This window comes from Streptomyces sp. Y2F8-2, assembly GCF_014905555.1.
Taxonomy (GTDB): Bacteria; Actinomycetota; Actinomycetes; order Streptomycetales; family Streptomycetaceae; genus Streptomyces; species Streptomyces cynarae.
Genome location: NZ_BNGS01000008.1, coordinates 111,737 through 227,079, shown reverse-complemented (window position 1 = coordinate 227,079; position 115,343 = coordinate 111,737). Strand labels below are relative to the sequence as shown.

Sequence of the window (115,343 nt, the reverse complement as noted above, 5' to 3'; positions counted from 1 at the left end):
CGGACTGTCCCGCATGGGCGCCACCCGCTCCATTATCGAGGCCGTCCGCATCCATGCGGACGAACGCGGCAGCGGCCTGGGAACACAACTCATTGAATGGGCGGTCGACGAATCCCGGCGCCACGACTGCCAGTTGGTCCAGCTGACCTCCGACGTCACCCGCACCGATGCCCACCGCTTCTACGAACGCCTCGGCTTCCAGGCGTCGCACGTGGGCTTCAAACGGCAGCTCTGACACCGCTCACCGGGAAGGGCCTGTTTCACGTGAAACAGGCCCTTCCTGACCCTCAGCGGGACCTACCGGATCCCTCTCCACCCGTCCGGGTCCACACCGCCGGGTACCGGAGCACCCTGCTCGTACGGCTGGCGCGTGAACACGAACGAACCGAGGTCCAGGTGGCTCACCGATCCGTCCGCCCGCCGTACCGCTTTCAGAACCTCCCCCGCGTAGTAGCCGTCCAGTCCCGTCCAGGTGCCGTCCTCGTTGGGCCGCAGACGCGCTCGCCGACCCACTCCGGACAACGGCTCCAGCGAGACACCCCCATCGGCCGTCAGCCGCAGGACGAACCCCTGCGTGCCCCAGTACCACTGCCCCACCAGTTCCAGCACCGAACGGTCCACATCGGACAGCGGCCGCCACGGCTCGGGGATCCGTGGCTCCGCCTCCGCCACGATCCCCACGAGGTCGGCGGCAAGGGAGGAGACAGCCGGCCCCGACGTGCAGTTGGCCAGCACGACGGCAGCCACGTCATCCTCGACGCTCAGCGTGAGATCGGCCAGGAACCCGGGCAGGGAACCGGAATGCCCGATCAGGAGACGGCTGTCCCGGCGCTGAAGCCGCAACCCGAGACCGTACGCGGAACCCGCGACCACATCCGACGCCTCGGGCGGCGCGGCAGGCTTCCGCATCTCCCGAACGGACTCCGCACTCAGCACCCGCTCGTCACCCTGCGCCAGGAAGACAGCGAAACGGGCCAAGTCGCCGGTGGTCGACCACAGTTGTCCGGCCGGAGCCATCCGTCCGAGATCCTCGGCAGGCTCCGGCAGCATCACATCCGCCCACGGATGCACCGCCCACCCGCCCGCATGCGGTGCCTGCGACCGGCCGCCGGTCCGGAGCAGCCCCAGCGGCTCCAGCACCTCACGCCGCAGAACGTCCTCCCACGGCGCCCTGCGCACCTGCTCGACCAGCGCGCCCAGGAGCGTGTAGCCGGGGTTGGAGTAGTGGAACCTGCGCCCGACCGGGTGCCGCAAGGGATGCTCGCCCAGCACGTCCGCCAGCTCGGGCCGCAGCGTTCCCGGCGTCCGTTCCCACCACGGGCCGGGCGACTCCGCCGCGAGACCACCGGTATGCGCGAGCAGATCGGCGATGGTCACCTCCCCCACCCCTGTGCCGGGCAGATGCTTCTCCAGCGGATCGCCCAGATCCAGAACCCCCTCGTCACGCAGCCGCAGGACGAGAACCGCTGTGAACGTCTTGGTGATGGACCCGATCCGGTACTGCACGTTCTCGTCCGGAGCATGGCCGTCCACGCAGGATCGTGCACCGTGCCACACCGTCCGCCCACCGCGGACAACAGCCGCCACCAGTGACGGCGCCCGCCCATCGGCCTGCGCCACGGCGATCCGGTGCAACAGGGCCCGGCGCGTTGTGGGAAGCAGCTCTTCCTGAGATGTCGTCATGGCCCCAGTCCACCCGCCACGGCATCCCGCGTCGAGCCCATTTCCACCGAGATGGCACTTCTTCAGCGGAACGCTTCGAGGACTTGTGCGGTGATGGCAGGCAGACCGGCCGGACGGGTCGTGTCCACTGTGATGTTCGCTCTCGTGCAGCCGACCCGGCACGACCGGCGATCTCTTCGACACCGTCAGTCGTGAAGCGAAATCCGAGACCCTGCAAGACGACGGATCAGGTCTGTGCCATGTCGACGAACCGCGAGTAGTGGCCCTGGAAGGCGACCGTGATCGTCGCGGTGGGGCCGTTACGGTGCTTGCCGACGATGATGTCCGCCTCGCCGGCGCGCGGCGACTCCTTCTCGTAGGCGTCCTCACGGTGCAGCAGGATCACCATGTCGGCGTCCTGCTCGATCGAACCCGACTCACGCAGGTCGGACACCATGGGCTTCTTGTCCGTCCGCTGCTCCGGACCACGGTTGAGCTGCGACAGCGCGATCACCGGCAGCTCCAGCTCCTTGGCCAGCAGCTTCAGGTTTCGCGACATCTCGGAGACCTCCTGCTGCCGGCTCTCGGAGCGCTTCGAACCGGACTGCATCAGCTGCAGATAGTCGATGACGACCAATTTCAGATCATTGCGCTGCTTCAGACGACGGCACTTCGCCCGGATCTCCATCATCGACAGGTTCGGCGAGTCGTCGATGTAGAGGGGCGCGGCCGAGACGTCCGGCATACGACGCGCCAGCCTGGTCCAGTCCTCGTCCGTCATCGTGCCCGACCGCATGTGATGCAGTGCCACCCGAGCCTCGGCGGACAGCAGACGCATCGCGATCTCGTTGCGGCCCATCTCGAGCGAGAAGATCACACTGGGCAGGTTGTGCTTGATGGCAGCCGCTCGGGCGAAGTCCAGAGCCAGCGTCGACTTACCCATCGCGGGACGCGCGGCGATGATGATCATCTGGCCCGGGTGCAGACCGTTGGTGAGCTGGTCCAGATCGGTGAAGCCGGTCGGCACACCGGTCATCTCCCCCGACCGTGAGCCGATCGCCTCGATCTCGTCGAGCGCCCCCTCCATGATCTCGCTCAGCGGAAGGTAGTCCTCCGCCGTGCGCTGCTCGGTCACCGCGAAGATCTCGGCCTGAGCGCTGTTGACGATCTCGTCGATGTCGCCGTCGGCCGCGTACCCCATCTGCGTGATGCGCGTACCGGCCTCCACCAGGCGCCGCAGTACTGCCCGCTCGTGCACGATCTGCGCGTAGTACTCGGCGTTCGCCGCGGTCGGCACGGTCTGCACCAGCGTGTGCAGATACGAGGCACCGCCGACCTTGGTGATCTCACCGCGCTTGGTCAGCTCCGCCGCGACCGTGATGGGGTCGGCCGGCTCACCCTTCGCGTACAGGTCGAGAATCGCCTGGTAGATCGTTTCGTGTGCCGGCCGGTAGAAGTCATGGCCCTTGAGGATCTCCACGACATCCGCGATCGCGTCCTTGGACAGGAGCATGCCTCCGAGGACGGACTGCTCGGCGTCCAGGTCCTGCGGCGGCACCCGCTCGAAGGCGGCGCCGCCCCCGTCCCACGTGCCGCTGTCCGGCCCTCTGTCGTGCTGCTCGTCACGGCCCCGGCCGCCCTCGCCGCGTCGGCGGGAGGCGGGGACACGATCGCCGGGGCCGCTGTCGGCCCACTGATCGTCCAAGGGCTCGGAAATGCTCACCGGGCCGCCTCCTCCCGTCCGCCGCGCGGACCTCGCCGTGCACCCCAGTTCTAGGGCACGACACTGACAAAGCGAGAAGCCCAGCTCCGGTTCAGACGCGTCGGCCGGGCGCGTTGTCCGAGGACGGAGAGGGAGTGGGCGCCGGACCACGTTAGGCCCCTGGGCACCGTCAGCCAATCTGGTTATCCACAGGCCATGTGGACGAGAGGCCCAACGCTGTGGACAACTCCGCGAAACCTGTGCACGACACGGTGGACAGCTCTGTGAACAAGCCCTCAGCTGATTCCTGAGAGCCCATCTGACCTGGGGATTTCCCGTCCACCGCTTGTGCAGAAGAAAAACTTCCCCAGTCGGATCAAGATCGCCGCCGAGCGTGGACAGCGCGGCGGAACACAGCGTCTACAGTAAGGGACAGAAGCCCGTTGCAGCTCTTACCTGTGGACGATTAGATTGGTGGTCATGACACAGGCTCCCGCGACACCCCGCGCCCTTGGACGTCGGCACGACCGGGAGATCGTCGCACTGGCCGTTCCGGCCTTCGGCGCACTCATCGCGGAGCCCCTCTTCGTGATGGCCGACAGCGCGATCGTCGGCCATCTCGGCACCGCGCAACTGGCCGGCCTCGGCGTCGCGTCGGCGCTTCTCACCACCGCCGTCAGCATCTTCGTCTTTCTCGCCTACGCGACCACGGCCGCGGTCGCGCGCCGCGTCGGCGCGGGCGATCTACGATCCGCCATCCGTCAGGGCATGGACGGCATCTGGCTGGCGCTGCTGCTGGGAGCGGCCGTCATCGCCGTCGTCCTGCCCACGGCGCCCGGCATCGTGACCCTCTTCGGCGCGTCGCCGACCGCGGCCCCATATGCCACCACGTATCTGCGGATCTCAGCACTCGGCATCCCCGCGATGCTGGTGGTGCTGGCCGCCACCGGCGTCCTGCGCGGACTGCAGGACACGAGGACACCGCTGTACGTGGCGGTCGCGGGCTTCATGGCGAACGCCGCCCTCAACGCGGGGCTCGTCTACGGCGCGGACCTGGGCATCGCCGGATCCGCGTGGGGCACCGTCGCCGCACAGTGCGGGATGGCGGCCTCGTACCTGTACGTCGTCGTCCGCGGCGCCCGTCGGCACGGCGCCTCGCTACGACCCGACGCGGCCGGGATACGTGCCTGCGCACAGGCGGGGGCACCGCTGTTGATCCGTACGCTCTCGCTGCGAGCGATCCTCATGATCGCAACGGCCGTCGCCGCGCGGCTCGGGGACGCCGACATCGCCGCGCACCAGATCATCCTGTCACTGTGGAGCCTGCTCGCGTTCGCGCTGGACGCTATCGCCATCGCAGGGCAGGCCATCATCGGGCGCTATCTCGGCGCGGACGACGCGTGGGGCGCCCGCGCAGCATGCCGCCGCATGGTGCAGTGGGGCATCGTCGCCGGCCTCGTACTCGGACTGCTGGTGCTCGTGGCCCGGCCGCTGTTCCTCCCGTTGTTCACCAGCGACTCCGCGGTGAAGGACACGGCACTGCCCGCCCTGCTGATGGTGGCACTGTCCCAGCCCGTCTGCGGGATCGTCTTCGTTCTGGACGGAGTCCTGATGGGTGCGGGAGATGGGCCGTACCTCGCCTGGGCCATGGTCGTCACCCTGGCCGTCTTCTCACCCGTGGCCCTGCTCGTCCCCACGCTCGGCGGCGGACTCACCGCCCTCTGGGCGGCGATGACGCTGATGATGATGATCCGCATGCTGACCCTGTGGCTGCGCGCCCGCTCCGGCCGCTGGATAGTGACGGGCGCGACGCGCTGATCGTTTCACGTGAAACGTGCCCCGGTGACGACTCCGCGCACTGGAAAGGGGCCGCACCCGTCAGGGTGCGGCCCCTTTCAGAGCTGCTCAAGCCGAGCGCAGCGATCAGGCCGCGACAACCTCGATGTTGACCTTGGCGGCAACCTCGGGGTGCAGACGCACGGACGTCTCGTGGGCGCCCAGCGTCTTGATCGGCGCACCGAGCTCGATGCGGCGCTTGTCGACCTCGGGGCCACCGGAGGCCTTGATCGCCGAGGCGATGTCGGCCGGGGTGACGGAACCGAAGAGACGGCCGGAGTCGCCGGAGCGGACGGCCAGGCGGACCTTCACGCCCTCGAGCTGGGCCTTGACCTGGTTGGCCTGCTCGATGGTCTGGATCTCGTGGATCTTGCGAGCGCGACGGATCTGCTCGACGTCCTTCTCGCCACCCTTGGTCCAGCGGATCGCGAACTTCCGCGGGATCAGGTAGTTGCGGGCGTACCCGTCCTTGACGTCGACGACGTCGCCCGCGGCGCCGAGGCCGGAGACCTCGTGGGTGAGGATGATCTTCATGAGTCGGTCACCCTTCCTTTAGCGCGCGGTGGACGTGTAGGGCAGCAGCGCCATCTCACGGCTGTTCTTGACGGCCGTGGCGACGTCACGCTGGTGCTGCGTGCAGTTGCCGGTCACGCGACGGGCACGGATCTTGCCGCGGTCGGAAATGAACTTCCGCAGCATGTTCGTGTCCTTGTAGTCCACGTACGTGACCTTGTCCTTGCAGAATGCGCAGACCTTCTTCTTCGGCTTGCGCACAGGCGGCTTCGCCATGGTGTTTCTCCTGTGTGATCAAGAAGTGTGGGGTACGGCCCGCCTAGAAGGGGGGCTCGTCCGAGTAGCCGCCACCGCCGCCGGAGCCACCGCCCCAGCCGCCGCCCTGGCCGCCACCGCCCTGGCCGCCGGCGGGAGCGCCGGTCGCCCACGGATCGTCGGCCGGAGCACCGCCCTGACCGCCGCCGGGGCCGCCGCCCCAGCCGCCGCCCTGGCCGCCACCGCCGCCGTAACCGCCCTGGCCACCGCGGCCGGCGGTCTTGGTGACCTTGGCCGTGGCGTTGCGCAGGCTGGCGCCGACCTCGTCGACGTCGAGCTCGTAGACCGTGCGCTTGACGCCCTCACGGTCCTCGTAGGACCGCTGCTTCAGCCGGCCCTGCACGATGACGCGCATGCCTCGCTGGAGCGACTCGGCGACGTTCTCCGCCGCCTGACGCCAGACCGAGCAGGTCAGGAAGAGGCTTTCGCCGTCCTTCCACTCGTTGGTCTGACGGTCGAAGGTGCGGGGAGTGGACGCGATGCGGAACTTCGCGACCGCCGCACCGGACGGGGTGAAGCGCAGCTCGGGGTCATCGACAAGGTTGCCGACGACCGTGATGACGGTCTCGCCTGCCATGGGGGAACCTCTCGGCGGGTTTGCTGCTGGCTGCTGGTGCTGCTACTCGTACTCGAATCCCGGGATCAGCTGAGCGGGAGGCTCAGTGGGTCTCGGGACGGAGGACCTTGGTCCGGAGGACCGACTCGTTCAGGTTCATCTGGCGGTCGAGCTCCTTGACGACCGCAGGCTCGGCCTGCAGGTCGATGACCGAGTAGATGCCCTCGGGCTTCTTCTTGATCTCGTAGGCGAGACGACGACGACCCCAGGTGTCGACCTTCTCGACCTTTCCGCCACCGTCACGGACGACGGAAAGGAAGTTCTCGATCAGCGGGGAGACAGCACGCTCCTCGAGATCGGGGTCGAGGATGACCATCACCTCGTAGTGACGCATGTGGAACCCACCTCCTTTGGACTCAGCGGCCACGGTCGTTCCGTGGCAGGAGGGTTGTGATGCGTACGCAACCGTGCCTGTCAGTAAATCAGCCACCACTGACAATCGGAGGCCAGTCGACGGTTGACCAGGCTGTGCCTGGGCAGACACCGGTGCAGACGGTACAGAGTACCCGCACACGTGCTTCCGGTTGAAATCCGGCCCCGGAGGCCGTCAATCTGTACACATCGGGTGTGTATGGCGCTACGATGCGCCGCCTTCCGCAGGAGGTGCCCCATGGCACAGGTATTGCGACCCAACACCACCGGTTCCCTCTTCGCCACGGACGGCAAGGCCCACCCCGTCCAGGACACCCTGCTCGCGGTGACCCTGGTGCTCGGTGTCACGGCCTTCGTGACGGCACTGGTGTCCAAGGACCTGCATCTGATCAGCTCCTGGACCGGCCTGGTGGGGATCTTCACCGGCGCCTACGGGCAGTACATCTCCGTGACGACCCGAGAGCGCTTCGGCCTGATCCTGGGGCTCGGTGCCTCGGCCGTCGGCTTCTTCCTGGGCATGGCCCACGGCGGTCTCTTCGGCGGGATCGTCGGCCACTGACCGTCGGGCCGCGGTGCGGCCCGGCGGGGCCGTGAGGCGACCCGCCGGACGCACAGGTTGCGTAGGGCCAGTCGGGGCGCTCGCGGGGCGCAGTAGGCTTCGGCGCGAGAGCCGGAGCCCCTGTACCCATGGGGACACACCAGCCCGAGGAGCGCCCCGAATGAGCCTGACCCTGAGGACGATCAGTCGCGAGCAGCATCTGGCATACATCCAGAGCCTGCCGGCGGCGAGCCACATGCAGGTTCCGGCCTGGGCAGACGTCAAGGCGGAGTGGCGCTCCGAGAACCTCGGCTGGTTCGACAAGAGCGGTGAACTGGTGGGCGTCGGTCTGGTGTTGTACCGGCAGCTGCCCAAGATCAAGCGCTATCTGGCCTATCTGCCCGAGGGTCCGGTGATCAACTGGTTCGCGCCGAACCTGGAGGACTGGATCCAGCCGATGCTCGCGCACCTGAAGCAGCAGGGCGCCTTCTCCGTGAAGATGGGCCCGCCGGTGATCATCCGCCGGTGGGACGCGGAGACCATCAAGAAGGGCATTCAGGACCCGGACGTCAAGCGGCTGCGTGACCTGGAGGCCGACTTCATCGAGCCGCGCGCGTTCGAAGTCTCCGACAAGCTGCGCCGGATGGGCTGGCAGCAGGGCGAGGACGGCGGCGCCGGCTTCGGCGACGTGCAGCCGCGGTACGTCTTCCAGGTGCCGCTCGCCAACCGGTCCCTGGAAGAGGTCCACAAGAACTTCAACCAGTTGTGGCGCCGCAACATCAAGAAGGCCGAGAAGGCGGGTGTCGAGGTGGTCCAGGGCGGCTACCACGACCTCGAGGAGTGGCAGCGCCTGTACGAGATCACCGCGGTGCGCGACCACTTCCGGCCCCGCCCGCTGTCGTACTTCCAGCGCATGTGGACGGCCCTCAACAGCGAGGACCCCAACCGTATGCGGCTGTACTTCGCGCGGCACAACGGTGTGAACCTCTCGGCGGCGACGATGCTGATCGTCGGCGGCCACGTCTGGTACTCCTACGGAGCCTCCGACAACATCGGCCGTGAGGTGCGGCCTTCGAACGCGATGCAGTGGCGGATGCTGCGCGACGCCTACGCGCTCGGTGCCACCGTCTACGACCTGCGCGGCATCTCCGACTCGCTGGACGAGACCGACCACCTCTTCGGCCTGATCCAGTTCAAGGTGGGCACGGGCGGCCAGGCCGCCGAGTACCTCGGCGAGTGGGACTTCCCGCTCAACAAGCTGCTCCACAAGGCGCTCGACATCTACATGTCGCGCCGCTGACGCCGGAGCCCCGCGCCGGGCCGCCCGAGCGGCCCGACCAGCCCGTCGGTCCGGCGGATCCGTCACAATTCCCTCGCAGACCTCTGACACACGGCAGCCACGAGAAAGGTTCCGGGACCGGCCATGGCGCTCACGCTCTACGTCGACACCGCGCGCTGGCGGGCACACCACAAGCACGTGCAGGAGCAGTTCCCGGGGCTCGTCCCCGTCTGCAAGGGCAACGGCTACGGGTTCGGCCACGAGCGGCTGGCGGAGGAGGCCACCCGCCTGGGCGCGGACATGCTCGCCGTGGGCACGACGTACGAGGCGGCCCGGATCAAGGACTGGTTCGGCGGAGACCTGCTGGTGCTGACGCCGTTCCGGCGGGGCGAGGAGCCCGTGCCGCTGCCGGACCGCGTCATCCGCTCGGTGTCGTCCGTGGACGGCGTGTACGGGCTCGTGGGCGCCCGGGTGGTCATCGAGGTGATGTCCTCGATGAAGCGCCACGGAGTCAGCGAGCAGGAACTGCCGCAACTGCACGCGGCCATAGAGAACGTGCGCCTGGAAGGCTTCGCCATCCACCTGCCGCTGGACCGTACCGACGGCTCCGACGCCGTGGAGGAGGTCATCGGCTGGATGGACCAGCTGCGCGCGGCCCGGCTGCCGCTGCACACGATGTTCGTGAGCCACCTCAAGGCCGATGAGCTGGCCCGGCTGCAGCAGCAGTTCCCGCAGACCCGCTTCCGGGCCCGCATCGGCACCCGGCTGTGGCTCGGGGACCACGAGGCCACCGAGTACCGCGGGGCGGTCCTGGACGTGACGCGTGTGGCCAAGGGCGACCGCTTCGGCTACCGGCAGCAGAAGGCTGCCTCCGACGGCTTCCTGGTCGTCGTGGCGGGCGGGACGTCGCACGGGGTGGGCCTGGAGGCCCCCAAGGCCATGCACGGCGTGATGCCACGCGCCAAGGGAGTGGCCCGGGCAGGCCTCGCGACGGTGAACCGTAACCTGTCGCCGTTCGTCTGGGCGGGCAAGCAGCGCTGGTTCGCCGAGCCGCCGCACATGCAGGTCTCGATCCTGTTCATCCCGGCGGACGCCACGGAGCCGAAGGTGGGCGATGAGCTGGTGGCCCATCTGCGGCACACGACCACGCAGTTCGACCGGCTCGTCGACCGCTGACGACAGACCCGGAAGCACGACGAAGGCCGTACACGTAGCTCGTGTACGGCCTTGTCCGCGACGGCCTGGCGCCGGTTCGATCAGCGCGAACCGTCGTCAGCCGGTTGCCCGCCGCGGCTGCCCCAGTCCACCTGCGGCCCCTCGAAATGCGCGGCGTGCCGCGGAGGATGAGCGGCGGCTCCGAGCGCGAAGACGTCCGGCGCACCGTCCAGTACGCCGCCGGACGGATCGTCGTCGCCGGCCCGGCGCACCGTGTCCCGTTCCGGCAGGAAGATGTCGCGTACGACGACGGCGCACAGGTAGAGCGTCCCCAGCAGGTGGACGGCGATGGCGAGCTGGTACCCGTCCGTCGGCAGGCCCTTGTGGGCGTCTCCGCTGGTCGTGTACGCGAGGTAGAGCCAGATTCCCAGGAAGTAAGCGACCTCGCAGGCCTGCCAGATCAGGAAGTCCCGCCAGCGCGGCCGGGCGAGTGCGGCGAGGGGGACCAGCCACAGCACGTACTGCGGCGAGTAGACCTTGTTGGTGAGGATGAACGCGGCGACGATCAGGAAGACGAGCTGGGCGAAGCGCGGGCGGCGCGGAGCGGTCAGCGTCATCGCGGTGATGCCGACGCAGGCGAGCACCATCATGATCATCGCGTAGGTGTTGGCGGTGTCCGCGGTGATGTCGATGTTGAACCAGCGCGAGACGAACAGGAAGACGGACCCGAAGTCCACCCCCCGCTCCCGGCTGAAGCGGTAGAACTTGGACCAGCCCTCCGGGGCGAGCCACATCACCGGCAGGTTGACCACGAGCCACGCGCCCACGGCGCCCAGGACGGCGGTCCCGTACTCCCGCCACCTGCCCGCCCGCCAGCACAGCACGAGGAGCGGTCCGAGCACCAGGAACGGGTAGAACTTGGCGGCCGTGGCGAGCCCCACGAGAACGCCGAAGGCAAGGGCCCGGCCACGTGACCACATCAACATCGCGGCGGCCAGCAGGGCCACGGCGAGCAGGTCCCAGTTGATGGTCGCGGTCAACGCGAAGGCGGGCGCGAGGGCGACGAGAAGGCCGTCCCAGGGGCGCCTGCGGTGGATGCGGGCGGTGCACACGGCGATGACCGCCGCGCACGCCATGAGCATTCCGGCGTTGACCATCCAGTAGGTCTGCTCGCGGGCCTGGATGCCGCCGCCGCTCGGAGTCATCCAGGAGGCGACCTCCATGAACACACCGGTGAGCACCGGGTACTCGAGGTAGTCCATGTCGCCCGGGAGCTTGTCGAAGTAAGGCACGAGCCCGTCGGCGAAACCGCGCCCCTGGTAGAGGTGCGGGATGTCCGAGTAGCAGGCGTGCGTGTACTGCGAGCTGGCGCCGAAGAACCAGCCGCTGTCGTAGCAGGGCAGCTTCTGGACCATGCCGAGGGCGAACATGCCGATCGCGACGAGCGCCACGATCCGCACGGGCGTCCACCAGGACGTCCCGAGCAGGGAGCGTCGTCCGACGGGCCCGCCGATCAGCTCGCTGCCGGCCGCGGCGACCTCGTCTTCCCTGGTCGGCCGCACCACATCCGGCTGGGGCACGCTCACGCGCGTCGTCTCTGCACTGGGCATGAGGCTCATCCTGCCGCATCCGGCCAGGAAAACGCCGAGGGCCGCCACACCTGGTCGGTGTGACGGCCCTCTTTGGGCGATGTTTCACGTGAAACGGAGTGTTTCACGTGAAACACGCTCGGTGACGCCTACCCGTTCGGCCCCGCGAAGATCCCTCCATTGCCGTTGCCCCGGGTGTTCCCGCTGCCGGTTGACTCCGTCGGCGAAGAGGTCACTCCGCCCGTGCCGCCCGCGTCGGTGCCGCCGGGGCCGGTTCCGCCGCTCCCGTTGCCCCCTCCGTTGCAGGGGCTGTTGCCCCAGAAGCCGCAGGTGTCGCTCGGCGAAGGCGAGGGCGAGATCCGCGACGGGCTCGGTGACGCGCTCGGCGACGGGCTCCGGGTGACGCTCTGGGTGGGCGTGGGGGTCACGCTCGGGCTGGGGGTGTCGTTGACGACCGTGCCGATGGGCTCCGGCGTGGGGAACGACTTCGCGGGCTGACCCTTGAGCGCCTGTTCCATGTAGTCGTGCCAGATCTCGGCCGGGAACGAGGCACCGTGGATCTCCTTCTGGCCACCTGTTCCGTACATCTCCAGGAATGTGCGGTTCTTGTTGGACTCGTTGTCGTCCATGCGGAACATGCTGATCGCGGTGGACAGCTGCGGCGTGTACCCGACGAACCAGGCGGACTTGTTGCCGTCCGTCGTACCGGTCTTGCCCGCCACGTCGCGCCCCGTCAGCTTCGCCGCGGTACCGGTGCCCTTGTCGACCACGGTCTTCAGGACGTCCGTGACGTTGTCGGCGACCTTCGCGGTGAACGCGTCCTTGGCCTGCTTGCGGTGTTCGAAGACCGGCCCGTCCTTGCTCTTGACGAATTCGACCGAGTAGGGATCGTTCTGCTTCCCGCTGGCCGCGAAGGTGGCGTAGGCACCGGCCATGCGGATCGCGCTCGGGGAGGAAGTGCCGATGGAGAACGAGGGATAGTTCGAGCTGGCGAGGCTGCCCTCCAGGATGCCGGCGTCCAGGGCGGTCTGCTTCACCTTGTCGAGGCCGACGTCCATGCCCAGCTGCACATAGGCGGTGTTCACCGAGAACTGCATCGCCTCACGCAGGTCGATCTTGTAGTCCGGCGGGTCGCCCACCGACTCGTCGCCGTCGTTCGTCTGCAGCCACTCCTGGCCCTTCTCGTTCTTCCAGACGTTCCTGTTGTACTCCTTGATCTTCAGCTTGTTCTTACCGCTGTAAATACTCTTCGGTGAGACGACGGTGCGCTCGTCCTGGGCCTGCTCGGGTCCGAGGTCGGGGTTGCGGACACCCCACTTCATCGCCGCCGCCAGCACGAACGGCTTGAACGTCGACCCCACCTGGGCACCGGTCGCGTCGGCGTTGTTGGTGAAGTGCTTGGTCGCGTCCTCACCACCGTAGATCGCCTTGATGGCACCGGTGCCCGGATCCACAGAAGCCCCGCCGAACTGGACGAATTTATCCGTGTTCGGGCGCAGGTTGGGTTTGATGTTGGCCTTCTGGACGTTCTTGACCGCAGCCTCGAGCTCGTCGACCTTCTTCTTCTCGAAGGTCGTGTGGATCTGATACCCGCCCTGCTGCAGCTTGTCCTGGGTGATGTGGGTCGTGCTGCTGTGGGTGACCAGGTAGCTGTTGGCCAGGTCGACGAGATAACCGATCTGGCCGCTCAGCCGGGTGTTCGACCGCGGGTTCTGGACCTGCGGAAGCGTCGTGTACTTGGCGCGCTCCGCGGCGCTCAGATGCCCGTACTGGACCATCTTGTTGAGGGTGTCCTGCATCTGCAGGGTGGCACGCTTCTGGTTTGCCTGGGGGGTGGCGTTCTTCGGGTCGATGGACGTGGCGCCTGCCGGGTCGTAGTACGTGGCGCCCTTGAGCATCGCCGCCAGGAATGCGCACTCGCCGGGGTCCAGATCGAGGGCGGACTTGTTGAAGTACGCGTGCGCGGCGGCCTCGATCCCGTAGGCGTTCCGCCCGTAGTACGCGGAGTTCAGGTAGCCGGCCAGGATGTCGTCCTTCTTGACGGTGGCCCCCACCTTGATCGCGATGAAGATCTCCTTGAACTTCCTGGAGATCGTCTGTGACTGGTCGTCCAGCCTCGCGTTCTTCACGTACTGCTGGGTGATGGTGGAGCCACCCTGGGTCTGACCGCCCGTGGCCATGTTGAAGACGGCCCGGGCGATGCCCTTCGGGTCGACGCCGCTGTCGGTGTAGAAGGTCTTGTTCTCCTGGGAGATGACCGCCCACCGCATCGCCGCGGGAATCTGCGAGAGGTTGACGATCTGCCGGTTGGTCTCGCCACCCGTGGCGACCATCTGGCTGCCGTCGGCCCAGTAGTAGACGTTGTTCTGGGACTGCGCGGTCTTGGCGACGTCGGGCACGCTCACCATCGCGTATCCGACGCCCGCCACCGCCACCAGGCTCCCTATGAAACCGATGAACAGCCCGGTGACCAGTTTCCACGAGGGAAGCCAGCGTGCAGCGCCGTACTTGCCGGCGCGCGGGTAGTCGATGAAGCGCTTCTTGGCCGCAGCCGCGCCCCTGCCTCGGCCCGGGCCGTCGGCCGCTCTGCGCCTACCGCCCGCGTTTCTCTGGGCCGCCCGCCGGGCCTCGGCTCGGCCGCCGTACGGGCGCTCCTCACCTCCCGCTCCATAGGGGGCGGACGGAGACCCGGTGGCGCCTCGCGGTGCCGCGCGGCGGCCGGGGGACGCCGACTGGCCGCGTCGGGCCGCGGCACGTCCGCCTCCCTGCGGCTGCGGCGGTTTGCGACGGTGCTCGCTCATCGAACGATTACTCCTCGGGCAGGCGCACCTTTGCGCGCCTGGAAACGGCGGCTGGTTTCCGGTCCCCCCGAAGTACGGATGCGGTCGTTTCGGCATTCACCCGTACTGCACCGAGGACGAGGACGTCCCCCATAGGTCACTCGGTTCCCGGTGGTCTGCATGCCGCACAGACTACGCACCGCCAAAACCGACCGAGGTCCGAACTTCACCCCAAAACAGGCAACTTGCGTCCTACGAATCGGTGATGTGACCCCGTTCACCGTGCCCCCTCTTGTCGCGCTCGGAGAGGCGTTCTATCGTCGTGATGTATCGAGTCGATACATCAGCGCGACATAAGGACCGTGCGGACGAGTCAGCGACAGGAGGGAGGCGCACATGAGCCGGCGTTCCGGGATCCTCGAGTTCGCCGTCCTCGGCCTGCTTCGCGAGTCCCCGATGCACGGCTACGAGCTGCGCAAACGGCTCAATACGTCACTGGGTGTATTCCGCGCGTTCAGCTACGGGACGCTCTACCCCTGCCTCAAGACGCTGGTCGCCAACGGCTGGTTGATCGAGGAGTCGGGGAGCGCCTCCGACGACGCCGGCGCCGTTCCGCTCGCCGGGCGGCGCGCCAAGATCGTCTACCGGCTGACATCCGAAGGCAAGGAGCACTTCGAGGAGCTGCTCTCCCAGACGGGACCCGACGTCTACGAGGACGAGCACTTCGCCGCTCGTTTCGCCTTCTTCGGACAGACGTCCCGTGACGTGCGCATGCGCGTCCTGGAGGGCCGCCGCAGCCGACTGGAGGAGCGCCTGGAGAAGATGCGTGCCTCCCTGGCGCGCACCCGGGAGCGCCTCGACGACTACACCCTCGAGCTCCAGCGCCACGGGATGGAGTCCGTGGAGCGCGAAGTGCGCTGGCTGAACGAGCTCATCGAGAGCGAGCGGGCCGGACGGGACCTCAGGGGTCCCACTGCCGACGGCTCCGCTCCTGACAGCACATCTGGAGCGACGGGCGGCCTGCCCCGGCACCGGGACAGCACCCGGCCGGATCCGTCCGACGACACCACCACGTGAGGCCCGGTCGGGGCCTCACACGTACACACAGGGAGCAACCGGAATGGGTTCGGTTCGCGTAGCCATCGTCGGCGTGGGCAACTGCGCCGCATCGCTGGTGCAGGGAGTCGAGTACTACAAGGACGCCGACCCGGCGTCCAAGGTCCCGGGTCTGATGCACGTCCAGTTCGGCGACTACCACGTGCGTGACGTCGAGTTCGTCGCCGCGTTCGACGTGGACGCCAAGAAGGTCGGCCTCGACCTCGCGGACGCCATCGGCGCCTCGGAGAACAACACCATCAAGATCTGCGACGTCCCGTCCACCGGCGTGACGGTCCAGCGCGGCCACACCCTCGACGGTCTCGGCAAGTACTACCGCGCCACCATCGAGGAGTCCGCCGAGGAGCCGGTCGACGTCGTCCGGGTCCTCAAGGACAAGCAGGTCGACGTCCTCGTCTGCTACCTGCCCGTCGGCTCCGAGGACGCGGCGAAGTTCTACGCCCAGTGCGCCATCGACGCCAAGGTCGCCTTCGTCAACGCCCTTCCGGTCTTCATCGCCGGCACCAAGGAGTGGGCCGACAAGTTCACCGAGGCCGGCGTGCCGATCGTCGGTGACGACATCAAGTCGCAGGTCGGTGCGACCATCACGCACCGCGTCATGGCGAAGTTGTTCGAGGACCGGGGCGTGATCCTGGACCGCACGATGCAGCTGAACGTCGGCGGCAACATGGACTTCAAGAACATGCTGGAGCGCGACCGCCTGGAGTCCAAGAAGATCTCCAAGACGCAGGCCGTCACCTCCCAGATCCCCGACCGGGACCTCGGCGAGAAGAACGTCCACATCGGCCCGTCCGACTACGTGGCCTGGCTCGACGACCGCAAGTGGGCCTACGTCCGCCTCGAGGGCCGTGCCTTCGGCGACGTCCCGCTGAACCTGGAGTACAAGCTCGAGGTCTGGGACTCCCCGAACTCCGCGGGTGTCATCATCGACGCCCTGCGCGCCGCGAAGATTGCCAAGGACCGCGGCATCGGCGGTCCCGTGCTGTCCGCGTCCTCGTACTTCATGAAGTCCCCTCCGGTCCAGTACTTCGACGACGAGGCCCGCGAGAACGTCGAGAAGTTCATCCGGGGCGAGGTCGAGCGCTGACGTCGCTCCCGTGCTCGTGCGGGGTCCCCGGGTCTGTGCCCGGGGACCCCGCACGTATGTGAGGCTGTGCCCCATGTCCGTCGTGCGCGATCTCCGCGTCCTCCTGCACTTCAGCGGCTTCCGGCGCCTGCTCGCCGTACGACTGCTGTCCCAGGGGGCCGACGGCGTCTACCAGGTCGCGCTCGCCACGTACGTGGTCTTCTCCCCCGAGAAGCAGACCTCGGCCACCGCCATCGCCTCCGCCATGGCCGTGCTGCTCCTGCCCTACTCCCTCGTCGGCCCCTTCGCGGGGGTCCTGCTGGACCGCTGGCGGCGCCGCCAGGTCTTCCTCCACGGCAACCTGCTGCGGGCCCTGCTGGCCTGCGCGACCGCCGTCCTGATGGTGAGCCATGTACCGGACTGGCTCTTCTACGTCTCCGCGCTGTGCGTCACCGCGGTCAACCGTTTCGTCCTGGCCGGCCTGTCCGCGGCGCTGCCCCGGGTGGTCGACGCCGAACGCCTGGTGATGGCCAACTCGCTCTCGCCGACGGCGGGCACGCTCGCCGCCACCGCGGGCGGCGGACTCGCCTTCGCCGTACGGCTGGTGATCGCCGACTCCGATGCCGCGGTGGTGCTGCTGGGTGCACTCCTGTATCTGGGATCGGCCCTCGCATCGCTGAGCCTGGCTCCGCGAGCGCTGGGACCGGACGGTGACGCGGTGCAGCCACGTCTTGGCGCCGTGCTGGTCGGCACCACGCGGGATCTGGTGGCCGGTGTACGGCATCTCACGGCACCCCCGCGCCGGGAGGCCGCCTGGGCGCTCACCGCGATGACCCTGATGCGGTTCTGCTACGGCGCGCTGCTCGTCCTCCTGCTCATGCTCTGCCGCTACGCCCTGTCCGCGAACCCGCGCCAGGGGCTGGCCCTGCTGGGACTGGCGCTGGGCATCTCCGGGGCCGGGTTCTTCGCCGCGGCCGTGGTGACGCCGTGGGCGGCGGGGCGTCTCGGTCCCGGACGCTGGATCGCGGTGTGCGCGGGGTCCGCCGCCGTACTGGAGCCCTCGCTCGGCCTGCCGTTCGCCACGGGACCCATGCTGGTGGCCGCGTTCGTCCTCGGGCTGACCACACAGGGCGCGAAGATCTCCACTGACACGATCGTTCAGTTCTCGGTCGACGACGGCTTCCGCGGCCGGATCTTCTCGGTCTACGACGTGCTCTTCAACGTGGCCTTCGTCGGCGCGGCCGCGGTCGCCGCCTTGATGCTGCCCCCTGACGGCCGATCAGCGGCTTTGGTCGTCATGGTCGCCGTGGTCTACGCGACAGCTGCATTGTCTATGTCCCGCTTTGAGCGCCAGTAAGTGTCACATCAAGGCTACGGAGCACCAGGCGAGTTCAAGGTTGTCAGTGCAGACCTGTAGCTTACGGGCGTCTTATTTCGCGCAATGCGCACCCGCGTTCGAGGGGGACCCCGAAAGTGACCACTCCGCCGCCCCAGGGCACGAATCCGTACGCCCAGCAGCCCACCGTGCCCATGGGGCAGCAGCTCGGCCAGCCGGGAGTCGCGCAGCAGCCGTACGCTCCGCAGCAGCCCTATCCGCCGCAGCAGACGTACCCGCAGCAGCAGGGATACCCGCAGCAGCAGCAGCCGTATCCCCCCTTCCCCCAGCAGCAGGGTGCCCCGGCGCCGCTGCCGCCGCAGGCGGGGCCCGGCAAGCGCGCCAGCAAGAAGGCGATACGGATCATCGGCGCCATCGTCATCGCCGTCATCATCGGCGTCATCAAATTCGGTGCGGGCTGGTTCCTGACCCGCGACGACGCGGAGACGACGTCGGTGGGCTCCTGCATGCACAACGACGGCACGAACTCCAAGCCCGACCTCAAGGACGTCGACTGCTCCTCGAGCAACGCCCAGTACAAGGTCGTCCAGAAGTTTGACGGCACCAGCGATGAAAACAAGTGCCAGGGCGTCAAGGACGCGACGATCTCCTACATTCAGTACGGCGGCGGCCACGACGTGGTGCTCTGCCTGAACGAGCTCAAGAAGTAGATCGACCCACGGCACGCACGAAGGGGCGATGTTTCACGTGAAACATCGCCCCTTCGTGCGTGCCGTGGTGGCGTTCCGGGGTCATGTTTCACGTGAAACATGACCCCGTTCCGTCATCCCTCACCCTGCTCGGCCCACCATTCCTTGAGCGCGGACACCGCAGCGTCATGCCCCATCGGGCCGTTCTCGAGGCGCAGCTCCAGCATGTGCTTGTACGCCCGACCGACCACGGGCCCCGGGCCGACGCCCAGAATCTCCATGATCTGGTTGCCGTCCAGGTCGGGGCGGATCGCGTCCAGCTCCTCCTGGTCCTTGAGCTGGGCGATGCGCTCCTCCAGGCCGTCGTACGCACGGGAGAGCGCGGCCGCCTTGCGTTTGTTGCGGGTCGTGCAGTCCGAGCGGGTCAGCTTGTGGAGACGCTCGAGGAGCGGGCCCGCGTCACGGACGTACCGGCGCACCGCCGAGTCCGTCCACTCTCCCGTGCCGTAGCCGTGGAAGCGCAGGTGCAGTTCGACCAAACGGGAGACGTCCTTCACCAGCTCGTTGGGGTACTTCAGCGCCGTCATCCGCTTCTTGGTCATCTTCGCGCCGACCACCTCGTGGTGGTGGAAGGAGACACGGCCGTCCTTCTCGAAACGGCGCGTCTTCGGCTTTCCGATGTCATGCAGCAGCGCGGCGAGCCGCAGCGCCAGATCGGGTCCGTCCTGCTCCAGCGCCATCGCCTGCTCCAGGACGATCAGCGTGTGGTCATAGACGTCCTTGTGCCGGTGGTGCTCATCACGCTCCAGCCGCAGGGCGGGCAGCTCCGGCAGGACGTGATCGGCGAGCCCCGTCTCGACCAGCAGCGTCAGCCCCTTGCGCGGGTAGGCGGACAGGACCAACTTGTTCAGCTCGTCCCGTACGCGTTCGGCGGAGACGATCTCGATGCGCCCGGCCATCTCCTTCATGGCCGTGACGACCTCGGGAGCCACCTCGAAGTCCAGCTGAGCCGCGAAGCGGGCAGCCCGCATCATCCGCAGTGGATCGTCCGAGAACGACTCCTCGGGGGTCCCGGGGGTGCGCAGCACCCGGGCGGCGAGATCGTCGAGCCCCCGGTGCGGGTCGATGAACTCCTTCTCGGGCAGCGCGACGGCCATCGCATTGACCGTGAAGTCGCGCCGGACCAGATCCTCCTCGATGGAGTCGCCATACGACACCTCGGGCTTGCGCGAGCTGCGGTCGTAGGCCTCCGACCGGTACGTCGTCACCTCGATCTGGAAGCGTTGGACAGCGTCTCCGACGCGGGCGTCCTTCTGAGCCCCCACCGTGCCGAAGGCGATCCCGACCTCCCATGTGGCGTCCGCCCACGGCCGCACGATCTTCAGGACGTCCTCGGGACGGGCGTCCGTCGTGAAGTCCAGGTCGTTGCCGAGCCGCCCGAGGAGGGCGTCCCGCACCGAGCCACCGACCAGAGCGAGCGAGAAGCCCGCCTCCTTGAAGCGGCGGGCGAGGTCGTCGGCGACAGGGGAGACCCGCAGCAGTTCGCTCACGGCGCGCTGCTGCACCTGACTCAGGGCACGGGGATTGTCTGCGTTGGCGTTCGGCACAACAGAAAAGGGTACGTGTCCCGGGCGATGGCGGGCGCCCGCATTAAACCGTCGCGAGCGTTCCGTGAACGACCGTAAACAGTCAGTCGCGGCCGGCCTTCCCCGTCCCGCCATGACGGGACGGCCCCGCTCCCTTTCCGATCTTGTGGTGCGGACCGCGGCACTTCCCTTCCGCGCACATCGTTACCATGCGGGGACGCACATTCCGACGACCACTGACGACGAGGGACGGGCGAGCGCGTGGCCGAGGCGGCAGACTTCCAGGGGATGAGTTCCTCACCTGCCCGCCGGTGGCTCCGGCGTACCGGAGCGCTGCTCGCGGGCGCACCCCTGCTGGCCGGCCTCCTGCAGCTGCCCGCCGGCCCGGACGCGCACGCCGCCGTCAGGAGCGCCGCGGTGGAGGCCGGCAGCTCCCGAGCGGTCACTGTCTCCCTCGACTCGCTCAGCCCCAGCGTGCCGACCGACGGCGACACCCTCACCGTCTCCGGCACGGTCACCAACAACGGCAGGCAGGCCGTCACCGACGCCCACGTGGGCCTGCGCGTCGGCCAGGAGCTGACCAATCGCGCGTCCATCGACAGCGTCGCCCGGCGCACCGGCTACCTGCCGGGCGTCGACGGCACCGAGGTCGGCGGCAAGTACGTCGAGAAGTTCGCCCAGCTCGCGCCCGGTGCCACCCAGGAATTCAGCATCTCCGTGCCCGTCAAGGAGCTGGACCTCGGCTCCGACGGGGTCTACCCCCTCGGCGTCTCGCTCTCCGGCCAGACCGCCGCGCAACCCTACGAGCAGGTACTCGGCATCCAGCGGACGTTCCTGCCCTGGCAGCCCGACAACGCCGCCAAGACGCAGACGACGTTCCTGTGGCCGCTGGTCTCCGATGCCCACATGACCGCGGAGACCCTCCCCAACCAGCAGCAGACACCCGTCTTCCAGAACGACGACCTGGCCAAGGAGATCTCCCCGGGCGGCCGTCTCTCGCAGCTCCTTTCACAGGGCAGGAACCTCGACGTCACCTGGGTGGTCGACCCCGACCTGCTCGCCTCCGTGGACGCGATGGCGGGCAGCTACAGCGTCAAGGGCGACGGCGACAAGGTCACGGCGGGCAAGAGTCAGGCGGTCGCCAAGCAGTGGCTCGCCGACCTTCAGAAGGCGGTCCAGAACAAGGAGGTCGTCGCTCTGCCCTACGGCGACCCCGACCTGGCCTCGCTCGCCCACAACGGCAAGAACGTCACCGGCTCCCTCAGCCACCTCAAGGACGCCACGGACGTCGCCGCGAGCACCGTGGAGACCATCCTCCACGTGAAACCCGACACCGACTTCGCCTGGCCCGTGGACGGCGCGATCGACCCCTCCATCATCAAGGTCGCCACCTCGGCCGGCGCCGACAAGGTGATCGCCCGCAGCGACAGCCTCCAGGAGACCCGCGGCCTGTCCTACACGCCCACCGCCGCTCGCCCCATCGGGGGCGGCACCACGGCGGTGGTCTCGGACGACGGCCTGTCGAGCGCGTTCGACGGCGACATGACCTCGGCCGCGAGCTCCACCCTCGCCGTGCAGGATTTCCTGGCTCAGAGTCTGATGATCAACCTCGAGGAGCCGGACAAGCAGCGCAGCATCGTGGTCGCTCCTCCGCGGATGCCGTCCTCGAGCCAGGCCCAGTCGATGGCGGAGGCGCTGACGGCCCTGCAGGGCAGCCACTGGTCGGAGTCGGCCGATCTGTCGGTGGCCGCCAAGGCCAAGCCGGACCCGGATGCCACGACGAAGGTGCCGGCCGCGTCCCGCTACCCCTCCTCGCTGCGCAGGCAGGAACTTCCGCGGTCCGCGTTCGCGCAGATCGAGAACACGCAGGACAAGCTCGACAGCTTCAAGGTGATCCTGACCGACCCCGCACGAGTGGTCACCCCCTTCGGGCGGGCCATAGACCGCTCGATGTCCACCTCGTGGCGCGGGCACGCCTCCGAAGCCTCGGCCTTCCGCCAGGGCGTGGAGTCATACCTCGACGGGCTCACCGATCAGGTGCGGCTGATCGAGAAGTCCGAGACGAAGCTCTCCGGCCGCAGCGCGACCATCCCCGTGACGGTGCAGAACAATCTCATGCAGGGGGTCGACCACCTGGTCCTGCGCCTCACCTCCCAACAGCCGACGCGTTTGAAGATCGGCAACGGCCCCTACTCCGAGCAGCCCATCTCCGTCTCGGGCGGGCACAGCCAGTCCGTGAAGTTCACCACCACGGCCAACGCCAACGGACGGGCCGCGGTCGTCGCCCAGCTGTTCACCGAGGACGGGCAGGCGTACGGCCCTCCGATCACCTTCGACGTGAACGTCACCGAGATCACTCCCACGGTGATGCTCGTCATCGCCGGTGGTGTCCTGCTGCTGGTGCTCGCCGGGTTCCGCATGTACACCCAGCGCAAGCGCCTGACCGCACGGCAGGCCGAGGAGGACCGGCAGGACGACCCGCAGCACGCGGACGACGGGGGTCTGAACAAGGCCGCCGACGCCGCCGTAGACACTGGGGACACCGCAGGATCCGCAGCGGCACCCGCACAGGAGTCGGACACGGAGACCGGGGCAGACGACCCGGAGCACCCGAGTGACCCGGGGCCGGACACCGCACCGGAAAGCACCGACCCGTCCGGGACGGGTGAGAGAGTGGACCGTTGAGCGATGTCGTGGCCAAGGGCCCGGGGACAACGAGGTGGGGTAACCATGAACGCGCCGTACGACGGTGACCGCGAGCAGGGCGCCGTGGGCAGCTCGGGCTACCCCGAGGGCCCGCCACCGCACCAGCCCGATCAGGTACCGCCGCAGCCCCCGGCCGACATGTACCTCCATGACGCCTACCACCAGGACCCCTACCAGGCGCACGACCTCTCCGCTCAGGACCCGGTGGCCGAGGCGCTCTACGACCGCGCGGCGCACCCCCCGCCGCCCCCTGGCCCGTACCAGCCGCAGCAGCCCTTGTACGCCCAGCCGCCGACTCCGGAACACACCCCCGACCCTCGCGTGTGGGCCCAGCCGCCGGCGCCCGAGCCGGAGGGACCGTCGCAGTACCTGCCGTACGGCGACGACGCCCGCACCACCCAGTTCGTGGGCGTCGACGACCTCGTCACCCAGGCCGGCCAGGAGCGCCACGAGCCGGACGCCTTCGCGCACCTGTTCAGGGACCAGCAGCAGGGCGGCGGACAGCCGTCCGTGCGGCAGCCGTCCGTACCGGGCCCCGCACCGGCTCAGGGTCCGGCCGGGCCGTACCCGGCACCGGCCTACGCCCAGGCGTCCCCGCAGGAACGGACGTACGCCGCCCCTTCAACGGCCGCCGACGCGGCACCGGCGGCCGCGCCCGAGGCCACCGCCGAGCCCGCCGCGCCACCCGCGCCCGAAGGGAAGAAGGGCGGGCGGGCCTCGAACCTGCTGAAGTCCAGCGCCGTGATGGCGGCGGGCACGATGGTCTCCCGGCTCACCGGGTTCATCCGCTCGGCGCTGATCGTCTCGGCGCTCGGCGTCGGCCTCCTCGGCGATACCTTCCAGGTCGCCTACCAGCTGCCGACGATGATCTACATCCTCACCGTGGGCGGTGGCCTCAACTCCGTCTTCGTGCCGCAGCTGGTGCGCGCGATGAAGGAGGACGAGGACGGCGGCGAGGCGTACGCCAACCGGTTGCTGACCTTGGTCATGGTGGCGCTCGGTGGGCTCACCGTGGTCGCGATCCTGGGGGCGCCCTACCTGATCCGCCTGCTGTCCGACTCGGTCGCCAGCGACCCGGCGGCCAACGAGGTCGGCGTCACCTTCGTCCGTTACTTCCTGCCCTCGATCTTCTTCATGGGCATCCACGTGGTGATGGGTCAGGTTCTCAACGCGCGGGGGAAGTTCGGCGCGATGATGTGGACCCCGGTCCTGAACAACATCGTCATCATCGTGACGCTCGGCGCATTCATCTGGGTGTACGGCAGCGCGGCGAACTCCGGGATGAAGGTGACGAACATCCCGCCGGAGGGGCAGCGGTTGCTCGGAATCGGCGTGCTGCTCGGCATGGTCGTACAGGCCCTGGCGATGATCCCGTACCTGCGCGAGACCGGTTTCCGGCTGCGGCCGCGCTTCGACTGGAAGGGCCATGGCCTCGGCAAGGCCGCGACGCTCGCCAAGTGGACCGTCCTGTTCGTCCTCGCCAACCAGGCCGGCGCGCTCGTCGTCTCACAGTTGTCCACCTCGGCGGGCAAGCACTCCCCGGTCGACGGCACCGGCTTCGCCGCCTACGCCAACGCCCAGCTGATCTGGGGGCTCCCGCAGGCGATCATCACCGTCTCCCTGATGGCGGCCCTGCTGCCGCGCATCTCGCGCTCGGCGGCAGAGGGCGACGGCGGAGCGGTCCGCGACGACATCTCGCAGGGCCTGCGCACCACGGCCGTCGCGATCGTGCCGATCGCCTTCGGGTTCGTCTCGCTGGGCATCCCGATGTGCACCCTGATCTTCGGCTCGTCGGGCACCAGCGAGGCCACCAACATGGGTTACATGCTGATGGCCTTCGGCCTCGGCCTCATCCCGTACTCCGTGCAGTACGTCGTCCTCCGCGCCTTCTACGCGTACGAGGACACCCGCACCCCCTTCTACAACACGGTCATCGTGGCCGCTGTGAACGCGGGGGCCTCAGCCGTCTGCTACTTCGTCCTCCCGGCCCGCTGGGCCGTGATCGGCATGGCGGGCTCCTACGGCCTCGCGTACGCGATCGGCGTCGGTGTCGCCTGGGCCCGACTGCGCAAGCGGCTGGGCGGCGACCTGGACGGCGCCCGGGTGCTGCGGACGTACGCACGGCTGGGCATCGCCTCGGTGCCGGCCGCGCTGCTGAGCGGAGCGGCCTGCTACGAGATCGGCCACACGCTGGGGCAGGGGGTGGTCGGCTCGCTGGCCGCCCTCGTCGGCGGTGGCGCCCTGCTTCTCGGCGTCTTCTACGTCGCCGCACGCAAGATGCGCATCGAGGAACTCAACTCAATGGTCGGCATGGTCCGCGGGCGCCTGGGGCGCTGAGGCGGGGGTACGCGCACAACCATTGTCCGCCGCCGTGTGTCGTGCATAGCGGCGGACTGTGGGCACAATTGGTTTCTGCGTCGGACAGCGCGCAACGGATGGGGAGGCAGGTACGACGGTGGCGGAACGGAGCACGGCTGCCGTCGACGTGGCAGACAACAGCGGTGACGAGCCGCTGACCGCCAAGGCGGACCAGTCCACGTCCGACGGGGTGGCCCAGGACCGGGAGCGGGACACGGACAGCGACGAGCCGCAGGGGAGCGGCGGGACCGAGCGTCCCGGAAAGGCCTCACCACCGGAGCTGCACAGCGGCCACAAGCTCGCCAGACGCTACCGTCTCGAGGAGTGCGTCACCCGTCTGGACGGATTCAGCAGCTGGCGTGCGATGGACGAAAAACTCCGCCGCGCCGTCGGCATTCATGTTCTTCCCTCGGACCACACCAGAGCGCGTTCCGTGCTGGCCGCGGCCCGTTCCTCGGCGCTGCTGGGCGATCCGCGATTCGTGCAGGTCCTGGACGCGGTCGAGGAGAACGACCTCGTCTATGTCGTGCACGAATGGCTGCCCGACGCCGTCGAACTGACCACGCTGCTCGCCACCGGACCGCTGGAAGCCCACGACGCCTACCAGATGGTCACCCAGGTGGCCCAAGCCATGGCCGCCGCCCACCGCGAGGGCCTCTCCCATCTCCGCCTGAACCCCGGCACCATCCTGCGCACCTCCTCGGGCCAGTGGCGCATCCGCGGCCTCGCGGTGAACGCCGCCCTGCGCGGCATCAGTTCCGACACCCCGCAGCGCACCGACACGGAGGCCATCGGCGCGCTCCTGTACGCCGCCCTCACCCAGCGCTGGCCCTACGAGGACGACGCCTACGGTCTGTCGGGGCTGCCCAAGGGCGTCGGCCTGATCGCCCCCGACCAGGTGCGCGCCGGCGTACACCGCGGTCTGTCCGAACTCGCCATGCGGGCGCTGGCCAACGACGGTGCCACCGCCTCCCGCCACGAGGCCCCGTGCACCACGCCCGAGGAACTGGTCAAGGCGATCGGTGAGATGCCCCGCATCCGCCCGCCGGAGCCCTCGTTCACAGCGCCGCCCGACTACCAGCGCACGACGTACCAGCAGGGCACGTACGGCCGCCCCGCGGCCCACCCGGGCATCACCCAGCCCGTACCGGCCCCGCCGCCCCCGCTGCAGAGCCGCACGGGCAAGGCCCTCAAGTGGGCGGTCTCCGCGCTGCTGATCGCGGCCCTGGGCCTGGGCAGCTGGCAACTCGCGGAAGCCCTGATGAACCAGGGCAAGAAGTCGGACAACACGAACCAGACGCATACGACGGACGGGAACGACAAGAACGGCGGCATCACGCCCAAGCCGCTCACCCAGATCAAGATCCAGGGTGCGCAAGAGTACGTCGCGAGCGGTGACGCGCAGGCCCCTGAGGATGTCAAGAACACGTACGACGGGGACAGCTCCACATACTGGCGGACCAAGCGCTACGAGGACGGCCCGAAGCTGGCGCCCTACAAGCCCGGTGTGGGCATCGTCTATGACCTCGGCTCCCCCAAGGGGATCATGGCTGCGTCCATAGGGCTCCGTTACCCGGGCGACCACACGACCGTTCACCTGTATGCCACGGACTCGCTGTCCCCCTCCACAGGGATCGCGGGAATGAGGGAGATCGGAACCGCCACCACGAGCGGAACCTCTCTCACGGTGAAGGCGACGAAGACGCTCAAGACGCAGTACGTCCTGCTGTGGATCACCGATGTTCCGATGGCACCGAGCGACGGCTACAGCGGTGCGGGCTACAAGCAGGCCATCACCGATGTGAAGTTCACCGGCTGAGCATCATCAAGGGGGGAGGGGTCCGATGGCGGATGGCACCGCATACGACGATGCAAGCGATCAGGACCTCCTCGCCCGTCACGTGGAGGGCGACCCCGACGCCTTTGGTGAGATCGTCCGCCGGCACCGCGATCGACTGTGGGCCGTGGCGCTGCGGACGCTTGGGGACCGTGAGGATGCCGCCGACGCCGTTCAGGACGCTCTGGTTTCTGCCTACCGGGCGGCCCATACGTTTCGGGGCCAGTCCGCCGTCACGACCTGGTTGCACCGGATCACGGTGAACGCGTGCCTGGACCGCGCCCGTAAGGCGGCCTCCAGGAAGACCTCTCCCGTGGACGACACCGAACGGCTGGAGCAGCTCCTGGAGCCGCATGAGTCGGCCTCGGCGCCGGCCGAGCGGAATGATCTGCACCGCCAGCTGCTGGAGGCTTTGAGGACTCTGCCTCCGGACCAGCGTGCCGCGCTCGTCCTCGTGGACATGCAGGGCTACCCGGTCGCGGAGGCCGCCCGCATCCTCGATGTGCCGACGGGCACGGTGAAGAGCCGCTGTGCCCGCGGTAGAGCCAGACTGCTGCCGCTGCTCACCCATCTGCGCGCGGAGGGCGGCGGCGAGGACGTCAAGAAGTCGGGCGGTGGACGGAACCGGGTTCAGGGGGCATCCGTCCCACCCGCAGCAGGACCACATGACGCAGGGCCAAGCGATTCAGCTGCTGTGAAGGGCGGAGGTGGGCGAGCGTGACATCCACGACCGATATGGCCGGGCATCCGGACGTCGAGGAGCTCTCCGACCTCTGCGAAGGTCTTCTGCCGCCCTCCCGTGTGGAGGACGTGCGGCGGCATCTGGACGAGTGCCCCCTGTGTGCGGACGTCTACGACTCCCTGGGGGAGATCCGCGGACTCCTCGGCACGCTTCCGGGCCCGCCCCGTATGCCCGACGATGTGGCGAGCCGTATCGATGCCGCGCTCGCCGTGGAGGCGCTGAGGGACGTCGCGGCACCAGCGTCGGCACCCGAGAGCGCGAGTGTCGGTTCCCCTGAACTCATTGCGCATGTTTCACGTGAAACAGCGCCCCCTGCCGCCACTGACCGCCCTTCGGGCCATGCCCGTGCGGCCACCGGACCGGGCCGCGCCCAGCGCACCCGTCGCGGCCGCCGCAGGACCGTCGCCATGGCCGCCGTCTTCACAGCTGCGGCCGTGGGTCTGGGCGTCCTGCTGGTGCAGACGCTGGGCGGCGACACGGGGAAGAGCACCACGGCCAGGCCGCAGCACACCGACGCCGCGCACACCTACTCCGCCGGCACGCTGCAGAGCCAGGTCACCAACCTGCTCGCCGGGAAGACGGACGAGGGCGGCTCCGCCAGTGCCAAGCCCTGGGGCGTCCAGTCCGAACCCGGCACGGCCGGATCTTCAGGCATGCGGCCGAACAAGACACTCCAGGACACCACTGTCAACGTGCCGACCTGCGTACAGCAGGCCATCACCACCGACGAGAGCGTCCTCGCCGCCGACAAGGGCGTGTACCAGGGGGTCCTCGTCTATCTCCTCGTCACCCCCGACGCCTCCGACAGCACGAAGGTCACGGCCTACATCGTCGATGCGGCCTGCGTGAAGCAGGCCTCGGGGTCCCCCGGCAAGGTGCTGTTGACGCACTCGTACGCCCGCTCCTGAGGTTTCGCACCCCGGACCGGTTCCTATCCGGGTGTCATTGGGAACTGTGTGCGGTGCCGCGTCTCCGTGTGCCCGGACACACCGGGAATGCGGGCCCCTTAGGATCCGTTGGGTGGGGTGAGAGCGCCGAGCGAGGCTCCCACCGGCAGTAGGCAGCAGCAGTCTCCAGAGACGAGGAATCAAGCCGTGAGCGACGTCCGTAACGTGATCATCATCGGCTCCGGGCCCGCCGGTTACACGGCGGCGCTCTACACCGCGCGCGCGTCGCTGAAGCCACTGGTGTTCGAGGGCGCCGTCACCGCGGGTGGTGCGCTCATGAACACGACCGAGGTCGAGAACTTCCCCGGCTTCCAGGACGGCATCATGGGCCCCGAGCTCATGGACAACATGCGCGCGCAGGCCGAGCGCTTCGGTGCCGAGCTGATTCCGGACGACATCGTCTCCGTCGACCTCACCGGTGAGATCAAGACCGTCACGGACACCGCCGGCACGGTGCACAAGGCGAAGGCCGTCATCGTCGCCACCGGCTCCCAGCACCGCAAGCTGGGCCTGCCGAACGAGGACGCCCTCTCCGGCCGCGGAGTCTCCTGGTGCGCCACCTGTGACGGCTTCTTCTTCAAGGACCAGGACATCGCCGTGATCGGCGGCGGCGACACCGCGATGGAGGAGGCCACCTTCCTCTCGCGCTTCGCCAAGTCCGTCACCGTCGTCCACCGTCGTGACACCCTGCGGGCCTCGAAGGCGATGCAGGACCGCGCCTTCGCCGACCCGAAGATCAAGTTCGTGTGGGACAGCGAGGTCGCCGAGATCAAGGGCAACCCCAAGCTCGAGGGCCTGACGCTGCGCAACCTGAAGACGGGGGAGCTCACCGAGCTGCCGGTGACCGGCCTGTTCATCGCGATCGGTCACGACCCGCGCACCGAGCTGTTCAAGGGCCAGCTCGACCTCGACGAGGAGGGCTACCTCAAGGTGGACGCCCCCTCGACCCGCACCAACCTGACCGGTGTCTTCGGCGCGGGCGACGTCGTCGACCACACCTACCGCCAGGCGATCACCGCCGCCGGCACGGGTTGCTCCGCCGCCCTGGACGCAGAGCGCTACCTCGCCGCCCTCGCAGACAGCGAGCAGCAGGCCGAGCCCGAGAAGACCACCGTCTGACCCCCGTTTCGCCATCGCATCACCGAGGTAAGGAGCCCGCCGTGGCAGGCACCCTGAAGAACGTGACCGACGCCTCCTTCGAGGAGGACGTCCTCAAGAGCGACAAGCCCGTCCTGGTGGACTTCTGGGCGGCATGGTGCGGCCCCTGCCGCCAGATCGCCCCGTCGCTCGAGGCGATCGCCGCCGAGTACGGCGAAAAGATCGAGGTCGTCAAGCTCAACATCGACGAGAACCCGGCGACGGCCGCCAAGTACGGCGTCATGTCGATCCCGACCCTGAACGTCTACCAGGGTGGCGAGGTCGCCAAGACCATCGTCGGTGCCAAGCCGAAGGCCGCGATCGTTCGCGACCTCGAGGACTTCATCGCCGAGTAGACGGCGAGGCGCCGAACGAAGCCGCCGAGTGAGGTGGCAATGTTTCACGTGAAACGCGTAGGGGCCGACCTTCAGGGGTCGGCCCCTACGCATGACCCCGGCTACAGAGGCCGCAGTGCCGGCTCCTTCTGCACGGCTCCCAGCAGACGGTCCAACGCCAGCTCGACGTCTTCCTTCCAGGAGAGCGTCGAGCGCAGTTCCAGCCTGAGCCGAGGGTACGTCGGGTGCTGCCGTACCGTCTTGAATCCCACGGCCAGCAGATGGTCGGCGGGCAGCAGGCACGCCGGCTCCTTCCAGCGTGCGTCGCCGAAGGCCTCGATCGCCTTGAAGCCCCGACGCAACAGATCCTTGGCAACCGTCTGAACCATCACCCGGCCAAGCCCTTGGCCCTGGTAACCGGGCATGATGAAGGCGGTCATCAGCTGGACCGCGTCCGGTGACACCGGGCTCGTAGGGAAGGCCGTGGAACGCGGGACATAGGCGGGCGGCGCGTACAGCACGAAACCCACCGGTACGTCGTCCACATAGACCACCCGGCCGCAGGAACCCCAGTCCAGCAGGACGGCGGAGATCCAGGCTTCCTTTTCGAGCGCGGACGTGCCGGCCTTTACCGCCGCCTCTCCGCTGACGGGGTCCAGTTCCCAGAAGACACACGCGCGACAGCGCTTGGGAAGATCCGGAAGGTTGTCCAGCGTGAGCGGTACGAGCCGACGCCCCATGAAGGCAGTTCCTCGCTTCCTTCGCCCGCAGCACTGCGGGCGGCTGTCAGAGCGCTCCGCTCCCTGAGCAGGCTGCCGACGAACCCGCCGACCGCTCCCACACTCAGGCCCGCGGTCACCAGTCCGGTACGGCTCATGGTTCGCATGGCCTCCGCCTCCCCGATCAAGGTGCCGTCAGGTGGATGCGCCATACCCGAACGCATCGTATCCACGTTGGTGATTCGATCGATACTGCCTGAAAGCAAAGAGCGGGCCGTGTTCCGGTACACACCGGACACGGCCCACCCGGAGAGTCGCTGGTCCGCGACCGGCTTCACCCGGACGGCTCAGTCCTCCGGCTCCTCGGCATCGCCGTCCTGCAGGCTCTTATGCAGGACCGGCCCCTCGCCCGGGGCAAGCGTGCTGAGGATCCGCTCCAGATCCTCCATCGAGGCGAACTCGACGGTGATCTTGCCCTTCTTCTGTCCGAGGTCGACCTTCACCCGGGTCTCGAAGCGATCCGAGAGCCGCGTCGCCAGATCGCTGAGCGCCGGGGAAACCCGGGTACCGGCACGTGGCCCCTTGGAACGCGGGGCACTGCGCGGCCGGGACCCCATGAGCGTGACGATCTCCTCGACAGCGCGCACGGACAGCCCCTCGGCCACGATGCGGTGCGCCAGCCGGTCCTGCTCCTCCGAGTCCTCCACGGACAGCAGCGCCCGGGCGTGTCCCGCGGAGAGCACCCCGGCGGCCACCCGACGCTGCACCGCCGGCGACAGCTTCAGCAGCCGCAGGGTGTTGGACACCTGGGGACGCGACCGGCCGATGCGGTCGGCCAGCTGGTCGTGGGTGCAGTTGAAGTCCCTCAGGAGCTGGTCATAGGCGGCGGCCTCTTCCAGCGGGTTCAGCTGCGCTCGGTGCAGGTTCTCCAGGAGGGCGTCCAGGAGCAGCTTCTCGTCGTCCGTGGCTCGCACGATCGCCGGGATGGCCTCCAGGCCGGCCTCACGGCAGGCCCGCCAGCGCCGCTCGCCCATGATGAGCTCGTAGCGCGCCGGGCCCACCTGCCGTACCACGATCGGCTGGAGAAGGCCGACCTCCTTGATGGAGGTGACGAGTTCGGCGAGCGCGTCCTCATCGAACACCTCACGCGGCTGCCGTGGATTCGGGGTGATGGCGTCGAGAGGCAGCTCGGCGAAGTGGGCACCGATCGGCGACGCGGTCGTTTCCACCGCGCCCTGCACGGACGTGTCCTCGGTTTCACGTGAAACAGTCGACAGCGTGGCCACTTTCGCGGCCGCCACTCCCCGTTCCGTCGTCAGGACAGGCGCCGCCGGTGAGGCGGGTGCACCGCCGCCCCCCGCCCCTTGAGCCGTCGCCTTGTCCCCTGTCGGGGCAGCAGGGATCAGTGCGCCGAGACCACGGCCCAACCCCCTCCGTCGCTCGCTCACTGAATCCCCTCCACCATGCTCTGTTCCGTCCGCGCGCTGACATGGGCGTGCTGTGCGTCGTAGTGGACGCCGACACCCTTCAGCGCGATTTCACGTGCCGCCTCAAGATACGAGAGGGCACCGCTCGATCCTGGATCGTAAGTCAGCACCGTCTGTCCATAGCTCGGCGCCTCGGAAATACGGACCGAGCGAGGAATGCTAGTCCTCAGCACCTCGTCGCCGAAGTGGTTGCGCACCTCTTCCGCGACCTGGGATGCCAGACGCGTCCGGCCGTCGTACATGGTGAGCAGGATGGTCGACACATGCAGGGCCGGGTTGAGGTGCCCCCGTACCAGATCGACATTGCGAAGCAGCTGCCCCAGACCCTCCAGCGCGTAGTACTCGCACTGGATCGGGATGAGCACCTCCTGCCCGGCGACCAGGGCGTTGACCGTCAACAGGCCAAGAGAGGGCGGGCAGTCGATGAGGATGTAGTCCAACGGCTGCTCATAGGCTTGGATCGCCCGCTGAAGTCTGCTCTCCCGGGCCACCAGGGACACCAGCTCGATCTCCGCACCCGCGAGATCGATCGTGGCGGGAGCGCAGAAGAGACCTTCCACATCAGGGACGGGCTGGACGACCTCCGCGAGCGGCTTGCTCTCGACCAACACGTCATAGATGGACGGGACTTCGGCGTGGTGGTCGATCCCCAGCGCGGTGGACGCATTGCCCTGCGGGTCCAGGTCGATCACCAGGACGCGGGCGCCGTGCAGGGCGAGGGAGGCGGCGAGATTGACGGTCGTCGTCGTCTTGCCCACACCGCCCTTCTGGTTGGCGACCACAATGACCCGGGTCTGCTCGGGCCGCGGCAGTCCTTCGCCGGCACGACCCAGTGCCTCCACCGCAAGTTGGGCAGCACGACCGATGGGAGTGTCGTCCATCGGGGGCGGTGTTTCACGTGAAACATCGTCCCCCATCGACTCGGTACGGGGACCGGGGACCGGATCGGTCATCGGTCCCGCGATGTTGGCGTCGGACCGCAAGGATTCACTCTCCTCGACATCAGGCTCGCAATGAACAGAGCCTCCCATGCCTTCGGGGTTGTGAACCAGTGAGGTCTGGTCTTCTGTGGAGAAATCCACCTCTGTGGACAACTCCGTACCCTCCACGGGGGACACCTCGCTATGAGTGGACCGTTTTCCGAGCGATCGGAGAGGCTTACGTTCGCGGGGTTCGGCCGCAGCCCGGCCGCGACTGATGATGCCGTGCAGCAGTGAGCGACGTTTCACGTGAAACACGATGCACAGCAGCCGCGGCCGGGCCCCCGCGACACTCCGAGATGCGTAGGTTTGGCAGCTTGTGTGGCGTACCGCCCACACTCAGACCAGATCAGACAACCGCCAGATCAACGACGTCGGCGTGCCCGCCCCGTCCGGGCCGCCTTAGCCCGCTTGGCCGCGAACCGCACCCCACCGGGGCTCTCCCCGACCTCGACCCGCACCACGGTCGACGGCGGGTCCACGATGCCCTCCCCTACATGGAGGATGGACGTCTCCACCGCACCGAGCTTGGCCAGAGCGGTGGCCGCACTCTTCAGCTCCTCTTCCGCGGTGTCGCCCTTGAGGGCCAGCATCTCCCCGTAGGGACGCAGCAGCGGAATGCCCCAGGTGGCCAGACGGTCCAGCGGAGCCACCGCCCGCGCGGTCACGACATGGACCGGCGGAATCTTGCCCATGACCTCCTCGGCGCGACCGCGAACGACGGTCACATGATCAAGGCCGAGCAGCTCGACGACCTCGGTGAGGAAATTGGTGCGCCGCAGCAGCGGCTCGAGCAGCGTGATCTTCAGGTCTTCCCGGACGAGCGCCAGCGGAATGCCGGGCAGGCCGGCGCCCGAGCCGACATCGCACACCGTCACCCCCTCGGGGACGACCTCCGAGAGCACCGCGCAGTTCAGCAGGTGCCTCTCCCACAGGCGGGGCACCTCGCGCGGGCCGATCAGCCCTCGTTGCACGCCCGCCTCTGCCAGCAGCTCGGCGTACCGGACCGCATCCGCGAAGCGATCACCGAATACGTCACGTGCCTGTTCGGGCGCAGGGGGGAGCTCCGCTGCCTCCGTCACGGGGACCGTCCTTCCGTACCGCATCAGCGCGACCAGCGCCGATCACCAGAACTACCAGGCTGACAAAGTTCGGCCCCGTCTGCGCTACAGACGGGGCCGGAGAGACGTACGGACCGATTCAGGCGGGCAGCACGACGACGAAGCGCTGCGGCTCCTCGCCCTCGGACTCGCTGCGCAGGCCCGCGGACTTGACCGCGTCGTGCACCACCTTGCGCTCGAACGGCGTCATCGGCTTGAGCTTCACGGGCTCGCCCGAGCTCCTGACCTCGGCCGCCGCCTTGGCGCCGAGTTCGGAGAGCTCGGCGCGCTTCTTGGCGCGGAAGCCCGCGATGTCGAGCATCAGGCGGCTGCGGTCGCCGGTCTCCCGGTGCACGGCCAGGCGCGTGAGCTCCTGGAGCGCCTCCAGCACCTCACCGTCACGGCCGACCAGCTTCTGCAGGTCACGGCTGCCCGTGTCGCTGATGATCGAGACGGACGCGCGGTCGCCCTCGACGTCCATGTCGATGTCGCCGTCGAGATCGGCGATGTCCAGCAGACCCTCGAGGTAGTCCGCCGCGATCTCACCCTCCTGCTCCAGGCGGGTCAGGGTGTCTGCACCCTCGGCAGCGGCGGAGGTGGTGCCTTCCGTCACGGGATGGACTCCTTCTTACTTCTTGGACGGGGACTTGGGCCGCTGCGGACCCTTGCGCTGACCGGACTGGGCCCGGCTACGGGCGCCATTGCCGGGCTGCTGCGTCGTCTTCTTGGCGGCACCGGCAGGCTTGGTGTCCTGCGGCTCATCGGCCTTGTCCAGCGACGGCGAGGAGGACGTCGGCTCGGAGCCCCCGGCCGGCTTGGCCCCACCGGACTGGCGCTGCGCCTTGCTCTGCCGCTTGGGCTGCTGACGCTTCGGGCCGGCGGCACCGGCGGCCGTCGTAGCGTCATCGGCGGTGGCGGCGGCCGTGACCTCGCTCTTCACCACAGTGCCGTCGGGCTGGGCCGCGAGGCCCGCCTTGGTCAGACCGTTGATGAACTTGCGCTCGAACTCGTTGCGGTCGCGGCCCTTGGCGACGATCGCCTTGACGATGGCCTTCTCACTCCGCCGGCGGATCTTGCCGTGGTGCGTGACGTGCTTGTACAGGCGCTCCAGGTAAGCGGCCTGGGCCTTGGAACCCGGGGTCGGGTTGTTGTGGATCACGTACATCTGCTGGCCCATGGTCCACACGTTGGTGGTCAGCCAGTAGACGAGGACACCGACCGGGAAGTTGATGCCGAAGACGGCGAACATGACCGGGAAGACGTACATCAGCATCTTCTGCTGCTGCATGAACGGCGTCTTCACCGTCGTGTCGACGTTCTTCGTCATCAGCTGGCGCTGCGTGTAGAACTGCGACGCAGACATCAGGACGATCATGACCGCGGTGACGACCCGGACGTCGGTCAGTGAGGCGCCGAGCGCGGCGACCTTGTCCGCGCCGTCCGTGAACTTCGCGGCAAGCGGGGCGCCGAAGATGTGCGCCTTACGGGCGCTGGCAAGCAGCGGGTCGTTGATGACACCGATCGTCTTGCCCGTCGCGATGCCGTTGAGCACGTGGTAGAGGGCGAAGAAGAACGGAGACTGCGCCAGGATGGGAAGGCACGAGGAGAGCGGGTTGGTACCCGACTCCTTGTACAGCTTCATCATCTCTTCGGACTGACGCTGTTTGTCGTTCTTGTAGCGCTCCTGGATCTTCTTCATCTCGGGCTGGAGCGTCTGCATGGCCCGGGTCGCCTTGATCTGCTTCACGAAGAGCGGGATCAGGCAGATACGGATAAGGATCACCAGGGACACGATGGACAGGCCCCAGGCCCAGCCCGTGTCGGCGCCGAAGATCGCGCCGTACACCTTGTGGAACTGGACGATGACCCACGAAACGGGTGTGGTGATGAAGCTGAAGAGGCTGGCAATCGTGTCCACTAATCATGCTCCTTGGGCATGGGACGAGGTCTCTGCGGCCGGGCTCGAAGGGAGATTCCCCGCGGTGGCCGGTTCGGCGGCGGAGGGCCCGCCCTTGCGTGCACGCCAGGCGTCACGCAGCATTTCGTGCCACCGCGGACGCTTGCGCGGCGGGACATGGTCCACACCGCCGAGCGACCACGGATTGCACCGCAGGATGCGCCAGGCGGTCAGTGCCGTGCCCTTGATCGCACCGTGCCGGTCGATGGCCGTGTAGCCGTAGTGGGAACACGACGGGTAGTACTTGCAAACGGGCCCTAGCAGCGGACTGATCGTCCACTGGTACAGCTTGATCAGAGCCAGCAGCGGGTACTTCATCGCGCGCCCCCTCCTCCCAGCAGCCGCTGCAGGGCGGCATCCAGGTCTCGGGCCAGCTGTGCATGGTCGGCGTCACCCGCACCGGGCAGCGCTCGTACGACTACCAGGCTACCGGGGGGCAACAGGGCCACTCGGTCACGCATCAGATGGCGAAGCCTGCGCTTCACCTTGTTGCGTACGACCGCTCCACCCACGGCCTTGCTCACGACGAAACCCGCACGCGTCGGGGGAGCGCTCTCCCCAGGCGCGTGCGGGTCCGTGGCACCGCTACGTAGGTGGACGACGAGAAGCGGGCGTCCGGCCCGGCGTCCTCGGCGTACCGCGGTCGCGAAGTCCTCGCGCCGCCTCAGCCGATGCTCGGTAGGCAGCACGTCATGACCTGTACGCGATCAGGCGGACAGACGGGCGCGACCCTTGCTGCGGCGGGACGCCAGGATGGCGCGGCCGGCACGGGTGCGCATACGCAGCCGGAAGCCGTGGGTCTTCGCGCGACGACGGTTGTTCGGCTGGAAGGTGCGCTTGCTCACTCGGGGGCTCCAGTAATGATTCGGTGGGTGGCGGGGTGTCGCCTGGCTGTCACCGTGCGCCCACGAGTAGCTCGCATTACGCCCGAGTGCACCGCTTCCCGATCACCGAAATGTGCCCTGGTCGGCACACTGGTACGTGATCTGTGCCCATCGGAGGCAGGCGGCAGCAGCCATCGACAACTCGACCTGGTTACGGTACGCGGGGCTGCGCCATCCGGTCAAACCGGTGGCCGGTCGGGGACACTTGTCCACAGGCTGGGGACAACAACTTGAACCGCACGGGCCGCCCTGACTACCGTGACTGGACTCCGATTCGTTCCCTTATCCCTGCCCGAGCAGTTTTGCTCCCGACCTGACCGAACCGATTCACATCCCGACCCGTCCCGCAACCACACGTTCGTGGGACCTGTGAGAGAGCGTGCCCTGTGGCTGACGTACCCGCCGATCTTGCCGCAGTGTGGCCGCGAGTACTCGAGCAGCTCCTCGGTGAGGGCCACGGGCCGGGCGTCGAGGCGAAGGACGAGCACTGGATCAGGCGCTGCCAGCCGCTGGCGCTGGTGGCCGACACCGCCCTGCTCGCCGTTCCGAACGAGTTCGCGAAGGGTGTCCTCGAGGGTCGGCTGGCGCCGATCGTCAGCGAGACGCTGAGCCGTGAGTGCGGCCGCCCGATCCGTATCGCGATCACCGTCGACGACTCCGCGGGCGAGCCGCCCGCCCCGCCCGCCCAGTCCCGCTACGACGAGCCCGAGCTGCCCTCTCCGCAGGGCCGCGACGCCTATGACGGCGGCGGCTACGAGGGGTACGGCCGTCACCGTGCCGACGACCACCGCGACCACCGCGACCACCGCGCGGGCCGCCCCGACCAGCGTCCCGGCGACCAGCTCCCGCCCGCCCGCGCCGACCAGCTCCCGGCCGCCCGGCCTGCGTACCCGGGCGAGTACCAGCGACCTGAGCCCGGCGCCTGGCCGCGCCCCACCCAGGACGACTACGGCTGGCAGCAGCAGCGGCTCGGCTTCCCCGAGCGCGACCCGTACGCGACACCGGACTACCGTGCGCAGTCCCTGGACCGGTCGCCGTACGAGCAGCAGCGCTCGGACTACGACGGCGGACGACCCGACTACGACGGCGGACGCCCGGATTACGACAGCGGGCGCTCGGAGTACGACAGCGGGCGCCCCGACTACGAGCAGCAGCGGCCCGACCGCCGTGAGCTCCCGGAGCCGCCCTCCGGCAACGGCCATGTGCACAGAGGGGGCCCGGTCGGCCCGAACCTGCCCACGACCGGCGCCCCCGGTCCGCTGGCCGCGCAGCCCGCGCCGGCGACCGGGCCGGGCGAGCCCACCGCGCGCCTGAACCCCAAGTACCTCTTCGACACGTTCGTGATCGGTGCCTCGAACCGCTTCGCGCACGCCGCCGCCGTCGCCGTCGCCGAGGCACCGGCCAAGGCGTACAACCCCCTGTTCATCTATGGGGAGTCCGGGCTCGGCAAGACGCACCTGCTGCACGCGATCGGGCATTACGCGCGCAGCCTGTACCCCGGCACGCGCGTGCGGTATGTGAGCTCGGAGGAGTTCACCAACGAGTTCATCAACTCCATCCGCGACGGCAAGGCGGATGCCTTCCGCAAGCGCTACCGCGACATGGACATCCTGCTCGTCGACGACATCCAGTTCCTGGCGCAGAAGGAGTCGACGCAGGAGGAGTTCTTCCACACCTTCAACACCCTCCACAACGCCAACAAGCAGATCGTGCTGTCCTCGGACCGGCCGCCCAAGCAGCTGGTCACCCTGGAGGACCGGCTGCGCAACCGCTTCGAGTGGGGACTGATCACCGACGTCCAGCCGCCGGAGCTGGAGACGCGCATCGCGATCCTGCGCAAGAAGGCGGTACAGGAGCAGCTGAACGCGCCGCCGGAGGTGCTGGAGTTCATCGCCTCCCGGATCTCGCGCAACATCCGCGAGCTGGAGGGCGCGCTGATCCGCGTGACGGCGTTCGCGTCGCTCAACCGGCAGCCCGTGGACCTGGGCCTGACGGAGATCGTGCTCAAGGACCTGATCCCGGGCGGCGAGGACACGGCCCCCGAGATCACCGCGACGGCCATCATGGCCGCCACCGCCGACTACTTCGGGCTGACGGTGGAGGACCTGTGCGGCACCTCGCGCGGCCGCGCCCTGGTGACCGCACGGCAGATCGCGATGTATCTGTGCCGTGAGCTGACCGATCTGTCGCTGCCGAAGATCGGCGCGCAGTTCGGGGGCCGCGACCACACGACGGTGATGCACGCCGATCGCAAGATCCGCGCGCTGATGGCGGAGCGGCGCTCCATCTACAACCAGGTGACGGAACTGACGAACCGCATCAAGAACGGCTGACAGAACGGCTGACGCGGTCGGCACGGGCCGGCGCGGACGGTCCTACGCCTCCGCAGGCGCCCCGGGGCAAGACCCCGGGGCGCCTCCTTTTGCGTTCCCCTCGGGCTCAGGGCGGCTTGCCCGCGCCCCGGCCCACGGATGCCCTGCGACACCCGCTGTTCGATTACCTCCCGGGTTACGGCCACTCTCCACAGATCCGGTGACTTTCTTCCGTCCACATCCTGGGGACCGCGGAGTTGTCCAGATCGTGTCCACAGGGGGTGCGGGGGAAGAACCATCAGGCCAGCTCACCGGCTTGTGGATTCGTGGACGGGGAATCTCCACAGTCTGTGGACGAGGAGAAGATCCACAGGCTGTGCACGGGGTTGTCCACCGGCCACCCACAGGCTGAGGCGGGTTGTCCCCAGTGATCCCCAGCTTCTCCACAGTCCTGTCCACTGTTCGGCAACACGACGCGCCTCCTCACCGACCGGAGTGAAAGGCGTCACACCAAGGTGCTGGGTTGCCCTGTGGGAAAGGCGTGTAAAGCTGGGGACGGCACTGGGGAGAAGTGCCCCGAGGCTGTGCACGGGGTGTGCAGAACTTTCCGTTCTCCACAGAGACCCCTGGTTGTCCACGGGCTGCGCCCACAGGCCCCGTGGACAAAATTCCGCCTCCGACCTGGGACAACGCGGTTATCCACGGTTTCCACAGGCCCTACTACTACTCCCAACTAGAGAGACCGGGGAATTCGCTTGGAAGCGGGGTCTGTGCACAACTCGCCCTCCGGCTCCCGACTGCCCCTCGTCACGACTTGACCCCGAGAGGCACCTACTGTCAGTGGGGTGCGTCAGACTGGTCCCCGGTGTCCTTCCCCTCACCGGGACCCACGACACCGAGTCAGACGACGAAGGCCAGGCAGGGCGAGAGCGCCGGCAACAGCAGGAGGCGGCTTACGGTGAAGATCCGGGTGGAACGCGACGTACTCGCGGAGGCAGTGGCCTGGGCGGCGCGCAGCCTCCCGGCCCGTCCGCCGGCGCCTGTCCTCGCCGGCCTGCTGCTGAGGGCCGAGGACGGCCAGCTGAGCCTGTCCAGCTTCGACTACGAGGTCTCCGCGCGCGTGTCCGTGGAGGCGGAGGTCGAGGAGGAGGGCACGGTCCTCGTCTCCGGCCGCCTCCTCGCCGACATCTCACGCGCACTCCCCAACCGTCCGGTGGAGATTTCCACAGACGGTGTACGGGCGACGGTGGTCTGCGGCTCCTCCCGGTTCACCCTGCACACACTGCCTGTGGAGGAGTACCCGGCGCTGCCGCAGATGCCGAACGCGACGGGCACGGTCCCCGGCGAGGTCTTCGCCTCCGCCGTGCAGCAGGTCGCGATCGCCGCCGGCCGTGACGACACGCTGCCCGTGCTGACCGGTGTGCGCATCGAGATCGAGGGCGACACGGTCACGCTGGCCTCCACCGACCGCTACCGCTTCGCGGTCCGCGAGTTCCTGTGGAAGCCGGAGAACCCGGAGGCGTCCGCGGTCGCCCTGGTGCCCGCCAAGACGCTCCTGGACACCGCCAAGGCGCTGACCAGCGGCGACAGCGTGACCCTGGCGCTGTCCGGCTCGGGCGCGGGCGAGGGCCTGATCGGTTTCGAGGGCGCCGGGCGGCGGACGACGACCCGCCTCCTGGAGGGCGACCTGCCGAAGTACCGCACGCTGTTCCCGACGGAGTTCAACTCGGTCGCCACCCTGGAGACCGCCCCCTTCGTGGAGGCCGTCAAGCGCGTGGCGCTGGTGGCCGAGCGCAACACCCCGGTGCGGCTGAGCTTCGAGCAGGGCGTGCTGATCCTGGAGGCCGGTTCCAGCGACGACGCACAGGCTGTGGAAAGGGTCGACGCCCAGCTGGAGGGCGACGACATCTCGATCGCCTTCAACCCGACCTTCCTGCTGGACGGCCTGAGCGCGATCGACTCTCCGGTGGCCCAGCTGTCCTTCACGACGTCCACGAAGCCCGCGCTGCTGGGCGGCAAGCCGGCCATCGACGCCGAGGCGGACGAGGCGTACAAGTACCTGATCATGCCGGTGCGTCTCAGCGGCTGACGGTCGTCCACAGTCCCCTGGGGTCCGGTGGATGACGGGTCCCAGGGGGAAGCCGCAGGTGGGACCACGTATGAGCGCGTATGCCCACAGCTGTGCGTGACCGTCCGGGTTTAGGCTCGGACACGGGTACGAACGTGCCCCACACGCCACACAGCGACCTAAGGAACAACTGATGGAGCTCGGTCTCGTCGGCCTCGGCAAGATGGGCGGCAACATGCGCGAGCGGATACGCCGCGCCGGCCACACCGTCATCGGATACGACCGCAACCCGGACCTTGCCGATGTCCACAGCCTGGAAGAGCTTGTGGGCAAGCTGAAGGGCCCGCGTGTGGTCTGGGTGATGGTCCCGGCCGGTGCCCCGACCCAGTCGACGATCGACGAACTGGCCGAGCTGCTCGAGCCCGGTGACGTCGTCGTGGACGGCGGCAACTCCCGCTGGACGGACGACGAGAAGCACGCCGCCGAACTCGGCATCAAGGGCATCGGCTTCGTCGACTGCGGCGTCTCCGGCGGTGTGTGGGGCCTGCAGAACGGCTATGCGCTGATGTACGGCGGCGACCCCGAGAACATCGCCAAGGTGCAGCCGATCTTCGACGCGCTCAAGCCGGAGGGGCCCTACGGCTCGGTCCACGCGGGCAAGGTCGGCGCCGGCCACTTCTCGAAGATGGTCCACAACGGCATCGAGTACGCGATGATGCAGGCCTACGCCGAGGGCTGGGAGCTGCTGGAGAAGGTCGAGTCCGTGGAGAACGTCCGCGAGGTCTTCCGCTCCTGGCAGGAGGGCACCGTCATCCGCTCCTGGCTGCTCGACCTCGCGGTCAACGCCCTGGACGACGACGAGCACCTGGACAAGCTGCGCGGCTACGCCGAGGACTCCGGCGAGGGCCGCTGGACCGTCGAGGCCGCCATCGACAACGCGGTGCCGCTGCCCGCGATCACGGCGTCCCTGTTCGCCCGCTTCAGCTCGCGGCAGGACGACTCCCCGCAGATGAAGATGATCGCCGCGCTGCGCAACCAGTTCGGCGGCCACGCCGTAGAGAAGAAGTAATCCACAGGGCCGCACGGCGGTCCACAACCCTGGGGGAGGTCGGCGAACGACCATGCACGTCACGCATCTGTCGCTGGCCGACTTCCGCTCGTACGCCCGGGTCGAAGTCCCGCTCGACCCGGGCGTCACCGCCTTCGTCGGCCCCAACGGCCAGGGCAAGACGAACCTCGTGGAGGCGGTCGGCTATCTGGCCACCCTCGGCAGCCACCGCGTCTCCTCCGACGCCCCCCTCGTCCGCATGGGCGCCGAGCGCGCCATCATCCGGGCCGCGGTGCGCCAGGGCGAGAGACAGCAGCTGATCGAGCTGGAACTGAACCCCGGGAAGGCCAACCGCGCCCGCATCAACCGGTCCTCACAGGTCAGGCCCCGGGACGTACTCGGCATCGTACGGACGGTGCTGTTCGCGCCCGAGGACCTCGCACTGGTCAAGGGCGATCCGGGCGAGCGGCGTCGTTTCCTGGACGAGCTGATCACCGCGCGCTCCCCGCGCATGGCCGGCGTCCGCTCCGACTACGACCGGGTCCTCAAGCAGCGCAACACCCTGCTGAAGTCGGCCGCGCTGGCCCGCCGTCACGGCGGCCGCTCCATGGACCTGTCCACCCTCGACGTCTGGGACCAGCACCTCGCGCGCGTGGGCGCCGAACTGCTCGCCCAGCGCCTCGATCTGATCGCGGCGATCGGGCCGCTCGCCGACAAGGCGTACGAACAACTGGCGCCCGGCGGCGGCCCGGTCGCCCTGGAGTACAAGCCGTCCGCGCCCGGTGAGGCACACACGCGTGAGGCCCTCTACGAGCAGTTGACGACGGCGCTCGCCGAGGCCCGCAAACAGGAGATCGAACGCGGCGTCACCCTGGTCGGACCGCACCGGGACGACCTGCTGCTCAAGCTCGGCCAGCTGCCCGCGAAGGGGTACGCGTCCCACGGCGAGTCCTGGTCGTACGCGCTGGCGCTGCGCCTGGCGTCGTACGACCTGCTGCGTGCGGAGGGCAACGAGCCGGTGCTGGTCCTCGACGACGTCTTCGCCGAGCTGGACAGCCGCCGGCGCGAGCGGCTGGCGGAGCTGGTGGCGCCCGGGGAGCAGGTCCTGGTGACCGCCGCGGTCGACGACGACGTACCGGACGTACTGACGGGGACGCGGTACTCCGTGTCCGACGGCACCGTGGAGCGCGCATGAGCACCGACGAGCCCACACCGAAGAAGGCGCCGGAGCTGTCCGGCGTGGACCTCGCGCGCGTGGCGCTGCGGGCCGCGAAGGAGCAGGCACGTGCGCGGGGGGAGGCGGCGCAGCAGAAGAGGCAGGCGCGTAGCGGCGGCCTGCGCTCCGGCGCGCGCGGCGACCGCCGCGACCCCATGTCGCTGGGTGCGGCGATCAACCGGCTGATCGCCGAGCGCGGCTGGGAGACCCCGGCCGCGGTGGGCGGGGTGATGGGCCGCTGGCCGCAGATCGTCGGCGAGGACCTCGCCCGGCACTGCGTTCCGCAGACGTACGACGAGGACGAGCGGGTCCTGGTCGTGCGGTGCGACTCCACGGCGTGGGCGACGCAGCTGCGCCTGCTGGCGCCGCAGCTGGTGGCGCGGCTCAATGAGGACCTGGGGCACGGCACGGTGCGGCTGATCAAGGTCCAGGGCCCCGGCGGTCCCGCCCGCCGCTTCGGCCCGTTGCGCGCGCCGGGGAGCTCAGGGCCCGGGGACACCTACGGGTGACAGACATCACACAAAATTCGTCTGCGGCAGGGGGCGACGGCTCTTTCGGTGTGCCCGGACGCGGTCGCGAACACCGGTCTCACTCCCACGTAGCCAAGGGTTGACAGCCGGAAGCGCTGAGTGCCGCTCAGAGCCTCCTGGAGCCCCGCTCCGCATATGGGGAGTCGGGCGAGACCGGTTGAGGGCGGCACATGCGGACTCAGGTACCGGCAAACCCCCATCACTGTCGGCGCTACCGGTAGACTGGAGGACAATCCCGCCCCGAACGTGGGGACCGTCCGGGAAAAGCTGAGCAACGCTGATCAAGGCTTACCAACGCAACATGCCGCAGCCGCTCCGGCAACCCGCCGACGAGCCCGGCTCGTGCTGTGCCAGAAAGGGCGCTTCGTGGCCGATTCCGGCAACCCCAACGAGAACATCCCGTCCACCGACGCCGGCCTGAACGGCGCGGAGGCCGCCTTCAACGGCGAGGTCACCGCGTCGTACGACGCCAGCGCCATCACCGTCCTCGAGGGTCTTGACGCGGTCCGCAAGCGACCCGGCATGTACATCGGTTCGACCGGTGAGCGAGGACTGCACCACCTCGTGTACGAGGTCGTCGACAACTCGGTCGACGAGGCGCTGGCCGGTCACGCGGACACGATCGACGTGACGATCCTGGCCGACGGCGGCGTGCGCGTCGTCGACAACGGCCGTGGCATCCCGGTGGGCATCGTCCCCTCCGAAGGGAAGCCGGCCGTCGAGGTCGTGCTGACCGTGCTGCACGCGGGCGGCAAGTTCGGTGGCGGCGGCTACGCGGTCTCCGGCGGTCTGCACGGCGTCGGCGTCTCCGTCGTGAACGCCCTGTCGAGCAAGGTGTCCGTCGAGGTCAAGACCGACGGCCACCGCTGGACGCAGGACTACAAGATGGGCGTCCCGACGGCCCCGCTCGCCCAGCACGAGGCGACCGACGAGACCGGGACCTCGGTCACCTTCTGGGCGGACCCGGACATCTTCGAGACCACCGAGTACTCCTTCGAGACGCTCTCGCGGCGCTTCCAGGAGATGGCGTTCCTCAACAAGGGCCTGACGATCAGGCTCACCGACGAGCGCGAGTCGGCGAAGGCCACCTCCGGTGCGGACGAGGCGGGTGCCGACGAGAAGGACGAGGTCAAGACCGTCACGTACCACTACGAGGGCGGCATCGTCGACTTCGTGAAGTACCTCAACTCCCGCAAGGGAGACGTGGTGCACCCCTCCGTGATCGATCTCGAGGCCGAGGACAAGGACAAGAGCCTGTCCCTCGAGGTCGCCATGCAGTGGAACAGCGGTTACAGCGAGGGCGTGTACTCCTTCGCCAACATCATCCACACCCACGAGGGCGGTACGCACGAAGAGGGCTTCCGCGCCGCGCTGACCTCGCTGATCAACAAGTACGCGCGCGACAAGAGGCTGCTGCGCGAGAAGGACGACAACCTCACCGGTGACGACATCCGTGAGGGTCTGACCGCGATCATCTCCGTCAAGCTGAGCGAGCCCCAGTTCGAGGGCCAGACCAAGACCAAGCTCGGCAACACCGAGGCGAAGACCTTCGTCCAGAAGGCGGTCTACGAACACCTGAGCGACTGGCTCGACCGCAACCCGAACGAGGCAGCGGACATCGTCCGCAAGGCCATCCAGGCGGCCACCGCGCGTGTGGCGGCGCGCAAGGCTCGCGACCTCACCCGCCGCAAGGGCCTCCTGGAGACCGCGTCGCTGCCAGGCAAGCTCGCCGACTGCCAGTCGAACGACCCGGCCAAGTGCGAGATCTTCATCGTCGAGGGTGACTCCGCCGGCGGCTCGGCCAAGTCCGGCCGCAACCCGCAGTACCAGGCGATCCTCCCGATCCGGGGCAAGATCCTGAACGTCGAGAAGGCCAGGATCGACAAGATCCTGCAGAACCAGGAGATCCAGGCCCTGATCTCCGCCTTCGGAACGGGTGTGCACGAGGACTTCGACATCGAGAAGCTCCGCTATCACAAGATCATCCTGATGGCGGACGCCGACGTGGACGGCCAGCACATCAGCACCCTCCTGCTGACCTTCCTGTTCCGCTTCATGCGGCCGCTGGTCGAGGCCGGGCACGTGTACCTCTCCCGTCCTCCGCTGTACAAGATCAAGTGGGGCCGGGACGACATCGAGTACGCGTACTCGGACCGCGAGCGCGACGCGCTGATCGAGATGGGCCGGCAGCGCGGCAAGCGGGTCCGTGAGGACTCGATCCAGCGCTTCAAGGGTCTCGGCGAGATGAACGCCGAGGAACTGCGCATCACGACCATGGACCAGGAGCACCGCGTCCTCGGCCAGGTCACCCTCGACGACGCCGCCCAGGCCGACGACCTGTTCTCGGTCCTGATGGGCGAGGACGTCGAGGCACGGCGCGCGTTCATCCAGCGCAACGCCAAGGACGTCCGCTTCCTCGACATCTGAGTCGGTCTCAGCTGACCGCACCAGGAAGGATCCTCACCAGCAATGACCGACGAGAACATGCCTGTGACGCCTGAAGAGGGCGGCGAGAGCGGCCTGCGCGTCGAGCCCGTCGGGCTCGAGACGGAGATGCAGCGCTCGTACCTCGACTACGCGATGTCCGTCATCGTCTCGCGCGCGCTGCCCGACGTGCGCGACGGTCTCAAGCCCGTGCACCGCCGCGTCCTGTACGCGATGTACGACGGCGGCTACCGGCCCGAGCGCGGCTTCTACAAGTGCGCCCGCGTCGTCGGCGACGTCATGGGCAACTACCACCCGCACGGCGACTCCTCCATCTACGACGCGCTGGTCCGCCTCGCGCAGCCGTGGTCGATGCGGATGCCGCTGGTGGACTCCAACGGCAACTTCGGCTCTCCGGGCAACGACCCGGCGGCGGCGATGCGCTACACCGAGTGCAAGATGGCGCCGCTGTCCATGGAGATGGTCCGTGACATCGACGAGGAAACCGTCGACTTCACGGACAACTACGACGGCCGCTCCCAGGAGCCGACGGTCCTTCCGTCCCGCTTCCCGAACCTGCTGATCAACGGATCGGCCGGTATCGCGGTCGGCATGGCGACCAACATCCCGCCGCACAACCTGCGGGAGGTCGCGGCGGGTGCCCAGTGGTACCTGGAGAACCCCGAGGCCTCCCACGAGGAGCTGCTGGACGCGCTCATGGAGCGCATCAAGGGCCCCGACTTCCCGACCGGCGCGCTCGTCGTGGGCCGCAAGGGCATCGAGGAGGCCTACCGCACCGGCCGCGGCTCGATCACCATGCGCGCGGTCGTCGAGGTCGAGGAGATCCAGAACCGCCAGTGCCTGGTGGTCACCGAGCTGCCCTACCAGGTCAACCCGGACAACCTCGCGCAGAAGATCGCCGACCTGGTGAAGGACGGCAAGATCGGCGGTATCGCGGACGTCCGCGACGAGACGTCGTCGCGCACCGGCCAGCGCCTGGTCATCGTGCTGAAGCGCGACGCGGTCGCCAAGGTCGTCCTGAACAACCTGTACAAGCACACCGACCTGCAGACGAACTTCGGCGCCAACATGCTGGCGCTCGTCGACGGCGTGCCGCGCACCCTGTCCCTGGACGCGTTCATCCGCCACTGGGTGACGCACCAGATCGAGGTCATCGTCCGCCGTACGCGCTTCCGGCTGCGCAAGGCCGAGGAGCGCGCGCACATCCTGCGCGGCTTGCTGAAGGCCCTGGACGCCATCGACGAGGTCATCGCCCTGATCCGGGCCAGCCAGACCGTCGAGATCGCGCGTGAGGGCCTGATGGGCCTGCTCGAGATCGACGACATCCAGGCCAACGCCATCCTCGAGATGCAGCTGCGGCGCCTGGCCGCCCTGGAGCGCCAGAAGATCGTCCAGGAGCACGACGAACTCCAGGCGAAGATCAACGAGTACAACGAGATCCTCGCCTCCCCGGTCCGCCAGCGCGGGATCGTCAGCGAGGAACTGGCCGCGATCGTCGAGAAGTACGGCGACGACCGGCAGACCAAGCTGATCCCGTACGAGGGCGACATGTCCATCGAGGACCTGATCGCCGAGGAGGACATCGTCGTCACGGTCACCCGCGGCGGCTACATCAAGCGCACCAAGACCGACGACTACCGCGCCCAGAAGCGCGGCGGCAAGGGCGTGCGCGGCACGAAGCTCAAGGAAGACGACATCGTCGACCACTTCTTCGTGTCGACCACGCACCACTGGCTGCTGTTCTTCACCAACAAGGGCCGCGTCTACCGTGCCAAGGCCTATGAGCTGCCCGACGCCGGCCGGGACGCGCGCGGCCAGCACGTGGCCAACCTGCTGGCCTTCCAGCCGGACGAGGCGATCGCCGAGATCCTCGCGATCCGCGACTACGAGGCCGCGCCGTACCTGGTGCTCGCCACCAAGGGCGGCCTGGTCAAGAAGACGCCTCTGAAGGATTACGATTCGCCCCGTTCCGGCGGTGTCATCGCGATCAACCTCCGTGAGACGGCGGACGGTTCCGACGACGAACTGATCGGGGCCGAACTGGTCTCGCCCGATGATGATCTGCTTCTGATCAGCAAGAAGGCACAGTCGATCCGGTTCACGGCGACCGACGAGTCCCTGCGCCCGATGGGCCGCGCCACCTCGGGTGTCAAGGGTATGAGTTTCCGTGAGGGCGACGAGCTGCTCTCGATGAATGTTGTTCGACCCGGTACGTTCGTGTTCACTGCCACCGACGGTGGGTACGCGAAGCGGACCGCCGTCGACGAGTACCGCGTCCAGGGCCGCGGCGGCCTCGGTATCAAGGCCGCCAAGATCGTGGAGGACCGCGGCTCGCTCGTCGGCGCGCTGGTGGTCGAGGAGACCGACGAGATCCTCGCCATCACACTGTCCGGCGGTGTGATCCGTACGCGGGTCAATGAGATCAGGGAGACGGGCCGTGACACCATGGGCGTCCAACTGATCAACCTGGGCAAGCGCGATGCCGTGGTCGGTATCGCTCGTAACGCCGAGGCGGGACGCGAGGCGGAGGAAGTCGACGGCGACGTGGCCGTGGACGAGACCGCGGAAGGTGCCGCGACCACCGGCACGGACGAGGGTGAGGCGCCCTCGGCCGAGTAGCACGAGGAGTGAGTCAGCGTGAGCGGAGCCACGGGCGCCGGATCGACCGGTATGGACACGGACGGCGGCGGCCGTGGCTCCGCCGCGGACGCGACAGATCCGCACACGACGAATCTGAAGGCGATCAAGCCGCCCGCCACCGACTCGCCCTCGCCCGACCCGCAGCAGAAGCCCGGCTCCGGCTCGGCCGGAACCGGCGCCGCGCAGCCCGCCCCCGGCGCGCAGCCGGCCGCGTCCCCGCTGCCCGGAGAGCGCCGGCAGCAGCAGCCCGCGGGCCCCTACCACCCGCCGCAGGCCTACCAGCCCCAGGCTCCCACCGGTGCCGTACGGCGTCCCCGTACCGGGGCGGGCACGATGCCCCGCACCCGCAAGGCACGCCTGCGCGTGGCCAAGGCCGACCCGTGGTCGGTGATGAAGGTCAGCTTCCTGCTCTCCATCGCGCTCGGCATCTGCACGATCGTGGCCTCCGCGGTGCTGTGGATGGTCATGGACGCGATGGGCGTCTTCTCCACGGTCGGCGGCACGATCTCGGAGGCCACCGGCTCGAACGAGTCGAACGGCTTCGATCTGCAATCGTTCCTGTCCCTGCCGCACGTCCTGACGTTCACCACGATCATCGCGGTCATCGACGTCGTCCTGGCGACGGCCCTCGCGACGCTCGGCGCCTTCATCTACAACCTGTCGGCCGGCTTCGTGGGCGGCATCGAACTGACGCTGGCGGAGGACGAGTAGACACCGCCCTCGCGCTCTCGCGGAGGCCCGGGAGCCCGCCCGCCGGGTATCGATTTTGGGACTTCCCACCTGGTGCGCTAATCTTCAGGGGTCAGCGCGCGGGAGACACACCGCAGAGCGCGGCGGGGCTATAGCTCAGTTGGTTAGAGCGCATCCCTGATAAGGATGAGGCCACAGGTTCAAATCCTGTTAGCCCCACCAGCGAGAAGACCCCCGGTCCACAGGACCGGGGGTCTTTTGGTGCCGCCGGTTGACACCAATGGCCGGGGCCGCGGCAGGTGGCGTGGAGGGGGGCACCGCTCGTCGGCTGCATCGCCCCAGGCAGAGCCGAACAGACGCGGTCCACAGTGCGCCGGTGGACGGCGTACGGGATGGGAGCTGGGGAGGGTGGTGGGTCAGGGGAGCCGGGACCCCGCTCTGCGGCACCTGCAGCTCATCCCCCGCAGAAGTAGGCGTACGGCGCCACGGAGACGCCCTCTGCGACGGCGCGCTCATCGTCCTCGCCGGCTGCCGGATCGAGGTCGCGTGCCCACAGCGAGTGCATGGACCACACGCTGAAGCCGGCGTGGAAGTCGTGACCGATGTCGGAGGGGGTACTGGTGTACCCCCGAGCATGGAGATCGGACACGACGTCATCGAGGAAACGGTGGGTCAGCTGGATTCCGTCGAGCTGCGCTTCGGCATTTCCGCCCTCGCCGCTGTAACTGATTTCAACGAGCTCGACTGTGCCGTCCGCCGCATAGGTGATCACCAGCATCGGCGAAGTGTTGTAGACGGCGCGCTCGCCTCCGGGGCCGTGATGTGGCAGTCCGACGCGCTCTTCGACGTGCGGGCGGTGGTCGCCGATCTTGACGAGGTCGACACCACGTCCCGGGATGATTTCCATGCCGCCATGCTGCCAGCCGAGCGCAGGCCCGGTTGGCCGGTGTCGACGGTCGCCTGTGATCGATCTGATGAGCCGGGGGGCTTTTGGCCTCTACGGGGGAGGCCGCGTCCGGGCGGTCTGTGCCTGCGCAGACGCAGTCGGCGGTGTACGCCTTCCTCCGGAGGAGGCGTGCCGGGGCATGGAAACGCCCGACCGCCGGCGACGGGGGATGCACCGGCGATCGGGCTATGGCCAAGGGTAACAAGGTCATTTGCGCGGCGGGGGGCGACTGCTCGACGGCGACCCGGGGTTGTGATCCGGATCACTGTCAGTCGCACGGGGGGTCGTACGAGAGGCGGGGCAGATACTCCTGCCATTTCTCCGGCGTCAGAACGCCCCGCGTGGTCGAGCAGATGCGGCGGACGGCCTGGTCGACGTCCAGGTTCCACAGCCGGACGGTGTCCGCGCCGCTCGACACCCCGAGCAGGTGACTGGCGGGGCTGAAGGAGAGGAAGTTGCCGGTCTTGGCGTTGGGGCTCATCGACTGGCCGATGGGGGAGGCCTTCTCCGGGTCGGTCAGGTTCCACAGCCGCACGGTGTTGTCGTTGCCACCGCTGGCCAGCCGTTGCCCGTCCGGGCTGAACGTCAGTGACACGACCGCCTCGGTGTGGCCGGTGAGGGCGGTGCCCAGCCGGGTGGTGTGGAGCGGGTCGGTGACGTTCCACAGCCGGACCGTGTCGTCGTCGCTGCCGCTGGCCAGTGTGTGGCCGTCCGGGCTGTAGGCGAGCGTGTTGATCGGGCCCAGATGCCCGGTGAGCGGCGAGCCGAGCGAGCGCGGGCGCCTGGGGTCGGTGACGTTCCACAGCCGCACGGTGCCGTCGGCGCTGCCGCTTGCGAGGGTGTGGCCGTCGGGGCTGTAGGCGAGGGCGTTGACGTAGCCGGCATGGCCGGTGAGGGGCTTGCCGAGGCGGCGAGGGTGGGCCGGGTCGGTGATGTCCAGCAGCTGGATGGTGCGGTCGTCGTAGTCGACGGCCAGTGTGTGCCCGTCGGGGCTGAGCGCCAGCGCGTCGGCGCCCGCGTACCGGGTCCGCAGCGGGACGGGCGGGCCGTAGGAGACCGGATGGGCGGGATCGGCGACGTTCCACAGCTGGACCGTGTTGCCGGTCCCCGTCAGGACGGCGAGGGTGCGGCCGTCGGGTGAGAACACCAGCGACCGCAGGTCACGCTCCCCGGTCGTGAAGGGCTTGCCCAGTGCCACGGGCCGCTCGGGGTCCGTCACGTTCCACAGCCGGATCCTGCTGTCGCCCGCGGCCGTCGCGAGGACCTTCCCGTCCGGGCTGAACGCGCCGATCCGGCCGATCATGTCCGACCTCCGTATCGACCACAGCCGTACCTTGCTGTCGCCGCTGCCGGTGGCGAGGGTGTGCCCGTCGGGGCTGAAGCCGAGGGCGTACATCTCGCCGCTGCTGCCCGCGAGCGGTTCACCGACCTGCGACGGATAGGCCGGGTTGCTGACGTTCCACAGGGTCGCCGTGCTGTCCGCGCTGGCCGCGGCGACCAGGGACCCGTCCGGGCTGAAGGCCACGGACCACACCGGGCCGGTGTGGCCGGTCAGGGGCTCGCCGAGGGAGCTGGGGTTCCGCAGGTCGGTGACGTTCCACAGCCGGACGGTGTCGTCCGCGCTGCCGCTGGCGAGGGTCCTGCCGTCCGGGCTGAAGGCCACGGAGTGCACGGTATGGGTGTGGCCGGTCAGGGGCGCGCCCAGGGAGTGCGGGTTCCGCGGGTCGGTGACGTCCCAGAGCCGGACCGTGGTGTCGTCGCCACCGGACGCCAGTGTCTTCCCGTCGGGGGTGAACGCGATGGACCGTACGGCGTCGGTGTGGCCGGTCAGCTTGGTGAGCGAGACCGGATGCCGGGGGTCGGTGACCTTCCACAGCCGGACGGTGTGATCCTCGTCGGCGGTGGCCAGCGTGTGCCCGTCCGGGCTGAAGGCGGCCAGGAAGATCGTGCCGTCGTGGCCGTTCAGGGGCTCGCCCAGCGAGCGCGGGTGCCGGGCGTCGGTCACGTCCCACAGCCGTATCGTGCCGTCGTCCCCGGCGCTGGCCAGGGTGCGGCCGTCCGGGCTGAACACCGCGCTGCTCACCCAGCTCGTGTGGCCCCTGAGGGGCTTGCCCAGGGGGCGCGGGCGCGCCGGGTCCGTGACGTCCCACAGCCGGACGGTCCGGTCGTAGCTGGCGGTGGCCAGGGTCCGCCGGTCCGGGCTGAACGAGGTCAGGTAGACCGCGCCGGTGTGGCCGAGCAGCGGCGTGGCCAGCGGCGCGTTCACGATGGAGATCAAGCGGCTGTTGGTGCCCTCGTCGTCCGGTCGCAGGCGGTGGGCCACGACGTCGATCTGGGCGGACAGCGACGGATCCGTGGACTGCACCCGGTCCGCTTCGGCGACCACCTGCTCGAACACCGCGTCGTCCCGCTGCTGCCACGCGACCACCGACGAGCCGATCGCCAGCAGCGCCAGGACGACCAGCGCCGCCACGGCTCCCCGCCGGAGCCGGACGGTGCGCTTGCGCAGCCGGACCGAAGCGGCCAGGAACTCCACCGCGCTGCGGGTGAGGAAGGTGTCACCCGAGGACTTCGCCCAGGTGTGCGCCTGCTCCAGCCGAGAGCCCCGGTACAGCAGCGCGCTGTCGCGGCGGGAGTCCTCCCAGGCCCTGCCGTCCTCCTCCAGCCGCTGGCGCAGCAGGTTCCCGTTCCTGTCCTCGTCGATCCAGTCGCGCAGGCGTGGCCAGGCGTGGAGCAGCGCCTCATGGGTGATCTCCACGGTCTCTGCGTCGAGCGTCACCAGCCGGGCGCGAACCAGCGCTTCGAGCGACTCCTCCGTCTTGCCGGGGTCCGTCGACTCCTCCGCCAGTTGCCGCCGGGTCCCCCGCCTGCGGGTGGCCTGGGTGTCCTCGCCCAGCCGGACCAGCCTGAGCAGGAGCAGGCGCGCGGCCGTGCGCGCCGCCGGGTCGAGACCGGACCAGGCCCGCTCGGCCGTCGCCGCCACCGCTCCCTGGATCCCGCCGGCCGCGCGGTAGCCGGCCAGCGTCAGCCGGCCCGCCTTGCGCCGCTGCCAGGTGGCGAGCAGGGCGTGCGAGAGCAGGGGCAGCACGCCCGCGTCGTGCGCCCCGCGCGGGCCGTCGACGCCGACCTCCCGGACGATCAGCTCCGCCAGTCCCGGTTCGAGTTCGAGCCCCACGGCCCTGGCCGGACGCGACACCGCTTCGCGCAGCTCCGCGGTGGTCAGCGGCCCCAGCACCATGTGCCGGTGCTGGAGCGCGTCGGCCAGTTCGGGATGTCCGAGGCACTGCTCGTAGAAGTCGGCGCGTATGCCGAGGACCACGAGCACGGGGGCGAGGTCACCGGGGGCGGCGGGCGAGCACGCGGCGTGCAGGAGCCGGACGAACGTGCGCCGGTCGGCCTCGTCCGGGCAGAGGGTGAACGCCTCCTCGAACTGGTCCACGATGACGACCGGGCGAGTGGCGCGGGACGTCTCGCGCCGCGCCCAGGCCGCGACGGCCTCCCGCACCGCGTGCTCGAAGCGCCCGGTGCCGGGCTCTTCGGTCTCCGCTTCCTTTTCGGCGGACAGGACGGGGGCGAGCTCGGGGATCCGACGGGTCAGCTCCGCGAGGGGGTCGCCGCCCGGTACGAGTTGCAGCACGTCCCTGTCCCGGCCGCCGCGCAGGGCGGGCACCAGACCGGCGTTCAGCAGGGAGGACTTCCCCGCTCCCGAGGCGCCCACGAGCATGACCAGGCCGCCGGTCCGCTCGGCCGCCTCCAGCTGGCCGACGAGGGCGGCCGTCCACCGCTCCCGGCCGAAGAACCACCGGGCGTCCTCCCGACGGTAGGGAGCCAGCCCCCGGTACGGGCACACGCCACCGGGGACGGCCGGGGCGTCGGCGGAGGAACGCTCCTCGTCCTCCGCCTCCTCCTCGGACGCCGGGGGGCGGTCGCCGACCGGGTCGGCCACCGCGCGCTCCCACAGGCGCTGCCACTGGGCGAGGTCGTACAGGCCGGTGGACACCGGTGCGGGCCGTGAGCGCCGTGCTTCGGGGATCAGGACGTGCAGCACCGCCGCGAGGGCGGCGAACTGGGCGGGCACGTTCCTGGCCCGCCGCCAGTCGCTGATCCGCTGCGCGGACACCCGCACGGGGCGCCCTCGTTCGTCGACCCGCTGAAGCCGGACGACCGCCTCCGCCACGCGTTTGAGGGGAGGGTTGCCGGCCTCCTTGTACAGCAGGGCGAGACGTTCCGCGAAGGCCGTGCGTGCTCCCGAGTCGGAACTCAAGGTCCCCACCCCTTACTTCCACCGCACCTGACGTCCGGACCGGAAAACTCACCTTATACGGCTGACCTGCGGTTAAGTCGCCCGGACCGTACCGGAATCTCCTCGCTGACGGCATCAACTGGCAGGATCCACTGCGCGGGAGCGAACCGACCGCGCGGTGCCCGGACAGGCCACTGGATCGGCGCTCGGCGAGACGGCGTGCGCTGCCGCACGTCCGCGACGCACGCACGTCCGCGACGCGCCCCGCCTTTCCTCGACCGCGCCGGTACGGCTCGGCTCGACGCCACCACCCGGTTCGGCACCGGTCTCCACGAGGGGAGGGACCGGTGCCGGACGGTGGGGCGCGGAGAAACGCCTCCCGCTTGCACCCGAGTGTCCCGGGCTGCCGTCATGGCCGCCGTACGCCGCCGTCCGCCGCCGCACGCCCCTGGATAACTGACGGTCCGTCAGTTACGGTCTGCCCTGCCGTACCGTTTCCGAAAGGGTGGGTGCAGTGCAGACACGTCCGCCAAGTCCCCGGCCGCCGGGCACCCCACGGTGGGTCGCGATGTACCACCAGCCGTCCACGGCCGCCTGGCGGGTGGCGGCGGAGTCGCCCCACCGCTCAGCCGTGCTGTACGCGGTCGGTGAGATGACCCAGACCGCGCGGGCGCGCGGAGACGACGTGACGGTCGCGGTGTGGGGCCCGAAGGACGGCGCCTGGCATCTGTTCGACGCGCCGGGGGGCACGACCGCCTCGGCACCGCTTCCGCGCCCTGCCCGGAGCAGCGCGGAGCCGGGCAAGCTCGCCGAACGCATGGCCGACCGCCGCCACCAGGTCCTGATGACCGGCCTGAGCAAGGCAGGGCTGTACGACCTCGCGCAGGAGGACACGGAGGCCCTCCGGGAATTGGTGGAGCGGCTCGACGAGCCCACGGTGCGTCGCGTCGCCCACTGGCTCGCCGCTGCCGGCGGCCAAGGGGCGTCCGTCTGACGACTCCCGCCGGGCGCGCGACGCCCGAAGCCCCGACGACCCGGGCCCCAGGCCCCTCGGTCCGGCACCGCCTCGCACGCGGAGCGCTACGGTTGCCTCTGTGCGGACGGAGAGAGAGGCGGACCGGATGAGCAGTACCGTTGCGGAGGCCCTGGTCACCCTGGGCCGCCGGTATGTACGGGACGCTCCGGGCTCGTTCGGCAAGGCGCTTGTGGCCGCCCGGTTCCTGAACCCGCATCTGCGGGACCACCCGCGCCGACGGGTCGTCGAGACCCGCTTCGGTGCGCGGTTCGCGGTCGACACCCAGGACCTGATCCAGCGGTACCTGTATCTCTTCGGGGTGTGGGAGCCGCACATGACCCGCTGGATCCAGCGCCGGTTGAAGCCGGGAGACGGCTTCATCGACGTCGGGGCCAACATCGGCGTCTTCAGCGTGCTGGCCTCACACCTCGTGGGCGATCGGGGACAGGTGGTGGCGATCGAGGCATCGCCGGAGTTCCACCACCGTCTGGTGCAGCAGGCCCGGCTGAACGGGTGCCGGAACATCCGGGCCGTGAACGCCGCCGTCTCCGACGCGCCCACCACACTGACCTTCGTGCTCGCCAGCTCGCGCAACATGGGCGCGAACAGCATCGTCCCGTACGACGGGCCCGCCGAGTCCACCTTCGAGATCGACGCCCTGCCGCTGCCGGAGCTGCTCGATCCGCAGGAGATCGCGAACGCCCGCGTGATCAAGATAGATGTGGAGGGGGCGGAGGGCGGCGTCGTCCGCGGACTGGCGCCCGTGCTGGACAAGCTCCGGCCGGACGCGGAGATCACCGTGGAGGTGACCCCCGAGCGGATGGCCCGACTCGGCGACCGTGCCGAGGACTTGATGCGCACCATGTCCGATGCCGGCTTCCACGCCTACCGGCTGGCCAACGACTACGCGGCCGAGAGCTACCCGCGAGCGCTGAGCGGGACGCCCGGGGTGGCGGTCCGCCTGCGGGGTCCGGTCGTCGAAGAGACCGATGTGGTCTTCTCCCGGGTGGACGCCGAGACCTTGCCCTGACGCGCGCGTCGCGTCGCGTCGCGCCGCGTCCCGGCAGCGGGAGTGCGGCCGGGTGGTGCTTCCGGGCATCCGGCCCCTGGGGGCGGATGGTGGTGGCGGGCGCGCGGGGCTGGGCCCCGGCGGTGCTTCCGGGCACGCGGGACCTGGGGCAGACGGTGTTGCCGGGCATCCGGTCCGATGGTGGTGGCGGGCGCGCAGGCGGGGCCCCGGCGGTGCTTCCCGCACGCGGGGCCTGGGCCAGACGGTGTTGCCGGGCATCCGGCCCCTGGGTCACATGGTGCTCCCGGGCGCGCGGGGCCTGTGCCAGACGGTGCTTCCGGGCGCCAGGGTCCCGCGGTCAGGTCGTGCTTCCGGGGCTCGGGTACCGCCAGCCGCAGGACGCCAACGCCCTGGCCCTTGCCTCCACCACCGCCATACGCCGCTCCCGCTCGGCGGGATCGACATGCGAGGCCTGGACCGTGGCCTGCCCCTGCCACTTCCGGTACAGCAGCCCCACCTCCCGGGAGAACCAGCCCCGGCTCACGGCGTTCAGCGCGAGCAGCAGGCCCGTGTCCTCGGACGCCGGCAGCGCCATCCAGCCCCCGAGCGCCATCAGGAGATCGCGCCGGACGCAGAGCGTCGCCGGGTGGACCTGGGCGCGGAAGTCGTTCGCCTTCCAGAAGTCGAGGACCGCGCCGCGTTCGACCGGCCCGTCCACCGGATCGCCGGGGAAGCCGGCCGTCGAGCCGTCCGGCAGGAGGTCCAGCGCGCGGGACGTGGTCCAGCCGAGGGCGGGGTCCGCCTCCAGGACGGCCAGGTCGCGGGCCAGGGTGCCCGGCGGGAGCTGGTCGTCGGCGTCCAGCACCTTCACGTACGCGCCGTCGGTGTGCGCCAGGGCCATGGTGCGGGCGACGCCGGGCCCACCGGGCCGGCCCTGACGGAAGGTCACGCGCTCGTCGTCCGGGACGTACGGGCGGACGTCGTCCGTCTCCCCGTCCTCCTGGATCACCCAGTGCCACTCCCAGCCGTCCGGAAGCCACTGTTCGCCCAGGGACTTGTACGCCTCCGGCAGGAACCGGGCCGACGGGGCGTGGACAGCGGTGACGACGATGAGGCGCCCGCTCACGGCTGCGCTCACCACCTTTCCAGGGGAGTGACGAAGACCAGCTCCGTGCGGTCGCCGGGCAGTGTGACGTCGGTGATGTCCACGACGCGGCCACCGGTGTCGTACGAGGTCTTGCGGAGCAGGATCACCGGCGTCCCGGGCGGAAGTTCCAGCTCCTGCACCTCTTCGGGCGTCGGTGGACGGGCGGTGAAGCGCTCCTCGATGCGGTCGACCTCGATGCCGACCGTGCGGAGCTGGTTGTGTGTGCCGCCGGGCCAGGGCTCGTTGGAGTCGTCCAGCAGGTCCGGATTCCCCGCGACCACGTCACGGACGAGGTAGGAGGTCACCAGGCTGAACGGGGCGGTCTCGGCCGCGCAGCGCGTCCGGTAGGTGCGCTCCAGCAGGACCGTGCCGTCCGGGACGCCGAACGCGTCCGCGAGGTCCTTGGGCGCCTCCGTCTCGCGGTACCTCGCGACGAACACGAGGTGGTGCGACGGGAGCCCGGTGTCGTGCTCCGTCGCCCCGGTCCGCGCCCGAGTGGCCAGCGGCTGCCGGGCGCGGTCCTTCTCCCACTGGTGCCGCCCGTTGTGGCGCACCACGAGCGTCCGCTGACGCCGTACGCGGGTTCCGTGGCCGTGCCGTCCGTCCATCAGCCGGTCGTCCGCGATCAGCTCGTACGCCTTGGGCACTGGTGCTCTCACCGATCCGTCGGGGGCCCTCCAGGCCAGCCTAGGACTCCTCAAGAGCTCCTGACGACTCGGGAAGGGGCACGGGCGCGGGTCAAGGCGCCGGTGCCGGAAGACGAGCACACGGCAGACTGCCCGGCACCTGGGAGCAGGTGCCGGGTCGTCTGCCGTCGGCGTGTACGCAAGTCGCCTCGGTGGGTCCCTGGGTTTCTTCGGGTCCCTGAGTCTTCGGGTCCCTGAGTCTTCGGGTCCCTGAGTGTTTCGGTCCCTGAGCGTTTCTGTCTGAACGTCGTCCGCGGATCCGTCAGCTGCGCAGCAGCACGGTCGGCTCCTCGAAGGGCCGTGGTACGGCGTGGGAGCGGAGGGCTTGGTGGGTGAGGGGCGTGCCGGCGGCGGTGGCCGGGGACGGGCGGTGGCGGCAGGAGGGGGAGGAGCCGTGGGCCTCCGCCCTGATGCGCTGCTTCATCGTGGGGGGCAGGGACTGGGCGAGGGCCCGGTGTCCGTGCGCCGGCCACGGCAGCGTCACCTGCGGGCCGGAGGTGCGCGCCGACTGCGGCTGTGGTACGGACGCGGCAGCGGCCGTGGTGGCGTTCGTGGTGGCGAATCCGAGCGCGGCGCACAACGCCAGGAAGGCGGTGACGACGGCGGTCCACAGCTTCATGACCTTGTTCCGGGCCATGACCCCTCACTTTCGGGTTGGGCGATTTGCGTACTTTCCTCATGATGTGTATGAGGGCTCCGAAGTGGTGGACCGACGCCCGTGCCGCGTCGATCTTCGGATGAACACCACCCGGATGGGCGCACGGGGTCGCACAAGGCCGAAAAGGGCCGGAAATCAGTGGTGGAGGGCGGTGGACGTCACACACCGTGAGGTCCGCTCACCCGCGGATCGTCAGCGGTGAGGTCCGGTCGTACTGCGCTGCGCCGGGCCGGAGTTGAGCGCCGGCTCAGGTCACCGATCGATATCGCTCGGTGTGTATAGTCGGGCGCCAGAGGTCCCCTACGTCAAGGAAAGACGAGGTCGCGCGGTGAAGAAGCTTCTCCTGGTCGCACTGGCCGCCATCGGCGGGCTCCTCGTGTACCGCCAGATCCAGGCGGATCGCGCCGAGCAGGATCTGTGGACGGAGGCGACTGACTCCGTGCCCACGGGTTCGTGAGTTCCGACAGACAGCAGTTCAGAGCAGACCCCGGCCGCCGACGCGGTCGGGGTTTTGTGTTGCTTTCTCCAGGGACTTCCCGACGCGCTCCTGCCCGTCAAGGGATCGATTGCTGCCGCGTTGCTGCCGCAAGCGCCGTTCCTCGGGGTGAGCATTTCGGCCGCTCCTCGGTGATGCCCTGATGCCCTTGTGGCCGGCGGGGCAGGATGGGCGAACGGCCCGGTCCGGTCCGGGGCGGCATACGGCCAGAGGGGGCGCGGGATGTGGTGGCGCACGGAAGCGCGGCGCGTAGCGCGAGGGCGCAGGCTCACGCAGGCGCACGCGGTGGTGGCCCTGTGCACAACGGCCGCGCTCGGTGTCACCCCGGCGCTCCCCGCGCGAGCCGCCCAGGCCGCCCCGGCGGCAGACGCCACGCCCGCCCCGTACGCCTTCGCGTCCGACGCCGGAACGGTCCAGGGCGCCACCGGCACCACCGACGCCGCACGCCTTGAGCCCGGACACACCTACCGGAGCACCCTCCCCGCGGTCGGCAAGCTCTACTACCGCCTGGACCTCGACGCCACCACCAACGCCTACGTCTCCGCGACCGCCGTCCCCCGGGCCGGCGCCCAGGTCTCCGCCTCCGACGGCCTGCGCGTCTCCGTCCAGGACGCCGACGGCACCACCTGCTCCTCCGGCACCACACACTTCGGCCCCACCCAGAGCCCGCACCCCGTCGCCGCGTGGGCCGCCCGCGAGACCGGGCCCGGCAGCTACGGGTGCAAGGACGCCGGGGTGTACTACGCGGTCGTCGAACGGCGCGACCTGTCCGGCTCCGCGACCGGCGCGTGGGACCTGGAGCTGGACTACGTCTCCGAACCCTCCCTGCGGCAGCCGGACGCCACGGCCACCACACCGCCCGGCGCCTGGAACTCCGCGACCCCCGACGCCCTGCTGGGCGACCCCGTCCGGCGCCCGGGCGGGGCCGGCTTCGCCACGGCGAGCGCTCTGGGCCAGGGCGTCTGGCAGGACGCGATCCGGCCGGGGCAGACCCTCTTCTACAAGGTGCCCGTCGACTGGGGCCGGCAGCTTTCCGCCACCGCCGAGCTGGGCAGCTCCCCCGGCGACTCCCCCGGTGACGGCTACGTCGGCACCGCTTTGGCCATGGCGCTGTACAACCCCGTACGCGGCCACGTCGACGACGCCACCACCGGGTACAGCGGTGCCCAGACCTCGGCGGCCCTCACCCCGCTGCCGCCCGTCGCCTACGCCAACCGCCACGCCGCCGGTGAGCGCACGAGCGGTATGCGGTTCGCGGGCTGGTACTACCTCGCCGTGCACCTCGGCGCACCCGTGGCACAGCGGTTCGGGAACGGCCCGTTCGGCCTGACGCTGCGCGTGCGGGTGGGCGGGACGGCGACATCCCCTCCGGCGTACGCAGGGTGGTCCGCGCCGCGTGATGTGTTCCGGGTGACGGCGGCCGACCGGGAGGAAGCCGTGGTGGGGACGCCCGGAGGCGGCGGGGGAGAGGGAACGGCCGCAGCCGGGTACCGCGATTCCCACACCATGACGGCGGTCGCGGTGGGCGGGATCGGCACCGGGACCGCCCTGGTCCTGGTGCTCGCGGTGTGGACGGCCGCCGCGCGGCGGCGGGCGCGCAGCCGATGGGCCGCGTGACCGCCGCTCAGATCCGCAGCAACGCCCAGAATCCGACCGCGTAGCACAGCAGCGCGAGGAGCAGGACCAGCACGGCGACCTTCGCGGGCGGGCCGGGGCGCCGGGCGGCCGCTCGCCTGCCGTGCCGGGCGACCCGCTGCGGCTGCGTGGCGGCGTGCGGGGAGGGGACGCCGTGGGCCCGGAGGTGTTGCTGTACGGCGACCGCCGGGGTTGCCGCGGGCGCCGTGGCGGAGGGCACGCGGGTGGGGTCGTGGTGCGGGGCGTGGGCCGGGGCCACGGTCTCCGTGGGCGGTGTCGGCGGCCGGGCGGGCGGCCGTGGCACCACGGGGACCGCCTCGTGCGGCAACGGCAGCGGCGGCGGCAGATGGAAACTCCCGGTGTCCGACATGGCGGACGGCCGCGAAGGCGGCGCCGGGTCGGACGTCGGGGTGGCGCCGGACGTCGGCGTGGGGCCGGCCGTCGGGGTGGCGCCGGACGTCGGCGTGGGGCCGGCCGTCGGGGTGGCGCCGGACGTCGGCGTGGGGCCGGACGTCCACCTGGTGTCGGACGTCCACGTGGTGTCGGGCATCGGTTCCGACGCGGCCGAAGGTGCAGGACAGGGCGACGGCGTCGGATCCACGGTGGGTCTGGGCGGTACGACGAGGGGAGCGGCCAGGGGCCGTACGGCGGGGGGAGGCGGCCCGGGCGTTGCGGTGCCCGAAACCCCGGGCCCGGCACCGGCCGTCCCCGCACCGGTCGTCGGGGGCGCCGTGGTCGGCCGCGGTGGTATCGAACCGGTCGCCGGCCACGATGCCGAGACCCGGTCCGCCGACACCCCGTCCGCCGACACCCCCCCGGCCGCACCGCCCGCCCCCGCGCGCACCGGCCCGTCGGGCCCGAACCCCGGCGGAAGCGGCCCGAGTTGGTCGAAGATCTCCACCTGCTCCGCGTCGGGCCCCGGCTCCGGCAGCAGCTCCACGGCCGTGGCAAGCGCCTTGCGCGCCCCGGTCGCCGTACGGAACCGCGCGGCCGGATCCGGCTGCACCAGGTTCGCGACGACCTCCCAGAGCGGCCCGGGCACGCCCTGTGGCGCCCCCGGCGTCCCGTTGGCCGTGAAGTACTCGACCAGCGCCTTGGCGTCGGGCTTGGCACCCTGCAGCAGATACAGGGCGACCAGTCCCACGGCGAACAGGTCGGCCGGGAAGTCCGGCTCCGCGCCCAGCAGTTGCTCCGGAGCGAGATAACCGGGCGTGCCCACCACGTAATCGGTCTCCGTCAGCCGTGGCTCGCCCAGCCGCATGGCGATGCCGAAGTCCGACAGCCGCAGCCGGGGCCGTGCCGTCCCGGTGGCCTCCAGAAGGATGTTGGCGGGCTTGATGTCCCGGTGCACGACCCCCTCCGCGTGCACGGCCGCGAGCCCGGACAGCAGCTGGTCCAGCAGGGTGCAGACGAAGGGCGGGGGCAGCGGCCCGTAGTCCCCGACGAGGTGGACGAGCGAGCCACCGGCGACCAGGTCCATGGTGAACAGCACCTTGTCGTCGTCCGCGGCCCAGCTCGCGGGCGCCAGCACATGAGGGTGGTCGATGCGCAGTGCCTGCTCGCGCACGAACCTCAGCAGGGAGTGGGCGTCGCTCTGCTGCAGCACCTTCGCGGCCACATAGCGGCGTCGCCGGTGGTCCCAGGCGCGCCAGACCGCACCGACTCCCCCGCGCCCGATGGGATCGATCAGTTCGTACCGCCCGGCGAAGACCTCACCCATGGTCGTACGTCGCTCCCCCTCCCGGACGGCGACGAGGACCCCCGCGCACCCCCCGGCGCGAGAGTCCCCGGCGGCAAAGGCGTCGGCTCAGTTCTGGTGGGACTGGTAGTGGGCGACCGCGTCGGAGGTGCGGCCGGCGCCGTACACCCGGAGGAACTCTGCCAGTTCCGGATGGCTCGGGGCGAGGGTGTCCGCCGCCTCGATGATGTCCCCGGCCGCCGCCACCGAGCGCAGCAGCGACTGGATCTCACGGACCACCCGCTTCACCGTGGGCGCGCCAGAACTGTTCGTCGTCTGCGTGGTGTTGCTCAGCACCGAACCCCCCTGGGACTTCTTGATCTCCTCCATGCGCTCGGTCGCCTCGGCCGCGCTGACGCTGCCGTCCGACACGTGCGCCGCCAGCTCCTGCAGCAGCTGCACCCGCTGGACCACCGCCGGGTTGCCGATCTTGGCCCGCTGACCGCTCATCAGCTGTGACAGCATCGGGGCGGACAGTCCGAGAACCCCCGCGAGCCGGGCCTGGTTGAGCCCGAGATCCTCGATGAGCCTACGGAAGAGCGCCCCCAACGGCTCCCCGTACCAGTTCCGCTGCAGCTCCCGCGCTCTTGCGGTGGCTTCCTGCTGTGCGGCGTCCATTGCGTCTCCCCATCGCTTCCCCAAAAACCGTGGTTCGCTGTAGCGAACCACGACGAGCATCTTACGGAGAGTGGTTGTCCACGGGGACCCCCATCTTTTTGTGAGATACCGGCCAGGACCCGGTACGCTGGTCCGCAGCGCCCGGCGGTCCGTGTTCCACCGCCCGGACGTCTCTTCTCGGGGCCTTAGCTCAGTTGGTAGAGCGCTGTCTTTGCATGGCAGATGTCAGGGGTTCGACTCCCCTAGGCTCCACACTCGAAACCGGTCGGACGCCGCGTCGCGGCGATCGACCGGTTTTGCGTGCGCCGTGACTCCGGTCACAGACGGAATTTGCAATCTTTGCGATCCATAGCGCGAACAACCGGCGAAGGCCGGGCTCCTCGAGGTCTCCCTCCGAGGGTCCGGCGGCCATCGGCCCTCCATCGGGGCGCGCGAACAGTCCTTGTACCACCTGGTAGGTCCCGGCGTGCGTCATCGTGGGCGTGCTCCGAGTGAGCGAAGTCTCCACGGAACGTGCACACCAGAAGCGTTGCAAACGTCATCACGGAGCGGAGAGGTGAATGCCCGCCCTCGTTCCACGTGAAACAGCGCCGTGGGGCAGGGGAACCCTCACCTTCCCCTGCCCCACGGCGTGATGGCAGCCCACAGCAGACCAGGCTGACTCAGCGGCGGTCGTCGCCGTCCGTGGAGTCCTCCTCGGCCTGCTTCGCCTCCACCTCCGGGTCCAGCGCGCTGGGACCGCTGCCGTCCACCGACGACAGCCGCTCGCTCTGCGGGACCTCGGTCGCGGCAGGCGGTTCGACCAGCCAGTCGGGGTTCGCCTGCTTGTCCCACCACTTCCAGGCGGCGAAGGCGCCGCCCGCCGCGAGGCCCAGCAGGGCCAGCCCCTTCGCGACGCGGCCGGCCCTGGCCCGCCGCCGCTGTCGGCGCACCAGCTTCTCGATCTGCCGCGGCGAGATCTGACCGCGCAGCGCGGCCAGCGCCGCCGCTCCGCGGGCCGCCGCCTCCTCCCGCACCGGACCGGCCGCGGCGACGGCCTGTTCGATCTTCGGACGGGAGTAGTCGGCCGCCTGGCGGGCCGCCTTGCGGGTGCGGGTCGCGGCCTGGTCCACTGCCGGCGGCACATGCGCGCGGGCCTGTTCCAGGCGCGGGGCGAGATGGGCGTCGTACTGGACGCGAGCCTGTTCGGCGGCCTGCGACACCTTGGGCGCGAGACGGACACGCGCCTCGTGTGCGTAGTGCGCTGCCTTGTCCTTGGCCGTGTCGGCGTAGGGCGCCACCACTTCCGCGGCATGCAGCACGCTGTCCTTCGCCGAACCGGTCGCGGCGCGCACGCTGTCGATGCGGGTCACGGGGTTCCTCCTCCTCGGTGGCGTACGGTAATTCGACTTTCCAGCCTTTTACGGATCATGCCTGTCGAACAGCACCCGGGCATGCGAGGAACGGCATCCGGGTCATGCGGTCCCAAGCGGACGACCGCGGTCGTGCCCGGGCGGACGACGAGAGACGATCACGCGCATCAGCCGATCACGTGCAAGAGCGGATGAATACGGAGTAACAGGAGCTTGTCCCCGACAATGCCACGGATCGTCCGGCCGCGCCCTCGAGACAGGACGACTCGACCCGTTTTCCACACGCCCGCAGCCGCCACCGGCCGCGCGAACCGTCCGCCGTCCGCCCTCGCGCCCCAGCAGCATCACCAGAACCACCGACCGATCTTCCCCCGGACGTGGTCGCCGGACGACGCGGAGGGTGTGGCGTGCGAGGATCAGGGGGTCACAAAGGACAACGGAAGGCAGATCGTGGCTGAGCAGCTCTACGCCACCCTGAAGACCAACCACGGCGACATCCTGGTCCGGTTCTTCCCGGACCACGCCCCCAAGACGGTCAAGAACTTCGTCGAACTCGCCAAGGGCGAGCGTGAGTGGACCCACCCCGCCACCGGCGAGAAGTCCACCCAGAAGCTCTACGACGGCACGGTCTTCCACCGGGTGATCAGCGGCTTCATGATCCAGGGCGGTGACCCGCTGGGCAACGGCACCGGCGGTCCCGGCTACCAGTTCGAGGACGAGTTCCACCCGGACCTGCGCTTCGACAAGCCCTACCTGCTGGCCATGGCCAACGCCGGCCCGGGCACCAACGGCTCGCAGTTCTTCATCACGGTCGCCCCGACGGCCTGGCTGAACCGCAAGCACACGATCTTCGGTGAGGTCACCGACGCGGGCAGCCAGAAGGTCGTGGACTCCATCGCCACCACCCAGACCAACCCGCGCACCGACCGCCCGGTCAACGACGTCGTCATCGAGTCGGTCGTCGTCGAGACCCGCGAGGGCTGACCCCCGCAGGGCACCCCGCACGAGGGAACAAAAGCGCCCCGCCCATCCGTAGAAGGAGGGGCGGGGCACCCCGTCGTACGGAGAAGTGAGGGACCTCATGGACCAGGCGCCAGGCAGCCCGCAGGGCCCGCAGAACCAGGGCCCGTCCGAGGCCCGGGAGCTGCCGGTCTGCTACCGGCACCCGGACCGCGAGACGGGCATCCGCTGCACCCGCTGCGAGCGCCCCATCTGCCCGGAGTGCATGGTCGACGCCTCGGTGGGCTTCCAGTGCCCCGAGTGCGTCCGCACCAGATCCGGCACGGGCCACGCCCCGGCCGCCTCCCGGCCGCGCACCATCGCCGGCGGCAGCGTCACCGCCGACCCGCGGCTCCTCACCAAGATCCTCATCGGGATCAACGTCGCGGTGTTCATCGCGGTGCAGGTACGCCCGTCACTGCTGAACGACCTATTCCTCATCGGCGCCTGGCCGCCCAAGCCCTTCACACCCACCGAAGGCGTCGCGGGCGGCGAGTGGTACCGCATGGTGACCTCGATGTTCACCCACCAGGAGATCTGGCACATCGCCTTCAACATGCTCAGTCTCTGGTGGCTCGGCGGACCTCTGGAGGCAGCCCTCGGCCGTCTCCGCTACCTCACGGTCTACTTCGTCTCCGGGCTGTCGGGCAGCGCCCTGGCCTATCTGCTGGCCTCCCCGACCACGGCCACGCTCGGTGCCTCCGGCGCCATCTTCGGCCTGTTCGGCGCCACCGCCGTCCTGATGCGCCGCCTCAATTACGACCTGCGGCCGATCATCGCCCTGCTGGTGATCAACCTGATCTTCACCTTCAGCCCGGGGATGCACATCTCCTGGCAGGCCCATATCGGAGGCCTGGTGGCCGGCGTGATCAGCGGCTACGCCATGGTCCACGCCCCGCGCGAGCGGCGGGCCCTCGTGCAGTACGGGGTGTGCGCGCTGGTGCTGGCCGCCGTGGTCGTCATGACACTGCTGAGAACAGCTCAGCTCACCTGAGTGGCGGATGTGCACAGGCCGTAGCCCGGGGTTGTACCCAGAGTTGTCCACAGCCTGGCCCGGGATCTTGTGCATGCCGCGGGGAACGCAGGTGCCCCCTGTCACCGACCGGAGTTTTCCCAGGTGGGACAGGGGGCGAACAGGTTTGCGGGGGCCGGTGATTCCGTCATACCGGCGTCAATGCCCGACGGGTTATCCACAGATCGTCGTTCTTTTTCCACTGGCTGCACGGCTTGTGGACAGAGCTGTGGATAACTCGGCGTGCAGCTGTGGGCAGAGCCGGCGCCGACGGGCGTGAGGCCCCTACTTCCACTGGGTGGAGACGCCGAACCCGGCGGCGATGAACCCGAAGCCCACCACGATGTTCCAGTTGCGCAGGGCGTGGATCGGCAGCGACCCGTCGGTCACGTAGAAGACGACGATCCAGGCCAGCCCGATGAGGAACATGGCCAGCATGACCGGTGCGACCCAGCCGCGGTTCTCCAGCTTGATGGCCTGGGCCTGCTTGGACGGCGGGGGCGTGTAGTCGGCCTTCTTGCGGATACGTGACTTCGGCACGAGGGTCTCTCCTGTCGATGCGCTGCGTCGCCGCGCAGGGAACTGGGGCTGGCTCCGGGGCAGCGTACAAGGGGACATGAGCGCTCGCCCGGGCGTCCGTTAGCGTAGTGCTTCCGCGGCGCCGAAGGAGATAAGGGTACGTGAGCGATACGGCCGACTCCCCCGGGACGGGTTCCGGTCCCCCGGATGCGGGGACCCCGTCCGTCCGCACGCGCCGATTCCGGCCCGTGCGGGTGCTCACCGTGGGCGTCTTCGCACTCGCCGGTCTTCTGTTCATGACGAGCTTCAACACGGCCAAGGGCACCAACCTCCGCACCGACACCTCGTTGCTGAAGCTGTCCGACCTCATCCAGGAGCGCAGCCGCAAGAACGCCCGGCTCGACGAGTCCGACGCCGCCCTGCGCTCCGCCGTGGAGGCCCTGGCCAAGCGCACCGGCGGCACCCCGAGCAAGGCCGAGCAGGACCGGCTCGCGGCGCTGGAGAAGAACGCAGGCACCCAGAAGCTCACCGGCAGGGCCGTCACCGTCACCCTCAACGACGCCCCGCCGAACGCCACCGCCAAGCTCCCTGGCTACCCGGAGCCGCAGCCCGACTACCTGGTGATCCACCAGCAGGACCTCCAGGCCGTGGTGAACGCGCTGTGGCAGGGCGGCGCCCAGGGCATCAAGGTCATGGACCAGCGGCTGATCTCCACCAGCGCGGTGCGCTGCGTCGGCAACACCCTGATCCTCCAGGGCCGCGTCTACTCGCCCCCCTACAAGATCACGGCCGTCGGGGACCCGGACAAGCTGCAGAAGGCGCTCGCGGACTCGCCCGCGATCCAGAACTACATGGTGTACGTCAACGTCTACGGCCTCGGCTGGAAAGTCACCGAGGACGGAACGGTGACTCTTCCCGGCTACTCCGGCACAGTGGACCTGCACTACGCCAAGCCCGTGGAATAGAGGCCGCTGCCGCTGGGGGGATCCGTGCCGGTGCGCGGGATCGTCAGGACCGTCAGCGAACTGTGCATCACCGTGGGTGCCGTCATCGTGTTGTTCGTGGTCTACGTGGTGTTCTGGACCGGGGTGAAGGCGGACGGCGCGATGAGCGACCAGATCGGCCAGTTGCAGAAGCAGTGGGCGAAGGAGACGGTGCGCACGACCGCCGCGCCGACGAGCGCCGCGAGCCCCGGCAGTCCGGGGCCGTATGCCCAGGGCCGGCCGTTCGCCGTCATGTACGTCCCCCGGTTCGGTTTCACGTGGAACAAGCCCGTGCTCGAGGGCACCGCCGTGGACACCCTGAAGAAGGGGCTGGGCCACTACAAGGGCGCTGCCCGGCTCGGCCAGGTGGGCAACTTCGCGGTCGCCGGCCACCGGCGTACGTACGGCGATCCCTTCAAGGACTTCCCCAGGCTGCGGCCCGGCGACTCTGTGGTCCTCACCGACGGCACCACCTGGTTCACGTATCGGATCGACAAAGGCCCTTACAAAACGGTGCCCTCCGACGTTGAGGTGATCGACCCTGTGCCACGTACGTCCGGGTACACGCGTCCGGGACGCTATCTGACGCTGACCACGTGCGATCCCGAGTGGGGTCACAGTCACCGGCTGATCGTCTGGGCGCACCTGGATTCCACACAGCCTGTGGAGGCAGGGAAACCGGCGGCTCTGCGCCAGTAGTCTGGTGGCGTACGGCGTGAGTCTGGTGCCGTGGTGAGACGGAAGGGACGGCATGTACGGCTGGATCTGGCGGCATCTGCCGGGGAACGCGTGGGTGAGGGCACTGATTTCCGTCGTGCTGGTCCTGGCCGTGGTGTACGTCCTGTTCCAGTACGTCTTCCCGTGGGCCGAACCGCTGCTGCCCTTCAACGATGTGACGGTGGACAACCAGTGAGTGCGCGCATTCTCGTCGTCGACAACTACGACAGCTTCGTCTTCAACCTGGTGCAGTACCTGTACCAGCTGGGCGCCGAGTGCGAGGTGCTGCGCAACGACGAGGTGTCGACGGCGCACGCCCAGGACGGCTTCGACGGCGTCCTGCTGTCCCCCGGGCCGGGCACCCCCGAGGAGGCGGGCGTCTGCGTCGACATGGTCCGCCACTGCGCGACGACGGGCGTCCCGGTCTTCGGTGTGTGTCTGGGCATGCAGTCGATGCAGGTGGCGTACGGCGGTGTCGTCGACCGGGCGCCGGAGCTGCTGCACGGCAAGACCTCGCTGGTGGAGCACGAGGGCAAGGGCGTCTTCGCGGGGCTGCCGTCCCCCTTCACGGCGACCCGCTACCACTCCCTGGCCGCCGAACCGGCCACCGTCCCGGCCGAGCTGGAGGTCACGGCGCGCACGCACGACGGGATCATCATGGGCCTCAGGCACCGGGAGCTGCGGGTGGAGGGTGTGCAGTTCCACCCCGAGTCGGTGCTGACCGAGCACGGGCACCGCATGCTGGCCAACTGGCTGGTGGAGTGCGGTGACGAGGGGGCCGTGGCGAGGTCGGCGGGGCTCGCCCCGGTGGTGGGCAGGGCCACGGCGTGACCGCGCTGCGCCCCGAGCGCGAGACCGGCGCCACCTACGGGGACGCCGCGGAGCAAGGGTCCTCGTACGGGCAGCAGCCGTACGGGGACTTCGGCGTGTGGCAGGGGCAGGAGCCGGGCGCTCAGTGGCAGGGCGCCGGGGAGTACGGGCAGCAGCCGCCGCAGCAGACGTACGAGCCCCAGCAGGGGTACGACGCGACGGCGATGCTCCCGTCGTACGAGGAACCGCGACCGGCACCGGCTCCCGCGTACGACGAGCCGCCGCCGGTGGACAACGAGACCGTCGCGCTGCGCGCCTCGGACATCGAGGAGGCGCGGCGGGCCGCGAACCGCGCCGCCGAGGCCGCTCCGGCGCCCGGTGGCCGTGCCGCGCGCCGCAAGGCGGCCCGGAAGCACGGGCGGCGCGGGAGCGGGCCGCAGACGCCCGAGAAGGCCGCGGAGGCGCCCGCTCAGGCGCCGCGCTCCCGCGTGGAGGCCCGGCGGGCGGCGAGGGCGCAGAAGCCCGGTGCGGCGGTCGTGGCGAGCCGGGTGGTGGGCGAGCTGTTCATCACCACCGGTGTGGTGATGCTGCTGTTCGTGACGTACCAGCTGTGGTGGTCGAACGTGCGGGCGCACCAGGAGGCGGGCAGCGCCGCGCAGCACCTCCAGCAGGACTGGGCGAGCGGCAAGCGGGAGCCGGGGGTGTTCGCGCCGGGGCAGGGCTTCGCCATCCTGCACATCCCGAAGCTGGACGTGGTGGCGCCGATCGCGGAGGGCACCAGCAAGACGAAGGTGCTCGACAAGGGCATGGTCGGGCACTACGGCGAGGGCAGCCTGAAGACGGCGATGCCGAGCGACAAGACCGGCAACTTCGGGCTCGCGGGGCACCGGAACACGCACGGCGAGCCGTTCCGGTACATCAACCGTCTCCAGCCGGGCGACGCGATCGTGGTGGAGACGCAGGACGAGTACTACGTCTACAAGATGACGTCGATGCTGCCGGTGACGTCCCCGGCGAACACCAGTGTCCTGGACCCGATCCCGAAGGGCTCGGGCTTCACCGCACCGGGCCGCTACATCACTTTGACCACGTGCACGCCGGAGTTCACCAGCAAGTACCGGCTGATCGTGTGGGGCAAGATGGTCGAGGAACGGCCGCGCAGCAAGGGCAAGCCGGACGCGCTCATTTCTTAGGACACGTGCCCTTTCGCGGCGCACGTGGAGGCACAGGCACGTGGAACAGACGGAGCGGATGCAGTGGGAGTGACCACCGACCAGGACGAGCAGACCGACGCGCCGTCACCCGGCCCCGGCACCTCCTCGTCCGCACGGCGGCGCCGCGGGCGCGGCCGGATCGCGCTGGCCGTCAGCGTCTTCGGCGAGCTGCTGATCACGGCGGGCCTGGTACTGGGCCTGTTCGTCGTCTACTCCCTGTGGTGGACGAACGTCATAGCGGACCGCAGGGCCGACCATCAGGGCGACAAGGTGCGCGACCACTGGGCGGCCGAGAAGGACAGCGGCCCGGGCGCCCCGGGCGCCCTGGACACCAAGGACGGCATCGGCTTCCTGCACGTGCCGGCGATGAAGAACGGCGAGGTGCTCGTCGAGAAGGGCACGTCGACGAGCGTCCTCAACGACGGCGTGGCCGGCTACTACACGGACCCGGTCAAGGCGACGCTGCCGATGACGGGCAAGACGGGCAACTTCACGCTGGCCGCGCACCGGGACGGGCACGGGGCGAAGTTCCACAACATCGACAAGCTGAAGAAGGGCGACCCGATCGTCTTCGAGACGAAGGACGACTGGTACGTCTACAAGGTCTTCGCGATCCTCCCGGAGACCTCGAAGTACAACGTGAAGGTGCTCTCGGCGGTCCCGAAGGAGGCGGGCGTGAAGAAGCCGGGCCACTACATCACCCTGACGACGTGCACCCCCGTCTACACCTCGCAGTACCGGTACATCGTGTGGGGCGAACTGGTGCGGGTGCAGAAGGTGGACAGCGAGCGGACGCCGCCGAAGGAACTGGGCTGAGACCCTTCCTGGTGCACGGCTGAGCCCCGGTCCCCGAGAAGGGGACCGGGGCTCAGCCGTCGTGCGTGGCCGGTGCGGACCGGTCGGCCTCAGCCGCCGGTCAGTCCGCTGAAGAAGCCGCCGTCGTTGCCGCCGCCGTTGTTCCCTCCGGCCGACACCGTGGTCAGGGTGATCGTCTGGCTGTTCGGGTCGGCCTGGGTGCCCGGCTGCGGGTCCTGGTTGGTGACCCGTGCGTTGCCGTCCGTCGGGCCGTTGACCTGGATGCGGGTGAAGCCCTTCTGCTGCAGGATCTTCACGGCGTCGCTCAGCTTCTGGCCGAAGACGCCGGGGACCTGCGTCTGCTGGTTGGCCAGCTTGCCTATCTGGATGTTGACCGTCGTGCCCGCCTTGACCTGGGTGAGCACCGCGGGGTTGGTCTGTATGACCTTGCCGACCTGGTTCGGGTCGGTGGTGTCGGTGTCGACGCAGTTGCCCGGCGTCAGGTTGTTGGCCTGCAGCTGCTTCTTGGCGTCGTCACAGGACTGGTTTCTCACATCCGGCACCGTCACCGTCTGCGGGGCCGCGGCGACCGTGAGGGTTATCGTCGAGCCCTTCTCCTGATCCGTGCCGCCCGCGGGGTTCTGGTCGGTGACGACGCCCGGAGTCTGGTCGGACTCCGCCGTCTTCTGCTCGACCACGAAACCCTTGTCCTCGAGCTGGGACTTCGCCTTGGCGAACTGCAGTCCCCTCACGTCCGGCACCGCCACCTTCGGCGCTCCCGTGGACACCACCAGATTGACGGTGCTGCCCTTCTTGACCTCGGTGTTCGCCTTCGGGTCCTGGGAGCAGACGTTGCCCTTCTGCTGGTCCTCGCAGGGCTTCCTCGAGATGGACAGCTTCAGGTCCGAGTTGACCGCGAGCGTTTGCGCGTCCTTCTGGGACTGGCCGACGAAATTCGGCGCCGGCACGGTGTCGTTGCCGACCCCGCCATTGCCGTTGAAGATCCACTTGCCGATGAGGATCGCGCCGACCAGGACCAGGATGCCCGCGACGACCAGGAGGATCGTGGAGGTGTTGGACTTCTTCGGCTGGCGGCGGCGGTCCGGGCGGTCGTCGTAGCCGTAGCCGCCGTCGTCCGGGCTCATCGGCGGCATCATCGTCGTCGCGCCGGCACCGGCGTCCGGGCGCAGGGCCGTCGTGGGCTGGTTGTCGGGGTAGCCGCCGTAGCCGACCGAGCCCATCGCCGCCGTCGCCGCGACCGGCTGCCCGTCGAGGCACGCCTCGATGTCGGCGCGCATCTCGTCGGCGGACTGGTAGCGGTAGTCGGGGTCCTTGACCAGCGCCCTCAGCACGATCGCGTCCATCTCGGGCGTGATCTCGGGGTCGAAGACGCTCGGCGGCTGGGGCTCCTCGCGGACGTGCTGGTAGGCCACCGCGACCGGGGAGTCGCCGACGAAGGGCGGGCGGACCGTCAGCAGCTCGTAGAGCAGGCAGCCCGTCGAGTACAGGTCCGAACGCGAGTCGACCTGCTCGCCCTTCGCCTGCTCGGGCGAGAGGTACTGGGCGGTGCCGATGACCGCCGCGGTCTGCGTCATCGTCATGCCGGCGTCGCCCATGGCGCGGGCGATGCCGAAGTCCATCACCTTGACCTGGCCGTTGCGCGTCAGCATGACGTTCGCGGGCTTGATGTCGCGGTGGACGATGCCGTTGCGGTGGGCGTACTCCAGGCCCTGGAGGATGCCGATGGTCATCTCCATGGCGCGCTCCGGCAGCAGCTTGCGGCCGCTGTGAAGAAGCTCACGGAGAGTTGAGCCGTCGACGTACTCCATGACGATGTACGGGATCGAGACCCCGTCGATGTAGTCCTCGCCCGTGTCGTACACCGCGACGATCGCGGGGTGGTTGAGTGAGGCGGCCGACTGGGCCTCCCGGCGGAACCGGGCCTGGAAGGAAGGGTCGCGCGCCAGGTCGGCGCGCAGCGTCTTCACCGCCACGGTGCGGCCGAGGCGGGTGTCGTGCGCGAGGTAGACCTCGGCCATGCCACCACGGCCGAGCACCTGGCCCAGCTCGTACCGGCCGCCGAGGCGACGCGGCTCTTCCATAGCTTCCTACCAGCCCTCTCCGTCGGTCCCGACCACACCCGCGTGTGGTCCGGCGGTGTGCTGTCCGGGCATACGGTACCCGGCTCGCTGTGCGTGACCTGGCCACATCCGCCACCCGATACAGGACCGGTATCGCAACGTGCACCGATGTGAAGGGGACGTGACGGGGGTCACTTCTTGCTGTTGATGACCGCTTCCATGACGTTCTTCGCGATGGGCGCGGCGAGGCCGCCACCGGAGATGTCGTCACGGTTGGCCTTGTCGTCCTCGACCACCACGGCCACGGCGACAGGCGAGCTGCCGTCCTTGAGCTTGGCGAACGAGATGAACCAGGCGTACGGCTTCTCGCTGTTGTTGAGACCGTGCTGGGCGGTACCGGTCTTGCCGCCCACGGTGACGCCGGGGATCTGGGCGTTGGTGCCGGTGCCCTTCTCGACGACGGTCTGCATCATCGACTGCAGGATCTGCGCGTTCTTCTCCGACAGTGGCCGGCTCAGCTCCTGCGGCTCGGTCTGCGTGATCACGTCCAGGCTGGGCGCCTGCAGCTTGTCCACCATGTACGGCTTCATCAGCTTGCCGTCGTTGGCGACGGCGGAGGCGACCATGGCCATCTGCAGCGGCGTCGCGGCGGTCTCGAACTGGCCGATGGAGCTCAGCGCCGTCTGCGGCCGGTCCATCTTCTCCGGGAAGTTGGAGGCGACCGAGCGCACCGGCGTGTACTGCTCGGAGTCGAAGCCGAACTTCTTCGCCTCCTCCAGCATCTTGTCCTTGCCGAGGTCGGCGCCGATCTTGCCGAAGACGGTGTTGCAGGAGTACTGCAGCGCGGTCCGCATGGTCGCGTTCTCGCAGGGGATGTTCCCCTCGTTCTTCAGCTGCGTCGTGGTGTTCGGGAGGGTGTAGGGCAGCGGGGACTTGGTCTGTTCGTCCGCGCTGGTGTACAGCCCGTTCTCCAGCGCCGCCGCCGCGGTGACCACCTTGAAGGTCGAGCCCGGCGGGTAGGTCTCGCGCAGCGCCCGGTTCAGCATCGGATCGCTCGGGTCGTTCTTCTTCTGCAGCTTCTGCCAGGCCTTCGAGTCCGTGGACAGCGAGTTTCCCGCGAACGACGACGGGTCGTACGACGGGTAGGAGGCCAGCGCCAGGATCGCCCCGGTCTGCGGGTCGAGCGCCACGGCCGCGCCCTTGCCGCCGACCTTCTTCAGACCGTCGTACGCGGCCTTCTGCGCGGCCGCGTTGAGGGTGGTGACGACATTGCCGCCCTGCTGCTGCTTGCCCGTCAGCATGTTCAGGGTGTTGCGGAAGAACAGCCGGTCGTCGGTGCCGGTGAGGATGCCGTCCTCGATGGACTCCAGCTGCGTGGCGCCGAAGGCCTGCGAGGCGTAACCGGTGACCGGCGCCCACATCGCGCCGTCCTTGTAGGTGCGCTTGTACTTGAAGTCGTTGAGGCTGTTGGTGGGCGTCTCCTTGGACCCGGTGATCGGGTCGCCGTCGACGACGATGTCGCCGCGCGGCGTGGAGTACCGCGCGATCAGCACACGGCGGTTGTTCGGGTCGGTACGCAGGCTGTCGGCCTGGAGGTACTGGAGCCAGTTGTCGCGGACGAGCAGCGCGAGAACGAGGAGCCCGCAGAAGATCGCGATCCGGCGCAGGGGCTTGTTCACGGTCGGACCACCTGGGTCATCTCGGCGTCGGGGTTGGGGGCGGGGGCGGGGGCCGGGCGGCGCGCGGTGTCGCTGATGCGCAGCAGGATGCCGATCAGGGCCCAGTTGGCGATCACGGAGGAACCGCCGTACGCCAGGAAGGGCATCGTCATACCGGTCAGCGGGATGAGCCCCATCACACCGCCGGCGACCACGAAGACCTGCAGCGCGAACGCGCCGGACAGGCCGACGGCCAGCAGTTTGCCGAACGGGTCGCGGGCGGCGAGGGCGGTGCGGACGCCGCGCTCCACGATCAGGCCGTAGATCAGCAGGATCGCCATGATGCCGGCCAGGCCCAGCTCCTCGCCGAAGGTGGCGAGGACGAAGTCGGAGTTGGCGGCGAACCGGATCAGGTCGGAGTGGCCCTGGCCGAGGCCGGTGCCGAGGGTGCCGCCGGAGCCGAACGCCCACAGGGCCTGCTGCAGCTGCTCGGAGTGGCCGCCTACGCCCTGGCGGCTGAGCGTGTACTCCTTCATCGGGTCGAGCCACGCCTGGACGCGCATCTTCACGTGCGGCTCGATGCTGGCCACGCCGACGGCGCCGACCGCGGACATCAGCAGACCGAAGACGATCCAGCTGGTCCGCTCGGTGGCGACGTACAGCATGACGACGAACATTCCGAAGAACAGCAGCGACGTACCGAGGTCGGTCTCGAAGACCAGGATGAGGATCGAGATCGCCCAGACGACGAGGATCGGTCCGAGGTCGCGGCCGCGCGGCAGGTACAGGCCCATGAAGCGGCGGCTGGCCAGGGCGAGCGCGTCGCGCTTGACCATCAGGTAGCCGGCGAAGAACACCGCGAGGACGATCTTCGCGAACTCACCGGGCTGGATGGAGAAGCTGCCGACGTGGATCCAGATCTTCGCGCCGTAGATGTTGGCGCCGAGGCCCGGGATGAGCGGCAGGATCAGCAGCACCAGCGCCGCGACCATGGAGATGTAGGTGTAGCGCTGCAGGACCCGGTGGTCCTTGAGGAAGACCAGCACGGCGACGAACAGCGCGATGCCCAGCGCCGTGTACATCAGCTGGCGGGGCGCCGCGTTGCCGGCCTGCTTGATGGACTGCAGCAGCTTGGACTGGTCGAGCCGCCAGATCACCACCAGACCCAGGCCGTTGAGCAGCGTCGCCAGCGGCAGCAGCAACGGATCGGCATACGGAGCGAACTTCCGTACGACGAGATGGCCGACGCCGGCCAGCAGGCCGAGGCCGACACCGTAGCTCAGCAGGCCGGGCGGCACCTTGCTGTTGATGGCGAGGCCCACATTGGCGTAGGCGAACACCGGGATGACGACGGCGAACACCAGCAGTGCCAGCTCGGTGTTGCGGCGGCTCGGTGTGCCGATCGCGCCGATCGTGGACGTGTGGTGCGTCGACGTGTTCGTACTGCTGCTCATGGTGTGACAGGGCCCCTCACGGCTTGCTTACTGCTTACCGCACAGTGAGACGACCTTCTGCTCTTGCTCCGAGAGGCTGGGGCCGGGTGTGGGAGTGGGTGCGGTCTGGGTCTTGGACGCCGACGCCGAGGGGTTCGGAGTCGGCGAGGCCTTGGACGTCGGGGAGTTGCTCGCGGTTCCCGTGGTGCTGCCGGGCTTGGGGGTGTTCTTGGACTCCGCGGTGCGGCGTTCGACGTCCTTCCTGCACGCGGACGCCTGCACGGCCAGCTCGGAGATCTTCGACTGGGCCTGCTGCAGACCGCCCTCGGCGATGGTCGCCTTGACCTGCTTCTGCTGGTACGGCGGCAGGTACTTGAGTTCGATCTCCGGGTGGTCCTTCTCCACCTTGGACAGCGACACCCACGCCAGGTCCTGGCTGATGCCGCGGTACAGCGCGACGTGTTCACCGTTGGCACCGACGTAGTACTGCGTCTGCGTCCACCGGTAGGCGCCGTAGCAGCCGCCGCCGATGACGGCGAGCGCGAGGACCGTGTAGAACGATCTCTTCAGCCACCTGCGGCCCTTCCTCGGCTTGACGAAGTCCTCGTCGGTGTAGTCGCCGAAGCTGCCCGCCGGGATGTACCCGGTGGTGTCGCCGCTGCCGGGCGGCCCGAACTCGCCCCCGCCGCCCTGCCGGGCCGCGTGGCGGCCCAGGCCGGCGGCGCGGCCCGCGGGCGTCTGCATGATGCCGTTGTCGTGCAGGTGGTTCTGGTTCTCGGCGACCGCTCCCACCACGACCGGCGTGTCGGACAGGTGCCCGGCGAGGGTGTCCCCGGTGTCCAGGTCGAGTACGTCGGCCACGATGACCGTGATGTTGTCGGGGCCGCCACCGCGCAGCGCCAGCTCGATCAGCGCCTGCACGGTCTCCTCGGGGCCGTGGTAGCTGGCGAGGGTCTCCTCCAGCGTCTGGTGGGAGACCACCCCCGACAGCCCGTCGGAACAGATCAGGTACCGGTCGCCGGCGCGCACCTCACGGATGGACAGGTCCGGCTCGACGTGGTCGCCGCTGCCCAGCGCACGCATCAGCAGGGACCGCTGCGGGTGGGTGGTGGCCTCCTCCTCGGTGATGCGGCCCTCGTCGACGAGCCGCTGCACCCAGGTGTGGTCCTGGGTGATCTGAGTGAGGACGCCGTCCCGCAGCAGGTACGCGCGGGAGTCGCCGACGTGGACCAGGCCGAGCCGCTGACCGGTCCACAGCAGCGCGGTGAGCGTGGTCCCCATGCCCTCGAGCTGGGGGTCCTCCTCGACCATCGCCCGCAGCTGGTCGTTGGCGCGCTGCACCGCTGTGCCGAGCGAGGTGAGGATGTCGGAGCCGGGGATGTCGTCGTCGAGTGCGACGATGGTGGAGATCACCTCGGACGAGGCGACCTCGCCGGCGGCCTGGCCGCCCATCCCGTCGGCGATCGCGAGCAGGCGCGGACCGGCGTAACCGGAGTCCTCGTTGCCCTCGCGGATCATGCCTTTGTGCGATCCGGCGGCGAAGCGCAGTGAGAGACTCATGCGCACCTCGCCCGTCGGCTCCGGGTACATCCGCACGGTGCCCACCCTCCGGTCGGGAGCGCGCCGGGGCCCTGGGTGGAAGCCACCGCTGCGTGCTCGCTCCGCTCGCTCATTGTCGTACTACTTCCGCAGCTCGATGACGGTCTTGCCGATGCGGATCGGCGCGCCCAGCGGAATCGGTGTGGGGGACGTCAGCCGGGTCCGGTCGAGGTACGTGCCGTTGGTGGACCCGAGGTCCTCGACGATCCACTGGCCGTCGCGGTCGGGGTAGATCCTGGCGTGCCGGCTGGAGGCGTAGTCGTCGTCCAGCACGATCGTGCTGTCATGGGCACGGCCGAGCGTGATGGTCTGCCCCTGCAGCGCGACCGTGGTCCCGGTCAGCGAGCCCTCGGAGACGACCAGCTTGGTGGGCGCCCCGCGGCGCTGCCGCCCGCCGCCCGGCTGCTGGCGCTGCGGCGGGGGCGCCGCCTGGCGGGCGGTCTGCTGCGGCCGTGCGGCCTCGCGACGCGCGCCGCGCTGGGTGACCCGCGTACCGAACAGGTCGCTCCTGATGACCTGCACGGCCACGATCACGAACAGCCACAGTACGGCCAGGAAACCCAGCCGCATGACCGTGAGGGTCAGCTCTGACATTGCCCCCGCTTCACCCTTCGGCTTGCCTATAGATAACGGTGGTGCTGCCCACGACGATCCGCGAGCCGTCGCGGAGCGTAGCGCGGGTGGTGTGCTGCCCGTCCACCACGATGCCGTTGGTGGAGCCGAGATCCTGGATCGTCGAGGGCGTTCCGGTCCGGATCTCACAGTGCCGGCGGGAGACGCCGGGGTCGTCGATCCGCACGTCGGCGTCGGTGCTGCGCCCCAGCACCAGCGTCGGGCGGGAGATCTGATGGCGGGTGCCGTTGATCTCGATCCAGTAGCGGGTGCGCCCACCGGACGCCGGAGCGGCACCGGGACGCTGTCCGGCGGCCTGCGGGTAGCCGTATCCGCCGGGGCGCGCGCCGGGCGGCGGCGCGGACGGCATGGGCGGAGCGCCCGCCGGCTGGGCGGCGGGCGGGTAGCCGTAACCGCCGGGGCGCCCGGAGGCGCCGCCCTGCGCGGGGGCCTGCTGGTTGGTGGAGGAGGCGAGCGTACGGCTGCGCACCCGGTACAGACCGGTGTCGAGGTCGTCGGCCTTCTCCAGGTGCACCTTGATGGGGCCCATGAAGGTGTAGCGCTGCTGCTTGGCGTACTCGCGCACCATGCCGGCGAGCTCGTCGCCGAGCTGGCCGGAGTACGGGCTGAGGCGCTCGTGGTCCGGCGCGCTCAGCTCCACGATGAAGTCGTTGGGGACGACGGTACGGTCGCGGTTCCAGATGGTCGCGTTGTTGTCGCACTCGCGCTGGAGCGCGCCGGCGATCTCCACGGGCTGGACCTCGGACTTGAAGACCTTGGCGAAGGTGCCGTTGACCAGACCTTCGAGACGTTGCTCGAACTTCTTCAGGACTCCCATGGGGCACCTCCTCCGTCGTTGCCGTCCTGTGTACTGCTTACCTGGTACTGCTTACTGATCGTATCCACGCGCCGGAAAATCGGCTGGTTCCCCCCATCGGCCCTGTCGACGGGTGTCGACGCCTCCGGGTTTCCCTCCGGACGGCCCCTTCGAACACCTTCCGGGCGTACTCCTTGACGTACTCCTCGGAGCACTCCGCGGTGGTACTCCCGCCATGGATCGTAGAGGCGGCCGCAGACCAGTGTCCCGCACCCGGCTGTGGACCCCGCCGCCTCCCGGAGAGATGGGCGGGACCGGTACGAGGTTGATACGTGAACAGACACGCCTTGAGACGTTGGGGGCGGCGGGGGTGGGGCGGGGCGAGGCGGGGATGGGGTGGAGGGGTGCCGGATGTTCGGTATCTGGAATCGGGTGTCGGGTCTCCGGTGTCGGGTGCCGGGTGTCGGGTGTTCCTTGTCGGGATCGGATCCGTGGGTGGTGGTGGGTGGGGGCAGGTGTGCGGGCCGGGCCGGGCCGGGAGCCGGAGGCTCGGGGATGTCGCTGGTCGGGAGGGGGTTTCCGGGGCGGGGCCGGGGGCCCCGGGGGAAAGGGATGTGAACCGACCCTCTCCACCGTGCTAATGTTCTCGGTGTCGGAAGGCGCCGGGCCGAAAGGGCCGGAGCCGGAGGACACACCCAATGCGCGGGTGGCGGAATAGGCAGACGCGCTGGATTCAGGTTCCAGTGCCCGCAAGGGCGTGGGGGTTCAACTCCCCCCTCGCGCACAGAGAGATACCGACGAAACGGGTCTCTGCCGGTGACGGAAGTCACGGCAGGGGCCCGTTTCTCGTTGTGTTGGCGGTTGTCGGCTGTGAGACATCGCACAACTTGGTCAAGGCATACGACGGGGCCCCGGCGCGTGAGCTATCTCACATGCCGGGGCCTGTCCTTGTTGTGCTGCGGCTGCCGGGGCCGGGTCGACTGGGGGCGGCTGTGCGGCCGGTGTCAGGCCGGCCGTCGGAGACGGTCGGGGGCCGTCCGTGCCTGTCGGTGCCCGTCGGTGGCCAGGCTTTCGGTTCTCGGGTCGGGTGGCGGCGGGGGTACGGCGCCGTGGGCGTTCGCCGCCGAGGCGACGGTGTCGAGCCACTTTTTCGATCTTGCGGCGGTTGGCGGTGCCCGCCTCAGTCCGAGAAGGGGACTGCGTCAGCGGCGGACGTGTGCCAGTTGGTGACGATCGGCTTGTCGACGACGAACGAGCCGACGTTCAAGGACACCGGGTTCGGGTCACCGTTGCTGACGGAGACGATGAGGCTGTTCAGTTCCTTGCCGCCGTCCTGGTTGGTGGTCTTCGGGTTCACACCCGCGTAGACGGTGACCCCGGCGCGCAGCGTGATCTCGTGCCCCACGGACTGTTCCGCGGGCTTCGCCGCCGTTCCGTCCGATCCGAAGGCCACGACCGGCAGTGCGGCCGGCATGACGCAGGTGATGCCGGGCCTGGCCTTGCCCTTGATCAGGAAGTAGCCGCCGGCCTGGGTCTGAGAGGTCACGCTCCAGGAGATGTCGTTGGTCCCGCAGCTCTGCCCGTAGCCGCTCTTGTCTCCGCCCGTGCCGCTGCTGTTCGTACCGGACTTGCCCGACGAGGTGCTTCCCGCCACCGTGCCGCCGGAGGACTTCGAAGCACCGGAACCGTTGCCGCCGCCGGTGCCCCCGGCGTTGCCGGCGGTGGACGTCGCCGGGCTCGCCTGTCCGGATTCCGCCGAGGAGCCCGCGGTGGCAGTCGTGTTGGACGACGCGGACGGCGCCGATGACGTGTTGCCGCCCCCACACGCTGTCATCAGGAGGCCCGCGCCGAGGGCGGCGGTGACGGCAAGGGCGGTGCGCAGGCTACGGTTCATGACGGTTTTCCCTTCCAGGGCGGCAGGTACGGGACACCAGGCAGTGCGGTGCCGACGATCACCATGACGAGCACTCCCGGCCGTGGGTTCGGTGCTGTCTCACGTCCATGACGTCGCTGTCGCACCCCTGTGACACGGCTCCGACGGCCGGGCACGAACCGGCCCCGCTCCAGCTGTGAGCCACACCGTCCTTCCCAACACCTGAAGCGCCATCAGTTCTGCCTTCTGCCGGAGCACCGAAACCGCCGATCAGGCACACGCAACCCCTTGGTTACGCCGCCCTTCCCGGTGTCCGAAGGCGGAGGGAATCAGTTCTCCGTCACGCCGACCCACTCGGTGCCGCCGACCGGGTACTCGTAGACGGGACGGCCCTGACTGCCGCTGGTCGGAACGGGTTTCCGTGGTCGTCGATCCGTGTCGTCCCCTGGCGGCCACCACTGGACCACTCCGGTTCCACGTAGCAGTTCACGTCGTGGGCAGTGGCATGGGCGGTGATGTACAGCACCTCGGGATCGGACGGTGACGGGGCGCGGCACGGCTGGCTCGGCTCGGCGGATGCCGCAACGCTGTCACCGCCTGGCGTCGGCCGCATACAAGGGCCTCTTATGCCCGTGGTGCCGGGGCGGGCGGGTCGGGCGAGTCCGGCGGGCCGGGCGGGTCGGGCAGGTTGTCCAGGAAGTCGCTGGTGGGTACATGGAACAGCGATCCGGTGACCGGTGTGGAGAAGTCCAGGATCCGGTCGTGGGCCGCCGGCGGTGCGCCCAGGAACATGCGTTCCAACATGGTCTCCAGCACCATCGGGGTGCGGGCGTACCCGATGAAGTACGTGCCGAACTCGCCCTTGCCGACGGTGCCGAAAGGCATGTTGTCGCGCAGGATCTCGTGCTTCGTACCGTCGCGGTCGACGATCGTGGTCAGGGCGACATGCGAGTCGGCCGGTTTCACCTCGTCGTCGAGTTCGACGTCGGACAGCTTCCGACGCCCGATCACCCTCTCCTGGGCCTCCACCGGAAGGGCGTTCCAGGCCCGCAGATCGTGGAGGTACTTCTGCACCATCACATAGCTTCCACCCGCGAAGCGGGGATCCTCATCGCCGACCAGAACCGCCTCGCCCGCCGCCGGGCCGACCGGGTTCTCCGTCCCGTCGACGAAACCGAGCAGGTCCCGCACGTCGAAGTACTTGAACCCGTGCACCTCGTCGCACACCGTCACGGCACCGCGGAGACGTTCCATGATTTCGCCCGCCAGCGCGAAGCACAGGTCGAGGCGGGCGGCACGGATGTGGAAGAGCAGGTCACCGGGCGTGGCCACCGCGCGGTGCACGGGGCCGGCCAGCTCACGGAAGGGATGCAGCTCCGCGGGACGCGGCCCGGAGAACAGACGGTCCCACACGTCGGACCCGATGCCCGTGACACAGCTGAGCCTTCCGCTGGGCGTGGCACGGAAACCGACGGCCCGCTGCAACCCGTTCAGATCGGCCAGCAACCCGCGGACGACCGGTTCGCTTCCCGGGTCCACCGTCACCACCAGGAAGATCGCGGCCTCTGTCAACGGGGAGAGCACCGACTGGGAAACCGGCTCCGCGGAGGACTGGCTCACGGCCACACCCCTTTCCCAGGGCACGGGCGGGTTTTCACTCTAGGGCGGCCCCAACGGGTGTGCCACCGCGCAGCGGGCGGATGCCGACGCCGGACGTCGTCCACAGCCGCGGAGTTGTCCACAGGCTCTGACGCGCCTCGACGGCCGCCCTGTACGGTCGTCCGCAGTTGATGTTCACACGGCTGCATGGACAGCGGGGGAGGCGATCGGTGTGACCGAAGTCGAGACCGGGGCGGGGACGGCCAAGCCACGGCAGAAGGCCCGGATTTCCGCGGTGCGCGGCTTCGTGCGGTGGCCGGTCGAGGGCTCGCCGAAGGAGGACGGCAAGGCACTGCGCGCACGGGTACGGCGCCGGGCTCACGCGGAACTGGTGCTGGACCCCGACCGCCCGGACGCGGTCACCGCCGTCGAGGAGTCCAACCGCGGTCGCCTCCCCGAGCTCACGCCCATACGCGTCGGCAGGATGGCGGCCACACCCTTCGCGTTCCTGCGCGGCTCGGCGGGCCTCATGGCCTACGACCTCGCACGCACCCCGATGACCGGCATCCGCGCCCAGATCTGCGGCGACGCCCACGCGGCGAACTTCGGCCTGTACGGGGACGCCCGCGGCGGCCTGGTCATCGACCTGAACGACTTCGACGAGACGGTGCACGGCCCCTGGGAGTGGGACCTCAAACGGCTCGCCGCCTCACTGGTGCTCGCCGGCCGTGAGGCCGGGGCCGACGAGGACCGGTGCCGTCAGGCGGCGCACGACGCGGCCGGCGCCTACCGGCGCACCATGCGCCTGCTGGCCAGGCTCCCGGTCCTGGACGCCTGGAACGCGATCGCGGACGAGGAACTCGTCTCCCACACGGACGCCCACGATCTGCTCGGCACGCTGGAACGGGTCTCGGAGAAGGCACGGGCCAACACGAGCGGGCGGTTCGCGGCGAAGGCGACGGAACAGGTCGAGGGCGGCGGCCGACGCTTCGTGGACGCGCCGCCGGTGCTGCGCCGCATACCGGACACGGAGGCCGAGTCGGTCGCGGCGGCGCTGGAGGAGTATCTGACGACGCTGCCCGAGGACCGGCTCCCGCTCCTCGCCCGGTACGCGGTGCACGACGTGGCGTTCCGCGTCGTCGGCACGGGAAGTGTGGGCACCCGCTCCTATGCCGTGCTGCTTCTCGACCACCGAGGCGAACCGCTGATCCTCCAGGTCAAGGAGGCCCGCCCGTCGGCCCTGCTGCCCCATCTGGCCACGTCCGGGCACCCGGTGCCGGAGGTGGACCACGAAGGCCGCCGGGTCGTCCAGGGGCAGAAGCGCATGCAGGTCGTCAGCGACATCCTGCTGGGCTGGACGACGGTCGACGGACGCCCCTACCAGGTACGGCAGTTCCGCAACCGCAAGGGCAGCGTCGACCCGGCGGCCCTGGCCGCCGACCAGATAGACGACTACGCCCGCATGACCGGAGCGCTGCTGGCCCGCGCCCACAGCCACAGCGTCGACCCGCGCCTGATCTCGGGCTACTGCGGCAAGAACGAGGAACTGGACGAGGCGACCGCGGCCTTCGCCGTGGCATACGCGGACCGCACGGAGGCGGATCACGCGGAACTGGTGGCGGCTGTGCGGAGTGGGCGGATCGCGGGGGAGATGGGGGTCTGAGGGCCTGGGGGAGGGGGAGGGAGGGGGTGGGGGGGAGGGAGGCCCCCCAAGGGTGTCGATCTACCGGGCGTCCCGACCTCACCGGACCACGGCAGAGCCCCCGCGACCGTGTCTTACGCTGGTGCGGTGACGACGCCCGATGCCGAGCAGAGCCAGACCGTGTCCGAGGCCGAGGAGCCGGTTGCCGAGGGCACCGGTTCGGACGGAGCCGGGGGCACCGGTTCGAGCGGAGCCGAGGGCGCCGGTTCGAGCGGGGCCGAGGGTGCCGGGGCGCGGCCCGAGGAGCGGCTGGAGCGGGCCGTGCGGGCCGCTGAGCAGGCGTTGATCGAGTACGAGATCGCCGTGGAGACCTTCCGCGTGGAGGTCGAGAACTTCTCCCGGTTGCACCACCAGAAGCTCGGCCCCGTGTACGCGCGCCTGGAGGAGCTGGACGCGGAGATCGCCGAGGCACGGGCCGCCCGCACCCAGGATCCGGAGGACATACGCCGTGCCCATGAGGCACGGGCCCGGGTCCTGCCGATGCCGGGTGTGGAGGAGCTGTTCCACGGCTGGATGGACTCCGGCGGGCTGTTCCCGGAGGCGCAGGCCATGCTGACGGACCAGCCCGTGCGGCCTCCGCAGCGCGTGCGGCCCAGCGAGGAGGCGCGCAAGCTCTACCGCGAGCTGGCCCGCAAGGCCCACCCCGACCTCGCCCAGGGCGAGGACGAGCGCAAACGGCGGGACGAGTTCATCGCCCGGGTCAACGCCGCCTACGCCCGCGGCGACGAGGGCCTGCTGCGGGAGCTGTCCGAGGAATGGGCCGCCGGCCCCGTCCCCGAGGAGCGCCGGCCGAGTCACAGCGAGGAGCTCTACGCCCGCCTCGAGTGGCTCTCCCGGCGCAAGGAACTGCTCACGCTGGTGGCCCGGGAGCTGGAGGAGGGTGCGATCGGCTCGATGCTGCGGCTGGCCCCCGACGATCCCGACGGTCTCCTCGAGGAGATCGCGGAGCAGCTGCTGGCCCAGGTCGCGCAGAAGGAAGCCGAGCTGGAGGCGCTGCGCGGCTGAGCCCACCGCGGTGGTCGACGATGGCGGGCACGTCCGCGTCGGTGTCGGGTAGCGTCGGGGTATGCATTTCGGAGCTGGTGTGCCCACGGTCGAGGTCGCGGACCTCAAGGACGACGACTTCCTGCTGGACGTCCGCGAGGACGACGAGTGGCGGGCGGGTCACGCTGAGGGGGCGCTTCACATCCCCCTCAGCGAGTTCGTGGCGCGCTACGGAGAGTTCACCGAGGCGGCGCCGCAGGACGGCCGGGTGCATGTGATCTGCCGCTCCGGGGGCCGTTCGGCTCAGGTGGCGATGTACCTGGTCCAGCAGGGCATCGACGCGGTGAATGTCGACGGCGGCATGCAGGTGTGGGCCGCCGAGGGCCGGCCGGTCGTGGACGCCGAGGGCCAGCCCGGCGTCGTGCTGTAGTCCGGCCCCGGGAGGCCGTGCCGCAGGCCGGCCCCGGGGCGTGGGGCTTGCAGTCCGCCCCCCGGACGTCGTGCTGTAGTGCGGCCGGGACTTTTGCGAGCGGGGGTGCCGTTCAACCCAGCGGGTGCGCCGCCAGCAGGTCGCCCAGGCTCTCCTCGTGTGCCGCCGCCGGGCCGAGTGACAGCTCCAGGTGCTTGGCCCAGGCGTGGTACCGGTGCAGGGGGTAGTCGGTGTCGGCGCCGAAGCCGCCGTGCAGATGCTGCGCGGTCTGCACAACCCGCCGTACGCCCTCCGAAGCCCAGATCTTCGCCACCGCGACGTCCCCGGCTGCCGGCAGCGCCCCCGCCGTGCCGGCCGTGATCCGCCACGCGGCCTGCCAGAGTGTGGCCTCCATGGCGCGCAGGTCCATGTACCGGTCGGCGGCCTGCACCGCGACCGCCTGGAAGGTGGCGATGGGGTGGCCGAACTGTTCCCGCTTGCCGGCGTACTCGCTCGTCATCCTCAGCGCGGCCTCGGCGAGACCGAGCGCGAGCGCGCACGTCCCGGTGGTGAGCAGCAGGCGCAGCCACTCCCAGGCCCCCTCGGTGTCGAGCACATACCGGCCGGCGATCCGTGCCGACTCCAGCCGCAGCTCGGCGAGCCGCTCCCCGGTCGTGGAGAGCTGCTCGGCCAGAACGGCACCCTCGTGCGTGCGCGGCACCAGGGCGAGGACGGTGCGGCCGGAATCGTCGGTGTGGGCCGGTACGAGGATGACGTCGGCGTTGTATGCCCAGGGCACCGCCGTCTGTGTCCCCTCCAGCACCCAGGTGTCGCCCTCCTGCCGTGCCACCACCGCGAGTTCGGCGGGGTCGTGCCCGGTCCGGCCGTGTGCGGCGACCGTGAGGACCGTCTCTCCCCGGCCGGTCCGTGCGAGCAGTTCGTCCTTCAACTCCGCGCCGCCGTAGGTCTGTACGGCGACCGCCGCCGTCGTGTTCTCCAGCAGCGGTACCCGTGCGAGCACCTTGGCCGACTCTCGCAGCACCAGGCAGAGGGCGATCGGGTCGAGACCCGCGCCGCCGTACTCCTCGTCCAGCAGCAGGCTGAGCAGGTCCGCGTCGGCGAGCCGCGCCCACAGCGTCCGGTCGAAGTCGTCGGCGACGGCGCCGGCGGTCAGTGCGGGGCTGGGCACTCCGTCCGGCGCGACCCCGGCGAACACGGCCCTCGCCGCTTCGACTGCCGCCTGCTGCTCCTCGCTGAAGGTGAAGTCCACGGCCTGTCCTCCTGGCGGTCCGCTGGTCTGACGGTCCGTCAAGATAGAACACGTTCTAGAAGAAGGGAACGGTCCGGGGACAGGCCCTCCCTGGCAACGCCTGGCGAGCGGCTCCGCGGGGAACGCTCACCGGTCGAAGTCCAGCTCCACTGTCTCCGTGACCGGATGCGACTGGCACGCCAGCACATACCCGGCCTCCGTCTCCTCCGGCTCGAGCGCGAAGTTGCGGTCCATCCGTACCTTGCCGGAGACCAGGAAGGCCCGGCAGGTGCCGCACACTCCGCCCTTGCAGGCATAGGGCGCGTCGGAACGGTTGCGCAGCACCGTCTCCAACAGCGACTCGCCGTCCTGGACCGGCCAGGTGCCGCCGCGTCCGTCGAGCCGCGCGGTCACCCTGCTGTGCGCGGGGGCCGGAGCGGACGGCGTGGCCACGGCCCCGTCGTCCACATGGAAGATCTCCTCGTGGATCCGCGTCCGCGGCACTCCCAGCCCGCGCAGCGCCCGCTCCGCCGACTGCACCAGCCCGAACGGTCCGCACAGGAACCAGCCGGCGACCTCCTCCACCGGCAGCAGCACCGGCACCAGCCCGGCCAGCCTCCCCCGGTCGAGCCGCCCGGAGGGCAGTCCCGCCTGCTGTTCCTCCCGGGAGAGCACCGTGACGAGCTGGAACCGCTCGGGGTAGCGGTCCTTGAGGTCGGCGACCTCCTCGAGGAACATCGTCGAGGCCGTCGTGCGGTCGCTGCGTATGAGGCAGAACCGCGCGCCGGGTTCCCGCTCCAGGAGTGTCGTCATGATCGACAGCACGGGGGTGATGCCGCTTCCGCCCACCACCGCCGCGTACAGCCCGGGTGCCGGCTCGAGCGTGAACCGTCCTGCCGGTGTCATCACCTCCAGCTCGTCGCCCTCGGCGATCTCCTTGAGCGCGTAGGTGGAGAAGGCTCCGCCCTCGACCAGCCGCACGCCGACCCGTAGCGTGTGTGGGCCTTCTTCGTCCGGTGCCGGAGCGGGGGAGCAGATCGAGTACGTACGCCGTATCTCCCCGCCGTCGGCGGTCCGGCGCAGCGCCAGGTGCTGGCCGGGCGTGTGCCGGTACTCCTCGCGCAGTGCGGGCGGCACGGCGAAGGTCAGGGCCACGGAGTCGTCGGTGAGCCGCTCCACCGAGGCCACCGGGAGCGGGTGGAACCGGGCCATCACAACTCCTTGAAGTGGTCGAACGGCTCACGGCAGGCGAGGCAGCGGCGCAGCGCCTTGCATGCGGTGGACGAGAAACGGCTGAGCAGCTCGGTCTCGGCGGACCCGCACAACGGGCAGCGCACGGGGGCGTCCGCCTGGGCGGAGTCGGCGACGGTACGGGTGGGACCCAGGTCCACGGGCACCGGGCCCGAGGCGTGCCGTCCGCGGACGCGTGGGGGCGCTATCCCGAACTCCTTCAGCTTGCGGCGGCCCTCCTCGGAGATGTCGTCCGTCGACCAGGCGGGGCTGAGGACCGTGCGTACGACGACTTCCTGTACGCCGTGCTCGCGCAGCACCCGCTCTATGTCCACGGACATCGCTTCGAGCGCGGGGCATCCCGTGTACGTCGGGGTCAGCTCGACCTCCACCGCGTCCGTGCCGCGCACGTGGACGGACCGCAGAACGCCCAGCTCCTCCAGGGTGAGCACGGGCAGCTCGGGGTCGGGGACGGAGCCGGCGAGCCGGCGCAGTTCCTCTTCGAGGGCCGTGGCGGTCACCATGACGCTCCCGGGTGGCTGCGGTGCAGATGCTGCATCTCGGCGAGCATCCGCCCGAACGGTTCGGTGTGCAGGCCCTGCCGTCCCGCGCCCGCGGTCCACGCCCCGGTACGCGGTCCGTGGGGGACTTCGAGGGTGGCCCGGCGCAGGACGTCGCCGACCGAGTCCAGCCAGGCCCGCTCCATGCCGGTCCAGTCGGCGTCCACTCCCTCCACCGGCTGGAACATCTCTCCCGTGTACCGCCACAGCGCCTCGCACGCGCGACGCATCCGCTCATGGCTCATGTCGGTGCCGTCGCCCAGCCGCAGCGTCCACTGTTCGGCGTGGTCCTGGTGGTAGGCGACCTCCTTGACCGCCTTGGCGGCGAGGCCGGCGAACTCGCCGTCCCCGGCGGCGAGTTCGCTGTACAGGAGCCGCTGGTAGGTTGAGAAGTACAGCTGGCGGGCGATGGTGTGCGCGAAGTCGCCGTTCGGCTGTTCCACCAGCTGCAGGTTGCGGAAGGCGCGCTCCTCGCGCAGGTACGCCAGCTCGTCCTCGTCGCCCACCATGGACAGCAGCACCCGGGCCTGGCCCAGCAGGTCGAGGGCGATGTTGGCGAGAGCGACCTCCTCCTCCAGTACCGGCGCGTGGCCCGCCCACTCCCCCAGGCGGTGCGAGAGCACCAGGGCGTCGTCGCCGAGGGCCAGGGCGGCCGCGGTGTGCACGGTGACGGTCACAGGTGCTTCACCCCTTCCGGGATCTCGTAGAACGTCGGGTGCCGGTACGGCTTGTCGGCGGCCGGTTCGAAGAACGGGTCCTTCTCGTCCGGCGAGGACGCGGTGATCGCGGCGGAGGGCACGACCCAGATCGAGACGCCCTCGCCGCGCCGGGTGTACAGGTCGCGCGCGTTGCGCAGGGCCAGCTCGGCGTCCGGGGCGTGCAGGCTGCCGGCGTGGGTGTGCGAAAGGCCGCGGCGTGAGCGCACGAAGACCTCCCACAGGGGCCAGTCGGTGTTCGTCATGCGTGCTGCGCTCCCGTTCCGCTGTTGTGCTTCGCCGCGTACGCCGCGGCTGCCTCCCGTACCCAGGCGCCTTCCTCGTGGGCCTGCCTGCGCTGGGTCAGCCGCTGCTCGTTGCAGGGGCCGTTGCCCTTGAGGACCTCCCAGAACTCCGTCCAGTCGATGGGCCCGAAGTCGTGGTGCCCACGCTCCTCGTTCCACTTCAGGTCGGGGTCGGGGAGGGTCAGGCCCAGGGACTGCGCCTGGGGGACGCAGATGTCGACGAAGCGCTGGCGCAGCTCGTCGTTCGAGTGCCGCTTGATCTTCCAGGCCATCGACTGCGCGGAGTGGGCGGACTCGTCGTCGGGCGGGCCGAACATCATCAGGGACGGCCACCACCAGCGGTTCACCGCGTCCTGCGCCATCGCGTGCTGCTCCGGTGTGCCTCGGCTCAGGGTCAGAAGCAGTTCGTAGCCCTGGCGCTGGTGGAAGGACTCCTCCTTGCAGATGCGGACCATCGCGCGTGCGTACGGCCCGTAGGAGCAGCGGCACAGGGGCACCTGGTTGGTGATCGCGGCGCCGTCCACCAGCCAGCCGATGGCGCCGACGTCCGCCCAGGTCAGCGTCGGGTAGTTGAAGATCGACGAATACTTCTGGCGGCCGGTGTGCAGTTTGTCGAGCAGTTCGTCGCGGCTGGTGCCGAGTGTCTCCGCCGCGCCGTACAGATACAGTCCGTGGCCCGCCTCGTCCTGGACCTTGGCCATCAGGATCGCCTTGCGGCGCAGCGAGGGAGCGCGGGTGATCCAGTTGGCCTCCGGCTGCATGCCGATGATCTCGGAGTGCGCGTGCTGGGCGATCTGCCGGACGAGGGTGGCGCGGTAGGCGTCGGGCATCCAGTCGCGGGGCTCGATGCGCTCGTCGGCGGCCACGGCGGCGTCGAACACGGCCTCGTACGCCGTCGCGTCCGCCGCTGTGCCGTCCGCGCGGGCCGGCCGGTGCGCTGCTGCTGTCGCCATGCGGTCCCCCTGACCACTCGCCTACTCCCGACCGATCGTTCGGTCCGGTCGATTCAATGGTGAGGCGGGGCGCCGTAGGGTGTCAACCGCTGTGGACGACCCGCGGCGGCCGTCCGGCCGCTGTGCCGATCGGGCTGTGCGGGGCGGGCGGGGCTGAGTACCGTTCCGGGTGCGCATCCCCGGCGTGCTGCGAACGGGTGAGGCGAGCCGGCGGCCCGCCGCGGAAGGCAGGTGGTGCCCGGCCGGCGGTACGGCGGCGGAACCACGGCCGGAGAGCTCGGGAGACGGGGCGGGATGGACGCGTACGACAAGGGACCGGACGCCCGGCTGGGCCGGCCGGGCGACTGTGCCGACCCGGTGTCCGCCCTGCCCGAGGGCGCCATGACGGACGTCACCGAGGAGCAGCAGGAACAGAGGGACGCTGGGGGCGCCCCTTCCGCCGAAGCCGCCGCCTCCCCGGAAGGCCCCTCCCCGGACTCCGCCTTCCCGGCTCCCGCGCCCCGCACGGGTATAGCCTCCCTCTCGCTCCGCTACCAGGTCGCCGCCGCGCTGGCGCTCGCGGTCGTCGCGGTCGCCGCCTGTGTGCATCTGGGCATGGTGTTCCTGCACGTCGCGCCCCCGAACACACTTACGAAAAAACACGGCACGGTGATCGACGACTGGATCTACCCGGAGTTCGAACAGAACTGGAAGCTGTTCGCTCCCAACCCGCTGCAGCAGAACATCGACGTCCAGGTCCGCGCCGAGGTGCGCACCCGGGACGGCTCAGAGCGCACGACCGGCTGGTACGACCTGTCGGCACTCGACGGCGACGCCATCCACGGCAATCTTCTGCCGAGCCACACCCAGCAGAACGAACTGCGTCGCGCCTGGGACTTCTACGTCGCCTCGCACGACGGCGAGAACCGCCCGGCGGGCCTGCGCGGCGCCCTGTCCGAGGACTATCTGCGCCGCGTGGTGGTGGTGCGTCTCGACCGGGAGCACGCGGCAGGCCGCGGCGAGACGCTCGAGAGCGTCCAGGTCCGCTCCCGCACCACCAACGTGCCGCCGCCCAAGTGGAGCGACGAACAGGTGCCCGGCACGCCCTTGTACCGCCAGCTGCCGTGGTGGTCGCTTCCGGACGGCGAGCGGACGGGGGCGAGCGCCTGATGAACCGTGTCGCCCTGTCCGTCTCGCGCGGCATCGCCCGAGTCGCCGACGCCGCCCTCGGCCCGTACCAGACCGCGGTCGTACGCATCGGCTTCGCGGCCACCTGGCTGCTGTTCCTGCTGCGGGAGTTCCCCCACCGCCAGGAGATGTACGGACCCGACGGCCCGTGGAGCTGGGACCTGGCGCGGCAGCTCATCGCGGACAACCACGCCTTCACGATCCTGATGTGGTCCGGCAGCCAGGTCTGGTTCGAGTCCGTGTATGCCCTCGCCGTGCTGTCGAGCGCCCTCTTCCTCGTCGGATGGCGCACCCGCGCGATGTCCGTGCTGTTCATGGTGGGCGTGCTGTCGCTGCAGAACCGCAGCGTGTTCATCGGTGACGGCGGTGACAACGTCATCCACCTGATGGCGATCTACCTGGTCTTCACGCGCTGCGGACAGGTGTGGTCGCTGGACGAGCGACGCGAACGGCGCGCCCGTGCGGTACGCGCGCGTGGGGAGCGGCCCCGGCCCGACCGGGCGGGGCCCGTGCTGTGGGGTGTGCTCGGCCTCGCGCTGGCCCTGGCGACCGGCGGGGGGCGGCTCGGCGCCGGCTGGCTTGCCGTGTATTGGGGGCTGTGGGGCGTGCAGGGCCTGTGGTGGTGCGTCGTCCGGCGAGCCCCGCACGGCGAGCCCCGCATCCTGCTGGACGTCGTCGCCAACCTCGTGCACAACGCCGCTCTGCTCGTGATCATGGCTGAGGCGTGTCTGATCTACTCGACGGCCGGCTGGTACAAGATCCAGGGCTCGCGCTGGCAGGACGGCACCGCTGTCTACTACCCGCTGCACCTGGACTCCTTCTCACCCTGGCCCGCCCTGTCCGACCTGCTGTCCTCGCAGGGCACGCTGGTGTTGCTGGTGACGTACGGGACGGTCGCGGCGCAGGTCGCGTTCCCGTTCACCCTCTTCAACCGGCGCGTGAAGAACGTCCTGCTGGCGTGCATGATGACGGAGCACGCGGTGATCGCCGTGGTCCTCGGGCTTCCCTTCTTCTCCCTGGCGATGATCGCCGCCGACGCCGTGTTCCTGCCCACGTCCTTCCTGTGCCGACTGGGCGGCTGGGCGTCACGCGCGCGCGGTCGCCTGGCCGCGGGCCGTGTCGCCCGGGCGCTGCCTCGCCCGCGCCCGCACCGGCCGGCCACCGAGGAGCCGACGGAGGCCGCACAGGCAGGTTCGTCGGCCTGAGCCGCACGTAGGCTGCACAGCATGACCGACCCGTCCCGCGGCGCCACCGACCCGCTGACCACCTGGCGCAGGCTCGCCGCCTCCTGCGTGCTGCTCGACGGTTTCCACGCGCTCAAGCACGCGGCCCGCTTCCACGCTCGGGTGCCGGTCGCCGTGACCACCGACCGGGGTGCGGCACTCGCCCTGGCCGACGAGCTCGCCCCCGACGTACGGGACACCCTGGACACGCTGCTGACGGAGGTCCCCGACGCCGCGTACCGGACCCTCGTACCGCGCCCGCACCCCACCGGGGTCGCGGCCCTCGCCGAGCGCCCCTCGCGCGAGGCCAACCTGGAGACGCTGCGGCGCACGCCCCGCACCGCCCCCGTCGTCGTCCTCGACAACCCCCGCAACCTGGGCAACGCGGGCGCCGTGATCCGGCTGGCGGCCGGCTTCGGCGCGACCGGGGTGGTCACGACCGGGACACTCGACCCCTGGCACCCCACGGTGGTCCGCGGCGGGGCGGGGCTGCACTTCGCGACCGCCGTGGAGCGGCTGACCGTGGCCGAGCTGCCGTCCGGCCCGGTCTTCGCGCTGGACCCGGAGGGCGACGACATCCGCGGGCTGAAACTCCCCGACGACGCCGTGCTCGCGTTCGGCTCCGAGCGCACCGGCCTCTCCGCCGAGCTGCGCGCCCGCACCGACCACCTGGTGTCCCTGCCGATGCGCCCCCAGGTCTCCAGCTACAACCTCGCGACCAGCGTGGCCATGACGCTGTACCACTGGAGCGCGACCGGGGGCGCATCCTCCTGAGCCGTCGCCAGGGCCTACGACTCCCGGCGCACCTCCACCACCCGGAAGCGGTTCGCCACGAACGCCCCGTCGCACAGGGTCGCGTTGGCCGCCGGGTTTCCGCCCGAGCCGTGGAAGTCGGAGAAGGCGGCCGTCTGGTTGACGTACACCCCGCCGGTCAGGTTGAGCGAGAGCTGGGCGGACTCCTCCAGACAGACCTCCTCGACGGCCTGCTCGACCTCCTCCGAGGTGGTGTACGCACCCACGGTCATCGCGCCCTTGTCCCTGATCGTGCGCCGCAGCAGCTCCACCGCGTCCGTCGCCGAGTCCACCGCGACGGCGAAGGCGACGGGGCCGAAGCACTCGCTCATGTAGGCGGCCTCGGCGTCCGGCTTGGCGCCGTCGAGCTTGACGATGACCGGGGTGCGGACGACGGCCTTCGGGAACTCCGGGTTGGAGATCTCCCGTGAGGCCAGGGCGACCTCGCCGAGCCCGGCCGCCGCCTCCAGGCGCGCCTTGACGTCCGGGTTCACGATCGCGCCGAGCAGCGCGTTCGCCCGCGCGTCGTCGCCCAGCAGGCCGTCGACCGCCTTCGCCAGGTCGGCGACCACTTCGTCGTACGACTTCGGGCCGTCGTCGGTGGTGATGCCGTCGCGGGGAATCAGCAGGTTCTGCGGGGTGGTGCACATCTGGCCGCTGTACAGCGAGAGGGAGAACGCCAGGTTGGACAGCATCCCCTTGTAGTTGTCGGTCGACTCCACGATCACCGTGTTGACGCCGGCCTTCTCCGTGTAGACCTGGGCCTGGCGGGCGTTGGCCTCCAGCCAGTCGCCGAACGCCGTGGAGCCCGTGTAGTCGATGATCCGGATCTCCGGGCGGACGGCCAGTGCCTTGGCGATGCCCTCGCCGGGGCGCTCGGCGGCCAGCGCCACCAGGTTCGGGTCGAAACCGGCCTCGGCGAGCACCTGGCGGGCCGCCTGCACGGTGAGCGCGAGCGGCAGCACCGCGCGCGGGTGTGGCTTGACCAGCACCGCGTTGCCGGTGGCGAGGGAGGCGAACAGGCCCGGGTAGCCGTTCCACGTCGGGAAGGTGTTGCAGCCGATGACCAGCGCGATACCGCGCGGCACGGCCTTGAAGGTCTTGGTCAGCGCCAGCGGGTCGCGCTTGCCCTGGGGCTTGGTCCACTCCGCCGTGTCGGGTGTGCGGGCCTGCTCCGCGTACGCGTACGCCACCGCCTCCAGGGCGCGGTCCTGTGCGTGCGGGCCGCCCGCCTGGAACGCCATCATGAAGGCCTGGCCGCTGGTGTGCATGACCGCGTGCGCGAACTCGTGCGTCCGGTCGCTGATGCGCTTGAGGATCTCCAGGCACACCATCGCACGCATCTCCGCGCCCGCGTCGCGCCACGCCTTCTGACCCGCGCGCATGGCGGGCAGCAGTACGTCGATGTCGGCGTGCGGGTAGGTGATGCCCAGCTCGATGCCGTACGGGGAGACCTCGCCGCCCGTGAAGTCGTCCGTGCCGGGCTGGCCGAGGTCGAGGCGGGAGCCGAGGAGCGCCTCGAAGGCGGCCTTGCCCGCGGCGGCGTCCAGGCTGCCGTGCTCCCCGTAGGCCTTGGGGTGCTCGGGGTGGGGGGACCAGTACGCGCGCGTACGGATCGCTTCCAGCGCCTGGTCGAGGGTGGGCCGGTGCTGGGCGATCAGCTGGTGCGCGGTGAGTTCGGCGGCCATGCGGGACCAACTCCTCGTCTTGAGAGCTCTCCCTTGAGCTCGTGACCTGGGCAGGAACAGCCGGACAGGGTTAGAGTAACCGAACGATCGGTCGGGACAAGGGTGTCCGGCGTATCTGTGGACAAGGGGGTCCGCCGCATCCGTGGACACCCCCGTGCGGGAGGATCGCGCACATGACAGCACTCGACCTCAGCAGCCCCGTGGCCGTCGTGGGCACCGGCACCATGGGCCAGGGCATAGCCCAGGTCGCGCTGGTCGCGGGCCACCCGGTGCGGCTGTACGACGCCGTCCCCGCCCGCGCCCGCGAGGCGGCCGCGGCGATCGGCGCGCGCCTCGACCGGCTCGTCGAGAAGGACCGCCTCACCGGCGCCGAGCGCGACGCGGCACTCGCCCGCCTCCTGCCCGCCGAGAGCCTGGCCGAGCTCGCGGACTGCGCGCTCGTGGTGGAGGCGGTCCTGGAACGCCTCGAGGTGAAACAGCAGCTGTTCCGGGAGCTGGAGGACATCGTCGGCGAGGACTGCCTGCTCGCCACCAACACCTCCTCCCTGTCCGTTACCGCGATCGGCGGTGCCCTCAGGGGCCCGGGCCGCTTCGTCGGGCTGCACTTCTTCAACCCGGCGCCGCTGCTGCCGCTGGTCGAGGTCGTCTCCGGGTTCGCCACCGACGTGACGTCGGCCACGCGCGCGTACGAGACGGCCCGCGCCTGGGGCAAGACCCCCGTCGCCTGCGCGGACACCCCCGGCTTCATCGTCAACCGCATCGCGCGGCCGTTCTACGCCGAGGCGTTCGCGGTGTACGAGGCGCAGGCCTCCGACCCGGCCACCATCGACGCCGTGCTGCGCGAGTCGGGCGGCTTCCGGATGGGCGCCTTCGAGCTGACCGACCTGATCGGGCAGGACGTCAACGAATCCGTCACCCGCTCCGTGTGGGAGTCCTTCTTCCAGGACGTGCGCTTCACGCCCTCGCTCGCGCAGCGGCGGCTGGTCGAGTCGGGCCGGCTCGGCCGCAAGAGCGGACGCGGCTGGTACGACTACGCGGACGGCGCCGAGCGGCCCGAACCGCACACCGCGGAGAAGGCGGAGGCACCCTCGTACGTGGTCGCCGAGGGCGACCTCGGCCCCGCCTCCGAGCTGCTCGCGCTGATCCGGGAGGCGGGTATCGGGGTCCGTGAGGAGGACGAGGACCACGGCACCCGCCTGGTACTGCCGAGCGGCGGCCAGCTCGTCCTCGCCGACGGGCAGACCTCCGTGGAGTTCCGCGACGTCGTCTACTTCGACCTGGCGCTCGACTACCGCAGGGCGACCCGCATCGCCCTGTCAGCCTCCCAGGACACCTCCGCGCAGACCCTGGCCGAGGCGACCGGGCTCTTCCAGGCGCTCGGCAAGGACGTCAGCGTCATCGGGGACGTGCCCGGCATGATCGTCGCCCGCACGGTGGCCCGCATCATCGACCTCGCGCACGACGCCGTCGCCAAGGGCGTGGCCACCGAGGAGGACATCGACACCGCGATGCGTCTCGGCGTCAACTACCCCCTCGGCCCCTTCGAGTGGAGCCGCAGGCTCGGCCGCGGCTGGGCCTACGACGTCCTGGACGACCTGCACCTGCGCGACCCCTCCGGACGGTACGCCCCGTCCCTCGCGCTGTACCGCCACGCGTACGCCTCCGAGAAGCGGGAGGGCACCTCATGACCACCGCCAAGCGCGACACGTACACCCCGGAGAGCCTGCTCTCCGTCGCGGTGCAGGTCTTCAACGAGCGCGGCTACGACGGCACCTCCATGGAGCACCTGTCCAAGGCGGCGGGCATCTCCAAGTCGTCGATCTACCACCACGTCGCCGGCAAGGAGGAGCTGCTGCGCCGCGCCGTCAGCCGCGCCCTGGACGGCCTGTTCGGGATCCTCGACGAGGAGCACGCGCGCGAGGGGCGCCCGGTGGAGCGGCTGGAGTACGTCGTCAGGCGCATGGTCGAGGTGCTCACCGCCGAACTGCCGTATGTGACGCTGCTGCTGCGGGTGCGCGGCAACACCGGCACCGAGCGGTGGGCGCTGGAGCGGCGCCGTGAGTTCGACCACCGGGTCGCCGAGCTGCTCAAGGCGGCCGCCGCCGACGGGGACGTGCGCGGCGACGTGGAGGTGCGGCTCGCCACGCGGCTCGTCTTCGGGATGATCAACTCGATCGTGGAGTGGTACCGGCCCGACGGCCGCGGGATGGGCGAGCGGGAAGTGGCCGACGCGGTCGTGCGGCTGGCCTTCGGCGGGCTCCGCAAGGAGTCCTGAACGCGCCTTTTCGGTTTGACAGACGACCTGATCCAAACGAAAGACCTAGCCCTCCGGCTCCACGTCCTCCTCCTCGAACACCAGCAGTGTGCGCGTGCTGAGCACTTCGGGGATCGCCTGGAGCCGGGTGAGGACCAGCTCGCGCAGCGCCCGGTTGTCCGGTGTGTGCACCAGCAGCAGGACGTCGAAATCGCCGCCCACCAGGGCGATGTGGGCGGCGCCGGGAAGCCTGCGCAGCTGTTCGTGGACGGTGCGCCAGGAGTTCTGGACGATTTTCAGGGTGATGTAGGCCGATGTGCCCTGACCGGCGCGCTCGTGGTTGACGCGGGCCCCGAAGCCGCGGATCACCCCGTCCTCGATGAGCCGGTTGATCCGCGCGTAGGCGTTGGCGCGTGAGACGTGGACGCGCTCGGCGACCGCCCGTATGGAGGCACGGCCGTCCGCCTGGAGCAGTTGCAGGATGTCCCGGTCGATGGCGTCGAGGGGGCGCGGGGACGACGGAACGGGACTGTGCTCCGCGGGCTCGGCCATTTGTTCAGATGCCATGTACCCCCGCCTCTCTACCATGGACGTACTGCGTCCATCTCAGGGTGTGGAGAACCGTTTGTCCACAGCCTGGAGGGGCCTGTAGCCAAAATGTGCTGTCGACCGAACAATCGGTAGGTGAGGCGCATCACTCCCGTGGCGCGCCTGAAGCCGCTCCCACGAGGAGGTGCCGTCATGACGGTCATGGAGCAGCGGGGTGCCTACCGGCCGACCCCGCCGCCCGCCTGGCAGCCCCGTACCGATCCCGCACCGCTGCTGCCCGACGCGCGGCCGTACCGCGTCCTCGGCACCGAGGCCGCCGCCAAGGCCGACCCTGAGCTGCTGCGCCGGCTGTACGCCGAGCTGGTGCGCGGACGCCGGTACAACGCGCAGGCGACGGCGCTGACCAAGCAGGGCCGCCTGGCCGTCTACCCCTCCAGCACCGGGCAGGAGGCCTGCCAGGTCGCCGCGGCGCTCGTCCTGCAGGAACGCGACTGGCTCTTCCCCAGCTACCGCGACACGCTCGCCGCCGTCGCCCGCGGCGTCGACCCCGTCCAGGCCCTGACCCTGCTGCGCGGCGACTGGCACACCGGCTACGACCCCTACGAGCACCGCGTGGCGCCCCTGTGCACCCCGCTCGCCACCCAGTTGCCGCACGCCGTGGGCCTCGCCCACGCCGCACGCCTGAAGGGCGACGACGTGGTGGCGCTCGCCCTGGTCGGTGACGGCGGCACCAGCGAGGGCGACTTCCACGAGGCCCTGAACTTCGCCGCGGTCTGGCAGGCACCGGTCGTCTTCCTCGTCCAGAACAACGGCTTCGCGATCTCCGTCCCGCTCGCCAAGCAGACCGCGGCGCCCTCCCTCGCCCACAAGGCCGTCGGCTACGGCATGCCGGGCCGCCTGGTCGACGGCAACGACGCCGCCGCGGTGCACGAGGTGCTGGCCGACGCCGTGGCGCACGCGCGCGCGGGCGGAGGCCCCACGCTCGTCGAGGCGGTGACGTACCGCCTCGACGCGCACACGAACGCCGACGACGCGACCCGCTACCGCGCCGACGCCGAGGTCGAGGCCTGGCGCGACCACGACCCGATCGTGCTGCTGGAGCGGGAGTTGACGGACCGCGGACTGCTCCACGAGGACGGGATGCGGGCCGCGCGCGAGGACGCCGAGGCCATGGCCGCCGACCTGCGCACGCGCATGAACCAGGACCCGGCGCTCGACCCGAGGGACCTCTTCGCGCACGTGTACGCCGAGCCCACCTCCCAACTGATGGAGCAGGAAGCCCAGTTGCGGGCGGAGCTGGACGCGGAGGCCGCGGGACCGGAAGGAGCCGGGCGATGACGACCGTGGCCCTCAAGCCGGCCACCATGGCCCAGGCCCTGACGCGCGCGCTCCGCGACGCCATGGCGGCCGATGCGTCCGTACACGTCATGGGCGAGGACGTCGGCACACTCGGCGGTGTCTTCCGCGTCACCGACGGGCTCGCCAAGGAGTTCGGCGACGACCGCTGCACGGACACGCCGCTCGCCGAGGCAGGCATCCTCGGCACGGCCGTAGGCATGGCGATGTACGGCCTCAGGCCGGTCGTCGAGATGCAGTTCGACGCGTTCGCGTACCCCGCGTTCGAGCAACTGGTCAGCCATGTCGCGCGTATGCGCAACCGGACCCGTGGCGCGATGCCGCTGCCGATCACCGTCCGCGTTCCCTACGGGGGAGGCATCGGCGGTGTGGAGCACCACAGTGACTCCTCCGAGGCGTACTACATGGCGACTCCGGGCCTCCACGTCGTCACGCCGGCGACCGTCGCCGACGCCTACGGGCTGCTGCGGGCCGCGATCGCCTCTGACGACCCGGTCGTCTTCCTGGAACCCAAGCGGCTGTACTGGTCCAAGGACACCTGGAACCCCGAGGCGCCCGAGGCCGTCGAGCCGATAGGCCGTGCGGTGGTGCGGCGCCCGGGCCGGAGCGCCACGCTGATCACGTACGGTCCGTCGTTGCCGGTGTGCCTGGAGGCGGCCGAGGCGGCGCGCGCCGAGGGCTGGGACCTCGAAGTCGTGGACCTGCGGTCCCTGGTGCCGTTCGACGACGAGACGGTGACCGCGTCCGTGCGCCGCACGGGCCGGGCCGTGGTGGTGCACGAGTCGAACGGGTTCGGCGGTCCCGGAGGGGAGATCGCCGCGCGCATCACGGAGCGATGCTTCCACTATCTGGAGGCGCCGGTGCTGCGGGTGGCCGGGTTCGACATCCCGTATCCGCCGCCGATGCTGGAGCGCCACCACCTGCCGGGCGTCGACCGGATCCTGGACGCCGTGGGGCGCCTGCAGTGGGAGGCGGAGAGCTGATGGCCCAGGTGCTGGAGTTCAGGCTGCCGGACCTCGGGGAGGGACTGACCGAGGCCGAGATCGTCCGCTGGCTGGTGCAGGTCGGGGATGTCGTCGCGGTCGACCAGCCGGTCGTCGAGGTGGAGACGGCCAAGGCGATGGTCGAGGTGCCCTGCCCCTACGGCGGTGTGGTCACGGCCCGCTATGGCGAGGAGGGCACGGAACTGCCGGTCGGGGCACCGCTGTTGACGGTCGCCGTAGGCGCTTCCGCGGAGCCCGCGGCGGAGTCGTCCGGGAACGTGCTGGTCGGATACGGCACGTCGGCGGCCCCGGCGCGCCGCCGCAGGGTACGACCGCCGCGGCCCGGAGCACGGCCCACGGACGGCGAACCGTTCGAAGACCCTCGCACGGCTGAGCCCGCCACCGAGCGCCCGGTGCCCGCCGCCCAGCCCCCCGTGTCCGCCTCTCCACTGCAAACGCGGCGCCCCACCGTCCCGGAGCGCCCTGACGGCCCCGTCCCGGTCATCTCCCCGCTGGTCCGCAGGCTGGCCCGCCAGAACGGCCTGGACCTGCGACGGTTGACGGGGTCCGGACCCGACGGGCTGATCCTGCGGGCGGACGTGGAGGGGGCCCTGAGGACCACGGCGGCCCGCGAGGAGGCGCCGAAGACCACGGTGACCGCTCCGGCACCCGAGACGGCTCTCCTCGAACGCCCCGAGCCCCGTGCCGGTACCCGTATCCCCCTCAAGGGCGTGCGCGGTGCCGTGGCGGACAAGCTCTCCCGGAGCCGGCGCGAGATCCCCGACGCGACCTGCTGGGTGGACGCCGACGCCACCGAGCTGATGCGCGCGCGGGCGGCGATGAACGCGGCCGGCGGCCCGAAGGTCTCCCTGCTCGCGCTGCTGGCCCGCATCTGCACCGCGGCGCTCGCCCGGTTCCCGGAACTCAACGCCACCGTCGACACGGAGGCCCGGGAGATCGTCCGGCTCGACCAGGTGCACCTCGGGTTCGCCGCGCAGACCGAGCGGGGGCTCGTCGTCCCCGTCGTACGCGACGCGCACGCGCGGGACGCCGAGTCGCTGACCGCGGAGTTCGCGCGGCTCACCGAGGCCGCGCGCGCCGGGACCCTCACCCCCGCGGACCTCACCGGCGGGACGTTCACGCTGAACAACTACGGGGTGTTCGGCGTCGACGGCTCGACACCGATCATCAACCACCCCGAGGCGGCCATGCTCGGTGTCGGCCGTATCGTCCCCAAGCCCTGGGTGCACGACGGGGAGCTCGCGGTGCGGCAGGTCGTGCAGCTCTCGCTCACCTTCGACCACCGGGTGTGCGACGGCGGCACGGCAGGCGGCTTCCTGCGGTACGTGGCGGACTGCGTGGAACAGCCCGCGGTGCTGCTGCGCACCCTCTGAGCGACGGCCGGGCCCGGGCGCACGCCCTGGGGAAACGGGCCCGGCCGCCTCGCCCCTGAGACGGGTCGGTCGGCGCCGTGTCAGCGATCCTTCGCGCACGGCCGAGGTCCCCGAGGGTGGCACCGATGCATGCGGCGCCCATACTCGGGGCATGACCGCGTACCAGCCCCCGGGTGACCCACGCCGCGACGGGTACGACGCCGTCGTGCTCGCGGGCGGTGCCGCCCGGCGGCTCGGCGGCGCCGACAAGCCCGGTGTGCGCGTCGGCGGACGGGCGCTGCTCGACCGGGTACTGGCGGCGTGCGCCGACGCGGACATCACCGTGGTCGTCGCCGGTACCCGGCCCACCGCGCGCGCCGTGGTCTGGGCCCGGGAGGAGCCACCCGGCGCCGGACCGGTGGCCGCGCTCGAAGCGGGCCTGAAGCGGACCACCGCCGCGGATGCCGTCGTACTCTCCGCCGACCTGCCGTTCCTCACCGAGCGGACGGTACGACGGCTGCTGGACGCGCTCCGGGCGAGCGGCGCCGAAGGGGCGGTGCTGACCGACCCCGAGGGGCGTGACCAGCCCCTTGTCGCCGCCTACCGGACAGCGGCACTGCGCCGCGAGCTGGCACGGCTCACCACCGAGCACACCGGTCTCACCGGCCTTCCGCTGCGGCGCCTGGTCGCCGGGCTGGACCTCACCCGTATCTCCGACCCCGTCGCGTCCTTCGACTGCGACACCTGGGACGACATCGCCACCGCCCGATCACGCATCAGGGAGCATGGGCACGTGTTGGATGAATGGATTTCCGCAGTCAAGGACGAACTGGGCATCGACCTCGACGTCGACACCGGCGTCCTCCTCGACCTGGCCCGAGACGCCGCGCACGGGGTCGCCCGCCCCGCGGCCCCGCTGACGACGTTCCTCGTCGGCTACGCCGCCGCGCAGGCGAAGGGCGGCCCCGAGGCGGTCGCCGAAGCCGCCCGCAAGGCCGCCGCGCTGGCCCTGCGGTGGGCCGACGAGGACACCGCCGAGGACAGGCCGGGCGCCGGATGACCGCGCGGGGCACTGAGAGACACCTGAACACCGAGGAACGCGACATGGAGGAGGCGCTGGCCGTGGCCAACGAGAGCGGGGAGCCGAGCCGTCCGCAGGCACGCCCCGCCCGTTCACCGCAGGACCAGCACGACCGGGACCTCGAAGAGGCCCTCGCCCTCGTCCGGGACCCGGACCCGCGCGCCCCCGAGCCGGGGCCGCCCGCTGCCGGGCCCGAGGCGCGTACGCCCGAGCCCGGCCCGCGCACAACGCGGCACTCCGGCACCCAGGACCGCCCGGCGGGCACCGACGCCTCCGCCCCACCCCGCTCCCGGCACCACGCCACGCCGTGGCGCGAGGCCCGTGCCGCCGCCGAGCGCGCCGCCCGCTCCGCTCCGCGCCGCCCAGCCCTGGACGTGCCCCTCGACGCGGCACTCGGCCTGGTTCTCGCCGCGCCGCTCACCGCCCTCACCGACCTCCCCTCCTTCGACACCTCCGCCATGGACGGCTGGGCGGTCGCCGGCCCCGGTCCCTGGGACGTGCGGGAGCACGGGGTCCTTGCCGGGCACGCCGAGCCGGCACCCCTCGGCGACGGCGAGGCCGCGCGGATCGCCACCGGCGCCCGCATCCCGCCGGAGAGCACCGCCGTCCTGCGCACCGAGCACGGCCGCACCGACGACAAGGAACGGCTGCACGCCACCCGAGAACTCCCGCAGGGACAGGACATCCGGCCGCGCGGCCAGGAGTGCCGCGCCGGCGAGCACCTGCTCCCGCCGGGCACTCACGTCACCCCCGCCGTCCTCGGACTCGCAGCCGCCGCCGGTTACGACACCCTGTGCGCGCTGCCCCGGCCGCGCGCCGAAGTCCTGGTGCTGGGCGACGAGTTGCTCACCGAGGGCCTGCCCAGGGACGGGCTGATCCGGGACGCGCTCGGGCCGATGCTGCCGCCGTGGCTGCGCGCACTCGGCGCCGATGTGACGGCCGTCCGCCGGCTCGGCGACGACGCCGATGCCCTGTACGAGGCCGTGAAGTCCTCGGTGGCCGACCTGATCGTCACCACGGGCGGCACCGCCGCGGGTCCCGTCGACCACGTCCACCCCACCCTGCGACGCGTCGGCGCCGAACTCCTCGTCGACGGCGTACAGGTCCGCCCGGGCCACCCCATGCTCCTCGCGCGGATCCAGGACAGCCGGCACCTCGTCGGTCTGCCCGGAAACCCCCTCGCGGCCGTCTCCGGCCTGCTCACGCTCGCCGAGCCGCTGCTGCGCACCCTCGCCGGCCGCATGGCACCGGAGCCGTGCATGCTGCCCCTGAAGGACTCCGTCCACGGTCACCCGCACGACACGCGGCTCATCCCCGTCGTCGTACGCGCCGACCAGGCCGTACCGCTGCACTACCACGGCCCCGCCATGCTGCGCGGCATCGCCGCCGCGGAGGCCCTCGCGGTGGTGCCGCCCGGCGGCGCGGATCCCGGCCAGGGTGTGGAACTGCTCGACCTGCCGTGGGCGTTGGCGGGGTGAGGTCTCTCCGGGGCAACTCGCCTTGGGCTGATCCAGAGCGGGAAGTGTTTCACGTGAAACGTTGGGGCCGGGATGCCGTCGGGCGCCCACGCGGGGGCTCGGCGGGGCTCTTCCGTGAGGAGTAGCGTCCCCCTCATGTACGCGATCACGATTCCTGAACCCGGTGGGCCCGAGGCGCTGGTGTGGGCCGAGGTCCCCGATCCCGTACCCGCCGAGGGCGAAGTGCTGGTCGACGTGGTGGCCGGCGCCGTCAACCGGGCCGATCTCCTCCAGCGGCAGGGCTTCTACAACCCGCCGCCCGGGGCGTCCCCGTACCCCGGACTCGAGTGCTCCGGGCGGATCGCCGCGCTCGGCCCCGGCGTCTCCGGGTGGGCCGTCGGCGACGAGGTGTGCGCGCTGCTAGCGGGCGGCGGATACGCAGAGAAGGTGGCCGTGCCGGCCGGTCAGCTGCTGCCCGTGCCCGAGGGGCTGGATCTGCGGAACGCCGCCGCGCTGCCCGAGGTGACCTGCACGGTCTGGTCGAACGTGTTCATGGTCGCCCATCTGCGCCCGGGCGAGACGCTGCTCGTGCACGGCGGCTCCAGCGGCATCGGCACGATGGCGATCCAGCTGGCCAAGGCGGTGGGCGCGAGGGTCGCGGTCACGGCAGGCACGAAGGCGAAGCTGGACTACTGCGCCGAGCTGGGCGCGGACGTGCTGATCAACTACCGCGAACAGGACTTCGTGGAGGAGATCCGGCAGGCCACGGCGGGGGCGGGTGCCGACGTCATCCTCGACAACATGGGTGCGAAGTACCTGGACCGCAACGTTCAGGCGCTCGCGGTGAACGGGCGTCTCGCGATCATCGGTCTGCAGGGCGGGGTGAAGGGCGAGCTGAACATCAACACACTGCTGCGCAAGCAGGCGGCGATCACCGCGACCTCTCTGCGGGCGCGGCCGCTCGGGGAGAAGGCGGCGATCGTGGCGGCGGTGCGGGAGCACGTGTGGCCGCTGATCACCTCCGGGGACGTGCGCCCGATCGTCGACCGTGAGGTCCCGATGAGCGACGCGGCCGAAGCCCACCGGGTGCTCGAGGAGAGCGGGCACATCGGGAAGGTGCTGCTGGTGGCGCCGTAGGCGTGGTCGTCCGGGGGTGATGGGGGCACCGGTCGTGTGCAGTGGCGGTGGCCCCGGAGGTCATTCGCGACGCAGGCGCAGGGCGAGGAGGGCGAGCGCCAGGCCGAGGCCCAGGAGGACCAGGCCGCTGCCGAGGGGAAGGATCTGGGACCCGGGCTGCGAGGCGGTGGTCTCCCGGGCGGAGCCGGCGGCGCCGTGCGAGGGGCTGGGCGAGGCTTCCACGGGGGCGGCCGCGTCGTGGGACGGCTCGATGCCGGTGGTCGGGTCCGCGGTGTCGCGGTCTGCCGGGTCCGGTGTCCGCTCCGGTGGTGACGGCGGGTCCTGATCCGTGTAGGTCGGCTCGTCGTCCTCGTCCGGTGGTTCCGGATCCGGCCGCCCGGGCCGCACCCTCCCCTCGCCGGCCCAGTTGCCGGCCCGGGAGGAGTCGGGCGAGGGATCGGCGGAGTGCGGATCGTCGGCGGGGCGTCCGGAGGCGGGTGACCGCGCGGGGCCCTGGCGCCGGTGGGGGTGGTGGGGCCTGTCGTGGCGCTGCGGCGGGGCGTGTCTCTCCGGCCTGGCGTGGTCCTGCGGCTTGTCGTGGCTCCGCGGCTCGTCCTGGTCATGGGACCGGTCGCGGCCCTGGGGCCTCTCGGGTCCGGACTGGGCTGTGTAGGCGGGTGGGGCGGACGCGGTGGGCGCGGGGGTGGGCCCGCGCGTCGGTATCGCGGATGCCGTGTGCCGGGGGGCGGCAGTGTCGTCGGCGGCCGTGCCGGACGCCGGGGTCTTCGCTGCGGGAGCGTCGGCCGCCGTGCCGGACGCCGGGGTCTTCGCTGCGGGGGCGTCCGCCGGCCGGTCGGACCTGGCGGGGACGGCGGTGGCTGTGCGCCCGGGGGAGGCGGTGTGAGGCCGCGGCGCCGAGAGGGTGTGCGCGGCGGCGAATGCGCGGGGTGGCGGAGCCGAGAGGGTGTCCTCCGGGGCGGAGGCGCCGGTCGCCGGAGCCGAGACGGTGTGCGCGGTGTCCGTGAGCGGGGCTATGGACTCGTGGGCCGGATAGGCGATTCGGGTGACGTGCGTGCGGTGGAAGGGGTTCTTGGCCCCGGCCTGACGCACGGCCCCCGTGGTGTGCGAGGCGGCACGTATGCCGTGCGCGGGCCGGAGCCCCTCCGCGGACGCGAGGGCGCAGGCGGATATGCCGTACAGACCGCAGACGGCCGTGGTGGTGAGCACCGGTGGCAGGACGGCCACGCGGAGCGTGCGGAACCTGGACGGCGGGCGAGGCCATGGAGTCACGCGAGTGACCCCCTCCCGTACTCGGGCGGCAAGATCAACGGCACCAGCGTCACACGGACCCCGGTGTCCGGCATCTCGGCCGTACGCCCTGCGCCGTACGCCCTATGTCGCCCGTCGTGCCCCTGCAGCACTGACGCGAGGCACCGAGGCCGAACTGTCGGTTGTGGGGTGGATCACTCCCCGTACCGGGCAACCTGGCTGATGAGGTGTGTCGGTGCGAGAGAATGGCGGCATGGAGATGCCGAGGAACGAACGGTCGTCGGAGAACGCCCAGAAGATCTTGGTCGTGGGCCAGGACGGGATGGCTCTCGGCGGCACCGGAGACGACGACTCCCGCGAGGTCCCGGTGACCGAACAGGTGGAGCAGCCCGCGAAGGTCATGCGCATCGGCAGCATGATCAAGCAGCTGCTGGAGGAGGTGCGCGCGGCTCCTCTGGACGAGGCCAGCCGGCAGCGCCTGAAGGAGATCCACGCCAGCTCGGTGAAGGAGCTGGAGGACGGTCTCGCCCCCGAACTCGTCGAGGAGCTCGAGCGGCTCTCCCTGCCCTTCACGGACGAGGGGATCCCGAGCGACGCGGAACTGCGCATCGCACAGGCCCAGTTGGTGGGCTGGCTGGAGGGCCTCTTCCACGGGATCCAGACCACCCTGTTCGCCCAGCAGATGGCGGCACGCGCCCAGCTGGAACAGATGCGCCGCGCCCTTCCCCCGGGAGTGGGCTCCCCCGACGGCGAGGAGGACCGCCGCACCGGCGGCCGGTCGGGCGGCCCGTACCTGTGACGCCGACCTACCTGTGACGCCGACCGTGCGAGGGGCCCGGCACCGTGAGGGTGCCGGGCCCCTGCCGTCGCATCAGAAGCGGCTCACGCCGGGTCGCCCGTCGACACCGTGAGTTCGATCACGGGCATCTTCTTCGGGTTGGCGTCCGTACCGGCCGTCGGGGACTGGCTCATGACCGTGTCCTCGCCGTAGGTGTTCTCGTCCTCGTGCGTGATCTCGTACTTCCAGCCCGCTGCCTGGAAGCACGCCTCGACCGACGTGAGGTTCTTGAAGGAGAAGTCGGGCACCCGGATCTTCTTCGGATCGACGTAGGACGTCTCCGGCTCCGTGCACCTCGTCGTCTCGATCGTCTTCGTCGTGTCCGGGCCCCTGTGGCCCGCGACCACGGTCGGGGAAGTGCTCCCACCGCCGTCGCTCCCGTCGCCCTCGTTCCCGCTGCTGTTGTTGTGCAGCAACAGTGAGGTCAGCAGGCCGACTATCACGACCAGGGCGACCACGACGGAGCCGATGACCACGGCCTGGCTGCCCTTCTGACCGCCCGTGGCGGGCGTCTGCGGGGCGAGGTGGTACGGCGGCGGGGTCGCCGCGGACTGCTGCGGCGCGAACCCGGCGTTCTGCGGGGGCGTCCGGTAGCCGCCCTGCTGCGGGTAGCCGTAGGTGGGCGACGGGACCGGACCGCCGTACGGGCCGGGCTGGTACGGCGTCTGCACGGGCCCCACGGGGGGCGCCGCCGACTGGCCGACCGGCGGGAAGACCGCGGAGCTGACGCCGGCGCCACTCGGGGTCTGCGCGCCCGGCACGATGCTCGGCGCGGCCGCCGTGAGTGACGCGGCCACCCGCAGGCATTCGTCCCGCATCGCCTCGGCGTTCGGGAAGCGTTCGTTCGGGTTCTTCTTGAGCGCGCGGGCCACCAGTGCGTCCACCGCCGGCGGCAGTGAACGGTTGATCGAGGACGGAGCCACCGGCTCCTCCTGCACATGCGCGTACGCGATCGCGAGCGGTGAATCCGCCTCGAACGGCAGCCGACCGGTGACCAGTTGGAACAGCATGATGCCGACCGAGTACAGGTCGGACCGCGCGTCCACGGCCCGGCCGAGGGCCTGCTCCGGGGACAGGTACTGGGGGGTGCCGACCACCATGCCCGTCTGGGTCATCGAGGTGACGCCGGACTGCATGGCACGGGCGATGCCGAAGTCCATGACCTTGACGACGTTGCGCTTCGTCATCATCACATTGCCCGGCTTGATGTCCCGGTGGACCAGCCCCATCTCATGGCTGATCTCCAGGGCGGCCAGCACATCAGCGGTGATCTTCAGCGCCTTGTCGGCCGGCATCGCGCCGAACTGCCGGATGTCCGCGTCGAGGACCGAGCCGAGCGGCTTGCCCTCGATGTACTCCATGACGATGTACGGGGTCGTCGTCCCCGCCAGTTCGTCCTCGCCGGTGTCGAAGACCGAGACGATGTTCGTGTGCGTGAGTTTCGCCACGGCCTGCGCCTCGCGGCGGAAACGCTCCCGGAAGGCCTGCTCGCGTCCCAGTTCGGTGTGCAGTGTCTTGATCGCGACCTGGCGGTCGAGGACCGAGTCGTACGCCAGGTGCACCGAGGCCATACCGCCCTCGCCGAGCAAGTCGCGCAGCTGGTAGCGGCCGCCGGCGAGCGCGCGCCCCGCGTACCGGCCGTGTGCGCCGTCCTGGCTCATGTTCTGCGTCCCCCATCGGCGCGGCGGCAGCAGCTGCTGGTGCTCCCGCGGCCGTGATCGATATCCGTGTTGTCGACGATCGACAGCTACTGCTCCGTGATCGACTGGTCCATTCCCGGCCAAGTGTGCCCCAGGGCAAGGACACGTCAAGCTCGGTGCCCGTTCCGTGACCGTACGCGAAAGAAGCGTCGCGGAAGCGTTACAGGGGTTGTACGGCCGGTACACGGAATTTGCACGTGGGACCCGGTACAGGGTTGGATGGCCGGTCATCTCGAATCCATCTCGGACCGGTGCCTTGCGCGGAGCCTGTAGCGTGGCCCGTCGGAGACCGTAACAACCACCGCGCAGACCGCGGGCAGAAACGACGGCGAGGACCGATGGCACAGACGCAGCGCGCCCAGGGCCCGTCCGACCCCGAGGCGAGTGGCGGCGGGATGTCGGACGCGCCGGAAACCTGGGGCAACGGCGGACTTGTCGGGGACGGCCGGTACCGGCTGACCCGCAGGCTCGGCCGGGGCGGCATGGCCGAGGTGTTCGCGGCCGAGGACGTGCGCCTCGGCCGCACGGTCGCGGTCAAGCTGCTCCGTTCCGACCTCGCCGAGGACCCGGTCTCCAAGGCGCGTTTCACCCGCGAGGCCCAGTCGGTGGCCGGGCTCAACCACCACGCGATCGTCGCCGTGTACGACTCCGGCGAGGACGTCGTGGGCGGCCAGTCGGTGCCGTACATCGTGATGGAGCTGGTCGAGGGCCGTACGATCCGCGACCTGCTGCTCAACGCCGAGGCGCCCGGCCCCGAGCAGGCCCTGATCATCGTCTCGGGCGTCCTGGAGGCGCTCGCCTACTCCCACCAGCACGGCATCGTCCACCGCGACATCAAGCCGGCCAACGTCATCATCACCAACAACGGCGCCGTGAAGGTCATGGACTTCGGCATCGCGCGCGCCCTGCACGGGGCGTCCACGACGATGACGCAGACCGGCATGGTGATGGGCACCCCGCAGTACCTCTCCCCGGAGCAGGCGCTCGGCAAGGCCGTGGACCACCGCTCCGACCTGTACGCGACGGGCTGCCTGCTGTACGAACTGCTGGCCCTGCGGCCCCCCTTCGTGGGCGAGACGCCGCTGTCCGTGGTCTACCAGCATGTGCAGGACATCCCGGTGCCGCCCTCCCAGGTCTCGGAGGGGGCGTCGCCGCCGGAGCTGGACGGGCTCGTGATGCGCTCCCTCGCCAAGGAGCCGGACGACCGGTTCCAGACCGCCGAGGAGATGCGCGGGCTGGTCCAGTACGCGCTGCAGATGCTCTACGACCAGGGCGGCCACACCGGCACCTGGAACACCGGCCCGGTGAGCGTGCACGACGGCCGGCACACCCCGGCCGCGGGCCTCGCCGGCACGGCGGTGCTGCCGCATCCGGGCGAGTCGGGCACCGCGCAGATCCCGCAGTCGATCCTGCCCGCGGGGTACGGCGCCGGGGACGACGGCGGTTTCGAGGGACACGGCAACAAGGGCAGCGGGCGCGGCAAGCTGTGGGTCCTCGCGGTGCTGGCGGTCATCGCGATCGCGGCGGGCGTCGCGCTGGCGCTGCAGCACAAGGGGGACGGCGGCGGTACCGGGCCGACGACGTCGCCGACCGTCACGAAGTCGCAGGAGGAGAAGCAGTCCAGCCAGACGCCGACGGACGAGGAGACCGCCACCACTCCCGGCGACGACTCGGACACGAGCGGCGATTCGAACTGGACGCCCTCGTACCGGCCGTCGCAGAGCTACAGCCAGGAGCCGCCGGTCGAGCCCTCGGCGACGCCGTCGCAGACGAGCGAGCAGCCGACCGAGTCGGCACCTTCTCAGCAGCAGCCGTCCTCCACGCCCACGGACGGCGGGGGCAACGGCTCCACCCCTCCGGCCGGCTCGTCGAACGGCGGCGGCGACGGCTCGGGCGGGACCCAGGGGCCCTGACGCCCCGCGGTGAAGCGTCCTCCACGCGCGCGTGGCCCGGAGACGGGCTCCACGCGCGCGTGGCTTTTTCGGCCGCGCCGAGGTCGTGCCCCAACGCTTGTTCCAGGTTCGTGCCCCAACGCTTGTAACAGGTCGTGCCCCAACGCTTCTAACAGGTCGTGCTCCACCCGTTACCAGGTGCGTGCCACGATCATGTCCCCCGGTCGTGCTCACGGGGCGGACCCGCGTACGACACCTGTGTCACTCCAGATGACGTCTTCCCGTGCTCCGGGCGGGCGGGATAACGTGCCGTTGTTCCGGCCCCCTGCAAGGCTGTGACCAGCACCTGTTCCCGACTGACTCGATTTACTTGGATTTCCAAGCAAAATCCCAGGTCAGGAGGGGTTTCACAGAAATGTGGCGCGCTGGGTAACGTGCCCCTTGCAGGGTGCTCGCCGGGGCACCTTCCACGTCTGTTCGGACGAGCCGCACCCACCCCGTGCGTCCGTGCGTTGCAGGCGGAGCCGCTCCCACCGGCCCGAACGGGCCGAGGGGAACCCAGGCACCCGGCGAACCCGGGGGCCGGACCGACGGAGGAGCACACGTGACCGTGGAGAGCACTGCCGCGCGCAAGCCGCGACGCAGCGCCGGAAGCAAGGCCGGCACCACCGGCACCAAGCGCACCACCAGCAACACGCCCAAGAAGGGCAGCGACCCCGACCTCGTCCAGTTGCTGACGCCCGAGGGCACGCGGGTCGCGAACCCCGAGTACGACCGGTACGTCGAGGACGTCACGCCGCAGCAGCTGCGCGGGCTGTACCGGGACATGGTGCTGACCCGCCGCTTCGACGCCGAGGCCACGTCCCTGCAGCGCCAGGGCGAGCTGGGCCTGTGGGCCTCGCTGCTCGGCCAGGAGGCCGCCCAGATCGGCTCCGGCCGGGCCCTGCGCGACGACGACTACGTCTTCCCGACCTACCGTGAGCACGGCGTCGCCTGGTGCCGCGGCGTGGACCCGACCAACCTGCTCGGCATGTTCCGCGGTGTGAACAACGGCGGCTGGGACCCGAACAGCAACAACTTCCACCTCTACACGATCGTCATCGGCTCGCAGACGCTGCACGCGACCGGCTACGCCATGGGCGTGGCCAAGGACGGCGCCGACTCGGCCGTGATCGCGTACTTCGGTGACGGTGCCTCCAGCCAGGGCGACGTGGCGGAGTCGTTCACGTTCGCGGCGGTCTACAACGCCCCGGTGGTGTTCTTCTGCCAGAACAACCAGTGGGCGATCTCCGAGCCCACCGAGAAGCAGACCCGGGTGCCCCTGTACCAGCGTGCGCAGGGTTTCGGCTTCCCCGGGGTGCGGGTGGACGGCAACGACGTGCTGGGCTGCCTCGCGGTGACCAAGTGGGCGCTGGAGCGGGCGCGCAACGGCGAGGGCCCGACCCTGGTGGAGGCGTTCACCTACCGCATGGGTGCCCACACCACCTCCGACGACCCGACCCGCTACCGCCTGGACGACGAGCGGGCCGCCTGGGAGGCGAAGGACCCGATCGCCCGCCTGCGCGCCTACCTCGAGGCGTCAAACCACGCGGACGAGGGATTCTTCGCGGAACTCGAGGCGGAGAGCGAGACGTTGGGAAGGCGGGTGCGTGAAGCGGTCCGTGCCATGCCGGACCCGGACCACTTCGCCATCTTCGAGCACGCGTACGCGGACGGGCATGCGCTCGTCGACGAGGAGCGGGCCCAGTTCGCCGCCTATCAGGCGTCGTTCGCGGACGTAGAAGGGGGACGGTGACATGGCCGAGAAGATGGCGATCGCCAAGGCGATCAACGAGTCGCTGCGCAAGGCCCTGGAGTCGGACCCCAAGGTCCTGGTGATGGGCGAGGACGTCGGCAAGCTCGGCGGTGTCTTCCGTGTGACGGACGGCCTGCAGAAGGACTTCGGCGAGGAGCGGGTGATCGACAC

Annotated in this window: 98 protein-coding genes and 3 tRNA genes (2 of these 101 running past the window's edge); 56 read left to right on the top strand and 45 right to left on the bottom strand. The window is 70.1% G+C overall.

Going from position 1 to position 115,343, the window contains the following annotated elements; all coding sequences use genetic code 11:
* Positions 1-235: the 3' portion of a GNAT family N-acetyltransferase gene (locus tag SY2F82_RS26505; RefSeq protein ID WP_200421660.1), read on the top strand. Its footprint begins 218 nt before the window's first position; the window shows 235 of its 453 coding nt (coding positions 219-453); the start codon falls outside the window, past its left edge; it ends in the stop codon at positions 233-235.
* A gap of 62 nt (positions 236-297) precedes the next feature.
* Here SY2F82_RS26505 and SY2F82_RS26500 read toward each other — a convergent pair whose 3' ends face one another.
* Together SY2F82_RS26500 and dnaB are read right to left on the bottom strand one after the other, a co-directional pair.
* A complete protein-coding gene (locus tag SY2F82_RS26500) occupies positions 298-1,683 on the bottom strand; it encodes a serine hydrolase (RefSeq protein WP_200421659.1) in 1,386 nt (461 codons plus the stop codon).
* 226 nt (positions 1,684-1,909) lie between these two features.
* A complete protein-coding gene (gene dnaB, locus SY2F82_RS26495; protein WP_200421658.1) occupies positions 1,910-3,385 on the bottom strand; it encodes a replicative DNA helicase in 1,476 nt (491 codons plus the stop codon).
* Between the two features lie 459 nt (positions 3,386-3,844).
* On the opposite strand from dnaB, the gene SY2F82_RS26490 reads away from it, so the two are divergent.
* On the top strand, positions 3,845-5,182 hold the full coding sequence (locus SY2F82_RS26490; protein WP_200421657.1) for an MATE family efflux transporter: 1,338 nt from the start codon (positions 3,845-3,847) through the stop codon (positions 5,180-5,182).
* 105 nt (positions 5,183-5,287) lie between these two features.
* Here SY2F82_RS26490 and rplI read toward each other — a convergent pair whose 3' ends face one another.
* From rplI to rpsF, 4 genes are all read right to left on the bottom strand, one after another.
* Complete coding sequence (rplI, locus tag SY2F82_RS26485) at positions 5,288-5,734, bottom strand: 50S ribosomal protein L9 (protein ID WP_030786327.1); 447 nt, start codon at positions 5,732-5,734, stop codon at positions 5,288-5,290.
* A gap of 18 nt (positions 5,735-5,752) precedes the next feature.
* On the bottom strand, positions 5,753-5,989 hold the full coding sequence (gene rpsR / locus SY2F82_RS26480; protein WP_003949403.1) for a 30S ribosomal protein S18: 237 nt from the start codon (positions 5,987-5,989) through the stop codon (positions 5,753-5,755).
* Positions 5,990-6,032: 43 nt separating this feature from the next.
* Positions 6,033-6,605 (bottom strand): single-stranded DNA-binding protein, encoded by a 573-nt coding sequence (locus SY2F82_RS26475; protein WP_103837271.1) that lies wholly within the window; start codon positions 6,603-6,605, stop codon positions 6,033-6,035.
* An 82-nt stretch (positions 6,606-6,687) separates the two neighbouring features.
* Complete coding sequence (gene rpsF / locus SY2F82_RS26470) at positions 6,688-6,978, bottom strand: 30S ribosomal protein S6 (RefSeq protein ID WP_014673750.1); 291 nt, start codon at positions 6,976-6,978, stop codon at positions 6,688-6,690.
* A gap of 276 nt (positions 6,979-7,254) precedes the next feature.
* Here rpsF and SY2F82_RS26465 point away from each other — a divergent pair, with 276 nt between their 5' ends.
* The 3 genes from SY2F82_RS26465 (at position 7,255) to SY2F82_RS26455 (ending at position 10,009) form a co-directional block, all read left to right on the top strand.
* Positions 7,255-7,575 carry a hypothetical protein gene (locus SY2F82_RS26465; RefSeq protein ID WP_200421656.1) on the top strand — a complete coding sequence of 107 codons (321 nt, stop codon included), beginning with the start codon at positions 7,255-7,257 and terminating at the stop codon, positions 7,573-7,575.
* A gap of 160 nt (positions 7,576-7,735) precedes the next feature.
* Positions 7,736-8,854 carry a peptidoglycan bridge formation glycyltransferase FemX gene (femX, locus tag SY2F82_RS26460; protein ID WP_200421655.1) on the top strand — a complete coding sequence of 373 codons (1,119 nt, stop codon included), beginning with the start codon at positions 7,736-7,738 and terminating at the stop codon, positions 8,852-8,854.
* 123 nt (positions 8,855-8,977) lie between these two features.
* Positions 8,978-10,009 (top strand): alanine racemase, encoded by a 1,032-nt coding sequence (locus SY2F82_RS26455; protein ID WP_200421654.1) that lies wholly within the window; start codon positions 8,978-8,980, stop codon positions 10,007-10,009.
* 80 nt (positions 10,010-10,089) lie between these two features.
* On the opposite strand, the gene SY2F82_RS26450 is transcribed toward SY2F82_RS26455, so the two are convergent.
* Both SY2F82_RS26450 and SY2F82_RS26445 read right to left on the bottom strand, forming a co-directional pair.
* On the bottom strand, positions 10,090-11,598 hold the full coding sequence (locus tag SY2F82_RS26450) for a glycosyltransferase family 87 protein (RefSeq protein ID WP_200421653.1): 1,509 nt from the start codon (positions 11,596-11,598) through the stop codon (positions 10,090-10,092).
* A 128-nt stretch (positions 11,599-11,726) separates the two neighbouring features.
* Positions 11,727-14,378 carry a transglycosylase domain-containing protein gene (locus SY2F82_RS26445; protein ID WP_200421652.1) on the bottom strand — a complete coding sequence of 884 codons (2,652 nt, stop codon included), beginning with the start codon at positions 14,376-14,378 and terminating at the stop codon, positions 11,727-11,729.
* Positions 14,379-14,753: 375 nt separating this feature from the next.
* On the opposite strand from SY2F82_RS26445, the gene SY2F82_RS26440 reads away from it, so the two are divergent.
* The 4 genes from SY2F82_RS26440 (at position 14,754) to SY2F82_RS26425 (ending at position 18,585) form a co-directional block, all read left to right on the top strand.
* Positions 14,754-15,434: a PadR family transcriptional regulator gene (locus tag SY2F82_RS26440; RefSeq protein WP_200421651.1), complete on the top strand. Its 681-nt coding sequence runs from the start codon at positions 14,754-14,756 to the stop codon at positions 15,432-15,434.
* Between the two features lie 43 nt (positions 15,435-15,477).
* Positions 15,478-16,560 (top strand): inositol-3-phosphate synthase, encoded by a 1,083-nt coding sequence (locus SY2F82_RS26435; RefSeq protein WP_200421650.1) that lies wholly within the window; start codon positions 15,478-15,480, stop codon positions 16,558-16,560.
* Between the two features lie 73 nt (positions 16,561-16,633).
* Positions 16,634-17,896 carry an MFS transporter gene (locus SY2F82_RS26430; protein ID WP_200421649.1) on the top strand — a complete coding sequence of 421 codons (1,263 nt, stop codon included), beginning with the start codon at positions 16,634-16,636 and terminating at the stop codon, positions 17,894-17,896.
* Positions 17,897-18,012: 116 nt separating this feature from the next.
* A complete protein-coding gene (locus SY2F82_RS26425; protein ID WP_200421648.1) occupies positions 18,013-18,585 on the top strand; it encodes a hypothetical protein in 573 nt (190 codons plus the stop codon).
* Between the two features lie 113 nt (positions 18,586-18,698).
* Here the strand turns inward: SY2F82_RS26425 and SY2F82_RS26420 are convergent, their stop codons facing one another.
* Complete coding sequence (locus SY2F82_RS26420; protein ID WP_200421647.1) at positions 18,699-20,171, bottom strand: CCA tRNA nucleotidyltransferase; 1,473 nt, start codon at positions 20,169-20,171, stop codon at positions 18,699-18,701.
* Positions 20,172-20,411: 240 nt separating this feature from the next.
* On the opposite strand from SY2F82_RS26420, the gene SY2F82_RS26415 reads away from it, so the two are divergent.
* The 7 genes from SY2F82_RS26415 to trxA all read left to right on the top strand — a co-directional run bounded on the left by SY2F82_RS26415 (position 20,412) and on the right by trxA (position 30,233).
* Positions 20,412-22,835 carry a DUF6049 family protein gene (locus tag SY2F82_RS26415; RefSeq protein ID WP_200421646.1) on the top strand — a complete coding sequence of 808 codons (2,424 nt, stop codon included), beginning with the start codon at positions 20,412-20,414 and terminating at the stop codon, positions 22,833-22,835.
* Between the two features lie 45 nt (positions 22,836-22,880).
* Positions 22,881-25,193 carry a murein biosynthesis integral membrane protein MurJ gene (murJ, locus tag SY2F82_RS26410; protein ID WP_200421645.1) on the top strand — a complete coding sequence of 771 codons (2,313 nt, stop codon included), beginning with the start codon at positions 22,881-22,883 and terminating at the stop codon, positions 25,191-25,193.
* 118 nt (positions 25,194-25,311) lie between these two features.
* The gene (locus SY2F82_RS26405) at positions 25,312-27,033 is read left to right on the top strand and encodes a protein kinase family protein (RefSeq protein WP_200421644.1); all 1,722 of its coding nucleotides are present in this window, start codon (positions 25,312-25,314) and stop codon (positions 27,031-27,033) included.
* 25 nt (positions 27,034-27,058) lie between these two features.
* The gene (sigM, locus tag SY2F82_RS26400; RefSeq protein ID WP_200421643.1) at positions 27,059-27,772 is read left to right on the top strand and encodes an RNA polymerase sigma factor SigM; all 714 of its coding nucleotides are present in this window, start codon (positions 27,059-27,061) and stop codon (positions 27,770-27,772) included.
* Positions 27,769-28,701 (top strand): anti-sigma factor, encoded by a 933-nt coding sequence (locus SY2F82_RS26395; protein ID WP_200421642.1) that lies wholly within the window; start codon positions 27,769-27,771, stop codon positions 28,699-28,701. The genes sigM and SY2F82_RS26395 overlap by 4 nt, the downstream gene beginning before the upstream one ends.
* 186 nt (positions 28,702-28,887) lie before the next feature.
* Positions 28,888-29,859 carry a thioredoxin-disulfide reductase gene (gene trxB, locus SY2F82_RS26390; protein ID WP_200421641.1) on the top strand — a complete coding sequence of 324 codons (972 nt, stop codon included), beginning with the start codon at positions 28,888-28,890 and terminating at the stop codon, positions 29,857-29,859.
* 41 nt (positions 29,860-29,900) lie between these two features.
* Complete coding sequence (gene trxA, locus SY2F82_RS26385; RefSeq protein ID WP_103837288.1) at positions 29,901-30,233, top strand: thioredoxin; 333 nt, start codon at positions 29,901-29,903, stop codon at positions 30,231-30,233.
* Between the two features lie 101 nt (positions 30,234-30,334).
* Here trxA and SY2F82_RS26380 read toward each other — a convergent pair whose 3' ends face one another.
* From SY2F82_RS26380 to rpmH, 9 genes are all read right to left on the bottom strand, one after another.
* A complete protein-coding gene (locus tag SY2F82_RS26380) occupies positions 30,335-30,952 on the bottom strand; it encodes a GNAT family N-acetyltransferase (RefSeq protein ID WP_103837289.1) in 618 nt (205 codons plus the stop codon).
* 326 nt (positions 30,953-31,278) lie between these two features.
* The gene (locus SY2F82_RS26375; RefSeq protein WP_200421640.1) at positions 31,279-32,379 is read right to left on the bottom strand and encodes a ParB/RepB/Spo0J family partition protein; all 1,101 of its coding nucleotides are present in this window, start codon (positions 32,377-32,379) and stop codon (positions 31,279-31,281) included.
* Positions 32,376-33,449, bottom strand: a complete 1,074-nt coding sequence (locus SY2F82_RS26370) for a ParA family protein (protein ID WP_200421826.1) — start codon at positions 33,447-33,449, stop codon at positions 32,376-32,378. The genes SY2F82_RS26375 and SY2F82_RS26370 overlap by 4 nt, the downstream gene beginning before the upstream one ends.
* A 314-nt stretch (positions 33,450-33,763) precedes the next feature.
* Positions 33,764-34,480 carry a 16S rRNA (guanine(527)-N(7))-methyltransferase RsmG gene (rsmG, locus tag SY2F82_RS26365; protein WP_200421639.1) on the bottom strand — a complete coding sequence of 239 codons (717 nt, stop codon included), beginning with the start codon at positions 34,478-34,480 and terminating at the stop codon, positions 33,764-33,766.
* A 118-nt stretch (positions 34,481-34,598) separates the two neighbouring features.
* Positions 34,599-35,111 (bottom strand): R3H domain-containing nucleic acid-binding protein, encoded by a 513-nt coding sequence (locus SY2F82_RS26360; RefSeq protein WP_200421638.1) that lies wholly within the window; start codon positions 35,109-35,111, stop codon positions 34,599-34,601.
* A 15-nt stretch (positions 35,112-35,126) separates the two neighbouring features.
* Positions 35,127-36,416: a membrane protein insertase YidC gene (yidC, locus tag SY2F82_RS26355; protein ID WP_200421637.1), complete on the bottom strand. Its 1,290-nt coding sequence runs from the start codon at positions 36,414-36,416 to the stop codon at positions 35,127-35,129.
* A gap of 3 nt (positions 36,417-36,419) precedes the next feature.
* On the bottom strand, positions 36,420-36,773 hold the full coding sequence (yidD, locus tag SY2F82_RS26350) for a membrane protein insertion efficiency factor YidD (RefSeq protein WP_200421636.1): 354 nt from the start codon (positions 36,771-36,773) through the stop codon (positions 36,420-36,422).
* On the bottom strand, positions 36,770-37,144 hold the full coding sequence (gene rnpA, locus SY2F82_RS26345; RefSeq protein WP_200421635.1) for a ribonuclease P protein component: 375 nt from the start codon (positions 37,142-37,144) through the stop codon (positions 36,770-36,772). The genes yidD and rnpA overlap by 4 nt, the downstream gene beginning before the upstream one ends.
* Before the next feature lie 18 nt (positions 37,145-37,162).
* Positions 37,163-37,300: a 50S ribosomal protein L34 gene (gene rpmH / locus SY2F82_RS26340; protein WP_003956500.1), complete on the bottom strand. Its 138-nt coding sequence runs from the start codon at positions 37,298-37,300 to the stop codon at positions 37,163-37,165.
* Between the two features lie 425 nt (positions 37,301-37,725).
* On the opposite strand from rpmH, the gene dnaA reads away from it, so the two are divergent.
* The 9 genes from dnaA to SY2F82_RS26295 all read left to right on the top strand — a co-directional run bounded on the left by dnaA (position 37,726) and on the right by SY2F82_RS26295 (position 50,510).
* The gene (gene dnaA / locus SY2F82_RS26335) at positions 37,726-39,672 is read left to right on the top strand and encodes a chromosomal replication initiator protein DnaA (protein ID WP_200421634.1); all 1,947 of its coding nucleotides are present in this window, start codon (positions 37,726-37,728) and stop codon (positions 39,670-39,672) included.
* A gap of 937 nt (positions 39,673-40,609) precedes the next feature.
* On the top strand, positions 40,610-41,740 hold the full coding sequence (dnaN, locus tag SY2F82_RS26330; protein WP_200421633.1) for a DNA polymerase III subunit beta: 1,131 nt from the start codon (positions 40,610-40,612) through the stop codon (positions 41,738-41,740).
* 172 nt (positions 41,741-41,912) lie between these two features.
* Complete coding sequence (gene gnd / locus SY2F82_RS26325) at positions 41,913-42,788, top strand: phosphogluconate dehydrogenase (NAD(+)-dependent, decarboxylating) (protein ID WP_200421632.1); 876 nt, start codon at positions 41,913-41,915, stop codon at positions 42,786-42,788.
* A 52-nt stretch (positions 42,789-42,840) separates the two neighbouring features.
* The gene (recF, locus tag SY2F82_RS26320; RefSeq protein WP_200421631.1) at positions 42,841-43,962 is read left to right on the top strand and encodes a DNA replication/repair protein RecF; all 1,122 of its coding nucleotides are present in this window, start codon (positions 42,841-42,843) and stop codon (positions 43,960-43,962) included.
* On the top strand, positions 43,959-44,492 hold the full coding sequence (locus tag SY2F82_RS26315; protein ID WP_200421630.1) for a DUF721 domain-containing protein: 534 nt from the start codon (positions 43,959-43,961) through the stop codon (positions 44,490-44,492). The genes recF and SY2F82_RS26315 overlap by 4 nt, the downstream gene beginning before the upstream one ends.
* Positions 44,493-44,855: 363 nt before the next feature.
* The gene (gene gyrB / locus SY2F82_RS26310) at positions 44,856-46,940 is read left to right on the top strand and encodes a DNA topoisomerase (ATP-hydrolyzing) subunit B (protein ID WP_308437791.1); all 2,085 of its coding nucleotides are present in this window, start codon (positions 44,856-44,858) and stop codon (positions 46,938-46,940) included.
* 42 nt (positions 46,941-46,982) lie between these two features.
* A complete protein-coding gene (gene gyrA, locus SY2F82_RS26305; RefSeq protein ID WP_200421629.1) occupies positions 46,983-49,577 on the top strand; it encodes a DNA gyrase subunit A in 2,595 nt (864 codons plus the stop codon).
* Positions 49,578-49,595: 18 nt separating this feature from the next.
* The gene (locus tag SY2F82_RS26300; protein WP_200421628.1) at positions 49,596-50,309 is read left to right on the top strand and encodes a DUF3566 domain-containing protein; all 714 of its coding nucleotides are present in this window, start codon (positions 49,596-49,598) and stop codon (positions 50,307-50,309) included.
* Between the two features lie 124 nt (positions 50,310-50,433).
* A tRNA-Ile gene (locus SY2F82_RS26295) sits at positions 50,434-50,510 on the top strand.
* A gap of 232 nt (positions 50,511-50,742) precedes the next feature.
* Here the strand turns inward: SY2F82_RS26295 and SY2F82_RS26290 are convergent.
* Positions 50,743-51,195 (bottom strand): hypothetical protein, encoded by a 453-nt coding sequence (locus SY2F82_RS26290; RefSeq protein ID WP_200421627.1) that lies wholly within the window; start codon positions 51,193-51,195, stop codon positions 50,743-50,745.
* A gap of 307 nt (positions 51,196-51,502) precedes the next feature.
* The gene (locus tag SY2F82_RS26285; protein WP_200421626.1) at positions 51,503-55,507 is read right to left on the bottom strand and encodes a WD40 repeat domain-containing protein; all 4,005 of its coding nucleotides are present in this window, start codon (positions 55,505-55,507) and stop codon (positions 51,503-51,505) included.
* 538 nt (positions 55,508-56,045) lie between these two features.
* Here SY2F82_RS26285 and SY2F82_RS26280 point away from each other — a divergent pair.
* The gene (locus SY2F82_RS26280; RefSeq protein WP_236041799.1) at positions 56,046-56,471 is read left to right on the top strand and encodes a hypothetical protein; all 426 of its coding nucleotides are present in this window, start codon (positions 56,046-56,048) and stop codon (positions 56,469-56,471) included.
* A gap of 127 nt (positions 56,472-56,598) precedes the next feature.
* Positions 56,599-57,522 carry an FkbM family methyltransferase gene (locus tag SY2F82_RS26275; protein ID WP_200421624.1) on the top strand — a complete coding sequence of 308 codons (924 nt, stop codon included), beginning with the start codon at positions 56,599-56,601 and terminating at the stop codon, positions 57,520-57,522.
* A 337-nt stretch (positions 57,523-57,859) separates the two neighbouring features.
* Here SY2F82_RS26275 and SY2F82_RS26270 read toward each other — a convergent pair whose 3' ends face one another.
* The 3 genes from SY2F82_RS26270 to SY2F82_RS26260 all read right to left on the bottom strand — a co-directional run bounded on the left by SY2F82_RS26270 (position 57,860) and on the right by SY2F82_RS26260 (position 59,971).
* Positions 57,860-58,627 (bottom strand): glycosyltransferase, encoded by a 768-nt coding sequence (locus SY2F82_RS26270; protein ID WP_200421623.1) that lies wholly within the window; start codon positions 58,625-58,627, stop codon positions 57,860-57,862.
* An 8-nt stretch (positions 58,628-58,635) separates the two neighbouring features.
* A complete protein-coding gene (locus tag SY2F82_RS26265) occupies positions 58,636-59,256 on the bottom strand; it encodes a GntR family transcriptional regulator (protein WP_200421824.1) in 621 nt (206 codons plus the stop codon).
* Between the two features lie 340 nt (positions 59,257-59,596).
* On the bottom strand, positions 59,597-59,971 hold the full coding sequence (locus SY2F82_RS26260) for a DUF6344 domain-containing protein (protein WP_200421622.1): 375 nt from the start codon (positions 59,969-59,971) through the stop codon (positions 59,597-59,599).
* Positions 59,972-60,320: 349 nt separating this feature from the next.
* Here SY2F82_RS26260 and SY2F82_RS39125 point away from each other — a divergent pair, with 349 nt between their 5' ends.
* Both SY2F82_RS39125 and SY2F82_RS26250 read left to right on the top strand, forming a co-directional pair.
* Positions 60,321-60,449, top strand: a complete 129-nt coding sequence (locus SY2F82_RS39125; RefSeq protein ID WP_003999697.1) for a DLW-39 family protein — start codon at positions 60,321-60,323, stop codon at positions 60,447-60,449.
* A 327-nt stretch (positions 60,450-60,776) separates the two neighbouring features.
* Positions 60,777-62,105, top strand: a complete 1,329-nt coding sequence (locus tag SY2F82_RS26250) for a hypothetical protein (protein WP_236041798.1) — start codon at positions 60,777-60,779, stop codon at positions 62,103-62,105.
* 7 nt (positions 62,106-62,112) lie between these two features.
* Here SY2F82_RS26250 and SY2F82_RS26245 read toward each other — a convergent pair whose 3' ends face one another.
* Together SY2F82_RS26245 and SY2F82_RS26240 are read right to left on the bottom strand one after the other, a co-directional pair.
* Entirely contained in the window at positions 62,113-63,843 is a 1,731-nt protein-coding gene (locus tag SY2F82_RS26245) for a serine/threonine-protein kinase (protein WP_200421620.1), read from the bottom strand.
* Between the two features lie 87 nt (positions 63,844-63,930).
* Positions 63,931-64,479 carry a DNA-binding protein gene (locus tag SY2F82_RS26240; RefSeq protein WP_200421619.1) on the bottom strand — a complete coding sequence of 183 codons (549 nt, stop codon included), beginning with the start codon at positions 64,477-64,479 and terminating at the stop codon, positions 63,931-63,933.
* Positions 64,480-64,658: 179 nt separating this feature from the next.
* On the opposite strand from SY2F82_RS26240, the gene SY2F82_RS26235 reads away from it, so the two are divergent.
* Positions 64,659-64,731: transfer RNA gene (locus SY2F82_RS26235), tRNA-Ala, on the top strand.
* Positions 64,732-65,141: 410 nt separating this feature from the next.
* Here the strand turns inward: SY2F82_RS26235 and SY2F82_RS26230 are convergent.
* Positions 65,142-65,831 (bottom strand): DUF5324 family protein, encoded by a 690-nt coding sequence (locus SY2F82_RS26230; RefSeq protein WP_200421618.1) that lies wholly within the window; start codon positions 65,829-65,831, stop codon positions 65,142-65,144.
* A 450-nt stretch (positions 65,832-66,281) separates the two neighbouring features.
* On the opposite strand from SY2F82_RS26230, the gene SY2F82_RS26225 reads away from it, so the two are divergent.
* Both SY2F82_RS26225 and SY2F82_RS26220 read left to right on the top strand, forming a co-directional pair.
* On the top strand, positions 66,282-66,815 hold the full coding sequence (locus SY2F82_RS26225) for a peptidylprolyl isomerase (RefSeq protein ID WP_200421617.1): 534 nt from the start codon (positions 66,282-66,284) through the stop codon (positions 66,813-66,815).
* A gap of 97 nt (positions 66,816-66,912) precedes the next feature.
* Positions 66,913-67,824, top strand: a complete 912-nt coding sequence (locus SY2F82_RS26220; protein ID WP_200421616.1) for a rhomboid family intramembrane serine protease — start codon at positions 66,913-66,915, stop codon at positions 67,822-67,824.
* A gap of 303 nt (positions 67,825-68,127) precedes the next feature.
* Here SY2F82_RS26220 and crgA read toward each other — a convergent pair whose 3' ends face one another.
* The gene (crgA, locus tag SY2F82_RS26215) at positions 68,128-68,382 is read right to left on the bottom strand and encodes a cell division protein CrgA (RefSeq protein ID WP_103837311.1); all 255 of its coding nucleotides are present in this window, start codon (positions 68,380-68,382) and stop codon (positions 68,128-68,130) included.
* A gap of 140 nt (positions 68,383-68,522) precedes the next feature.
* Here crgA and SY2F82_RS26210 point away from each other — a divergent pair, with 140 nt between their 5' ends.
* The 5 genes from SY2F82_RS26210 to SY2F82_RS26190 all read left to right on the top strand — a co-directional run bounded on the left by SY2F82_RS26210 (position 68,523) and on the right by SY2F82_RS26190 (position 72,901).
* On the top strand, positions 68,523-69,326 hold the full coding sequence (locus SY2F82_RS26210) for a DUF881 domain-containing protein (RefSeq protein ID WP_200421615.1): 804 nt from the start codon (positions 68,523-68,525) through the stop codon (positions 69,324-69,326).
* A 30-nt stretch (positions 69,327-69,356) separates the two neighbouring features.
* Entirely contained in the window at positions 69,357-70,043 is a 687-nt protein-coding gene (locus tag SY2F82_RS26205) for a class E sortase (protein WP_200421614.1), read from the top strand.
* A 210-nt stretch (positions 70,044-70,253) separates the two neighbouring features.
* On the top strand, positions 70,254-70,892 hold the full coding sequence (locus tag SY2F82_RS26200; RefSeq protein WP_200421613.1) for an aminodeoxychorismate/anthranilate synthase component II: 639 nt from the start codon (positions 70,254-70,256) through the stop codon (positions 70,890-70,892).
* Positions 70,889-72,064 (top strand): class E sortase, encoded by a 1,176-nt coding sequence (locus tag SY2F82_RS26195; protein WP_200421612.1) that lies wholly within the window; start codon positions 70,889-70,891, stop codon positions 72,062-72,064. Before SY2F82_RS26200 ends, SY2F82_RS26195 begins: the two co-directional genes overlap by 4 nt.
* Positions 72,065-72,127: 63 nt before the next feature.
* Positions 72,128-72,901: a class E sortase gene (locus tag SY2F82_RS26190; RefSeq protein WP_200421611.1), complete on the top strand. Its 774-nt coding sequence runs from the start codon at positions 72,128-72,130 to the stop codon at positions 72,899-72,901.
* An 89-nt stretch (positions 72,902-72,990) separates the two neighbouring features.
* On the opposite strand, the gene pknB is transcribed toward SY2F82_RS26190, so the two are convergent.
* From pknB to SY2F82_RS26160, 6 genes are all read right to left on the bottom strand, one after another.
* Positions 72,991-74,982 carry a Stk1 family PASTA domain-containing Ser/Thr kinase gene (gene pknB / locus SY2F82_RS26185; protein WP_200421610.1) on the bottom strand — a complete coding sequence of 664 codons (1,992 nt, stop codon included), beginning with the start codon at positions 74,980-74,982 and terminating at the stop codon, positions 72,991-72,993.
* Between the two features lie 170 nt (positions 74,983-75,152).
* Positions 75,153-76,640, bottom strand: a complete 1,488-nt coding sequence (locus SY2F82_RS26180) for a penicillin-binding protein 2 (protein WP_200421609.1) — start codon at positions 76,638-76,640, stop codon at positions 75,153-75,155.
* A complete protein-coding gene (locus SY2F82_RS26175; RefSeq protein ID WP_200421608.1) occupies positions 76,637-78,073 on the bottom strand; it encodes an FtsW/RodA/SpoVE family cell cycle protein in 1,437 nt (478 codons plus the stop codon). Before SY2F82_RS26175 ends, SY2F82_RS26180 begins: the two co-directional genes overlap by 4 nt.
* 27 nt (positions 78,074-78,100) lie before the next feature.
* Positions 78,101-79,612, bottom strand: coding sequence for a Stp1/IreP family PP2C-type Ser/Thr phosphatase (locus tag SY2F82_RS26170; RefSeq protein WP_236041797.1), 1,512 nt, complete (start codon positions 79,610-79,612; stop codon positions 78,101-78,103).
* Positions 79,613-79,732: 120 nt separating this feature from the next.
* The gene (locus tag SY2F82_RS26165) at positions 79,733-80,245 is read right to left on the bottom strand and encodes an FHA domain-containing protein (protein WP_103837321.1); all 513 of its coding nucleotides are present in this window, start codon (positions 80,243-80,245) and stop codon (positions 79,733-79,735) included.
* A 10-nt stretch (positions 80,246-80,255) separates the two neighbouring features.
* Positions 80,256-81,101: a DUF3662 and FHA domain-containing protein gene (locus tag SY2F82_RS26160; RefSeq protein ID WP_200421607.1), complete on the bottom strand. Its 846-nt coding sequence runs from the start codon at positions 81,099-81,101 to the stop codon at positions 80,256-80,258.
* 679 nt (positions 81,102-81,780) lie between these two features.
* Here SY2F82_RS26160 and SY2F82_RS26155 point away from each other — a divergent pair.
* Positions 81,781-81,864: transfer RNA gene (locus tag SY2F82_RS26155), tRNA-Leu, on the top strand.
* 396 nt (positions 81,865-82,260) lie between these two features.
* Here SY2F82_RS26155 and SY2F82_RS26150 read toward each other — a convergent pair.
* The gene (locus SY2F82_RS26150) at positions 82,261-82,974 is read right to left on the bottom strand and encodes a hypothetical protein (RefSeq protein ID WP_200421606.1); all 714 of its coding nucleotides are present in this window, start codon (positions 82,972-82,974) and stop codon (positions 82,261-82,263) included.
* Positions 82,975-83,577: 603 nt separating this feature from the next.
* On the bottom strand, positions 83,578-84,573 hold the full coding sequence (locus SY2F82_RS26145; RefSeq protein WP_200421605.1) for a Dyp-type peroxidase: 996 nt from the start codon (positions 84,571-84,573) through the stop codon (positions 83,578-83,580).
* 211 nt (positions 84,574-84,784) lie between these two features.
* On the opposite strand from SY2F82_RS26145, the gene SY2F82_RS26140 reads away from it, so the two are divergent.
* The 3 genes from SY2F82_RS26140 to SY2F82_RS26130 all read left to right on the top strand — a co-directional run bounded on the left by SY2F82_RS26140 (position 84,785) and on the right by SY2F82_RS26130 (position 87,668).
* Complete coding sequence (locus SY2F82_RS26140; RefSeq protein ID WP_236041796.1) at positions 84,785-86,215, top strand: DUF2252 domain-containing protein; 1,431 nt, start codon at positions 84,785-84,787, stop codon at positions 86,213-86,215.
* 126 nt (positions 86,216-86,341) lie between these two features.
* Positions 86,342-87,259, top strand: a complete 918-nt coding sequence (locus tag SY2F82_RS26135) for a hypothetical protein (protein WP_200421604.1) — start codon at positions 86,342-86,344, stop codon at positions 87,257-87,259.
* Positions 87,260-87,338: 79 nt separating this feature from the next.
* Positions 87,339-87,668: a rhodanese-like domain-containing protein gene (locus SY2F82_RS26130; protein WP_200421820.1), complete on the top strand. Its 330-nt coding sequence runs from the start codon at positions 87,339-87,341 to the stop codon at positions 87,666-87,668.
* Positions 87,669-87,780: 112 nt separating this feature from the next.
* Here the strand turns inward: SY2F82_RS26130 and SY2F82_RS26125 are convergent, their stop codons facing one another.
* The 6 genes from SY2F82_RS26125 to paaA form a co-directional block, all read right to left on the bottom strand.
* The gene (locus SY2F82_RS26125) at positions 87,781-88,917 is read right to left on the bottom strand and encodes an acyl-CoA dehydrogenase family protein (protein ID WP_200421603.1); all 1,137 of its coding nucleotides are present in this window, start codon (positions 88,915-88,917) and stop codon (positions 87,781-87,783) included.
* Positions 88,918-89,043: 126 nt separating this feature from the next.
* Complete coding sequence (locus tag SY2F82_RS26120; RefSeq protein ID WP_200421602.1) at positions 89,044-90,108, bottom strand: 2Fe-2S iron-sulfur cluster-binding protein; 1,065 nt, start codon at positions 90,106-90,108, stop codon at positions 89,044-89,046.
* A complete protein-coding gene (gene paaD / locus SY2F82_RS26115) occupies positions 90,108-90,650 on the bottom strand; it encodes a 1,2-phenylacetyl-CoA epoxidase subunit PaaD (RefSeq protein ID WP_200421601.1) in 543 nt (180 codons plus the stop codon). Before paaD ends, SY2F82_RS26120 begins: the two co-directional genes overlap by 1 nt.
* Positions 90,644-91,363, bottom strand: coding sequence for a 1,2-phenylacetyl-CoA epoxidase subunit PaaC (gene paaC / locus SY2F82_RS26110; protein ID WP_200421600.1), 720 nt, complete (start codon positions 91,361-91,363; stop codon positions 90,644-90,646). Before paaC ends, paaD begins: the two co-directional genes overlap by 7 nt.
* Positions 91,360-91,647: a 1,2-phenylacetyl-CoA epoxidase subunit PaaB gene (gene paaB, locus SY2F82_RS26105; RefSeq protein ID WP_037614825.1), complete on the bottom strand. Its 288-nt coding sequence runs from the start codon at positions 91,645-91,647 to the stop codon at positions 91,360-91,362. Before paaB ends, paaC begins: the two co-directional genes overlap by 4 nt.
* A complete protein-coding gene (gene paaA / locus SY2F82_RS26100; RefSeq protein ID WP_200421599.1) occupies positions 91,644-92,639 on the bottom strand; it encodes a 1,2-phenylacetyl-CoA epoxidase subunit PaaA in 996 nt (331 codons plus the stop codon). The genes paaB and paaA overlap by 4 nt, the downstream gene beginning before the upstream one ends.
* A gap of 294 nt (positions 92,640-92,933) precedes the next feature.
* On the opposite strand from paaA, the gene SY2F82_RS26095 reads away from it, so the two are divergent.
* The 3 genes from SY2F82_RS26095 to SY2F82_RS26085 are packed head-to-tail and all read left to right on the top strand — an operon-like array spanning position 92,934 to position 95,803.
* Positions 92,934-93,788, top strand: a complete 855-nt coding sequence (locus SY2F82_RS26095) for a DUF5819 family protein (RefSeq protein ID WP_200421598.1) — start codon at positions 92,934-92,936, stop codon at positions 93,786-93,788.
* Complete coding sequence (locus SY2F82_RS26090; RefSeq protein WP_200421597.1) at positions 93,788-95,011, top strand: HTTM domain-containing protein; 1,224 nt, start codon at positions 93,788-93,790, stop codon at positions 95,009-95,011. Before SY2F82_RS26095 ends, SY2F82_RS26090 begins: the two co-directional genes overlap by 1 nt.
* Positions 95,012-95,032: 21 nt before the next feature.
* On the top strand, positions 95,033-95,803 hold the full coding sequence (locus SY2F82_RS26085) for an RNA methyltransferase (protein ID WP_200421596.1): 771 nt from the start codon (positions 95,033-95,035) through the stop codon (positions 95,801-95,803).
* 14 nt (positions 95,804-95,817) lie between these two features.
* Here SY2F82_RS26085 and paaN read toward each other — a convergent pair whose 3' ends face one another.
* The gene (gene paaN / locus SY2F82_RS26080) at positions 95,818-97,509 is read right to left on the bottom strand and encodes a phenylacetic acid degradation protein PaaN (RefSeq protein WP_200421595.1); all 1,692 of its coding nucleotides are present in this window, start codon (positions 97,507-97,509) and stop codon (positions 95,818-95,820) included.
* A gap of 173 nt (positions 97,510-97,682) precedes the next feature.
* Between paaN and SY2F82_RS26075 the strand changes: the two genes are divergently transcribed.
* Entirely contained in the window at positions 97,683-99,197 is a 1,515-nt protein-coding gene (locus tag SY2F82_RS26075; protein ID WP_200421594.1) for a 3-hydroxyacyl-CoA dehydrogenase, read from the top strand.
* Positions 99,194-99,784, top strand: coding sequence for a TetR/AcrR family transcriptional regulator (locus tag SY2F82_RS26070; protein ID WP_200421593.1), 591 nt, complete (start codon positions 99,194-99,196; stop codon positions 99,782-99,784). The genes SY2F82_RS26075 and SY2F82_RS26070 overlap by 4 nt, the downstream gene beginning before the upstream one ends.
* A gap of 45 nt (positions 99,785-99,829) precedes the next feature.
* Here SY2F82_RS26070 and SY2F82_RS26065 read toward each other — a convergent pair whose 3' ends face one another.
* Positions 99,830-100,315, bottom strand: coding sequence for an Lrp/AsnC family transcriptional regulator (locus SY2F82_RS26065; protein WP_200421819.1), 486 nt, complete (start codon positions 100,313-100,315; stop codon positions 99,830-99,832).
* Between the two features lie 189 nt (positions 100,316-100,504).
* On the opposite strand from SY2F82_RS26065, the gene pdhA (SY2F82_RS26060) reads away from it, so the two are divergent.
* The 6 genes from pdhA (SY2F82_RS26060) (at position 100,505) to SY2F82_RS26035 (ending at position 107,699) form a co-directional block, all read left to right on the top strand.
* Complete coding sequence (pdhA, locus tag SY2F82_RS26060) at positions 100,505-101,650, top strand: pyruvate dehydrogenase (acetyl-transferring) E1 component subunit alpha (protein ID WP_200421592.1); 1,146 nt, start codon at positions 100,505-100,507, stop codon at positions 101,648-101,650.
* The gene (locus SY2F82_RS26055) at positions 101,647-102,651 is read left to right on the top strand and encodes an alpha-ketoacid dehydrogenase subunit beta (protein ID WP_200421591.1); all 1,005 of its coding nucleotides are present in this window, start codon (positions 101,647-101,649) and stop codon (positions 102,649-102,651) included. Before pdhA (SY2F82_RS26060) ends, SY2F82_RS26055 begins: the two co-directional genes overlap by 4 nt.
* Positions 102,651-104,045: a dihydrolipoamide acetyltransferase family protein gene (locus SY2F82_RS26050; RefSeq protein WP_200421590.1), complete on the top strand. Its 1,395-nt coding sequence runs from the start codon at positions 102,651-102,653 to the stop codon at positions 104,043-104,045. Before SY2F82_RS26055 ends, SY2F82_RS26050 begins: the two co-directional genes overlap by 1 nt.
* 151 nt (positions 104,046-104,196) lie before the next feature.
* Positions 104,197-105,084: an NTP transferase domain-containing protein gene (locus tag SY2F82_RS26045; RefSeq protein ID WP_200421589.1), complete on the top strand. Its 888-nt coding sequence runs from the start codon at positions 104,197-104,199 to the stop codon at positions 105,082-105,084.
* A gap of 44 nt (positions 105,085-105,128) precedes the next feature.
* Positions 105,129-106,583, top strand: a complete 1,455-nt coding sequence (locus tag SY2F82_RS26040) for a molybdopterin molybdotransferase MoeA (RefSeq protein ID WP_236041795.1) — start codon at positions 105,129-105,131, stop codon at positions 106,581-106,583.
* A gap of 135 nt (positions 106,584-106,718) precedes the next feature.
* Complete coding sequence (locus SY2F82_RS26035) at positions 106,719-107,699, top strand: NAD(P)H-quinone oxidoreductase (RefSeq protein ID WP_200421587.1); 981 nt, start codon at positions 106,719-106,721, stop codon at positions 107,697-107,699.
* 60 nt (positions 107,700-107,759) lie between these two features.
* Here the strand turns inward: SY2F82_RS26035 and SY2F82_RS26030 are convergent, their stop codons facing one another.
* On the bottom strand, positions 107,760-108,968 hold the full coding sequence (locus SY2F82_RS26030) for a hypothetical protein (protein ID WP_200421586.1): 1,209 nt from the start codon (positions 108,966-108,968) through the stop codon (positions 107,760-107,762).
* A gap of 232 nt (positions 108,969-109,200) precedes the next feature.
* On the opposite strand from SY2F82_RS26030, the gene SY2F82_RS26025 reads away from it, so the two are divergent.
* The gene (locus SY2F82_RS26025) at positions 109,201-109,746 is read left to right on the top strand and encodes a bacterial proteasome activator family protein (RefSeq protein ID WP_200421585.1); all 546 of its coding nucleotides are present in this window, start codon (positions 109,201-109,203) and stop codon (positions 109,744-109,746) included.
* 83 nt (positions 109,747-109,829) lie between these two features.
* On the opposite strand, the gene SY2F82_RS26020 is transcribed toward SY2F82_RS26025, so the two are convergent.
* Positions 109,830-111,446, bottom strand: coding sequence for a protein kinase (locus SY2F82_RS26020; protein ID WP_200421584.1), 1,617 nt, complete (start codon positions 111,444-111,446; stop codon positions 109,830-109,832).
* A gap of 377 nt (positions 111,447-111,823) precedes the next feature.
* Between SY2F82_RS26020 and SY2F82_RS26015 the strand changes: the two genes are divergently transcribed.
* From SY2F82_RS26015 to SY2F82_RS26005, 3 genes are all read left to right on the top strand, one after another.
* A complete protein-coding gene (locus SY2F82_RS26015; RefSeq protein WP_200421583.1) occupies positions 111,824-113,398 on the top strand; it encodes a protein kinase in 1,575 nt (524 codons plus the stop codon).
* A gap of 583 nt (positions 113,399-113,981) precedes the next feature.
* Positions 113,982-115,172 (top strand): pyruvate dehydrogenase (acetyl-transferring) E1 component subunit alpha, encoded by a 1,191-nt coding sequence (gene pdhA, locus SY2F82_RS26010; RefSeq protein ID WP_200421582.1) that lies wholly within the window; start codon positions 113,982-113,984, stop codon positions 115,170-115,172.
* Position 115,173: 1 nt separating this feature from the next.
* Positions 115,174-115,343, top strand: partial view of an alpha-ketoacid dehydrogenase subunit beta gene (locus SY2F82_RS26005; protein WP_200421581.1) — the beginning only. The gene runs 808 nt beyond the window's last position; 170 of the gene's 978 nt are visible here — the first part of the coding sequence; it begins with the start codon at positions 115,174-115,176; its stop codon lies off the right edge, out of view.

What these genes read in the sequence shown, in the direction of transcription:
- SY2F82_RS26070 (WP_200421593.1), top strand. Translation starts at nt 99,194, where the DNA reads ATGACCACCGCCAAGCGCGACACGTACACCCCGGAGAGCCTGCTCTCC.
- SY2F82_RS26245 (WP_200421620.1), bottom strand. Translation starts at nt 63,843, where the DNA reads ATGGGTGAGGTCTTCGCCGGGCGGTACGAACTGATCGATCCCATCGGG.
- SY2F82_RS26265 (WP_200421824.1), bottom strand. Translation starts at nt 59,256, where the DNA reads ATGGACGGACGGCACGGCCACGGAACCCGCGTACGGCGTCAGCGGACG.
- SY2F82_RS26040 (WP_236041795.1), top strand. Translation starts at nt 105,129, where the DNA reads ATGGAGGAGGCGCTGGCCGTGGCCAACGAGAGCGGGGAGCCGAGCCGT.
- yidD (WP_200421636.1), bottom strand. Translation starts at nt 36,773, where the DNA reads ATGAAGTACCCGCTGCTGGCTCTGATCAAGCTGTACCAGTGGACGATC.
- SY2F82_RS26170 (WP_236041797.1), bottom strand. Translation starts at nt 79,612, where the DNA reads ATGAGTCTCTCACTGCGCTTCGCCGCCGGATCGCACAAAGGCATGATC.
- SY2F82_RS26050 (WP_200421590.1), top strand. Translation starts at nt 102,651, where the DNA reads ATGGCCCAGGTGCTGGAGTTCAGGCTGCCGGACCTCGGGGAGGGACTG.
- SY2F82_RS26015 (WP_200421583.1), top strand. Translation starts at nt 111,824, where the DNA reads ATGGCACAGACGCAGCGCGCCCAGGGCCCGTCCGACCCCGAGGCGAGT.
- murJ (WP_200421645.1), top strand. Translation starts at nt 22,881, where the DNA reads ATGAACGCGCCGTACGACGGTGACCGCGAGCAGGGCGCCGTGGGCAGC.
- SY2F82_RS26160 (WP_200421607.1), bottom strand. Translation starts at nt 81,101, where the DNA reads ATGGGAGTCCTGAAGAAGTTCGAGCAACGTCTCGAAGGTCTGGTCAAC.
- SY2F82_RS26220 (WP_200421616.1), top strand. Translation starts at nt 66,913, where the DNA reads ATGGACCAGGCGCCAGGCAGCCCGCAGGGCCCGCAGAACCAGGGCCCG.
- SY2F82_RS26315 (WP_200421630.1), top strand. Translation starts at nt 43,959, where the DNA reads ATGAGCACCGACGAGCCCACACCGAAGAAGGCGCCGGAGCTGTCCGGC.
- paaN (WP_200421595.1), bottom strand. Translation starts at nt 97,509, where the DNA reads ATGGCCGCCGAACTCACCGCGCACCAGCTGATCGCCCAGCACCGGCCC.
- SY2F82_RS26020 (WP_200421584.1), bottom strand. Translation starts at nt 111,446, where the DNA reads ATGAGCCAGGACGGCGCACACGGCCGGTACGCGGGGCGCGCGCTCGCC.
- SY2F82_RS26025 (WP_200421585.1), top strand. Translation starts at nt 109,201, where the DNA reads ATGGAGATGCCGAGGAACGAACGGTCGTCGGAGAACGCCCAGAAGATC.
- SY2F82_RS26370 (WP_200421826.1), bottom strand. Translation starts at nt 33,449, where the DNA reads ATGGGAGGCTCTGTTCATTGCGAGCCTGATGTCGAGGAGAGTGAATCC.
- paaB (WP_037614825.1), bottom strand. Translation starts at nt 91,647, where the DNA reads ATGACGAACACCGACTGGCCCCTGTGGGAGGTCTTCGTGCGCTCACGC.
- SY2F82_RS26435 (WP_200421650.1), top strand. Translation starts at nt 15,478, where the DNA reads ATGGGTTCGGTTCGCGTAGCCATCGTCGGCGTGGGCAACTGCGCCGCA.
- gyrA (WP_200421629.1), top strand. Translation starts at nt 46,983, where the DNA reads ATGACCGACGAGAACATGCCTGTGACGCCTGAAGAGGGCGGCGAGAGC.
- SY2F82_RS26275 (WP_200421624.1), top strand. Translation starts at nt 56,599, where the DNA reads ATGAGCAGTACCGTTGCGGAGGCCCTGGTCACCCTGGGCCGCCGGTAT.
- SY2F82_RS26120 (WP_200421602.1), bottom strand. Translation starts at nt 90,108, where the DNA reads ATGGCCCGGTTCCACCCGCTCCCGGTGGCCTCGGTGGAGCGGCTCACC.
- SY2F82_RS26085 (WP_200421596.1), top strand. Translation starts at nt 95,033, where the DNA reads ATGACCGACCCGTCCCGCGGCGCCACCGACCCGCTGACCACCTGGCGC.
- SY2F82_RS26240 (WP_200421619.1), bottom strand. Translation starts at nt 64,479, where the DNA reads ATGGACGCCGCACAGCAGGAAGCCACCGCAAGAGCGCGGGAGCTGCAG.
- SY2F82_RS26430 (WP_200421649.1), top strand. Translation starts at nt 16,634, where the DNA reads ATGTCCGTCGTGCGCGATCTCCGCGTCCTCCTGCACTTCAGCGGCTTC.
- SY2F82_RS26045 (WP_200421589.1), top strand. Translation starts at nt 104,197, where the DNA reads ATGACCGCGTACCAGCCCCCGGGTGACCCACGCCGCGACGGGTACGAC.
- SY2F82_RS26465 (WP_200421656.1), top strand. Translation starts at nt 7,255, where the DNA reads ATGGCACAGGTATTGCGACCCAACACCACCGGTTCCCTCTTCGCCACG.
- SY2F82_RS26455 (WP_200421654.1), top strand. Translation starts at nt 8,978, where the DNA reads ATGGCGCTCACGCTCTACGTCGACACCGCGCGCTGGCGGGCACACCAC.
- pknB (WP_200421610.1), bottom strand. Translation starts at nt 74,982, where the DNA reads ATGGAAGAGCCGCGTCGCCTCGGCGGCCGGTACGAGCTGGGCCAGGTG.
- SY2F82_RS26450 (WP_200421653.1), bottom strand. Translation starts at nt 11,598, where the DNA reads ATGCCCAGTGCAGAGACGACGCGCGTGAGCGTGCCCCAGCCGGATGTG.
- rpsF (WP_014673750.1), bottom strand. Translation starts at nt 6,978, where the DNA reads ATGCGTCACTACGAGGTGATGGTCATCCTCGACCCCGATCTCGAGGAG.
- SY2F82_RS26260 (WP_200421622.1), bottom strand. Translation starts at nt 59,971, where the DNA reads ATGGCCCGGAACAAGGTCATGAAGCTGTGGACCGCCGTCGTCACCGCC.
- SY2F82_RS26500 (WP_200421659.1), bottom strand. Translation starts at nt 1,683, where the DNA reads ATGACGACATCTCAGGAAGAGCTGCTTCCCACAACGCGCCGGGCCCTG.
- SY2F82_RS26065 (WP_200421819.1), bottom strand. Translation starts at nt 100,315, where the DNA reads ATGGCCGAGCCCGCGGAGCACAGTCCCGTTCCGTCGTCCCCGCGCCCC.
- SY2F82_RS26035 (WP_200421587.1), top strand. Translation starts at nt 106,719, where the DNA reads ATGTACGCGATCACGATTCCTGAACCCGGTGGGCCCGAGGCGCTGGTG.
- SY2F82_RS26165 (WP_103837321.1), bottom strand. Translation starts at nt 80,245, where the DNA reads ATGTCAGAGCTGACCCTCACGGTCATGCGGCTGGGTTTCCTGGCCGTA.
- femX (WP_200421655.1), top strand. Translation starts at nt 7,736, where the DNA reads ATGAGCCTGACCCTGAGGACGATCAGTCGCGAGCAGCATCTGGCATAC.
- SY2F82_RS26280 (WP_236041799.1), top strand. Translation starts at nt 56,046, where the DNA reads ATGTACCACCAGCCGTCCACGGCCGCCTGGCGGGTGGCGGCGGAGTCG.
- recF (WP_200421631.1), top strand. Translation starts at nt 42,841, where the DNA reads ATGCACGTCACGCATCTGTCGCTGGCCGACTTCCGCTCGTACGCCCGG.
- SY2F82_RS26075 (WP_200421594.1), top strand. Translation starts at nt 97,683, where the DNA reads ATGACAGCACTCGACCTCAGCAGCCCCGTGGCCGTCGTGGGCACCGGC.
- paaA (WP_200421599.1), bottom strand. Translation starts at nt 92,639, where the DNA reads ATGGCGACAGCAGCAGCGCACCGGCCGGCCCGCGCGGACGGCACAGCG.
- SY2F82_RS26475 (WP_103837271.1), bottom strand. Translation starts at nt 6,605, where the DNA reads ATGGCAGGCGAGACCGTCATCACGGTCGTCGGCAACCTTGTCGATGAC.
- SY2F82_RS26150 (WP_200421606.1), bottom strand. Translation starts at nt 82,974, where the DNA reads ATGAACCGTAGCCTGCGCACCGCCCTTGCCGTCACCGCCGCCCTCGGC.
- SY2F82_RS26490 (WP_200421657.1), top strand. Translation starts at nt 3,845, where the DNA reads ATGACACAGGCTCCCGCGACACCCCGCGCCCTTGGACGTCGGCACGAC.
- SY2F82_RS26380 (WP_103837289.1), bottom strand. Translation starts at nt 30,952, where the DNA reads ATGGGGCGTCGGCTCGTACCGCTCACGCTGGACAACCTTCCGGATCTT.
- paaD (WP_200421601.1), bottom strand. Translation starts at nt 90,650, where the DNA reads ATGGTGACCGCCACGGCCCTCGAAGAGGAACTGCGCCGGCTCGCCGGC.
- SY2F82_RS26055 (WP_200421591.1), top strand. Translation starts at nt 101,647, where the DNA reads ATGACGACCGTGGCCCTCAAGCCGGCCACCATGGCCCAGGCCCTGACG.
- SY2F82_RS26290 (WP_200421627.1), bottom strand. Translation starts at nt 51,195, where the DNA reads ATGGAAATCATCCCGGGACGTGGTGTCGACCTCGTCAAGATCGGCGAC.
- sigM (WP_200421643.1), top strand. Translation starts at nt 27,059, where the DNA reads ATGGCGGATGGCACCGCATACGACGATGCAAGCGATCAGGACCTCCTC.
- rplI (WP_030786327.1), bottom strand. Translation starts at nt 5,734, where the DNA reads ATGAAGATCATCCTCACCCACGAGGTCTCCGGCCTCGGCGCCGCGGGC.
- SY2F82_RS26090 (WP_200421597.1), top strand. Translation starts at nt 93,788, where the DNA reads ATGAACCGTGTCGCCCTGTCCGTCTCGCGCGGCATCGCCCGAGTCGCC.
- SY2F82_RS26175 (WP_200421608.1), bottom strand. Translation starts at nt 78,073, where the DNA reads ATGAGCAGCAGTACGAACACGTCGACGCACCACACGTCCACGATCGGC.
- gnd (WP_200421632.1), top strand. Translation starts at nt 41,913, where the DNA reads ATGGAGCTCGGTCTCGTCGGCCTCGGCAAGATGGGCGGCAACATGCGC.
- SY2F82_RS26445 (WP_200421652.1), bottom strand. Translation starts at nt 14,378, where the DNA reads ATGAGCGAGCACCGTCGCAAACCGCCGCAGCCGCAGGGAGGCGGACGT.
- SY2F82_RS26095 (WP_200421598.1), top strand. Translation starts at nt 92,934, where the DNA reads ATGGACGCGTACGACAAGGGACCGGACGCCCGGCTGGGCCGGCCGGGC.
- rpsR (WP_003949403.1), bottom strand. Translation starts at nt 5,989, where the DNA reads ATGGCGAAGCCGCCTGTGCGCAAGCCGAAGAAGAAGGTCTGCGCATTC.
- SY2F82_RS26440 (WP_200421651.1), top strand. Translation starts at nt 14,754, where the DNA reads ATGAGCCGGCGTTCCGGGATCCTCGAGTTCGCCGTCCTCGGCCTGCTT.
- pdhA (WP_200421592.1), top strand. Translation starts at nt 100,505, where the DNA reads ATGACGGTCATGGAGCAGCGGGGTGCCTACCGGCCGACCCCGCCGCCC.